91 protein-coding genes, 9 pseudogenes and 1 riboswitch (2 of these 101 running past the window's edge) are annotated in these 114763 nt (G+C 71.0%); of the genes and pseudogenes, 48 read left to right on the forward strand and 52 right to left on the reverse strand.

Annotated elements, in window-relative coordinates; genetic code table 11:
* The 4 genes from metE to aceA all read right to left on the reverse strand — a co-directional run.
* Nucleotides 1-58, reverse strand: the start of a protein-coding gene (gene metE, locus ACFY5C_RS32135) for a 5-methyltetrahydropteroyltriglutamate--homocysteine S-methyltransferase (RefSeq protein ID WP_389450846.1). The gene continues 2261 nt to the left of window position 1, outside the view; 58 of the gene's 2319 nt are visible here — the first part of the coding sequence; it begins with the start codon at nt 56-58; the stop codon falls past the left edge of the window.
* 178 nt (nt 59-236) lie between these two features.
* A riboswitch (cobalamin riboswitch) is annotated at nt 237-432 on the reverse strand.
* A gap of 365 nt (nt 433-797) precedes the next feature.
* Nucleotides 798-1667, reverse strand: coding sequence for a 3-hydroxybutyryl-CoA dehydrogenase (locus tag ACFY5C_RS32140; protein WP_389450849.1), 870 nt, complete (start codon nt 1665-1667; stop codon nt 798-800).
* Nucleotides 1664-3256: a malate synthase A gene (gene aceB, locus ACFY5C_RS32145; RefSeq protein ID WP_389450851.1), complete on the reverse strand. Its 1593-nt coding sequence runs from the start codon at nt 3254-3256 to the stop codon at nt 1664-1666. The genes ACFY5C_RS32140 and aceB overlap by 4 nt, the downstream gene beginning before the upstream one ends.
* A gap of 107 nt (nt 3257-3363) precedes the next feature.
* Nucleotides 3364-4647, reverse strand: coding sequence for an isocitrate lyase (aceA, locus tag ACFY5C_RS32150; protein WP_389450854.1), 1284 nt, complete (start codon nt 4645-4647; stop codon nt 3364-3366).
* A gap of 385 nt (nt 4648-5032) precedes the next feature.
* On the opposite strand from aceA, the gene ACFY5C_RS32155 reads away from it, so the two are divergent.
* Nucleotides 5033-6448, forward strand: a complete 1416-nt coding sequence (locus tag ACFY5C_RS32155; protein ID WP_389450857.1) for a short-chain fatty acyl-CoA regulator family protein — start codon at nt 5033-5035, stop codon at nt 6446-6448.
* Between the two features lie 90 nt (nt 6449-6538).
* On the opposite strand, the pseudogene ACFY5C_RS32160 reads toward ACFY5C_RS32155, so the two are convergent.
* Both ACFY5C_RS32160 and tsaD read right to left on the reverse strand, forming a co-directional pair.
* Nucleotides 6539-7099: pseudogene (locus ACFY5C_RS32160) on the reverse strand (GNAT family N-acetyltransferase); the annotation flags it as partial.
* On the reverse strand, nt 7099-8169 hold the full coding sequence (tsaD, locus tag ACFY5C_RS32165) for a tRNA (adenosine(37)-N6)-threonylcarbamoyltransferase complex transferase subunit TsaD (protein ID WP_389450860.1): 1071 nt from the start codon (nt 8167-8169) through the stop codon (nt 7099-7101). The pseudogene ACFY5C_RS32160 and the gene tsaD, both read right to left, overlap by 1 nt.
* Before the next feature lie 204 nt (nt 8170-8373).
* Between tsaD and ACFY5C_RS32170 the strand changes: the two genes are divergently transcribed.
* Entirely contained in the window at nt 8374-9486 is a 1113-nt protein-coding gene (locus tag ACFY5C_RS32170; protein ID WP_389451193.1) for a HoxN/HupN/NixA family nickel/cobalt transporter, read from the forward strand.
* An 85-nt stretch (nt 9487-9571) separates the two neighbouring features.
* Nucleotides 9572-10213: a superoxide dismutase gene (locus ACFY5C_RS32175; protein ID WP_369275373.1), complete on the forward strand. Its 642-nt coding sequence runs from the start codon at nt 9572-9574 to the stop codon at nt 10211-10213.
* A gap of 127 nt (nt 10214-10340) precedes the next feature.
* Here the strand turns inward: ACFY5C_RS32175 and ACFY5C_RS32180 are convergent, their stop codons facing one another.
* Nucleotides 10341-10565 carry a twin-arginine translocase TatA/TatE family subunit gene (locus ACFY5C_RS32180; RefSeq protein ID WP_389450863.1) on the reverse strand — a complete coding sequence of 75 codons (225 nt, stop codon included), beginning with the start codon at nt 10563-10565 and terminating at the stop codon, nt 10341-10343.
* Between the two features lie 90 nt (nt 10566-10655).
* Nucleotides 10656-10850: pseudogene (locus tag ACFY5C_RS32185) on the reverse strand (TerD family protein); the annotation flags it as partial.
* Nucleotides 10851-10858: 8 nt separating this feature from the next.
* Here ACFY5C_RS32185 and ACFY5C_RS32190 point away from each other — a divergent pair.
* Both ACFY5C_RS32190 and ACFY5C_RS32195 read left to right on the forward strand, forming a co-directional pair.
* Nucleotides 10859-11579 (forward strand): annotated as a pseudogene (locus ACFY5C_RS32190) (M56 family metallopeptidase); the annotation flags it as partial.
* A 191-nt stretch (nt 11580-11770) separates the two neighbouring features.
* A complete protein-coding gene (locus tag ACFY5C_RS32195; protein WP_389450866.1) occupies nt 11771-13129 on the forward strand; it encodes an LCP family protein in 1359 nt (452 codons plus the stop codon).
* Nucleotides 13130-13268: 139 nt separating this feature from the next.
* Here the strand turns inward: ACFY5C_RS32195 and ACFY5C_RS32200 are convergent.
* A pseudogene (locus ACFY5C_RS32200) lies at nt 13269-13382 on the reverse strand (TerB family tellurite resistance protein); the annotation flags it as partial.
* A gap of 11 nt (nt 13383-13393) precedes the next feature.
* Between ACFY5C_RS32200 and ACFY5C_RS32205 the strand changes: the two are divergent.
* The 4 genes and pseudogenes from ACFY5C_RS32205 to ACFY5C_RS32220 all read left to right on the forward strand — a co-directional run.
* Entirely contained in the window at nt 13394-13666 is a 273-nt protein-coding gene (locus ACFY5C_RS32205; protein ID WP_389450869.1) for a hypothetical protein, read from the forward strand.
* Nucleotides 13667-13992: 326 nt separating this feature from the next.
* Nucleotides 13993-14280, forward strand: a complete 288-nt coding sequence (locus tag ACFY5C_RS32210) for a DUF3040 domain-containing protein (RefSeq protein WP_389450872.1) — start codon at nt 13993-13995, stop codon at nt 14278-14280.
* A 38-nt stretch (nt 14281-14318) separates the two neighbouring features.
* A pseudogene (locus ACFY5C_RS32215) lies at nt 14319-14728 on the forward strand (cation:proton antiporter); the annotation flags it as partial.
* Nucleotides 14704-15367 (forward strand): annotated as a pseudogene (locus ACFY5C_RS32220) (PucR family transcriptional regulator); the annotation flags it as partial. The pseudogenes ACFY5C_RS32215 and ACFY5C_RS32220, both read left to right, overlap by 25 nt.
* Before the next feature lie 32 nt (nt 15368-15399).
* Here the strand turns inward: ACFY5C_RS32220 and ACFY5C_RS32225 are convergent.
* Together ACFY5C_RS32225 and ACFY5C_RS32230 are read right to left on the reverse strand one after the other, a co-directional pair.
* On the reverse strand, nt 15400-16659 hold the full coding sequence (locus ACFY5C_RS32225) for a cation:proton antiporter (RefSeq protein ID WP_389450875.1): 1260 nt from the start codon (nt 16657-16659) through the stop codon (nt 15400-15402).
* Nucleotides 16660-16663: 4 nt separating this feature from the next.
* A complete protein-coding gene (locus tag ACFY5C_RS32230; protein WP_389450877.1) occupies nt 16664-17149 on the reverse strand; it encodes a cation:proton antiporter regulatory subunit in 486 nt (161 codons plus the stop codon).
* A 170-nt stretch (nt 17150-17319) separates the two neighbouring features.
* On the opposite strand from ACFY5C_RS32230, the gene ACFY5C_RS32235 reads away from it, so the two are divergent.
* Complete coding sequence (locus tag ACFY5C_RS32235; protein WP_389450880.1) at nt 17320-17766, forward strand: hypothetical protein; 447 nt, start codon at nt 17320-17322, stop codon at nt 17764-17766.
* A gap of 191 nt (nt 17767-17957) precedes the next feature.
* On the opposite strand, the gene ACFY5C_RS32240 is transcribed toward ACFY5C_RS32235, so the two are convergent.
* Nucleotides 17958-19535 (reverse strand): MFS transporter, encoded by a 1578-nt coding sequence (locus ACFY5C_RS32240; RefSeq protein ID WP_389451196.1) that lies wholly within the window; start codon nt 19533-19535, stop codon nt 17958-17960.
* A 555-nt stretch (nt 19536-20090) separates the two neighbouring features.
* Here ACFY5C_RS32240 and ACFY5C_RS32245 point away from each other — a divergent pair.
* Together ACFY5C_RS32245 and ACFY5C_RS32250 are read left to right on the forward strand one after the other, a co-directional pair.
* Entirely contained in the window at nt 20091-20675 is a 585-nt protein-coding gene (locus ACFY5C_RS32245) for a hypothetical protein (RefSeq protein ID WP_389450883.1), read from the forward strand.
* A 54-nt stretch (nt 20676-20729) separates the two neighbouring features.
* Entirely contained in the window at nt 20730-22232 is a 1503-nt protein-coding gene (locus tag ACFY5C_RS32250; protein WP_389450886.1) for a HEAT repeat domain-containing protein, read from the forward strand.
* 48 nt (nt 22233-22280) lie between these two features.
* Here ACFY5C_RS32250 and ACFY5C_RS32255 read toward each other — a convergent pair whose 3' ends face one another.
* The 4 genes from ACFY5C_RS32255 to ACFY5C_RS32270 form a co-directional block, all read right to left on the reverse strand.
* Nucleotides 22281-23768, reverse strand: a complete 1488-nt coding sequence (locus ACFY5C_RS32255) for an APC family permease (RefSeq protein WP_389450888.1) — start codon at nt 23766-23768, stop codon at nt 22281-22283.
* Nucleotides 23765-23890: a hypothetical protein gene (locus tag ACFY5C_RS32260; RefSeq protein WP_389450891.1), complete on the reverse strand. Its 126-nt coding sequence runs from the start codon at nt 23888-23890 to the stop codon at nt 23765-23767. The genes ACFY5C_RS32255 and ACFY5C_RS32260 overlap by 4 nt, the downstream gene beginning before the upstream one ends.
* Before the next feature lie 141 nt (nt 23891-24031).
* On the reverse strand, nt 24032-25498 hold the full coding sequence (locus ACFY5C_RS32265; protein WP_389450893.1) for an aldehyde dehydrogenase family protein: 1467 nt from the start codon (nt 25496-25498) through the stop codon (nt 24032-24034).
* Between the two features lie 320 nt (nt 25499-25818).
* Entirely contained in the window at nt 25819-26727 is a 909-nt protein-coding gene (locus tag ACFY5C_RS32270) for a DMT family transporter (RefSeq protein WP_389450896.1), read from the reverse strand.
* Nucleotides 26728-27212: 485 nt separating this feature from the next.
* On the opposite strand from ACFY5C_RS32270, the gene ACFY5C_RS32275 reads away from it, so the two are divergent.
* The gene (locus ACFY5C_RS32275) at nt 27213-28007 is read left to right on the forward strand and encodes an SDR family NAD(P)-dependent oxidoreductase (protein ID WP_389450900.1); all 795 of its coding nucleotides are present in this window, start codon (nt 27213-27215) and stop codon (nt 28005-28007) included.
* A gap of 87 nt (nt 28008-28094) precedes the next feature.
* Here ACFY5C_RS32275 and ACFY5C_RS32280 read toward each other — a convergent pair whose 3' ends face one another.
* A complete protein-coding gene (locus tag ACFY5C_RS32280; RefSeq protein ID WP_389450903.1) occupies nt 28095-29534 on the reverse strand; it encodes a carotenoid oxygenase family protein in 1440 nt (479 codons plus the stop codon).
* 85 nt (nt 29535-29619) lie between these two features.
* On the opposite strand from ACFY5C_RS32280, the gene ACFY5C_RS32285 reads away from it, so the two are divergent.
* A complete protein-coding gene (locus ACFY5C_RS32285) occupies nt 29620-30141 on the forward strand; it encodes a PadR family transcriptional regulator (protein WP_389450906.1) in 522 nt (173 codons plus the stop codon).
* A 43-nt stretch (nt 30142-30184) separates the two neighbouring features.
* Here ACFY5C_RS32285 and ACFY5C_RS32290 read toward each other — a convergent pair whose 3' ends face one another.
* Together ACFY5C_RS32290 and ACFY5C_RS32295 are read right to left on the reverse strand one after the other, a co-directional pair.
* Nucleotides 30185-32632, reverse strand: a complete 2448-nt coding sequence (locus tag ACFY5C_RS32290) for a SpoIIE family protein phosphatase (RefSeq protein ID WP_389450909.1) — start codon at nt 32630-32632, stop codon at nt 30185-30187.
* Between the two features lie 151 nt (nt 32633-32783).
* Nucleotides 32784-34862 carry a SpoIIE family protein phosphatase gene (locus ACFY5C_RS32295; protein ID WP_389450912.1) on the reverse strand — a complete coding sequence of 693 codons (2079 nt, stop codon included), beginning with the start codon at nt 34860-34862 and terminating at the stop codon, nt 32784-32786.
* Nucleotides 34863-35118: 256 nt separating this feature from the next.
* Between ACFY5C_RS32295 and ACFY5C_RS32300 the strand changes: the two genes are divergently transcribed.
* A complete protein-coding gene (locus tag ACFY5C_RS32300; protein WP_389450915.1) occupies nt 35119-38493 on the forward strand; it encodes a pyruvate carboxylase in 3375 nt (1124 codons plus the stop codon).
* 90 nt (nt 38494-38583) lie between these two features.
* On the opposite strand, the gene ACFY5C_RS32305 is transcribed toward ACFY5C_RS32300, so the two are convergent.
* Together ACFY5C_RS32305 and ACFY5C_RS32310 are read right to left on the reverse strand one after the other, a co-directional pair.
* A complete protein-coding gene (locus tag ACFY5C_RS32305) occupies nt 38584-39420 on the reverse strand; it encodes an alpha/beta fold hydrolase (RefSeq protein WP_389450918.1) in 837 nt (278 codons plus the stop codon).
* Entirely contained in the window at nt 39413-40210 is a 798-nt protein-coding gene (locus tag ACFY5C_RS32310; RefSeq protein WP_389450920.1) for a MerR family transcriptional regulator, read from the reverse strand. The genes ACFY5C_RS32305 and ACFY5C_RS32310 overlap by 8 nt, the downstream gene beginning before the upstream one ends.
* Before the next feature lie 21 nt (nt 40211-40231).
* Between ACFY5C_RS32310 and ACFY5C_RS32315 the strand changes: the two genes are divergently transcribed.
* The gene (locus tag ACFY5C_RS32315; protein WP_389450923.1) at nt 40232-40705 is read left to right on the forward strand and encodes a DUF6194 family protein; all 474 of its coding nucleotides are present in this window, start codon (nt 40232-40234) and stop codon (nt 40703-40705) included.
* A 107-nt stretch (nt 40706-40812) separates the two neighbouring features.
* On the forward strand, nt 40813-41028 hold the full coding sequence (locus ACFY5C_RS32320) for a hypothetical protein (protein ID WP_389450925.1): 216 nt from the start codon (nt 40813-40815) through the stop codon (nt 41026-41028).
* A 40-nt stretch (nt 41029-41068) separates the two neighbouring features.
* Here the strand turns inward: ACFY5C_RS32320 and ACFY5C_RS32325 are convergent, their stop codons facing one another.
* The 3 genes from ACFY5C_RS32325 to ACFY5C_RS32335 form a co-directional block, all read right to left on the reverse strand.
* A complete protein-coding gene (locus ACFY5C_RS32325) occupies nt 41069-42052 on the reverse strand; it encodes a Ku protein (RefSeq protein WP_389450928.1) in 984 nt (327 codons plus the stop codon).
* Nucleotides 42053-42163: 111 nt separating this feature from the next.
* Nucleotides 42164-44278, reverse strand: a complete 2115-nt coding sequence (locus tag ACFY5C_RS32330) for a SpoIIE family protein phosphatase (RefSeq protein ID WP_389450931.1) — start codon at nt 44276-44278, stop codon at nt 42164-42166.
* Between the two features lie 64 nt (nt 44279-44342).
* Complete coding sequence (locus ACFY5C_RS32335; protein WP_389450934.1) at nt 44343-45347, reverse strand: YhjD/YihY/BrkB family envelope integrity protein; 1005 nt, start codon at nt 45345-45347, stop codon at nt 44343-44345.
* Nucleotides 45348-45774: 427 nt separating this feature from the next.
* Between ACFY5C_RS32335 and ACFY5C_RS32340 the strand changes: the two genes are divergently transcribed.
* The 3 genes from ACFY5C_RS32340 to ACFY5C_RS32350 all read left to right on the forward strand — a co-directional run bounded on the left by ACFY5C_RS32340 (nt 45775) and on the right by ACFY5C_RS32350 (nt 49226).
* A complete protein-coding gene (locus ACFY5C_RS32340; RefSeq protein ID WP_389451199.1) occupies nt 45775-46269 on the forward strand; it encodes a gluconokinase in 495 nt (164 codons plus the stop codon).
* Nucleotides 46270-46303: 34 nt separating this feature from the next.
* Nucleotides 46304-47251: a DUF389 domain-containing protein gene (locus ACFY5C_RS32345; RefSeq protein ID WP_389450937.1), complete on the forward strand. Its 948-nt coding sequence runs from the start codon at nt 46304-46306 to the stop codon at nt 47249-47251.
* A gap of 130 nt (nt 47252-47381) precedes the next feature.
* Nucleotides 47382-49226, forward strand: a complete 1845-nt coding sequence (locus tag ACFY5C_RS32350) for a glycoside hydrolase family 15 protein (protein ID WP_389450940.1) — start codon at nt 47382-47384, stop codon at nt 49224-49226.
* Between the two features lie 10 nt (nt 49227-49236).
* Here ACFY5C_RS32350 and ACFY5C_RS32355 read toward each other — a convergent pair whose 3' ends face one another.
* The 11 genes from ACFY5C_RS32355 to ACFY5C_RS32405 form a co-directional block, all read right to left on the reverse strand.
* Entirely contained in the window at nt 49237-51015 is a 1779-nt protein-coding gene (locus ACFY5C_RS32355; protein WP_389450943.1) for a cation:proton antiporter, read from the reverse strand.
* Nucleotides 51016-51041: 26 nt separating this feature from the next.
* Entirely contained in the window at nt 51042-52079 is a 1038-nt protein-coding gene (locus ACFY5C_RS32360) for a cytochrome d ubiquinol oxidase subunit II (protein ID WP_389450946.1), read from the reverse strand.
* On the reverse strand, nt 52076-53572 hold the full coding sequence (locus ACFY5C_RS32365; protein WP_389450949.1) for a cytochrome ubiquinol oxidase subunit I: 1497 nt from the start codon (nt 53570-53572) through the stop codon (nt 52076-52078). The genes ACFY5C_RS32360 and ACFY5C_RS32365 overlap by 4 nt, the downstream gene beginning before the upstream one ends.
* A 36-nt stretch (nt 53573-53608) precedes the next feature.
* Complete coding sequence (locus tag ACFY5C_RS32370; RefSeq protein WP_389450952.1) at nt 53609-54448, reverse strand: SDR family oxidoreductase; 840 nt, start codon at nt 54446-54448, stop codon at nt 53609-53611.
* 163 nt (nt 54449-54611) lie between these two features.
* Nucleotides 54612-56192 (reverse strand): GMC oxidoreductase, encoded by a 1581-nt coding sequence (locus tag ACFY5C_RS32375; RefSeq protein ID WP_389450955.1) that lies wholly within the window; start codon nt 56190-56192, stop codon nt 54612-54614.
* Between the two features lie 126 nt (nt 56193-56318).
* Nucleotides 56319-57269 (reverse strand): cyclase family protein, encoded by a 951-nt coding sequence (locus ACFY5C_RS32380; protein WP_389450958.1) that lies wholly within the window; start codon nt 57267-57269, stop codon nt 56319-56321.
* A 1134-nt stretch (nt 57270-58403) separates the two neighbouring features.
* Nucleotides 58404-59852: a chloride channel protein gene (locus ACFY5C_RS32385; RefSeq protein ID WP_389450961.1), complete on the reverse strand. Its 1449-nt coding sequence runs from the start codon at nt 59850-59852 to the stop codon at nt 58404-58406.
* A gap of 18 nt (nt 59853-59870) precedes the next feature.
* Nucleotides 59871-60194 carry an SHOCT domain-containing protein gene (locus ACFY5C_RS32390; protein ID WP_389450964.1) on the reverse strand — a complete coding sequence of 108 codons (324 nt, stop codon included), beginning with the start codon at nt 60192-60194 and terminating at the stop codon, nt 59871-59873.
* Between the two features lie 92 nt (nt 60195-60286).
* Nucleotides 60287-60730 (reverse strand): DUF6325 family protein, encoded by a 444-nt coding sequence (locus ACFY5C_RS32395; RefSeq protein ID WP_389450967.1) that lies wholly within the window; start codon nt 60728-60730, stop codon nt 60287-60289.
* Nucleotides 60731-60881: 151 nt separating this feature from the next.
* Nucleotides 60882-62927, reverse strand: a complete 2046-nt coding sequence (locus ACFY5C_RS32400; protein WP_389450970.1) for a spermidine synthase — start codon at nt 62925-62927, stop codon at nt 60882-60884.
* 97 nt (nt 62928-63024) lie between these two features.
* Nucleotides 63025-63681: a TOPRIM nucleotidyl transferase/hydrolase domain-containing protein gene (locus tag ACFY5C_RS32405; protein WP_389450973.1), complete on the reverse strand. Its 657-nt coding sequence runs from the start codon at nt 63679-63681 to the stop codon at nt 63025-63027.
* A gap of 163 nt (nt 63682-63844) precedes the next feature.
* Here ACFY5C_RS32405 and ACFY5C_RS32410 point away from each other — a divergent pair, with 163 nt between their 5' ends.
* The 7 genes from ACFY5C_RS32410 (at nt 63845) to ACFY5C_RS32440 (ending at nt 73015) form a co-directional block, all read left to right on the forward strand.
* Entirely contained in the window at nt 63845-64576 is a 732-nt protein-coding gene (locus ACFY5C_RS32410; RefSeq protein ID WP_389450976.1) for a DinB family protein, read from the forward strand.
* A 126-nt stretch (nt 64577-64702) separates the two neighbouring features.
* Nucleotides 64703-65854 carry a hypothetical protein gene (locus ACFY5C_RS32415; protein ID WP_389450978.1) on the forward strand — a complete coding sequence of 384 codons (1152 nt, stop codon included), beginning with the start codon at nt 64703-64705 and terminating at the stop codon, nt 65852-65854.
* A gap of 190 nt (nt 65855-66044) precedes the next feature.
* Entirely contained in the window at nt 66045-67250 is a 1206-nt protein-coding gene (locus ACFY5C_RS32420) for a glycoside hydrolase family 64 protein (RefSeq protein ID WP_389450981.1), read from the forward strand.
* 198 nt (nt 67251-67448) lie between these two features.
* On the forward strand, nt 67449-68867 hold the full coding sequence (locus tag ACFY5C_RS32425; RefSeq protein ID WP_389450984.1) for an MFS transporter: 1419 nt from the start codon (nt 67449-67451) through the stop codon (nt 68865-68867).
* Nucleotides 68864-71026: an FUSC family protein gene (locus ACFY5C_RS32430; protein ID WP_389450986.1), complete on the forward strand. Its 2163-nt coding sequence runs from the start codon at nt 68864-68866 to the stop codon at nt 71024-71026. Before ACFY5C_RS32425 ends, ACFY5C_RS32430 begins: the two co-directional genes overlap by 4 nt.
* A 10-nt stretch (nt 71027-71036) precedes the next feature.
* Nucleotides 71037-72176, forward strand: a complete 1140-nt coding sequence (locus ACFY5C_RS32435) for a PP2C family protein-serine/threonine phosphatase (RefSeq protein ID WP_389450989.1) — start codon at nt 71037-71039, stop codon at nt 72174-72176.
* A gap of 167 nt (nt 72177-72343) precedes the next feature.
* Complete coding sequence (locus tag ACFY5C_RS32440) at nt 72344-73015, forward strand: hypothetical protein (RefSeq protein ID WP_389450992.1); 672 nt, start codon at nt 72344-72346, stop codon at nt 73013-73015.
* A gap of 62 nt (nt 73016-73077) precedes the next feature.
* On the opposite strand, the gene ACFY5C_RS32445 is transcribed toward ACFY5C_RS32440, so the two are convergent.
* Nucleotides 73078-73947, reverse strand: a complete 870-nt coding sequence (locus ACFY5C_RS32445; protein ID WP_389450995.1) for a polysaccharide deacetylase family protein — start codon at nt 73945-73947, stop codon at nt 73078-73080.
* 216 nt (nt 73948-74163) lie between these two features.
* Here ACFY5C_RS32445 and ACFY5C_RS32450 point away from each other — a divergent pair, with 216 nt between their 5' ends.
* Both ACFY5C_RS32450 and ACFY5C_RS32455 read left to right on the forward strand, forming a co-directional pair.
* A complete protein-coding gene (locus ACFY5C_RS32450) occupies nt 74164-75258 on the forward strand; it encodes a glutamate--cysteine ligase (protein ID WP_389450998.1) in 1095 nt (364 codons plus the stop codon).
* Between the two features lie 70 nt (nt 75259-75328).
* On the forward strand, nt 75329-75787 hold the full coding sequence (locus tag ACFY5C_RS32455; protein ID WP_389451001.1) for an SRPBCC family protein: 459 nt from the start codon (nt 75329-75331) through the stop codon (nt 75785-75787).
* Nucleotides 75788-75986: 199 nt separating this feature from the next.
* On the opposite strand, the gene ACFY5C_RS32460 is transcribed toward ACFY5C_RS32455, so the two are convergent.
* Nucleotides 75987-76631, reverse strand: a complete 645-nt coding sequence (locus ACFY5C_RS32460) for a DNA alkylation repair protein (protein ID WP_389451202.1) — start codon at nt 76629-76631, stop codon at nt 75987-75989.
* A gap of 479 nt (nt 76632-77110) precedes the next feature.
* Between ACFY5C_RS32460 and ACFY5C_RS32465 the strand changes: the two genes are divergently transcribed.
* From ACFY5C_RS32465 to ACFY5C_RS32480, 4 genes are all read left to right on the forward strand, one after another.
* Entirely contained in the window at nt 77111-78316 is a 1206-nt protein-coding gene (locus tag ACFY5C_RS32465) for an MFS transporter (protein WP_389451003.1), read from the forward strand.
* 87 nt (nt 78317-78403) lie between these two features.
* The gene (locus tag ACFY5C_RS32470) at nt 78404-78985 is read left to right on the forward strand and encodes a sugar O-acetyltransferase (protein ID WP_389451006.1); all 582 of its coding nucleotides are present in this window, start codon (nt 78404-78406) and stop codon (nt 78983-78985) included.
* A 10-nt stretch (nt 78986-78995) separates the two neighbouring features.
* On the forward strand, nt 78996-79553 hold the full coding sequence (locus tag ACFY5C_RS32475; RefSeq protein WP_389451009.1) for a TetR/AcrR family transcriptional regulator: 558 nt from the start codon (nt 78996-78998) through the stop codon (nt 79551-79553).
* A 411-nt stretch (nt 79554-79964) separates the two neighbouring features.
* On the forward strand, nt 79965-80237 hold the full coding sequence (locus ACFY5C_RS32480) for a DUF6355 family natural product biosynthesis protein (RefSeq protein ID WP_389451205.1): 273 nt from the start codon (nt 79965-79967) through the stop codon (nt 80235-80237).
* 131 nt (nt 80238-80368) lie between these two features.
* Here ACFY5C_RS32480 and ACFY5C_RS32485 read toward each other — a convergent pair whose 3' ends face one another.
* Nucleotides 80369-80512 (reverse strand): hypothetical protein, encoded by a 144-nt coding sequence (locus ACFY5C_RS32485; protein WP_389451011.1) that lies wholly within the window; start codon nt 80510-80512, stop codon nt 80369-80371.
* 275 nt (nt 80513-80787) lie between these two features.
* On the opposite strand from ACFY5C_RS32485, the gene ACFY5C_RS32490 reads away from it, so the two are divergent.
* Nucleotides 80788-81210: an NUDIX hydrolase gene (locus ACFY5C_RS32490; protein WP_389451014.1), complete on the forward strand. Its 423-nt coding sequence runs from the start codon at nt 80788-80790 to the stop codon at nt 81208-81210.
* A gap of 6 nt (nt 81211-81216) precedes the next feature.
* On the opposite strand, the gene ACFY5C_RS32495 is transcribed toward ACFY5C_RS32490, so the two are convergent.
* Nucleotides 81217-81864, reverse strand: a complete 648-nt coding sequence (locus ACFY5C_RS32495) for a dihydrofolate reductase family protein (protein ID WP_389451017.1) — start codon at nt 81862-81864, stop codon at nt 81217-81219.
* Nucleotides 81865-82275: 411 nt separating this feature from the next.
* Here ACFY5C_RS32495 and ACFY5C_RS32500 point away from each other — a divergent pair, with 411 nt between their 5' ends.
* Entirely contained in the window at nt 82276-83091 is an 816-nt protein-coding gene (locus ACFY5C_RS32500) for a DUF899 family protein (protein WP_389451020.1), read from the forward strand.
* Nucleotides 83092-83167: 76 nt separating this feature from the next.
* Here the strand turns inward: ACFY5C_RS32500 and ACFY5C_RS32505 are convergent, their stop codons facing one another.
* The gene (locus ACFY5C_RS32505; RefSeq protein ID WP_389451023.1) at nt 83168-83635 is read right to left on the reverse strand and encodes a winged helix-turn-helix transcriptional regulator; all 468 of its coding nucleotides are present in this window, start codon (nt 83633-83635) and stop codon (nt 83168-83170) included.
* Nucleotides 83636-83729: 94 nt separating this feature from the next.
* Here ACFY5C_RS32505 and ACFY5C_RS32510 point away from each other — a divergent pair, with 94 nt between their 5' ends.
* The gene (locus ACFY5C_RS32510) at nt 83730-84230 is read left to right on the forward strand and encodes a PaaI family thioesterase (RefSeq protein ID WP_389451026.1); all 501 of its coding nucleotides are present in this window, start codon (nt 83730-83732) and stop codon (nt 84228-84230) included.
* Nucleotides 84231-84273: 43 nt separating this feature from the next.
* Here ACFY5C_RS32510 and ACFY5C_RS32515 read toward each other — a convergent pair whose 3' ends face one another.
* Together ACFY5C_RS32515 and ACFY5C_RS32520 are read right to left on the reverse strand one after the other, a co-directional pair.
* Nucleotides 84274-86163 (reverse strand): propionyl-CoA synthetase, encoded by a 1890-nt coding sequence (locus ACFY5C_RS32515; RefSeq protein WP_389451029.1) that lies wholly within the window; start codon nt 86161-86163, stop codon nt 84274-84276.
* Nucleotides 86164-86285: 122 nt separating this feature from the next.
* Complete coding sequence (locus ACFY5C_RS32520; RefSeq protein ID WP_389451032.1) at nt 86286-86951, reverse strand: TetR/AcrR family transcriptional regulator; 666 nt, start codon at nt 86949-86951, stop codon at nt 86286-86288.
* Nucleotides 86952-87015: 64 nt separating this feature from the next.
* Between ACFY5C_RS32520 and ACFY5C_RS32525 the strand changes: the two genes are divergently transcribed.
* Nucleotides 87016-88530 carry a monooxygenase gene (locus tag ACFY5C_RS32525; RefSeq protein WP_389451035.1) on the forward strand — a complete coding sequence of 505 codons (1515 nt, stop codon included), beginning with the start codon at nt 87016-87018 and terminating at the stop codon, nt 88528-88530.
* A gap of 40 nt (nt 88531-88570) precedes the next feature.
* Here ACFY5C_RS32525 and ACFY5C_RS32530 read toward each other — a convergent pair whose 3' ends face one another.
* Nucleotides 88571-90184, reverse strand: a complete 1614-nt coding sequence (locus tag ACFY5C_RS32530) for an FAD-binding oxidoreductase (RefSeq protein WP_389451038.1) — start codon at nt 90182-90184, stop codon at nt 88571-88573.
* Between the two features lie 62 nt (nt 90185-90246).
* Here ACFY5C_RS32530 and ACFY5C_RS32535 point away from each other — a divergent pair, with 62 nt between their 5' ends.
* Nucleotides 90247-90870 (forward strand): TetR/AcrR family transcriptional regulator, encoded by a 624-nt coding sequence (locus ACFY5C_RS32535; RefSeq protein ID WP_389451040.1) that lies wholly within the window; start codon nt 90247-90249, stop codon nt 90868-90870.
* Between the two features lie 160 nt (nt 90871-91030).
* Here the strand turns inward: ACFY5C_RS32535 and ACFY5C_RS32540 are convergent, their stop codons facing one another.
* Both ACFY5C_RS32540 and ACFY5C_RS32545 read right to left on the reverse strand, forming a co-directional pair.
* Nucleotides 91031-91465, reverse strand: coding sequence for a hypothetical protein (locus ACFY5C_RS32540; protein ID WP_369275449.1), 435 nt, complete (start codon nt 91463-91465; stop codon nt 91031-91033).
* Between the two features lie 28 nt (nt 91466-91493).
* Nucleotides 91494-92333: a DUF1206 domain-containing protein gene (locus ACFY5C_RS32545; protein WP_389451043.1), complete on the reverse strand. Its 840-nt coding sequence runs from the start codon at nt 92331-92333 to the stop codon at nt 91494-91496.
* Between the two features lie 264 nt (nt 92334-92597).
* Between ACFY5C_RS32545 and ACFY5C_RS32550 the strand changes: the two genes are divergently transcribed.
* From ACFY5C_RS32550 to ACFY5C_RS32565, 4 genes are all read left to right on the forward strand, one after another.
* A complete protein-coding gene (locus ACFY5C_RS32550; protein ID WP_389451046.1) occupies nt 92598-93416 on the forward strand; it encodes an alpha/beta fold hydrolase in 819 nt (272 codons plus the stop codon).
* A gap of 173 nt (nt 93417-93589) precedes the next feature.
* Nucleotides 93590-94948, forward strand: coding sequence for an MATE family efflux transporter (locus tag ACFY5C_RS32555; RefSeq protein ID WP_389451049.1), 1359 nt, complete (start codon nt 93590-93592; stop codon nt 94946-94948).
* Nucleotides 94949-94953: 5 nt separating this feature from the next.
* A complete protein-coding gene (locus tag ACFY5C_RS32560; RefSeq protein WP_389451052.1) occupies nt 94954-95106 on the forward strand; it encodes a hypothetical protein in 153 nt (50 codons plus the stop codon).
* 165 nt (nt 95107-95271) lie between these two features.
* Nucleotides 95272-95973 (forward strand): Imm49 family immunity protein, encoded by a 702-nt coding sequence (locus ACFY5C_RS32565; RefSeq protein ID WP_389451208.1) that lies wholly within the window; start codon nt 95272-95274, stop codon nt 95971-95973.
* Between the two features lie 275 nt (nt 95974-96248).
* Here ACFY5C_RS32565 and ACFY5C_RS32570 read toward each other — a convergent pair whose 3' ends face one another.
* From ACFY5C_RS32570 to ACFY5C_RS32585, 4 genes are all read right to left on the reverse strand, one after another.
* Nucleotides 96249-97712 (reverse strand): tryptophan 7-halogenase, encoded by a 1464-nt coding sequence (locus tag ACFY5C_RS32570; protein WP_389451055.1) that lies wholly within the window; start codon nt 97710-97712, stop codon nt 96249-96251.
* A 57-nt stretch (nt 97713-97769) separates the two neighbouring features.
* On the reverse strand, nt 97770-106010 hold the full coding sequence (locus ACFY5C_RS32575) for an SDR family NAD(P)-dependent oxidoreductase (RefSeq protein ID WP_389451058.1): 8241 nt from the start codon (nt 106008-106010) through the stop codon (nt 97770-97772).
* Nucleotides 106011-106131: 121 nt separating this feature from the next.
* Nucleotides 106132-106599: a hypothetical protein gene (locus ACFY5C_RS32580; RefSeq protein ID WP_389451061.1), complete on the reverse strand. Its 468-nt coding sequence runs from the start codon at nt 106597-106599 to the stop codon at nt 106132-106134.
* A gap of 214 nt (nt 106600-106813) precedes the next feature.
* On the reverse strand, nt 106814-107356 hold the full coding sequence (locus ACFY5C_RS32585) for a GNAT family N-acetyltransferase (protein WP_389451064.1): 543 nt from the start codon (nt 107354-107356) through the stop codon (nt 106814-106816).
* Nucleotides 107357-107622: 266 nt separating this feature from the next.
* Here ACFY5C_RS32585 and ACFY5C_RS32590 point away from each other — a divergent pair, with 266 nt between their 5' ends.
* Together ACFY5C_RS32590 and ACFY5C_RS32595 are read left to right on the forward strand one after the other, a co-directional pair.
* The gene (locus ACFY5C_RS32590; RefSeq protein WP_389451067.1) at nt 107623-108612 is read left to right on the forward strand and encodes an alpha/beta fold hydrolase; all 990 of its coding nucleotides are present in this window, start codon (nt 107623-107625) and stop codon (nt 108610-108612) included.
* Nucleotides 108613-108956: 344 nt separating this feature from the next.
* Entirely contained in the window at nt 108957-109307 is a 351-nt protein-coding gene (locus tag ACFY5C_RS32595; protein ID WP_389451070.1) for an ANTAR domain-containing protein, read from the forward strand.
* 306 nt (nt 109308-109613) lie between these two features.
* Here the strand turns inward: ACFY5C_RS32595 and ACFY5C_RS32600 are convergent, their stop codons facing one another.
* The 3 genes and pseudogenes from ACFY5C_RS32600 to ACFY5C_RS32610 form a co-directional block, all read right to left on the reverse strand.
* Nucleotides 109614-110126: a hypothetical protein gene (locus ACFY5C_RS32600; protein ID WP_389451072.1), complete on the reverse strand. Its 513-nt coding sequence runs from the start codon at nt 110124-110126 to the stop codon at nt 109614-109616.
* Between the two features lie 264 nt (nt 110127-110390).
* A pseudogene (locus tag ACFY5C_RS32605) lies at nt 110391-110663 on the reverse strand (transposase family protein); the annotation flags it as partial.
* A pseudogene (locus tag ACFY5C_RS32610) lies at nt 110664-110783 on the reverse strand (dihydrofolate reductase); the annotation flags it as partial.
* Nucleotides 110784-110821: 38 nt separating this feature from the next.
* Between ACFY5C_RS32610 and ACFY5C_RS32615 the strand changes: the two are divergent.
* From ACFY5C_RS32615 to ACFY5C_RS32630, 4 genes and pseudogenes are all read left to right on the forward strand, one after another.
* Nucleotides 110822-111158, forward strand: a pseudogene (locus tag ACFY5C_RS32615) (STAS domain-containing protein).
* A 235-nt stretch (nt 111159-111393) separates the two neighbouring features.
* Entirely contained in the window at nt 111394-111564 is a 171-nt protein-coding gene (locus ACFY5C_RS32620; protein ID WP_389451075.1) for a hydrophobic protein, read from the forward strand.
* Nucleotides 111565-111849: 285 nt separating this feature from the next.
* Nucleotides 111850-112005, forward strand: a complete 156-nt coding sequence (locus ACFY5C_RS32625) for a hypothetical protein (RefSeq protein WP_389451078.1) — start codon at nt 111850-111852, stop codon at nt 112003-112005.
* A gap of 1141 nt (nt 112006-113146) precedes the next feature.
* Nucleotides 113147-114763, forward strand: partial view of a hypothetical protein gene (locus tag ACFY5C_RS32630; RefSeq protein WP_389451081.1) — the 5' portion only. It continues 510 nt past the right edge of the window; the window shows 1617 of its 2127 coding nt (coding positions 1-1617); its start codon is at nt 113147-113149; its stop codon lies off the right edge, out of view.

The following is a 114763-nucleotide window of genomic DNA, read 5'->3' on the forward strand; positions in this document are numbered from 1 at the left end:
GGCGGGGGTAGCCGTACACGGTGGCCCGTGCTGCCGCGGCTGCGGACTTCGTGGTCACGGAGATCTCCTTCGCGAGATGAATCCCTGAGATCCCGGCGACGGGACGAGAGCGCGAAGGGGTGACGAACCGGACGGTCGGAGCGTGCGCGGCTGGGCACGGTCGTCCGCCTGGTATGTACGCCGACCCGCCCTCGAGGTCACCGGGATGTCCGCGCACGGGTCGTCCGCGCGCGGGCAGTTGGCAGGTCTTCGGACTCGCGGGCACGTCCTCCTGACCGGAGGACACCTACTGGCCGTCGCTTCCCAGGCCCTCTTCGTCGGGCCCAGTGCGGATGACGGCGGTCGTTCCCACTCACCGCTGCGGGGCAGTCCCGGATTCTCACCGGGTTCCCTCTTGCGACGCATCCCACCTGGCGGGCGGGGCGAACCAGCTGCACCGGCCAGCCTACGGGGTGGCACCTCGCAGGGCAGCGCGGCATCCGTCATCCGGATGGTGAAATGGGACACCCGCGACGACGCCCCGGCTGCTGGCCGAGGTGTACGGAGTGGAGCCGAGGTCGCCCTCCATCCGCGCACGGGCGCACCCGAGATGACCTTCCCCGGGGAGCCGCAGGCGGTCGCCGCGACCAGGACGGGCCACTCGGCAGGCTCTGAGTGCCCGGCGCGTTGCGAGGGCGGGAGCGCCACAGAGCGGGAAGCGCCTGACAGCGCCTCCCGCCCTTCCCCTGTGTCAGCCGCGCGGGAACCCTCACTCCCGGCGGCGACGCGGACCCCTCAGCCCGCGTCGTACCAGGCCCTCAGTCCTGGTCGTAGATGTGGAACCCGCGGCCGGTCTTGCGGCCGAGCAATCCCGCCTCCACCATCCGCTGGAGCAGCGGGGGAGGGGCGTAGAGGGGCTCCCTGAACTCGTCGTAGAGCGACCCGGCGATCGAGGCGACGGTGTCGAGGCCGATCAGGTCCGCGAGCCTGAGCGGGCCCATGGGGTGGGCGCAGCCCAGCTCCATGCCCGTGTCGATGTCGGCGGCTGTGGCGAAGCCGGACTCGGCCATCCGGACCGCCGACAGCAGGTACGGGATGAGCAGGGCGTTGACGACGAAGCCGGCCCGGTCCTGGGAGTGGATCACCGTCCTGCCCAGCGTCCTGGTGGCGAATTCCCGTACTGCGGCAAGCGTCTGAGGCGCCGTGTGCAGCGAGGTCACGATCTCCACCAGCGGCAGCACCGGCACCGGGTTGAAGAAGTGCAGGCCCACCACCCGGTCCGCCCGGCCGGTCGCCATGCCCAGCCGCATGACGGGGAGTGAGGAGGTGTTGGTCGCCAGCACCGCCTCCGGATCCTCGACGATCTTGTCGAGCGCGGCGAAGACCTCGGTCTTGGCGGCCGGGTTCTCGATGACGGCCTCGACGACGAGCTGCCGGTCGGCGAGATCGTCCAGGCTGCCGCTGAAGGCCGTGCGGTCGAGCGCGTCTCGCGCTGCGGCCTCCTCCAGCCTGCCGCGGCGCACCGCGCGGTCGAGTGACGCCGCCATCCGGTCCCGTGCGGCGCGGGCCGCGACCTCGTCCACTTCGCAGACCACGGTGTCGAGGCCGGCCCGTGCGCACACCTCGGCGATCCCGGCCCCCATCTGCCCGCCGCCGACCACGCCGACGCGCTGGATGCCCCCGCTCACGCCCCGGCCTCCGTCCGCTTCACGAGGTGCCGCGTGTACGCGTCCGGGGTGAAGAACAGCGGCAACTCGCCCGCCAGGGCGGTCCGTTCGAACAGGGCGCGGATCTCGTCGACGGGCGCCCACGGGTACTCGCGGCCGAGCGCGACGACCTCGTCGTCGAGCAGCCGCAGCACCGTCTCCCGGTCGATCACCCGGTGCCGGAGCCACTGCCAGATCTGCACGCGGGCGATCTCGGCGGTGGCCGCGTCCTCCATCAGGCCGTACAGCGCGACCGCGCCCTGCCCGCGCAGCCAGGCGGCGAAATAGCGCAGCGCGACGGCGATGTTGGTGCGCACGCCCTCCTCGGTCGGCGGCCCGCTGATCCTGCGCACCGACAGCAGGTCCGCCGCGCTCACGTCGACGTCGTCGCGGGTACGGTCGATCTGGTGGGGCCGTTCGTCGAGGACACCGTCGAAGACCTCGCGGCAGACGGGGACGAGCCCGGGGTGGGCCACCCAGGAGCCGTCGAAGCCGTCCTCGGCCTCCCGCTCCTTGTCGAGCCGGACCTTGGCGAGCGCGGCCTCGTTCGCGGCCGGGTCCTTGCCGGGCACGTGGGCGGCCATGCCGCCGATGGCGTGGGCGCCGCGCTTGTGGCAGGTGCGGACGAGGAGTTCGGTGTACGCCCGCATGAAGGGGGCGGTCATCGTCACCTTCGCCCGGTCGGGCAGGAGGAAGTCGGTGCGGTGGCCGAACGTCTTGATCAGGCTGAACAGGTAGTCCCAGCGGCCCGCGTTGAGCCCCGCGCTGTGCTCGCGAAGTTCGTAGAGGATCTCCTCCATCTCGAACGCGGCGGTGATCGTCTCGATGAGGACCGTGGCACGGATCGTGCCGTGCGCAATGCCGAGCAGTTCCTGGGCGAGGACGAAGACGTCGTTCCACAGGCGCGCCTCGTGCCGGTTCTCCAGCTTCGGCAGGTAGAAGTACGGGCCGTACCCGGCGTCGATCTGGCGCTGGGCGCAGTGGAAGAAGTACAGGCCGAAGTCGACCAGGGCGGCAGGCACGGGCCGTCCGTCGAACTCCAGGTGCTCCTCGTCGAGATGCCAGCCGCGCGGGCGGACCATGATGGTGGCGAGCCGGTCTCCGAGGCGGTACTCCTTGCCCTCCGCCGTGGTGAAGCCGATCCGGCGCTCGACCGCGTCGAGCAGGTTGAGCTGGCCGCCGACGACGTTGTCCCAGAGGGGAGCGGTGGCGTCCTCGAAGTCCGCCATCCAGATCCTGGCGCCGGAGTTGAGCGCGTTGACCGCCATCCGGCGGTCCGGCGGGCCGGTGATCTCGACGCGGCGGTCGGTGAGGCCGGGGGCGGGCGGCGCGACGCGCCAGGTCGGGTCGGCGCGGACGGCGGAGGTGACCATGGGGAAGCCGAGCGGTGAGCCCGATGCCAGCCGCAGCGCCAGCCTGCGGCGCTCCTTCATGACTTCCTGGCGGCGTGGGCCGAACTCCGCGGCGAGCCGGCCCACGAAGTCGAGGGCGGCCGGCGTGAGGATCTCGTCGTGACGGTGGCCCGGGCCGGCGAGGACACGGACATGGTGGGTCAGTGCGGTGGTGGACATCGGGTTCTCCTGAGGGATGGGAGCGGAGGGGGCGGACAGGGACGGTCGCCCGTTCCCTCCGCTCGGCCACCGGGAGCCTCGCGGCGCGGGGCGCCCGGTCCGGCGGCCTAGTGGAACTGCTCTTCCTCCGTGGACCCGGCCAGCGCGGTCGTGGACGACGCCGGATTGACGGCCGTCGACACCAGGTCGAAGTACCCCGTACCGACCTCACGTTGATGCCTGACGGCGGTGAAGCCGTGGGCCTGCGCGGCGAACTCCTTCTCCTGCAGGTCGACGTAGGCGGTCATGCCGTGCTCGGCGTAGCCGCGGGCGAGGTCGAACATGCCGTGGTTCAGGGAGTGGAAGCCGGCCAGCGTGATGAACTGGAACTTGTAGCCCATCGCGCCCAGTTCACGCTGGAACTTGGCGATCTGGTCGTCGTCCAGCGCGGCCTTCCAGTTGAAGGACGGCGAGCAGTTGTACGCCAGCATCTGGTCCGGGTACCGGGCGTGGATGGCCTCGGCGAACTCGCGGGCCTGCGCCAGGTCCGGGGTGCCCGTCTCCACCCAGATCAGGTCGGCGTACGGCGCGTAGGCCAGACCGCGGGCGATGACCGGCGCCATTCCGCCGCGCACCCGGTAGAAGCCCTCCGCCGTCCGCTCGCCGGTGACGAACTCGGCGTCGCGCTCATCCACGTCGCTGGTGAGGAGGTTGGCGGCGAGAGCGTCGGTGCGGGCGACGACGATCGTCGGCACGTCGGCGATGTCGGCGGCCAGGCGGGCCGCGTTGAGGGTGCGGATGTGCTGCGAGGTCGGGACGAGGACCTTGCCGCCGAGGTGGCCGCACTTCTTCTCCGAGGCGAGCTGGTCCTCGTAGTGGATGCCCGCCGCACCCGCCGCGATCATCGCCTTGGTCAGCTCGAAGGCGTTGAGCGGACCACCGAAACCGGCCTCGGCGTCGGCCACGATCGGCGCCAGCCAGTCCGTCGTGTCGCCCGCGCCCTCCGCGGTGGCGATCTGGTCGGCACGCAGCAGCGCGTTGTTGATCCGACGCACCACCTGCGGCACCGAGTTGGCCGGGTACAGGCTCTGGTCGGGGTAGGTGTGCCCGGCCTGGTTGGCGTCGGCGGCGACCTGCCAACCGGACAGGTAGATCGCCTGGAGCCCGGCCTTGACCTGCTGCACCGCCTGGCCGCCGGTCAGCGCGCCCAGGGCGTGGATGTAGTCCTGCTCGTGCAGTTGGCGCCACAGCCGCTCGGCCCCGCGCCGGGCCAGGGTCTGCTCCTCACGGACACTGCCGGACAGCCGGACGACGTCATCGGCGCTGTAGGTGCGCTCAATGCCCTGCCACCTCGGGTCGGTGGCCCAGCGCCGTGCGAGCTCCTCGGCCGCCTGCGTCCTCGCCTCTGCCATGACTGTCACCGTCTCCTCGGTCTGTTGCGTCTGCCAATCGCGTGCTGGTCCCCATGCGACTGGCACTGCGTGTCTCTTCCAGGGATGCGGCCCGCCGTCACCTCGAAGGGTGAAGGTGAGCAATGCTGCCGGTACGGGCTGCCGCCCTGCCGGGATCTCCGACGTCAGGGCATGAATCGAGCCCCGGTTCCGGGCGGAGCCTGCCGGGTCCGGCGGGCCGCACTCACACTCTGGCACTGGCACTGAGTGCCATCAACCATGGAAGCCTGCCAAGCTTTGCGAATCTTCCGTCCGCCGTTTGCCAAGTTTGCGAAGGGTGCTGGAAGCGCCGGATCGCATACGCTGACCGGGTCGAAGCCCGTCCTGACGTGGAGGAACACACGCGGTGAGCAAGACCTATGCGGGGGCGCGGCTGCGCAGGCTCCGCGAGGAGCGCCGGATGAGCCAGGCCGAGCTGGCCCGCGTCCTCGCCATCTCGCCCAGCTATCTGAACCAGATGGAGCACGACTCCCGCCCGCTCACCGTTCCCGTCCTGCTCCGGCTGACCGAGACCTTCGGACTTGACCCGAACTTCTTCTCCGAGCGCGACACGACCCGCCTGGTGGCCGACCTGCGCGAGGCGCTCACAGGCGAGATCGCCGAATCCCGCGTCTCCCCGTCGGACCTCGCCGAACTCGCCTCCCGTATGCCCGCGGTCGCGCGGGTCCTTCTCGACCTGGGCCGCCGCAACCAGCTCCTGTCCGAGCGGCTCGCGGGAGCGGCCGACGGCCGTGACACCGCCGTGGAGTCACCGCGCTCGCCCCACGAGGAGATCCGGGACTTCTTCTACCGCCGCCAGAACTACCTGCACGACACCGACCTCGCGGCCGAACGCCTCGCCGAGGAGATCGGGATCCGGCCCGGCGAGGTCGTCGGCGCCCTCACGGCGAGACTGGCCGACGCCCATGACGTCCGCCTGGCCGCCGAGGCGGGCGACCGTCTGCACCGCTTCGACGCGGCTACCCGCACCCTGCACCTGTCGACCCGCCTGCGCCCCGGCCAGCGAGCGTTTCGCACGGCCACCCAACTGGCGCTCCTCGAATACGGCGACGAACTCGACCGTCAGGCCGCCGAGGACTTCCCGCCAGGCTCACCCGCCCATGCCCTGGCCCGCATCGGCATCGCCAACTACTTCGCCGCCGCCCTGATCCTGCCGTACACCGCCTTCCACACGGCCGCCGAGGAGTTCCGCTACGACATCGAGCGCCTCACCGACCGCTACGGCCTCGGCTACGAGACCGTCTGCCACCGCCTGAGCACCCTCCAGCGCCCCCGACTGCGCGGCGTGCCCTTCTCCTTCGTACGCGTCGACCGCGCCGGGAACATGTCCAAACGGCAGTCGGCCACCGGCTTTCACTTCTCCCGAGCCGGCGGCACCTGCCCCCTCTGGAACGTCTACGAGGCGTTCGCCGCACCCGGTCGCATCCACGTCCAGATCGCCGAAATGCCGGACGGGCAGCGCTATTTGTGGACGGCCCGCGCGGTCACCCGGCACCGCGGCGGCTGGGGCGAGCCGGGCAGGACCTACGCCATCGGGCTGGGCTGCGAGATCCGCCATGCCCATCGCCTCGTCTACTCCGACGGCCTCGACCTCGCCAACGCCTCCGCCGCGACCCCGATCGGCATGGGCTGCCGCGTCTGCGAACGCCTCGACTGTCCTCAGCGGGCGGCTCCTCCGCTGGGCCGGGCACTCGCCGTTGACGAGCACAGCAGCACGTTCGTGCCGTATCCGGTCGAGGCCGGACACGACGGACGGGCGTGACCCGGCCCCGACCTTGTTGATCAGCCGCACAAGAAGCCGCGCCGGGCGGGCGGCCGTCCTCGTCGAGGCCGGCGGACGACGCCTACGGCAGGGGTTGGGCGGCCAGGACCGTGCGGGGTGACGAGGGCTCAGGAAGACGACGATGCCCTTGCCGTCGGAAGAGGGGTGAGTGGCCTGCGCCCAGCCCTGGCGGCGGTAGAAGGACATGGCTTGCCCCGACTGGACGGAGGTCAGCAGCCAGGATCGGCCTTCCGGAGCGTCGGCCGTGACCGCCTCCAGCAGCCCGGCGGCGATGCCGGTGCCCCTTGCGTCGGCGCACACGGCGAGTTCGTCCATCTCGCGCGCGCCGCAGAGCCAGTTGACGGTGCGGTCGTGACCGAGCCCGGCCGCGGCCTGGGGGTAGCAGCGGTCGGTGGGGAAGGGGGAGAGGGTGGTCCAGGCGGTGGCGAAACCGATGACCTGCTCACTGTCGAAGGCGAGCGCGGCCGTGAATCCCGAACGCCGTACGTTCACCGGGAGCCGCGCCGCGAACTCGACTGCCTTCTCCTCGTCCTCGTCCCAGGGAGGGGCGCAGAAGGCGTCGGCGTACACGGAGCGCAGGGCGGTGGTGTGGGAGAGGAGCGCGCCGTCCCGGAAGACGCGGATGTCCATCAGGCCGCCACCGCCCCGGCGGCCCCGGGGTGCAGTGCCGCGTACTCCAGCGGCGCCGACGGATCGACCGACACGTGCAGCGGTGCCGGTTCGGCACCGGCACGCACGAGGAGGTCGCCGACGGCGGCGATCATCGCGCCGTTGTCCGTGCACAACCGCAGGGGCGGTACGCGCAGTTCGACCCCCGCGGCGCTGCAGCGCTCCTCGGCCAGGGAGCGGACCCGGGAGTTCGCGGCAACCCCGCCGATCACGACCAACGTGCCCACGCCGTGCTCGACGCAGGCCGCCACCGCCTTGCGGGTCAGTACGTCGGCGACGGCCTCCTGGAGCGACGCCGCGCCGTCGGTCACGGGCAGCTCACGGCCCGCATGTGCCTCGGCCCACCGCGCGGCCGCCGTCTTCAGCCCCGAGAAGGAGAAGTCGTACGGCTTGTCGCGCGGGCCGGTCAGGGGGCGCGGGAAAGGGGCAGCGCGCGGATCCCCCACGCGCGCTGCCCGGTCGATGGCCGGGCCGCCCGGGTAGGGCAGCCCGAAAACCCGCGCGACCTTGTCGAAGCACTCCCCGGCCGCGTCGTCGAGGGTGTCGCCGAGACGGACGAGCGGATCGCGGGCCAGGTCGCGGACGAGGAGCAGCGAGGTGTGCCCGCCGGAGACGATCAGCACCATGCAGGGGTCGGGGAGCGGCCCGTGTTCCAGGGTGTCGGCGGCGACATGGCCGGCGAGGTGGTGCACGCCGTACAGGGGGACACCGAGCGCGTACGCGACGCCCTTCGCACCGGCAAGCCCCACCTGGAGCGCGCCCGACAGACCCGGTCCGGTGGTGACGGCGACCGCGCCGATGTCGGAGAGCCGCAACCCGGCCCGGTCCAGGGCCTGTTGGATCACGGGCCGTACCGAATGCACGTGGGCGCGGGCGGCGATCTCGGGCACGACACCGCCGTACCGGGCGTGCTCGTCCATGCTCGACGCGAGGGCGTGGCCGAGCAGCCGGCCGTCCTGAACAAGCCCCGCGCCGGTCTCGTCGCACGACGACTCGATGCCCAGCACGATCGGAGATGCCTTGCGTCCCATGACGGCCCACCTTTCTGCACTGCCCATGCTATTGCAAGCATTGTGCAATAAGACGTGACTGAATCCTGACGCGGGCTTTGCCGCTCCTGCGTTGTTCTTGCAACTCACCGGCAGAAACCTGGGCCGCGCGGCTGAGAACAGCCATCGGACCAGCAGTAAGGCCCCACCCTCATGACTTCCTCGTGGCACCGCATCCGTACGTCCATGACCCGCAAGGAGTGGACGAGCCTCGGCGGAATGGCCGCGTTCATCCTGGCGCTGCACGTCATCGGCTGGTTCACCCTCGTGGTGATCGTCGCCCCCGAGCACTACAGCCTGGGCAGCAAGACCTTCGGCATCGGCATCGGCGTCACCGCCTACACCCTCGGAATGCGGCACGCCTTCGACGCCGACCACATCGCCGCCATCGACAACACCACCCGCAAGCTGATGGGCGAGGGGCAGCGCCCGCTGTCGGTCGGCTTCTGGTTCTCCCTCGGACACTCCTCGATCGTGTTCGCCCTCGCCTTCCTGCTCTCCCTGGGCGTCAAGGCGTTGGCCGGCCCGGTTCAGGACGACGACTCCGCACTGCACAGCGTGACCGGCTGGATCGGTACGACGGTCTCGGGGACGTTCCTCTACCTCATCGCGATCATCAACATCGTGACCACGGCCGGCATCTGGAAGGTCTTCCGGCAGATGCGCACGGGGCACTTCGACGAGGCCGCCCTCGAAGAGCAGCTCGACAAGCGCGGCTTCATGAACCGCCTCCTCGGCCGCCTGATGAAGTCGATCACCAAGCCCTGGCAGATGTACCCCCTCGGGATCCTCTTCGGCCTAGGCTTCGACACCGCGACCGAGATCGCCCTCCTCGTCCTCGCCGGCTCGAGCGCGGCATCGGGGCTGCCCTGGTACGCGATCCTGTGCCTGCCGCTCCTGTTCGCGGCGGGCATGTCGCTGCTCGACACCATCGACGGCTCGTTCATGAACTTCGCCTATGGCTGGGCGTTCTCCGAGCCGGTCCGCAAGGTCTACTACAACCTCACCATCACGGGCCTGTCGGTGGCCGTCGCCCTCATCATCGGCACCGTCGAACTGCTGGGCCTGATCGCGGAGAAGGCGGACCTGCACGGCCCGTTCTGGGACTGGGTCTGCGGCCTCGACCTGAACATCATCGGCTACGTCGTCGTCGGCCTCTTCTTCGCCACCTGGGCGCTGGCCCTGCTGGTCTGGAAGGTCGGCCGCATCGAGGAGAAGTGGACGGCGGGCCTGGCCCGGCCCACCGGACAGGGCTCGGCCGGCAGCGGTGCCCGCGCTGCGACACGGCGCAGGTCCTAGGTCCAACGCCTGATCGAAAAGCTCTCGCTCTTACTGTTAACGTGCAGCTGCATACCATTCGCAATAACGTCGGAGGACGTTGGACATGGCGGTTTACACGCTCCCGGAGCTTCCGTACGACTACGCGTCGCTCGCCCCGGTCATCAGCCCCGAGATCATCGAGCTGCACCACGACAAGCACCACGCGGCGTACGTGAAGGGCGCGAACGACACGCTGGAGCAGCTCGCCGAGGCGCGGGACAAGGAGTCGTGGGGCTCGATCAACGGCCTGGAGAAGAATCTGGCCTTCCACCTCTCCGGCCACATCCTGCACTCGATCTACTGGCACAACATGACGGGCGAGGGCGGCGGCGAGCCGCTGGAGAAGGACGGCGTGGGCGAACTCGCGGACGCCATCGCCGAGTCCTTCGGCTCCTTCGCCAACTTCAAGGCCCAGCTGTCCAAGGCATCGGCCACGACCCAGGGTTCCGGCTGGGGCGTGCTCGCCTACGAGCCGCTCAGCGGGCGCCTCATCGTCGAGCAGGTCTACGACCACCAGGGCAACGTCGGCCAGGGCTCGACGCCGATCCTGGTGTTCGACGCCTGGGAGCACGCCTTCTACCTCCAGTACCGGAACCAGAAGGTCGACTTCATCGAGGCCATGTGGCAGGTCGTCAACTGGCAGGACGTGGCCAAGCGCTACGCCGCCGCCAAGGAGCGCGGCAACAGCCTGCTGCTGGCGCCGTGATGCCGTAGCACGCAGCGGATGTCCTGCTCGTGATCGTCTTCTCAACCTTCACGGCAGGCGGCCCCACGAAGGGCTCCCACAAGTACGTGACTTGTGGGAGTCCTTCGCGATCTCGTGCCGCAGCGCCCTACTGCGCACCCGAACTCTGGGGCCTCGATCCCTCGGGCGCGACAGTCTCCCCCTGAATCACCCGGGGTGCCCCGGGAGCCTCGTCGTCCTTCATCGCTCCGGCCTCGGCCTTCAGGATGCGCGCCGACTTGCCCGCCGAACGGGCGAGTTCGGGAAGCTTCTTCGCGCAGAGGACGGCGATGACGACGAGGAGGAGGATCGCGAGTTCGCTCAGTCCGAACATGTGGGTCCCGTCCTTCCGGTGAGGTGGGAGAGGTGTTGGGCAGGTGGAGCAAGGGATCAAGCGTCCCACGGCCGAGCAGGGCCGCCGTCGGACGTCGAGACCGAATTCGGCGGCGATCCCGGCGAGCCCGGAGGCGTAACCATGTCCAACCGCTCGGAACTTCCACTCGGCGCGGTGGCGGTACAACTCCCCGAACCCGATGGCCGTCTCGGTCGAGGTCGAGGCGTCCTCGGACAGGTCGCAGCGGGCGATCTCGGCGCCGCCGGCCTGGTTGACGATGGGGATGAAGGCGTCCGCTGCCCGACGGCTGGTCGGACCCCGAGGTGCGGGCAGCCGTGCCGTACGACGGGATCGTCTGCAAGTCGGCCATCCCGGCGCTGTGCGCGGTGGTCGTAGCCTGCGGACGGACCCTGTGGTGCCACGGCCGGGTCCGCCGTCACGCCCATCGGGCGCTCGCCGGGCTGCCGGGCACGGGTGTGGTCGTACTCCCCGACGAGGTGCCGTACGCGTACGCGCTGCCGGGTGGCCGGCGGGACCGGGCGGTGGTGACGTCAGGGCTGCTGGACTGCCTCAAACCCGCCGAACGCCGGGCGCTCTTCGCTCACGAACGGGCGCATCTGACCGCGCGGCACCACCGGTCCCTGCTCGCCGTCCAACTGGCCGCGCGGGTCGATCCGTTCCTGCGCCCGCTGCGCACAGCGGCCTCGTACACAGCGGAAACGCTGGGCGGACGAAGAGGCGGCCCCGGCCGTCGGCAGCCGCCGGACGGTGGCGAGCGCGATCGGCAGGGCGGGGCTGGTGTCGCGGGGCACTCCCGTCGCGACGCTGCCGGGCTTCACGGCGGCGCGCCCGGTGCCGCGCCGGGTGGCCGCACTGCTCGGGCCCCCTCCGCAGGGCCGTCGTCGGCCGTCGCTGTTCACCTCGGTGGGCCTGGTGACGTGGTGCGCGGCCGCGGGGACGGCCGTCTCGGCGGTGACGATGGTCCTCATCCTGCGCGCGGCGACGCCACAGTGAACGCGGGGGGCCCGCGTGGGCGTTGGCTTTCCCGAGCGGCTGTCGAGGGGCGCCCGGGAATTTTGCCGGTTCGTGCGCTCCAGGCAACGGATGTTGCGAAGATCGTCGTCTGTTCAGGGTGAGGGGTCAGGGCTTCGGCCATTCATCTATTGAGGGGGCGCAGGGTGACGGGGACGGGGAAACGCCGACGCATGCCGGGCGGCGAGGGGAAGACCCGGTTGACGCGGCGAGGGAGGATCCTGGCGTGGGGGGTGGGGGTGACGTCGGCCGTCGTCCTCGGAGTCGCCGGGGTGGGCGCCTGGGTCTACCAGGACCTCAACGACAACATCAAGTCCGCCGACATCGATGACAAGATCGGCGGGGACCGGCCCGAGAACCTCAGCCCGGGCTCGAAGAACATCCTGGTCGTCGGCTCCGACAGCCGCGACGGCGCCAACGCCGAGTACGGCAAGGACCTGACCACCATGCAGTCGGACACGCTGATGGTGCTGCACGTCCCCGCGAACCGGGAATGGGCCACGGTGGTCTCGTTCCCCCGTGACTCCTGGGTGGAGGTACCGGCCTGCGACAAGGGTGACGGGAGCACCTCCGCGCCGCACCACTACAAGATCAACGAGGCGTTCGCACTCGGTGGCACCAGCGGCGAGGTCGCCGGCGCGGCCGCCTGCTCCATCAAGACGGTCGAGGCCAACACGGGTCTGCGGATAGACCACTTCATGTCCGTCGACTTCCAGGGCTTCAAGGGCATGGTGGACGCCCTGGACGGCATCGAGGTCTGCCCCGAGCAGGCCATCCACTCCAAGAAGGCACGACTGGACATGGATCCCGGCTGCCAGACGGTCGGGGGCGAGAAGGCGCTGGGCTATGTGCGCGTCCGCTACGGCGTCGGCGACGGGTCCGACATCGGACGCATCGGACGCCAGCAGGAGTTCATGGATGCCCTCGCCGAGAAGGCACAGGCCAAACTGACCAGCCCGAAGGCGCTCTACGGATTCCTGCAGTCGGCCACCAAGTCCTTGACCACGGACCCCGATCTGGCCGGCATCAAGCCGCTGTACGGCCTCGCCTCGGAGCTCAAGGGAATCCCGAGCGACCGTCTGACGTTCCTCACGGTCCCCAACTACCCGCGCGAGGCCGACGTGGTGTCCGACAAGGCCAACGTGGTCTGGCAGTACCCGCAGGCCACCGAGCTGTTCGCCTCCCTGGCCAGGGACAAGGAGGTCGACAAGAAACGCCTTGAGGCGGACGCGAAGAACCCCGTGTACGCCTCCTCCGTGCGCGTCCAGGTCCTCAACGGCACGGGGGTCTCCGGGCTGGCCGGCACCGTGGCGCAGAAGCTGCGCGCGGCCGGCGTCACCGTCGCGGGCACGGGCAACGCCCCCCAGAACAGCGGCACTACGAAGGTCACCTACCCGCCGGGCCTGGAGAAGCAGGCCCAGGCGCTCGCCGCACGGCTGCCGGGGGTCCGGGCCACGCCGGACTCGGCCGCGGGGGCCGGTGCGGTCACCCTGGTCGTCGGCAAGGACCTCGACCTCGACGACATCCGCTGAGCCGTGGCGCCGGGGCGGACGCGAGCCGATCGGGCGGACGCCGCCCGCCCCGGCGGCAGCCGGCGGCGACTGCGTCCGCGCGAGGGAGATGAGCCGGCCGGGTCAGATGCGTCCGCGCGAGGGAGATGAGCCGGCCGGGTCAGAGGTCGAACTCGTGCGGCGGCAGGTCGAGCGCGTAGCCGGCCTCCCGCACCACGGCCTGCTCGTCCTTGTCGAAGTCGCCGTCGGCTCCGCCGATGACGATGCCGATCCTTCCTCGCCTGTGTGCCAGGGCGCCGGACCTGGTTCACGGTGCTGGGCCCCGGCACGCTGGCGGGCTTCCTGCTGCACGGGTTCGTGGCGCAGGCGGCCAAGTACTTCGGCTGGTACGACCACGCCTGGATCCGGCAACCCGTAGGTGAGCTCACCGTCACACTGCTCGCGGTCGCGGTCATGTCCGTGCTGTGTGCCCCCGCACTCCAGCGGGTCTTCCGCGGTGCGACGGAATCCCTGGCACAGCTGGCGCCTGTGGGCCGGCCCGCCCGACAACCGAGCTGACGCCGGCCGGAGCCGGCCTGGCGGCCTCCTGCCCATCAGAGTCCGTGCACGGGCTACGGACGTTGTCGGCAGTGTTCGTGCAGGTCCGGCCACAGGCGTTTGTGCAGGTCCGCCACCAGGAAGGATGGGAGTTGGGCCTGATGGCGGGAGCGGCTGGGAGGGGATGCCGGAGCCGGCCGTGTGCGGTGCCGAGCAGATGTGGATGCCCGCCGCTGTTCACCTCGCCCCGCACGTCACACCTGGCCCGGCACAGACACCCCGTGGCTCCGGCTGCCCCACCGCCCCACCCGCTCAAGGACGGCGACCAGTACGGGGAAGGGAGAGCCATGCCTCAGTCCGACGACGAGGGTCTGGGTTCGCTCGAAGCACGACTTGCGCGTGAAGATCCCCGCTTCGCCCGGGCGCTGGGCGCCGGACGGCCCACCCGGCCCCGCGAGTACCGCCGCACCGGCGCCTGGTGGCTGCTGGCGGGCGCGGTTGCCGTACTGGTCACCGGAATCGTCGTGGCCGACGGACTGCTCATCGCCGCCGGGCTCGTCCTCACCGGCATCGCCGGGCAGCTCTTCGACCCGCAACGCCCGCGCACCGGGCGCCGCTGCCCACCGCGTCGCTGACGCGCCGGACGGGAAGCCCGCAGGTACGCCAACGTCAGGACAGCGCAGAGATGCTGCTGTTGGTCGTGTTCGGCCTCGCTCTGCTCGTCGCGGGCGTCGCCCAGCAGCTCCAAGTGTCCGCGGTCGTCGGTGCGTTCCTGGTCGGCATCGCGCTGTCCGGCGAGGTAGCCGAAGGGGCCGGCAGCCTCCTCACCCCGCTGCGGGACCTGTTCGCCGCGGTGTTCTTCGTCTTCTTCGGCTTGCACACCGGCCCCGGGGACATCCCGCCCGCACTGGTACGCGCCCTCGCCTTGGCCGCCGTCACCGCCCTCACGAAGATCGCCACCGGCTACTGGGCCGCCCGACGCGCCGGCATCTCACGCCAGGGACGCCGGCGGCAGGCGGAACCCTGGGGGCGCGGGGCGAGTTCTCCATCGTCACCGCCGGACTCACCGTCGGCGTCGAACCGCCGTGGCCGAGGGGCCGCAGAAGTACGACGAGACCGACCCGGCACCGCGCCAGGCGGCGGGGGAGTTGTTCGCGCGCTTCGAGAACCGGCACGTTCCGTTCACCACGAAGGACGGGCGGATGGTGTGCATCGCCCCCGGCGATCAGGACGGGCGCCCTCACTCACTTCGGCAGGCTCGCGCACGCCGCCACCGGCGTGGGCCAGGTCGCCGTAGGCCGGCCGGCAGGGCGCGGTCGGCATCGGACACAGCTACGAAGAGGCCCTCAACGCCCTGTACGTGGCCCAGCGCATGGGCCTCGACGACCCTCTGCTCCGGGCAGCCGACCTGCTCGTCTTCCCCGTACCGGCCCGCGACCGGCAGGCGCTGGTCGACCTGGTCCACACACCCTGGGCCCGCTGGAGCGGGCGCGCGGCGCAGCGCAGCCGTTGCTCGACACGCTCACCGCGTACTTCGACACCGGCTGCGTGGCCGCCGCCGCGGCCCGGCATCTGTCGCCAGGCGTCCGCGCGCTGACGTACCGGCCGGCCCGTATCCGCACCCTGACCGGCAGCGACCCCACCGATCCCGCCGACCGATACGCCCTGCACACGGCGGTCATCGGCGCCCGCCTCCTGGACTGGCCGAACAGACCTGCCTGAGCTCCGGATTCAGCCCTGGTGGCTGCGACCGCTCACGACCGGCCGACGGTGTCCTGATCGTCCACCGCAGCGAGCGGCTCCGCAGGCGGTGCCTCCCTCGCGGCCGGTACGTGCGCCGTCGGCGCGGGCTTGCCCAGGCGGGCCGTCAGGCGCATGGCCACCGGTTCGGTGAAGCGGGCGGTGAGCGGACCGACGATGACCAGGATGAGGACGTAGGCGGTGGCGAGCGGGCCGAGGGAAGGCTCGATGCCCGCGGTCACGGCGAGCCCTGCGATGACGATGGAGAACTCACCGCGGGCCACCAGCGTTCCACCCGCGCGCCAGCGGCCCTTGGCGGAGATCCCGGCGCGCTTGGCCGCCCAGTAACCCGTGGCGATCTTCGTGAGGGCGGTGACGACTGCCAGGGCCAGCGCGGGCAGCAGCACCGGCGGGATGCTCGCGGGGTCGGTGTGCAGACCGAAGAAGACGAAGAACACGGCGGCGAACAGGTCCCGCAGAGGCGCCAGGAGATTGTGCGCGCCTTCGGCTACCTCGCCGGACAGCGCGATGCCGACCAGGAACGCACCGACCGCCGCCGACACTTGGAGCTGCTGGGCGATGCCCGCGACCAGCAGGGTCAGGCCGAGTACCACCAGGAGCAGCTTCTCGGGGTCGTCGCTGGAGACGAAACGGGAGATGTGGCGGCCGTAGCGCACCGCGAGCAGGAGAACGAGTCCGGCGACGCCCAGCGCGATGGCGAGGGTGACGCTGCCCGCCGCGAGACCGGCCCCGGCGAGCAGGGCGGTGATGATCGGCAGGTACACGGCCATGGAGAGGTCTTCGAGGACCAGGATGCTGAGGATGACCGGCGTTTCGCGGTTGCCGAGTCGTCCGAGGTCGCCGAGGACCTTCGCGATGACGCCGGAGGACGAGATCCAGGTGACACCGGCCAGGACGACGGCGGCGACCGGGCCCCAGCCCAGCAGCACGGCCATCGCCGCGCCGGGCAGGGCGTTGAGCGCGGCGTCGACGAGGCCTGCCGGGTACTGCGTCTTGAGGTTGGAGACCAGGTCACTGGCCGTGTACTCGAGGCCGAGCATCAACAGCAGCAGAATCACACCGATCTCGGCGCCGATGGCGACGAACTCCTCGCTGGTGCCGAGCGGGAGCAGGCCGCCCTCGCCGAAGGCGAGGCCGGCCAGCAGGTACAGGGGTATCGGGGAGAACTGGAAACGGGCGGCGAACCGGCCGAGCAGGCCCAGGCCGAGGATGATGGCGCCGAACTCTATGAGGAAGACAGCGGAGGAGTGCACGGCGTCACTCCCGTCCGAGTATCGCGGCGGCCGCCTCCACGCCCTCGCGGGTGCCGATCACGATCAGGGTGTCACCGCCCGCCAGCCGGAAGTCCGGCGCCGGCGCGGGGATGGCCTCGGCGCGGCGCAGTACGGCCACGATGGACACGCCGGTCTCGGTACGCATCCGGGTCTCGCCCAGCACCCGCCCGTTCCAGTGCGAGGTGGCCGACAACTCGATCCGCTCGGCCACCAGGCCGAGGTCGGTCGTGGACAGCAGGTTCGGGCTGTGGTGCGCCGGCATCAGCGCGTCGATGAGGGCCTCCGCCTCGCCCGACGTCATCCGCACCGACAGCGCACAGGCGTCAGGATCGTCCTGCTGGTACGCGTTCAGCGTCCGCGACCCGTCCCGGTGCGCGACCACCGACAGGCGACGCTGCTCCCGGGTGGTGAGGTCGTAACGGACCCCGATCCCCGGCAACGGCGTACTGCTCAGGCGTGGAGCGCCCACCACGTCCCCCTGTCTCGTTCCGGTGTTTCTTTGGACAACCTTTAATGACACCCTAACGAGCGCCCGGAGCCGACCGCCGGGCAGGTGAGACCCGGGGCCGCCTGGAACAATGGGTTCGGCTGGATCGGCGAGATCGGGGAGTCCGGGGAGTCCGGGGAGGAAACGTCAGCATGATCGAATGGGTGTCGCTCAGCTCCGGGTCCAGGCCCGTTCCCCGGCCCGTCGCCACCCCGCTGGTGTGGGCCGCGGCCTTCGGCGGTGCCTCGGTACTGGTGGCACTCCTCAACTCCCTCGTGGGCACCGACCGACCCGGGCTCGCCCTGGCCTTACTGTCCCTGCTGGCCGCCCTGCTGGGCCTGTGCGCCCGCTTCACCGCGGCTCCCGGCACGGCACTGCTGTGCTGGCTGTTCCTCAACGGCTTCGCCATCCCGCCCGCCGGGATCCTCACCTGGGTCGGGCACCGCGACACCTTCTGGCTGACCTGTCTGCTCGCCGCGGCCCTGGTCGGTACGGCCCTGGCACGCCTGCTTCACGCACGGGCCGCGTATCGCCGCCTCACCGGCGGGCTCGGGCCCGCGCCGCGGGGCACCGGCGATGGGCCGCACGACGTCAGATAGCGTCGAGGGGCGCTCGATCGGCGGAGTCGGCGACCCTCCTGCGACGCGGGCGCGCAAGGCCGGCCGGCAACGCCGACCGATCCAGCGGCGCCGCCTTCTCAATTTCTCACCGGTGCAGGCGAAGCACTCCACGGCGAGGGAGTTCCCGCATCACCTCGCCGGCGCGCCGCAACGCATGGTGCTTGCCCGTATCACGGACCTGTTCGCCGGTCAGACTGCCCAGCGGGCGTACGGGTTGCCTCCGGGGCCGGTGCCGTCTGCGATTCCGCGTACGTGGGGGTCATCGCGCGACCGCCCGGATGGCGCAGGGCGCACAGGAAGCCGACGCCCAGGGCGATCGCCATGCCGTAGAACACCCACTGGTTGGCCTCGGCGAAGTCCATCCGCACCGCGTCCATCGCATCGCGCAGAGCCGTGGCGGCAGGTCCGGTGCCCGTGGGTGAACTGTTGTCGCCCGTGCCCGTGATGGACTCACTGATGTCGCGGGCCACGTCTTCCGCCACGTTCGGCGGCAGGCCGCGGGCTTCCATGGTCTTCGTCACGTTGGAGTTGGTGACGTGTGTCAGCACGGTGCCGAGGACGGCCAGACCCACGCTCGCCGCGTAGTTGCGTACCGTCTGGGTGATTCCCGTGACCTCCCCGTACGAGGGGCCGATCGCCCGGTTGACGGCGTCCGTGGAGGCGGGCGCGAGGATGAAACCGATGCCCGCACCGGCAAGGGCCGCGTACGGCCACTGGTCGTGCATGCTCAGGTCGGTGAGTTTGTCGGCCCACAGGGCGAAGCCGACGCAGCCCAGGACGCAGCCGATCTTCAGCGCCGGGCGGGCGCCCTGCTTGTCGAGGATCCGGCCGCCCCACTGCGAGGCGATCGCGAAGCCCGCGAAGAAGTACAGCAGGAACAGGGCCGCCTGGTTCGGTGAGGCACTCAGACACACCTGGGCGTACACGGAGGCGAAGAAGAACAGCGGGACGAAGGCCAGCATGGCGAAGAACAGCACCGCCGTGTCCACCGTGAACGCCCGGTCCTTGAAGACACGCAGGTCGATCAGCGGATGGCGCACCCGCCGCTCGTAGGCGACGAACGCGCAGAGCACCACGAGACCGCCGACGATGCAGGCCCAGGTTGCCGCGCTGTCCCATCCCCAGGACCACGCCTGCTGAAAGCCGAGGACGCTCAGACCCATGCCCACGACGATCAGAACGGCACCCCGGACGTCGAGTGTGCCGGGTCGGCGCCGGTCGGCGATGTGAGCGAATGCCGTCAGGGCCAGGGCCACGACGGCCACGGGGACGTTGACCCAGAACACGGCGCGCCAGGTCCAGTTCGTCAGCCAGCCGCCCAGGAGAGGCCCGATGGCCGTCAGTGCGCCGGAGATCCCGAAGAACAGGGCGAGGGCACGTCCGCGTCGCTCGCGCGGGAACACCGCCACCACCACGGCCAGCGCCGCGGGGAACAGCAGCGCCGCCCCGAACCCTTGGGCGGCCCGGAAACCGATCAGCCAGCCCTGTGCGGCGTCGCCCTTGGGGACGCACCCGCACAGCACCGACGAGATGACGAACACCAGCGTGCCCGCCACGACGACCCGGCGCGGCCCGTAGAGGTCCGCGAGGCGGCCGCCCAGGGCGAAGAAGGCGGCCAGGGAGAGCAGGTAGGCGTTCACGACCCACTGCATCCCCGAAGCTGACAGACCCAGTTCACGGACGATGTCCGGGGCGGCGATGGCGACGATGGTCTGGTCGATGAACGTCATCGCGACCGCGAACATCATTGCCGTGAGCGCCACAGTCTGTCGTGGTGCCGACTTGGGGTCGGACGCGGCTCGGCCGCGCCCCAGGTAGGTGCCACTCACCCGTCCAGTCTGCGCCGGACCGGGCGACGCCGCATCACAAGCGGCTCCTGCCGGTGGCGCCCGGCCCCGCGCCCCTGGCCCGCTCGGTCGGACGTCCGGGCCGCGTCCCGATGGCGCGGCGGGCCCACATCGGACCGGCGTCGTCCTCTCGGCCCACGGCGACAGCGACCGACTCCCCGGCCGTGAACACCCCGGCCATGGCGAGGAGATGACCTCAGGGACCGGCCAAAGGGCCACACCTTATGGGCCGTTGCCCAGGGGAAGGGGGCCGACACCGAACACGGGTCACTCCAGGCGCCGCTTCGGCCGGCTCGGCGCCGCCCTCGGACTTGCCGGTGGTGTCGGCGCGCTGCGGCTCTGGTTCGCAGGGGCGTGACCGCAGCACCGCCGGCGGATGAGGACGCCGGCCGAAGGCGCTCCCTGAGTTGAGAATCCTTGGACCGGCGGGCTGCTCTTCCGCGTAGGGTCTCGATCATGTTCAGGTCAGGGGTGGGGTTCCTCGCGTTGTTCGGGCTCGGATGGTGGCTGCTGGGCTCGAGCGCATTCGACGGGCTGATGCGGCAGATCCTGGTCGTAGCCGGCTGTGCCGTCACGGTGGGGCTGATGCTAGCCTCGCGCCGTTTCCTTCCCCCATCGGCAGGAGGCCCGTTCCCCGCCGGCCGACGTCGGCGGTTCAACCAGATCAACGGGCTCCAGTGGCTGCTGATCATCGCCATCGCCGCGGTCTGCCGCCAGGCCGGCGTGCCGGAGCTCATTCCCCCACTGGTCGCGGTTGTCGTTGGGCTGCACTTCCTGCCCTTGGCGGCGGTGTTCGCGCAGCCCCAACTGCGCATACCTGCGGCCCTGTTGATCGCCGCCGGGGCGGCGGGCGTGATCGTCTGGCTCACGGACGGCCCCGACGGGACCGTTCGCCTCGTGGTGGGCCTTGCTTCTGCGCTCTCCCTGTGGGGCATGGCGACATGGACTGTCGCAGGGGTGGCATCCGCTGCCGAGCGCAGGGCAGGAGGGGCATCCGCTGCCGAGCACAAGGCAGGAAATGAGGTACCCGGCGACGCGTGACAGATCGCCTACACCCTTCCGGCCCCCTCGCTGGTCTGATTCCCCGGGGTGTTCATGGGATCCGATCAGCAGATCGCCTTCTTTCTCAGGGCGTTGAGGACCGGCGACACGTGGCGGCGAGCGGCCGCGGCGAAAGGACTGGGGAGGGTCGGACGGGACGAGCACGCGTGGGTGCTCGTCGGATCGGCGGACGACCCCGCGCCCGAGGTGCGTGAGGCCGTGGCCATGGGGCTCGGCAGGAGCGGGGTCGCCGAGGCGGGCCGCACCGTGCTGCCCGGCCTGATGGGCGACGAGGATCCGTGGGTACGGCGCCGGGCCTCGCGCGCCGCGATCCGGCTCGGGCTCGACGACCAGGCGGTCGTGAACGCCTTCTCAGGCTTGCTCCGCGACCCCGACCATCACCTGCGGATCAACGCCCTGGACGGCTTGGCGGCCCTGGGTGTGCCGGGCGATGTCACCGGCCTCGTGGCGCTTCTGGGCGATCCGGAAGGAGCTGTGTGGGGACGTGCCCGTGCACTCGTGTGGCGCTTCCAGGACGACCCGGCTGTCAGCGCGGAGCTGATCCGCACGGCCGAACAGGGCGCACCGCACGCTCGCGTGCAGGCTCTCGAACTGCTGCCCAGGCACTCCACCGTGCGCCTGCTCGATTCGCTGGTCACAGGGCTGCGCGACACAGCGGCCCAGGTGCGGATCGCGGTGACGCGCCGGCTGCTCGACGTCGAGGACGCGCACGCCCAGGATGCCTTGGTGGGGGCACTGGAGGACGAACGGGACGCGAACGTCGCGGACTTCTTGCTGCACGCTCTCGGCGAGCGCGGTGAGGAACGGGTCACCGGACCGGCGACGCGATGGCTCGCCGACCCCGCCGCCGGACCGTCTGCCGCGTACGCGCTGGGAGCCGCGGGGACGCGGACCGCCGCGGGCGCGCTGCGTACGGCAGTCACCGACCCCGAGCTGCCCGGCCGTACCCGTGCGGCCGCTGCGAAAGCCGTTGGGGAAGCGGGGCGGTGGGACGCCGTCTGGCTGCTGCTGCCGCTGCTGGACGACCCCGACGGTGACGTGCGAGCGGGTGCCGTGGACGGCCTGGGCGCGCTGGTGCAGCAGGGGCTGCGCTTCTGGGAACGCCATGCTGTGGCCTGGGCGTTGGTGGCCCACCTCGTCGCCGACCCCAACACGGTCTGGCAGACGCACAACGCCCTCATAGGCCTGGCGGAGGCGCTGCCCGACCTGCGGCAGACGGTGGACAGGACTCCTTCGGCCGAGGTGCGGGCCGCCGCGCTCTCGCTGCTGGACACCTACAACGCCACCGACGAGAACACCGGTCAGGACCTGGCGCGCTTCGTCCATGCCCTGGACGACCCGGACGAGACGGTCCGCTTCCACGCCGCGGAGGGCCTCGCGCACTGGCTGGTGGACACCGGGAACCCGCCGCAGGACGAGGAGCGGCTGCGCAACCGGCTCACCGCGCTCGCCTCAAAGGCCGCCGAGGCGGAGACGCGCGCGGCGGCCGACGAGGCGCTTCGGGCACTGGACAGGCGCGGCCCCGCCTGCTCGTGACGGCGGCTCAGGCCGGGACCGCGCCTGTCGTCGTGGATCAGGTCCTGGTCAGGATCCGCCCGAGGCCTTGCTCCGGTTTTCCGGCACGGCGTCGCCGGCGAGTGCGTTGCCGCGGCCGTAGTGATGGGTGGTGAACATGTAGAGCAGGCCGGTGCCCAGGACCACCGCGCCGCACAGCAGGACGATCCAGTTCTCCCACCAGGACTTCTCCGGGGTGCGGGCCCAGCAGATGTTGATGATGGCGAGGATGCCGTAGGCCAGCGCGGCGATGTTCACCGTGAGACCCCAGCGGCCCAGGGTGAACTCCCCCGCCGGTTTCCAGCCCTTGAGCCGGGCGCGCAGCGCGGCCAGGACCACCATCTGGAACGAGCCGTAGATGCCGAGGATCGCGAACGAGACGATGTTGGTGAGCGCGTCCTCGGAGAGCAGTGACGCGAAGGCGATGAGCAGCGGCACCGCCGCGGACACGAACAGCGCCCAGCTCGGCACCGCACGGGCGTGGACGAACCGCCGCAGCAGCCGGTGTCCGACGATCATCTCGTCCCGGGCGTAGGAGTAGATGAGCCGCCCGGCCGCGGCCTGGAGGCTGATCGTGCAGGACAGGAAGGAGATCAGCACCACGGCCATCACCATCCGCGCCCCGGTCTCGCCCATGGCGTCGTACAGCACGTCCACCACCGGGTCGGCCTGCTCGCCCGAGATGATCGCGTTGAAGTCAGTGACCGACAGCAGCAGCGACATACAGGTGAACGTGGCCGCCGCGCCGCCGATGTAGATGGTGCGGCGCATCGCGCGGGGGATGACCCGGCCCGGGTGGGCGACCTCCTCGGCGGTGTCGCCGCACGCCTCGAAGCCGTAGTACTGGTAGAGGCCGATGATGCCGGCTGCCAGGAACGCCGGCAGGTAGGAGCCGTCTCCCTCGACGCCGTAGGTGTCGAAGATGACGCCGAGGTTCTGGTGGCGGTGGGTGGACAGCAGGTAGACGCCGACGACGAGGGCGCCGATGAGCTCGCCGGCGAAACCGATGAGCGCCGCCGTCGACAGTGCCTTGGTGCCCATGTAGTTGACGAGGATGGCGACGACGATGAGCACGGCGGTGCACAGCACGGTGGTGTGCACGGTGGCGTCGAAGCCGAAGAGGATGGCGATGTAGGGGCCGGCGCCGTACGCGACGGAGGTGATGGTCACCAGCAGCGCCCACATGTACACCCAGCCGGTCATCCACGCCCAGCGCTTGCCCCACAGCCGCCGAGCCCAGGGGTAGACGCCGCCTGCGATCGGGTACTGGGCGACGATCTCCCCGAAGATCAGCGCGACGAGGAACTGGCCGCAGCCGGCGACCAGGAACGCCCAGATCATCGGCGGTCCGCCGTCGGCGATCGCGATGCCGAAGAGGGTGTAGGTGCCCACCACCGGGGAGAGGTAGGTGAAGCCGAGGGCGAAGTTGGCCCAGGGGCTCATGTCCTTGCGGAACTCCGAGCCCGGTTCCCCTCCGGGGACGCCGGAGGCCGGTGCGGGAGGCTGCGTGCCGGTCACCGCAGCACCTCTCTTTCGATGTGGCCGAGGCGGCCGGTGCCGGCGGCCTTCGGAGCGTCGGGGGCGCCCGTACGGCGCGTACCCACCGGGTGGTACACGATGTGCGCGGTGGTGGGGGCCATGGGTGCCTTTCTTCGGTGGCCGTCGTGCCACGGGCGAGCGGCCTTGCGTCGGTTGTTCTTGTGCCTCGTGCCTTGTGCCTTGTGCCTTGTGCCTTGTGCCTCGTGCCTCGTGCTTCGTGGCGAGCGGCGTGCTGCCTTGCCTCAGCCCTTGAACCAACCGGAGCGGGCAGGAGCGAGGTTCTGGTAGATGTGCTTGGCTTCCTGGTACTCGCGCAGCCCGGTGGGACCCAACTCGCGCCCGACACCGGAGCGGCCGAATCCACCCCACTCGGCCTGCGGCACGTAGGGGTGGAAGTCGTTGATCCATACGGTGCCGTGGCGCAGCCGCTGTGCGACGCGCTGGGCACGGCTCGCGTCGGAGGTCCACACGCCGCCCGCCAGGCCGTAGCGGGTGTCGTTGGCCAGCTCCACCGCCTCGTCCTCGGTACGGAAGCGCTCGACGGTGACGACCGGGCCGAAGACCTCCTCCTGGACGATGCGCATGGAGCGCTCGCAGTCGGCGAAGATGGTCGGCAGCAGGAAGAAGCCGTTGCTCAGGGCCGGGTCGTCGGGGCGGGTGCCGCCGGTGACGAGCCGGGCGCCCTCCCTCTTGCCGATGGCGATGTAGCTCTCGACCTTCTCGCGGTGCTCGGCGGAGCTGAGCGGGCCGCTCTCGGTGCCCTCCTCCAGGCCGTTGCCGAGCCGGATCTGCCGCGCACGGTCGGCGTAGGCCTCGACGAACCGGTCGTGCAGGGAGTCCTCGACGAGCAGGCGCGAACCGGCCGAGCAGACCTGCCCGGAGTGCAGGAAGGCGGCGTCGAGCGCGTAGTCGACGGCGGCGTCGAAGTCGGCGTCCGCGAAGACGATGTTGGGGTTCTTGCCGCCCAGCTCCAGGGCGATGTTCCGCGGCCCCTCGGAGGCGCTGGCCATGATGGCGCGTCCGGTGTTCAGACCGCCGGTGAAGGACACCAGGTCCACGTCGGGGTGGCTGGTCAGTGCCGCGCCGACGGTCGCGCCGGAGCCCAGCACGAGGTTGGCGACGCCGGGCGGCGCGCCGGCCTCCGCGATGAGCCGGATCATCGCGATCGTGGTGAGGGGCGTGACCTCGCTGGGCTTGAGGACGAAGGTGTTGCCGGCGGCCAGCGCGGGTGCCACCTTCCAGGAGGCCTGGAGCAGCGGGTAGTTCCAGGGGGCGATGAGCGCGCACACACCGACCGGCTGGTAGACGACGCGGCTGAGGACGTCCGGACCGACGTCCACGACCCGTCCGCCGTCCTTGCCCGCGAGCTCGGCGAAATAGCGGAAGGCGTTCGCCACGTCCTCCACGTCGATACGGGCCTCGGTGAGCGTCTTGCCCGTGTCGAGCGTCTCGGTGCGGGCGATCTCCTCCTGATCGCGCATCAGCAGGTCGCGCACGCGCAGCAGGAGGTCGGCCCGGCGGCGGGACGGAGCGTTCGCCCAGTCTCCCTCGTCGAATGCACGCCGCGCGGCGCGCACCGCGCGGTCCACGTCGGTGGCGTCGGCCTCGTCGACCGTGGTGACGACAGAGGCGTCGTAGGGATTGACCACCTCCCGCCGCCCACCGGCCGTGGCCTGTGTCCACTCGCCGTCGATGTACAGCTCACCCACCGCGGGGCCTCCTTCGCATCCGGCCGGTGCCGATCGGCTCGACGGTCAGCAACATGGCCCATCGGGCGGGCGTCGGCCACGTGGCGCACCGCCGCGCTTGCGTCCGGGTGGCCCAGAGGACCCAGGTGGGCTAGGGCGTATTGCGAAATCGGCCTCTGCCACGCGACGCCCGGCAGACTCCCTCACCGCCTGGACGGCGCGGGAGGGACCCACTCGCACCGGCTGCCGCGCGGCGGCCCTTCGCGCGACGAGGCCCCCGGGCAACGGGCCCCGGGGATCTTTCCCGTGGGGCCGTCCGCCGTAGGCCATGGTGGCACCGCTCACGGCATCCTTTCCCCCGCCCGGTCCTGCTCGTCCGGGGCCACCATCGCCTGGGTGAGCGGAATCCGCGCCAGAGCGAGGACGCCGGCGGCGATCAGCGCGACGCCGAACAGCTGGGGCAGCAGCCACCACCCGGAGCGGATGGTCTCCTCGTACAGGGTGATGCCGAGGGCGAGGCTCACCAGTGCGTCGCCGAGGGTGAGCGCCGGCTGCGAGGCGACCAGCGGACCGGCCTGCATCGCGTTCTCCAGCAGGAACAGCGCGCACACGCCGGTCGCGGCGAAGCCGTACGTCTGCCAGGCGGAGAGGAAACCGCCGAGTCCCTGCTCTTCGAAGATGTGCGTGGAGGCTTTCATCAGCGCCGCGGTCACCGCGTAACTGATCGCCGTCGCGGCGCCCAGACACGCCGCGCGGGCACGGCCTTCCGGACGGCGCAGTGCGGCGAGAGCGAGGCCGGCGACCAGCCCCATGCAGACGGCGAGCGCGGGAATCCAGCGGTCCAGCTCCACGTGCGTGCGATTGCCGCTGGGGGAGGCGGCGGCGAGCGCCACCGCCAGCCCGGCCACCACCACGGCGACGGCCAGCCAGCCCCTGCCCGGCAGATGGCGGTGCATCAGCAGCGACGCGACGATGAGGGTGAGCGGCAGTTCCAGGATGAACAGCGGCTGCACGATCGTCAGCGGGCCGGTCGCCAGCGCGAGCGCCTGGCAGACCGCGGCGGCGATCACCGCGAGGATGCCGGCCAGCCAGACGGGGCGTCGCAGCAGGTCGAGGATGAGCCCCGCCCGGAACCCTTTGGAGCTCGGCACGGTGAGCGCCGCCTTGCGCTGCAGCACCGTCGCGACGGCGTTGCTCAGCGCCGCGCAGATCGCGAAGAGGACCGAGAGCGGAGTGTGCAGCGTGGTCACCTCCCGGATCGGCGGCCGCGCGACGCCGATCGGCTTCCGCCCGACATGGTCGGCCTGGTTTCTCCGGCCATGGTCGCCCGGGCGGGCGCCCGTCCGCGATCGGAGGCCGGGGCTGCGGGCGGTGGAGATCGGCCGGGTGGATGAGCGCGTCGCACTACCTGCGTCCGTTCGCCGTCGTGGCAGAGGAGCTCAACTCGCAGGCGGCCCGCTGACTGCCATGACGGCCTGGCCGCTCAGTCGGCGGATCAAGCATCTCCAGCGCGAACTCGGGCACGAGCCCTTCGAGCCGACCACACATCGCGCCGACCCCGGCGGGCTGCTGCCTGGTGCCGGGGGATCTTCGGCGGGAACGGGATCGGCACCGGCGAGAGCGCCTTCGTCTGATTGCGTCCATTCAATGTGGGCGATTGCGTGTAGTGCGCGTGCGCAAGTAATCTCGTGGGGTACACAGCCACCGAATCCGTATGTGAAAGGGGCTGCCAGGCATGCAGATCGATCTGAAGGGCCGCACGGCGCTGGTCACCGGTTCCACCCAGGGGATCGGTGCGGCGATCGCCGCCGGACTGGGCCGCGCGGGAGCCCGGGTGGGCGTCAACGGCCGTAGCCCGGAGCGTATCGAGCAGAGCGTCGCCGAGCTGGCCAAGCAGGTGCCCGGCGCCGAGTGGGTGCCGGTGCCGGCGGACGTGACCACGCAAGAGGGCGCGGACCAGGTGGCCGAGACGCTGCCCGACGTGGACATCCTCGTCAACAACCTCGGCATCTTCGGCTCGGCCGACCCCCTGGAGATCAGCGACGAGGAGTGGCGGCGCTACTTCGAGGTGAACGTGCTGTCCGCCGTACGGCTGACTCGGCTGTTCCTGCCGGGCATGACCGAACGCGGTTGGGGACGCGTGCAGTACATCGCCAGTGACTCGGCGATCGTCACCCCGGCCGAGATGATCCACTACGGCATGTCCAAGACCTCGCTGCTCGCGGTCAGCCGGGGATTCGCCAAGCACGCCGCCGGTACGGGCGTCACGGTGAACTCCGTCATCGCCGGACCCACCCACACGGGCGGGGTGGAGGACTTCGTCTACGAACTGGTCGACCGGAACCTGCCCTGGGACGAGGCCCAGCGGGCATTCATGCGCAAGCACCGGCCGCAGAGCCTGCTGCAACGCCTGATCGAACCGGAGGAGATCGCCAACATGGTGGTCTACCTCAGCTCCGACCAGGCCTCGGCCACCACCGGAGGCGCGGTGCGGGTGGACGGCGGGTACGTCGACTCCATCCTGCCGTGACGGAACGGGGAGGCGCTCCGCCGGCCGGTGTGTCGTCCCGCTCGCGCGGGAGCGGCTCCTCGAGCAGCAGCTGATCCGTCGTGGGAGTCACACGCTGCCGGTGAACAGGCCGTGAAAGCCGTACGGGACGATGTGCGGGGCCTGCGCCCGGGCCAGTACGTCGAGCGTGCGGGCGGACAGGACCAGCAGGGACGAGGAGCCGTTCGCGGAGTCGAGGACCAGGGACAGGAGCACTCCGTCGTCCTCGTCGGCCGCGTCCGGTGCGGGGACGAAGACCGGCTCGCCGGGGTAGCAGCCCTCCTGGTGCCAGGTCCGGGTCCCGCCCGTCCGTGTGTCGGCTTTGACGAGCTGGTTGATGAAATCGTCCTCGCGGCCTTCGAGGGAGCTCACGCCGTACGCGTACCGGTATGCGCGCCCGTTGTGCCGCTCGTAGGCGATGCGCGGCAGTTCCATGGACTCCTGCGCCAGCTGCTCGGTCTCGACGCGGCCGGTGCGCAGGCCGATCCGGAAGCGGGTGGGATACGCGACCGGAACCCCCCGGCCCGCCCGCAGCCGGTCCAGGTAGAGCGCGTCGATCACCGAGGCGTCGGAGTAGGCGCACAGGTCGAGGACCAGGTCACCGTCGCGGTTGTCGTCCGCCCAGGCGTTGATGTGGTGGAAGGCGAAGCACGCCGTCGTCTCGTACACCCCGCGCACGCCGCCCTCGTGCTGGTCGAAGACGATGAAGCGGGTGCCCTGCTCCGGATCCCAGCGGTAGTTCTCGATGAACGGCCGGCCGCTGAGGATCAGGCTGAGCGGGTTCACGGTGAGCGGGAACTCGGCCAGGACGACGTACCGGGCGGTGATCGCGAAGCTGTGCATGTACCCGGGCCTGGTCACCGGGTGACGGCCGATCAGCTCGCGCTTCGTGCCCGTCGTCGGCTGACGGTAGACGCGGTACTCGCTGCGCCGCGCGAAATGCGTCAGCTGGTTCACCAGATCACCGGTGCCGGGGTCCTGGTGCGGGTGGGCGGTGGTGACCTGGCCCTTCAGCGTGTCCTCGTAGCCGACGACACCGGCGGTCGTGAGCGTCTCGGGGTCGAACTCCACCGGCAGCGGCGTCTCGGTCAGCGCCACGAAGCGCTCGCCGAACCGGGCCACGCTGACGTTGGTGTTCGTCACCTCCGGACGGGAGAAGACGCTGAAGAAGCGGGCGAACAGCGAGCGGCACGGGTCGGTGGCGAACTCCGGATAGGCGATCCGGCCCGACTCGCGGGCGGCCCTGCTGCTGGGAGTGTCCACGAACTTGTTCGTGTAGGCGACCTGGCCGTCCCCGAAGGCGAAGCGGTGCAGCATGGCCTGGCCGTCGAACCAGTGCCGGAACGGCCTGCCCGCTGCCCCGTCGCCGGCCTCGAAGCGTGCCGGGCCGTTGCGCAGCAGACTGCCGCGCAGCCACGTCGGCAGGGTGCCTTCGACCGGCAGTTTCTGGTCGCTGACCTCGGTGTCGAGGGTGCGGAACCCGGCCGCGTAACCCTTCTGCGTGTTCATGCGGATCACCCCACGGTCCATAGTGGACTATCGTGTACGCCACCCAGGCCAGCACAGTCCACAGTGGAATGTCAAGGGAAGGCTCATGCCCGGTACCGAACTCAATGCGAGCGCGGCCTCGCTGCTGGGATTCCTGCATGCGGGCGACGCCAGCGGCTATGAACTGGTGAAGCTCGCCGAGAAGCTGATCGGCGACTTCTGGACCCTGACCCGCAGTCAGGTGTACCGGGAGCTGGCCACGCTGGCGGATCGTGGCCTGGTACGTGCCGGGCCGGCCGGACCGCGGGCACGGCAGCCCTACCGGCTCACCGACGAAGGCCGTGCGGCGTTCGCCGAGTGGGTCACCCGCCCGCCGGGCACCGAGCAGATCCGCTATCCCCTGCTGCTCACCATCGCCTTCGGATCGGCCGTGGAGCGCGAGCGGCTGCTGGAGTTCGTCACCGAGCACCGTGCCCTGCACGAGAGCCGGCTGGCCGGCTACCGGGAACGCGCCGCGGCCGGCGGCCTCGACGCGTATCAGCGGGCGACCCTCGCCTTCGGGCTGCGCTACGAGGAAGCCGTCCTGGAGTGGATGGACGAGCTGCCCGGGATCCTCGCCGACACCTGAGGCGCCGTGCGCGTCACGCGGTGCCGGTCACCGCCGTGGGAGGTCAGGTACCCGGTTCCCGGTGGGGCTCCGGCAGCGGCTGCTCGGCCCAGATGGTCTTGCTGTTGCGGCCGTAGCGCGTGCCCCACCGTTCGGCCAGCTGGGCCACCAGGAACAGGCCGCGGCCGCCCTCGTCGGTGCTGCTGGCCTGGCGCAGGTGGGGCGAGGTGCTGCTGCTGTCGGAGACCTCGCAGATCAGCTGGCCGTCACGGATCAGCCGGAGCACGACCGGGCCGCCGGCGTACCGGTAGGCGTTCGTGACGAGCTCGCTCACGATGAGTTCGGTGGTGAAGGCGAACTCCTCCAGCCCCCACTCGGTCAGCTGATCCGTCACCAGCGCCCGGGCCCGGGCGGCCGCGGTGGCCTCGGCCGACAGCTCCCAGGTGGCCACCTGATCCACCGCCAGCACCCGGGTCCGGCCCAGCAGCAGCGTGACGTCGTCGGCGGACCGGTCGGGCAGCATCGCGTCCTCCACCGCCTTGCACGTGTGCTCCAGCGACTGTGCCGGACCGGACAGCGCGGTACGCAGCAGGTCCAGCCCCTGGTCGATGTCGCGCCCGTCGGCCAGGAGGAGACCGTCGCTGTACAGAGCGATCAGGCTGCCCTCCTCCAGCTCGAGCTCGGCCGTCTCGAACGGCAGCCCGCCGAGGCCGAGCGGTGGCCCGGCGGGCAGGTCGAGCGGGCGGACCTGGCCGTCCGGCCCCAGCACGGTCGGCGGCGGGTGACCCGCGCGGGACATGGCGCAGTGCCGGGAGACGGGGTCGTAGATCGCGTACAGGCACGTTCCACCAAGGATCTGGGGCGTGTTCGCCTCGATCTGCTGCTGTTCGGTGGCCAACTGATCCACCAGGTCGTCGAGTCGGGCGAGGACCTCGTCCGGAGCCAGGTCGAGGTGGGCCAAGGTGCGCACTGCGGCGCGCATCCGGCCCATGGTCGCCGAGGCGTGCATGCCGTGGCCGACCACGTCGCCGACGACCAGCGCGACGCGCAGTCCCGACAACGGGATGACGTCGAACCAGTCGCCACCGACCCCGGCGGAGGCCAGCGCGGGCAGATACCGGTGGGCGGTCTCGACCGCCGGGTGCTCGGGCACCTCACTCGGCAGCAGGCTGCGCTGGAGGGCTTCCGCGGCCTGGTGCTGCTGGGTGTAACGGCGGGCGTTGTCGATGCAGACGGCGGCCCTGGCGGCGAACTCCTCCGCCAGCGTGAGGTCGTCCTCCTCGAAGGGCTCGGGCCGCTGCGAGCGCCACAGGCAGACCAGGCCGAGGATGACACCGCGCGCGGTGAGCGGCACCACGATCAGGGAGTGGACCCCCATCGCGAGTGCCCTCTGGGCCCGTGCCGGGTCGGCGGAGAACCATCCGGAGACGGCATTGAGGGTGGGCTGCAGGATCGGACGCCGCTCGGCCAGACAGCGGGCCGGTGCCGTCCCGTCGGGAAAATGGAACAGGTGGCCGACGGGATACATCACCTTCTGCGCGTCGGGCCGGACGCTGCGGACCGCCATCCTGCGCAGTGGGCCCTTGGCGTCGGGCGCCGGTTCCTCACCGCGGGTCACGGGCTCCAGCAGATCCACCGAGAGGGCGTCGGCGAGTTCGGGAACCGCCGACTCGGCCAGCTCACGTGCCGTAGTGGCCACGTCCAGGGTGCTGCCGATCCTGGCGCCGGCCTCGTTGAGCAGCGCGAGCCGGCGACGGGCCCGATGGCGGTCGGTCACGTCCTCGACGATCTCCGTGACGCCCAGCACCTTTCCGGACGGGTCCTGCATCCGGAAGGCGGAGATGGAGATGAACAGTTCCTTGCGGGGGTCGCTCAGCAGCCGGGCCGGCTGCTCGGCGAAGATCACGGGCCGGCCCGTCTCCAGGACCGACCGCAGTTTTTCCTCGGCGAGCTCCGCGTCCATGCCGAAGAGGAACTCGGCGGCGCGGCGCCCGCGGTACTCCTCGGGCGCCAGTCCGCCGAACCGCGCGACGGCCCGGTTCACCCGCAGCACGCGCAGGTCCGGACCGAGCACCACGACACCCACGGGCGACCGGCTGAACAGGCCGTCCAGTACGGCCCCGTCGATCTCCCACTGGACGATGGCCTCGGCGCGCGAGCCGACCAGAAACCACTCGACGCTGGAGTCCAGCCGGTGCACACACCGGGCCCTGAACCCCACGTACACGCGGTGGCCCGCGCGGTGCCGGACCGGCAGCACTCCGAACCAGCCGCCCTCCCGCAGGCATGCGTAAGTCGCCTCGGCGACCGCGGCCTCGTCCCCGCTGTCCACCAGGACGTCGCGGACCAGCCGGCCCAGCACCTCGTCCGCCCGGTGCCCGAGCAGTGTGGTGGCCTGCTCGCTCCAGGCGACGATCCGTCCGCTCCTGTCCACCGCGGCGGAGGCGGACCGGTGGATCGAGAACGGATCCTCCGGGCTCTCGCTGAGCGTCTTCGGGGATGTGTCGGTCATCGCCCACCCGTCCCGCGCCGTTCGCGGGGCCGTGCTGCGGCCCCGGGGCGCTCCTACCGTTCGGCATGCCTGGCAGCGGCTCAGTCCCAGTATCGGGTGTCCGGGCACAGCCTGCCTCGGGTGCTGCTCCTGAAGGGGCCGGCGGCCGACGTCACCGGGGCAGTGCCCGGGCGAGGAGCACCGCCACGTCGTCGTCGGCGCCCTCGGGCATGACGTGGGCCAGGAGGTCGTCGCAGACCATCGCCAGCGGGCGGCCGGGATGCCGCAGTGCCTGAGCCAGCCGGCGCATGCCCTGGTCGAGGTCGGTGCCGCGGGTCTCGATCAGGCCGTCGGTGTACATCACCAGAAGACCGTGCACAGGGAGGACCACCTGCTGGACCTCGCAGTCCTTGCGGCCGACACCGAGGGGCGGGCCCGCGGGGCAGTCCAGGAAGGTGACCGTTCCGTGCTCGTCGGCGACCACGGGCGGCGGGTGCCCCGCCCTGGTGATCAGGCAGCGGCCGGTCCCGGGATCGTGGACGGCGTACAGGCAGGTGGCCATCTCGTTGTCCCCCAGATCCGCCACCACGGCGTCCAGGGCGGGCAGCACCTGGCCGGGCGTGGGATCCCGGCGGGCCAGGGTCCGTACCGCGGTGCGCAGCTGCCCCATCACGGCCGCCGCGTGGATGCCGTGCCCCATCACGTCCCCGATCACCAGGACGGTCCGGCCGTCCGCCAGGGCGACGGCGTCGAACCAGTCGCCGCCGACCTCGTGGTCACCGGCCGGCAGATAGCGCCCGGTGAGTTCCAGCCCGTCGACGGGAGGCAGGACCGGGTTCATCAGGCTGCGCTGCAGGGTCAGGGCCGCGTCGCGCTCCCGGCTGTACATGCGCGCGTTGTCGATGTTCAGTGCCGCCCGGGCGACCAGTTCGTCGATCAGCAGCGTGTCCTGGTCGTCGAACGGCCCGCGCTGCCGGGTCCGGGTGACGACGACCGCGCCGAGCACGCTGCCGCGGGCCACCAGTGGGATCAGGCGCGCCGCGCCCACATGGGTGCGCAGGTAGGCGCGCAGCCGGTCGACGCCCGGGTCAGTGATCATGGGGCCGATGTCGGACAGGAACAGGTTCATGGGCCGCCCCGCCGTGATGACCTGCTCGTACACCGAGCCCAGCGGGACCTGCTGGGTCATGCCGACGGCGAGTTGGTCGGCCGGCGCGGCCGGATCGGTGAAGGACGCCGCGGCGCGGCGCACCACGCCGTGCGCCGATGCCGCGGTCTCGTCCGGGGCCACCGCCTCCTCCAGCAACTGCACGTCGGCTGAATCGGCCAACCGGGGCACCAGGACGCGGACCACCTCCTGCGCCGTCTGCGTCAGATCCAGCGTGGAACCCATCTGCGTGCCCGCCTCCGCCAGCAGCGCGAGCCGCCGCCGCGCCCGCTCCGCCTCCAGATGGGCGTGCTGTCCCTCCGTGATGTCGATCAGCGAAGCGATCAGTCCGATCCGCCGGCCGGCGCCGTCGAGCAAGGGAGCGTAGGAGCAGGACCACGTCCGCAGCAGATCCGGCTTGCTCCTGCTGTACGCGGAGTGGCGGGAGTCCACCACCGCCTCACCCCGGTCGAGGACCTGCCGCATCACCGACTCCAGCGCGTCGGTGCCGGGGGCGACCTCGGTCACGCGCCGGCCGACGTGGTCTGCCACCGGTACGCCGTCCATGCGGGCCAGCGCCTGGTTGACCCGGAGGAAACGCAGGTCGGAGCCGAGCATGGCCAGGCCGATCGGGGACTGGGTGAACAGCCCCTCCAGCGCCGCCAGCGCATCGCGCATCTGCTCCACGGCGGTGGTCTCCGCCGCGATGGCCATCACACCCGTCCGCTGCGGTCCGTCCGCGATGGGGCAGATCCACATGTCCATGTCGACCAGATGCCCGTCACGATGCCGGACCGGCAGCCGCGCGACCACCGCCGCGCCCGCCTGCACGGACCGGGTGAGCCGATCGGCCAGTTCGCGGTTCTCCTCGGGCACGAGGACACGGTTGACGTTCTGGCCCACCACCTGCTCCGGGGTGTGACCCAGCAGGTCGTGGGCGGCGAGCGACCACTGCGCCATACGTCCCTCGGAATCGGCCACCCACAGGGCGAGCGGCAGCAGATCCTGGAACACCCCCGGGTGTCCCACCCCGGACGTGCTCCGGTTCGGGGTTTCGCCGACCGCGTCGTGCGCATGCGCACCGTAGGGACTGGCGCTGGTCATAGGGGCACCTCGCTCACCCGGCTCCGGTCCCGCCGCGCCCCGGGGTCCGCGACCGACCGACGCCACCCTTGACCACAGGAGGCTCAAGGACAGCGTAGGCCCGTCCGGCCGCCCGGGTGTCGGTGGTGCGCTGTGACAGGTTGCGGAACCTGGGCAGGTGAGGGGGGAGATCGCGAGTGGCCCGGCTCACATGGCGTGAAAGAGGCGCCGCCGACACCATGGGTGCTCCGTCACCGCAAGGCTGAAGGGATCAAGAATGTTCCGCAAGGTGCTGGTCGCCAACCGCGGGGAGATCGCGATTCGTGCGTTCCGCGCAGGCTACGAGCTGGGCGCGCGCACCGTCGCCGTCTTCCCGCACGAGGACCGCAACTCCCTGCACCGGCTCAAGGCCGACGAAGCCTACGAGATCGGACAGCCCGGGCATCCGGTGCGGGCGTATCTCTCCGTGGAGGAGATCGTCCGGGCGGCACAACGCGCCGGAGCGGACGCGGTGTACCCGGGGTACGGATTCCTGTCCGAGAACCCTGATCTGGCCCGTGCCTGCGAGGAAGCGGGCATCACCTTCGTCGGGCCGAGCGCGGACATCCTGGAGCTGACGGGGAACAAGGCCCGCGCGGTGGCAGCCGCCCGCGAGGCCGGCGTACCCGTGCTCGGCTCGTCCGCGCCCTCCAACGACATCGACGAACTGGTACGAGCGGCCGACGACATCGGCTTCCCCGTGTTCGTCAAGGCGGTCGCAGGTGGCGGCGGCCGCGGCATGCGCCGCGTGGAGGATCCCGCCCAGCTGCGGGAGTCCATCGAGGCGGCGTCCCGTGAGGCGGCGTCCGCGTTCGGCGATGCCACTGTGTTCCTGGAGAAGGCGGTCGTCGAGCCCCGCCACATCGAGGTGCAGATCCTCGCCGACGGGCAGGGCAACGTCATCCACCTGTTCGAGCGGGACTGCTCGGTGCAGCGCCGCCACCAGAAGGTGATCGAGCTGGCGCCCGCGCCGAACCTCGACCCGGAGCTGCGCGACCGGATCTGCGCCGACGCCGTGCGCTTCGCCCGCCGGATCGGGTACCGCAACGCCGGCACCGTGGAGTTCCTCCTCGACCGCGACGGCAACCACGTCTTCATCGAGATGAACCCGCGCATCCAGGTCGAGCACACCGTGACCGAGGAGGTCACCGACGTCGACCTGGTGCAGTCGCAGCTGCGCATCGCCGCCGGCGAGACCCTCGCCGACCTCGGCCTCGCCCAGGAGACCGTCAGGCTGCGCGGCGCCGCGCTGCAGTGCCGTATCACCACCGAGGACCCCGCCAACGGCTTCCGCCCGGACACCGGCCGCATCAGCGCCTACCGCTCGCCGGGCGGCTCGGGCATCCGCCTCGACGGCGGCACCACCCACGCCGGTACGGACATCAGCGCGCACTTCGACTCCATGCTGGTCAAACTGACCTGCCGGGGCCGGGACTTCAGCACCGCGGTGGGCCGTGCCCGGCGCGCCGTGGCCGAGTTCCGCATCCGCGGCGTGGCCACCAACATCCCGTTCCTGCAAGCGGTGCTGGACGACGCCGACTTCCAGGCGGGCCGCGTCACCACGTCGTTCATCGAGCAGCGCCCGCACCTGCTCACCGCCCGGCACTCCGCCGACCGCGGCACCAAACTGCTGACCTACCTGGCCGACGTCACCGTCAACAAGCCGCACGGCGAACGGCCCGACCTGCTCGAGCCGTTGACGAAGCTGCCCGCGCTGCCGGCCGGGGAGCCGCCGGCCGGGTCGCGGCAGCGGCTTGCAGAACTCGGCCCGGAGGGCTTCGCCCGCTGGCTGCGCGCGTCCCCGACCATCGGCGTCACCGACACCACGTTCCGCGACGCCCACCAGTCACTGCTCGCCACGCGCGTGCGCACCAAGGACATGCTCGCCGTCGCCCCGGTGGTGGCGCGCACCCTGCCCCAGCTGCTGTCCCTGGAGTGCTGGGGCGGCGCGACCTACGACGTCGCCCTGCGCTTCCTCGCCGAGGACCCGTGGGAGCGTCTGGCGGCCCTGCGGGAAGCCGCGCCGAACATCTGCCTGCAGATGCTGCTGCGCGGCCGCAACACCGTGGGCTACACGCCGTATCCCACCGAGGTGACCGACGCCTTCGTGCACGAGGCCGCGGCCACCGGCATCGACATCTTCCGCATCTTCGACGCCCTCAACGACGTCGCCCAGATGCGGCCCGCCATCGAGGCCGTACGGGACACCGGAACGGCCGTCGCCGAGGTGGCCCTGTGCTACACCTCCGACCTGTCCGACCCGTCGGAGCGCCTGTACACCCTGGACTACTACCTGCGCCTGGCGGAACAGATCGTCGAGGCGGGTGCGCACGTGCTGGCCGTCAAGGACATGGCGGGCCTGCTGCGCGCCCCGGCCGCGGCGACTTTGGTGTCGGCCCTGCGCAGGGAGTTCGACCTGCCGGTCCACGTGCACACCCACGACACCGCCGGCGGGCAGCTCGCCACCTACCTCGCCGCCATCCAGGCCGGCGCGGACGCGGTGGACGGAGCGGTGGCGTCCATGGCGGGCACCACCTCCCAGCCGTCCCTGTCGGCGATCGTGGCCGCGACCGACCACTCCGAGCGGCCCACCGGCCTCGACCTCCAGGCCGTCGGCGACCTGGAGCCGTACTGGGAGAGCGTCCGCAAGGTCTACGCCCCCTTCGAGGCGGGTCTGGCCTCGCCGACCGGCCGCGTCTACCACCACGAGATTCCCGGCGGGCAGCTTTCCAACCTGCGTACCCAGGCGGTCGCGCTGGGCCTGGGCGACCGCTTCGAGGAGATCGAGGCGATGTACGGCGCCGCCGACCGGATGCTCGGCCGTCTGGTGAAGGTCACCCCCTCGTCGAAGGTGGTCGGCGACCTGGCGCTGCACCTCGTGGGCGCGGGCGTGTCCCCGAAGGACTTCGAGGCTGAGCCGGACAGGTTCGACATCCCCGACTCCGTCATCGGGTTCCTGCGCGGCGAGCTGGGCACCCCGCCCGGCGGCTGGCCCGAGCCGTTCCGCACGAAGGCGTTGCAGGGCCGCGCCGAGGCCAAGCCGGTCCAGGAGCTGAACGCCGACGACCGCGAGGGCCTGGCGAAGGACCGGCGGGCGACGCTCAACCGGCTGCTGTTCCCGGGCCCGACCCGCGAGTTCGACGCGCACCGCGACACCTACGGCGACACCAGCGTCCTCGACAGCAAGGACTTCTTCTACGGACTGCGCCCCGGCAAGGAGTACTCCGTCGACCTCGAACGCGGTGTGCGGCTGCTGATCGAGCTGCAGGCCGTCGGTGACGCGGACGAGCGCGGCATGCGCACCGTGATGTCCACCCTGAACGGCCAACTGCGGCCCATCCAGGTCCGCGACCGGGCGGCGGCCTCCGACGTCCCGGTCACGGAGAAGGCCGACCGTGCCAACCCCGGCCACGTCCCCGCCCCCTTCGCCGGCGTGGTGACCCTCACGGTCGCCGAGGGGGACGAGGTGACGGCCGGCGACACGGTGGCCACCATCGAGGCGATGAAGATGGAGGCCTCCATCACCGCCGCGAAGTCCGGCAAGGTGGCCAGGCTCGCCATCAATCCCATTCAGCAGGTGGAGGGCGGCGACCTCCTCGTCGAACTCGCCTGAGCGGCCTGAAGGGCAGGTAGGACAGGCAGTGCAGGGGCACGGTCTCGCGGGGGTTCTCCGCCGGGCCGTGCCCCTGCCGCTGTCACGGCGTCAGCTTGTCCGTTCCTGGAGGAAAGCCATGAGCGCGGCCGTCAGTTCGGCAGGCGCGTCCTCCTGGACGAGGTGGCCCGCGCCGGCGATCGGCTCCAGCCGCGCGTCCGGAATCCGGGCGGCCAGCTCGCGGCCTTTCGCCAGGGGGATCCAGGTGTCGTCCTCGCCCCAGCACACCAGCGTCGGGATGCCGATCTCGCCGTACCGTTCCTGGACTTCGTCGGTGTGGCGCTGGTCGGCCTGGGCGATCTGCCGGTAGAAGGCCGATTGGCCGGCGTCGCCCAGCCAGGGCCGGCTGAGCCGGTCGAGGACCGCAGGGTGCAGGCCGGGGCTGCTGGCCGAGCTGATGTACTCGCGCACCAGAGCGCGGTGCAGAGCCGGCGGCAGTTGGCCGAAGACGTCGGAGTGCTCGCCGACGAGGCGGAAGAACGGGGAGCCCCACGGGGCCAGCGCGACCGGGTCGACCAGGGCGAGCGCACGATAGCGGGCTCCGTGCAGCAGATGCGCCCGCAGGGCGACGGCACCGCCGAAGTCGTGCGCGACCACCAGGGGTTCGTCGAGGTTCCAGTGCGCCAGGAGCTCGGTGAAGACCCTGCCCTGGGTTGCCAGGGAGACGTCCTGGTCGGGGGACATCTCCGACGTCCCGTAGCCGGGCATGTCCCACACGAACACCTGGTGGCGGCGGGCCAGCGCGCGGGCGACGGCGCGCCAGACGTACGAGGAGAAGGGCGTCCCGTGGAGGAGGACGACCGGATCCTGGCCGGGTTGCCCGAGGCTGCCCCAGCGGATGTCGCCCGACGTGCTGCGGAACGTCTCGGGCGGCTGCCATTCACTCACGGGTGCTGGTCCTCTCGGTCGTGTGTGCCGAAGCCTCGACCATAGTGAGGGCGGCGCCGAGCGCGACGGCACCTTCGAGCAGCGCTCTGGAGCGAGTTGCGATGCCGGCCTCCCTGGCGGCCAGCACTGAGGTGACCTCCTGCGATCCGCGGGCGCGGCGCAGCTGCGGCATGAGGGCTCGCAGGGGTGCGATGCGGTAACCGGCCTTGCGCAGCTGGTGCACGATCCGCGCATCCCGGACCTGGGCGGGCGTGTACCGGCGTGTGCCACGCGCGGCGTCACGGTTCGGGACGACGAGTTCCTCGGCATCCCAGTGCCGCAGCGTCGAAGGACGGACGCCGAGAGCGGCGGCGAGGTCGGAAACGCTCATCGAGTCCGACGCCCGTACGTCCTCGATCGGCTCACCGGCGATGGCCCGGGCGGCCTCCTGGGCCAGCCTCAGTTCCGTGCGCTCCGCGTCGAGACGGGCGTGGGCCGCGTCGAGCAGGGCCAGTGCCTGCGAGGTGGGGGAGTGGTGGACGGCCCGGACGATTCTCCTGGCCTCGGTCGGACCGGCGCCTGCTGCGAGGGCGCGGTAGGCCAGCGCGGACTGCAGATGCACGTCCCCGTAGACCCGGTAGCCCGCGGCCGTGCGCGTCGCCGGCGGAAGGACACCGTCGCGTTCGAGATTGCGCACCTGTTGAACGGAGTACCCGCAACGCCGCGCGACGTCGGCAGTGCGCAGATCGCCAGATTTGAGACTTGTCACCTCGAAAGCCCTCCATCTGCGCCTCAAAGTCTCCACAAGCACTTCAATGCAACGCTAGAGCACATGACCATGGACGAGATCATCAGCTTCGTGGACGCACTGGACGGCGTGCTGACCGTCCGGCCGGCGCCGGGCGACGGCACACCGGACATCAGCTGGGGCGACACGTTCTTCTACTACGCCCCCGATGGGGTGCTGCCGACGACGACCCAGCCGTTCGCGACGATCGTGACCAAGAACTACCCCGGCGACGAGGCGTCACGTCTGGAGCGGGCGGACACCTTCCGAGTGAACGTCAACGCCGGCAAGGAAGCGTTCGTCCGGTGGACCGGTCACGCGCCCCGCGAACCAGCCACCGGCGAGGTCGATCCCGGCGTCGCCGACACCGTGATCGCGCACCCCGTCTACGGCGCCCTCGGCTGGCTGGCAGTCGTGAACCCGGGGCCGCGCACAGCATCGGCGACCCGTGAGCTGCTGCGTGCGGCCCATCACCTGGCACGCTCGCGCCATGAGCGGCGCGCCGCATCGACGATCTGAGGAAGCGGAACACCACCGGCCACCGGCCCGGATCGCCGTCCCGGCCACCCAGCCGGGCCGCGGCCGCCCCGCATGCGCCCGAGCACACCGCATCGCACCCTGGTGCTATGGCAAGTGCGCAGCCCATCGTCATCTATCCGCCCGCCGAGGACGGCGGCCGGCGGGTGCGTGCCGAAACCCAGTTCCTGGGCATGGCGTACGGGCTCCTGGACGTGGCCGAGTTCCTGAGCCGGGCGGGGATCGAGGACGCCGATCCCGAGTACGTACGGCAGTCCGCCCTGATCGAATGGCGGGGCGGCGGCCCGGACGAGTGGGGCCACTGAGGGGCGGCGACCACAGCCTTCGCCGTCACGGGCTCCTCGGTCAGGCGGCCGTCTTCTTTCCTCTGCGCCCCGCCCGGGCGAGGGCGTCGATCAGCTGGTCGCGGGTCATCTTCGAGCGACCCGGGAGCTTCTGGTCCGAGGCCTGCTGGTAGAGCTCCGACTTGCTCATCCGCCGCAGTTCGCTCTTCCGCGCCGGACTCTCGGCGGCCGGCTTCCTGCGCTGTTGCGCGGCGCCACTCCCGGGGGAGCGGGCCTGGTCGAGGCTGTGCTGGAGGACATCCATCAGGTCGACGACGTTGGTCGCCTCGGGGGCTTCCTCGGCCAGCGCGATGTCGCGGCCCTCGGCCTTCGCCTTGACCAGCTCCCGCACCTTCTCCTGGTAGGTGTCGTGGTAGCGGGCGGGATCCCAGTCGGAACTCAGCGCATCGACCAGCTGCAGTGCCATGTCCAGCTCCTTGCCCCGCCCGGCGCGGCCGGAGGGCAGCTCGGGCAGTTCCCGGCCCGGGTCGCGCACCTCGTCGGCCCAGTGCAGGGTCTGCAGGACAAGGACCTGATCGGCCGCGCGCAACGCGGTCAGGTACTGTCTGCCGCGCATCACGAAGGTCGCGATCCCCGCCTTGTCCGCCTCGGCCAGCGCCGCGCGCAGCAGCTCGTACACCTTCAGGTGTTCCTTGCCGCGCGGGGCGACGTAGTACGTGCGGGCGAAGTACACGGGCTCCATGTCGGCCAGGTCGACGAAGTCCGAGATCTCGATGGCCTTCGAGCGGCCCGGCGCGATCTCGTCCAGCTCGTCGGGGTCGATGACGACGTACTCGCCCTCGGCAGCCTCGAAGGCCATGACGATGTCCTTGCTGTCCACTTCCTCGCCGGTGCGCTCGTTGACCCGCCGGTTGCGGATCCGGTCGGCGGTGCCGCGCTGCAGCTGGTGGAAGTGGACGGTGTGGTCCTCGGTCGCGGTGTACAGGCCGACCGGCACGCTGGCCAGCCCGAACGTGATCACCCCTGTCCAGATCGCCCGAGCCATGGCGCATCGCTCCGTCCCGCACCCAACCGAAGGCCCACCCGGGCCGTTGTCCTGCTTCCACGCTCGCACCCCGCACCCCGCCTCGCGCGCGGGGCGCGGACGGCATCGTGCTCACGCGTCCGCGAGGCGGTTGGGCTGAAGCAGCAGCAGGGCGATGTCGTCGGTGTGCCGGTTGGTGCGGCGTGTGTGGTGCACCAGGCGATCCACGAGCTGGTGCAGGGGCAGATCGCTCGACTCACTGAGGTGCTGTGCGAGGTCGGCGATGGTCTGGGTGATGTCGGTGCCGGGGTCTTCCACGAGGCCGTCGGTGTAGAGGGCGAGGAGCGTCTCCGGGCCCAGGGGCAGTGTGGTGAGCGGGTAGGAGGGGGTGCCGAAGCCGAGGCCGAGCGGAGGGCCCGGGCGGACGTCGACGGGATGGGCCCGGTTGTCGGGGTGGCGCAGGAGTGGGGGAGGGTGTCCGGCGCTGGCGAGGGTCACCTGGTGGCGGGCGAGGTCGAGGTGGGCGTAGAGGCAGGAGACGAAACGGCTGGCGTGCAGGTCGGCGAGGTCGCGGTCGGTGCGGGTGAGGACCTGGTCGGGAGCGGCTCCGGCCGTGGCATGGGAGTGGACGGCCATGCGGACCTGGCCCATGAGGGCCGCCGCCGTCATGTCGTGGCCCTGCACGTCTCCGATGACGGCCGCGGCGGTCGTGTTCGTGAGGCGGATGAGGTCGTAGAAGTCGCCGCCGATGTTCACACCCTGGCTGGCCGGGAGGTAGCGGGCGGCGACCTCGAGACCGGCCACGGTCGGCAGGGCGTGCGGAAGGAGGGTCTGCTGGAGGGCGTGGGCGAGATTGTGCTTGGCGTCGTAGAGGCGTGCACGGTCCAGGGCCTGGGCGATGAGACCGGCGAGGGGCGTGAGGATGGAGCGCTCGGCGGCGGTGAAGGTGTGGGGCCGGTTGTAGGCGAGGAGCAGGCAGCCGATGGGGCGCCCGGAGCTGAGCAGCGGCAGGAAGGCCCAGGCGTGCTTGTCGCTGATCTGCGGTGCCCTCGGGTAGAGGCGGGCGAGTTCGCCGCGGTTGGCGAAGAACAACGACGCGCCGGTGGCCAGAGCGCGGCCGGCCGGCGTCAGGTCGGCATCCGTGGGCAGGCCGTCGAACTGCTCGATCAGGGCGGGGTCGTAGCCGCGGTGTCCGATGATCTGGATACGGCCGGCGTCGGCGGCGGACATGATCATGCCGTGGGCGCCGAAGGCGGGCAGGATCTGGTCGGCGATCAGGTCGACGACGTCCTGGACACCGACGGCCTCGGTCAGCGCCGCTGTCAGGGCCATCAGCAGATGGATCCGGCTCGCCGGCGGAGTGCTGGCGGGGGAGGCCGGCTGGGTGCCGAGGGGCTTGGACGACTGGTCGGGGGTGATGAGGATGCTGGTGCCGCTGTCATCCGTGTGCAGACGCAGGTCCAGCCACTGGTCCGGTGGGCGCAGGACGGTCAGGGCGAGGTGCTCGCGGCTGCTCATGGCGGTGCGGTACGCGTCCATGTACGCGATGTTGTCGAGCCAGGGCAGTGACTGCCACGGCTGGGTTCCCAGCAGCTGCTTCGCCGGCCTGCCCAGCAGACGGGCGGCTGCGGCGTTCACGTAGGTGATGCGCCCTCCGAGGTCGAGGGCGAGCGTGCCGAGGGGCAGACGTTCCACCAGGTCGGCCGCCGCGAGCTCGGACTGGGGCTGCGGCTCTTCGCGGTGGGGATGGACGAAGCGGGGCCGGTCCGGAATGGCCGGCGGGGAGGCCTCGGCATCCAGGACGCGGGCGATACGGCGCGCGCTGACGGCGATGCGGCCGCGCTCGCGGCGGCTGAGGCGGGGCGACCGGTCCGGGGCCCAGATCAGCAGCAGCGCACCCCGGCAGTGCCGGATCTGTTTCAGCGGGACGATCGCGAAGGCGACTTGGTAGGGGATGGTCGCCGCGGCGCGCGGGTAGGCGCGGGCCAGCGCCTCCAGGGAATTCACCCAGACGAGCTGCTCGTGGCGAACCGCATCCTGGGCCGGGCCGCGGATGGCGAACGACATCCGCCACCACGGTGCGAAGGCATCCACCGGGAGACCACACAGGGCGAGCAGACCCATTGCGGTCTCGGCCGGGTCCAGCAGGTAGACACCCCCGGACCTGGCACCGGTGCGCCGCACAGCCGCCGCCAAGGCCTCACCGAGCGGATCAGCCGCCTCCGGCTGCTCATCGGACCCACTCATTCGGCGCAACACCCAACGCCCATATCCAGAACGCTAAGCCCGACCCGGCGGCACGGCATGTGGATCAGGTGTCCGGTGCCGTGCCGGGAGGCGACGTCGCGGTTCCGAGGCGGCGCCGCAGGAACGGCTCCTGGGACAGTACGGCCCCCGCGCTGAGACCGACGGCGACGGCCACGCACACGATGATCAGCCAGGACAGCAGGGCGAAGACCGGTCCGGCGGACCCGTAGTCCGCCAGTGCCCGGTTGAGCGCCCGTGGCATGTAGAAGTGCGCGGTCAGGGACAACGTGCTGACCGCGATCGCCGTCATCACGGCGCCCGGCAGCAGGGGTGACCAGCGCACGGCGCCGCCGAGCAGAAGGTGCTGGGTCCACCACCACAGGGCCGCCTCGATGACCAGGATGACCGGGATTCCCAGTCCCGCCCCCAGGCCGAACCCGTTGTGGAGCAGCCCCTGCAGGACCAGCGTGCCGAGCCACAGGACGATCCACGCCAGCCACCGCCACGGAGCGACTTTCGCCCCCGCCCGTGGCAGCAGCCAGGCCCGTCTGCACAGCCGCTGCACCGCGCGACTGACCGCGGTGGCCGACAGCAGCACCATCAGCGCACCCACCACGCCGGTCGCCTGGCGCAGATCGTCGCTCGGGGGCTGGAACGCCTGCTCCAACTGGGTCTTCGCCTGCCCGTTCAGACCGAAGACAGCACTGACCGCCGAGATGACCTGGTCCTGCACCGCCTCCGGCGCGTACGCACTCAGCACGAACAGCAAGGGAACGGCCGTCAGGAAGCACTGGGCCGCGATGCGGGTGGCGGAGTCGAAGATGTTCACCGACACCATGCGGTCCACCAACGCTGTGACCACCGGGAAGCGGGTCTCCACCTGCGCGTGGACGGCTTTGAGCCAGGCAGTGAGCTTCCTGATGCGGCCACGCCACCAGGACGCGTGCAGCAGCCAGCGGATCCGCCGGTGGCCGTTGGCGGGGCGGCTTGCGCCGGTGGTGCCGGTGCTTTTGGTGATGCCGCCCTCCCCGGCGGGCCGGTTCGGCGGTTCGCCGGAGTCCTCGCCCATGCCCCCGCGCGGCATCAGTCACCGGCGCGCGTGGAGCGCGGCCATGGTGTCCGGAACCCTGCTGCCGACGGTAGCCGTGCGGAAGTCTCCATCGCGCCGCTCCTTTCCGGTCTCCAGACTGCGCGACCGCGCGGGCCACGGCACTCCGTCGCCCGCCGAGGCGCGGACGCGGACGCCGGGGACGCCGGGCAGGAGATGCGGCGGATCACGGCCGTGCCCACGCTCGAGCCGTACGGCGCCTGATGGGATCGCCCATGGCCGTGGACCTCAAAGAGCGCCTACGAGCTGGCCGGTTGACGTCCGGAAGGACCACCCGCGCAGCGCGCCGCCGGACCCGGGGCGATAGTGGGCGTGTACCGGAGCTCCGCCATCACCGCAGGGAGGGAGCTTGACCGCGAAGGTCAACGGCCCCCGGGTCGTGATCGTCATGGGCGTGTCGGCGTCCGGGAAGTCCACCGTCGGGGCGCGCCTCGCCCAGCAGCTCGACGTGCCCTTCCTGGAGGGCGATGCACTGCACTCCGCGCCCGAGATTGCCAAGATGGCCGCCGGGCAGCCCCTCGACGACGCCGATCGCCGACCCTGGCTGGCGGCCCTCAGCCAGTGGATCCGGTCGGCCGTGTCGCACGGGCGTGGCGGGGTGGTCACGTGTTCCTCACTCAAGCGCCGGTACCGGGACGAGCTTCGGAGTGCGGGCCAGGGCGCGAACGTGTCCTTCGTCCACCTCTCTCTCGATCGAAGGTCGGCCGCGCAGCGGATCGCCCGCAGGGAAGGGCACTTCATGCCGCCCGGGCTGCTGGACTCACAGTTCGCGATTCTCGAACCGCTGCAGGCCGACGAGCCGGGCGTCACCGTCGACGCGAGCGCACCCCGGGAGCAGGTCGTGGCAGCGGCACTGCGAGCCGTGGCCGAGCCGGACGGATAGCGGGCGTCCCGCTTCCCGCCCACAGGAGACCCGGATGGAACTGGTCCACTTCCGGATGGTGATGCCGTCCGCCCTCACCCGGCCGGCCGTCGGCCTGCTCGCCTCGCACAGCAGCGTGCTCAATCTCGTCGTGGTGCGGTCGAGCCAGGTCCCCGAGGGCGACGCGGTGGAGTGCGACGTGGTGCAGGGCGCCGCCAACGACGTGCTGGGGCAGCTGCGCGAACTGGGCGTCGACCGTGCCGGGTCGATCGCCGTGGACGGCATCGACGTGATGTTCTCGCGCCAGGCCGAGCAACTCGAGACCGATCAGCCGAGCGCGCTCGTCCACGCGCCGCTGTGGGCCGGCGTCGAGGCGCGCATCCGGGCGGAGGGCACCTACCGGCCGTCCTTCTACCTTTTCCTGGTCATCGCCGGGATCATCGGCTCGGTCGGCATCATGTCGAACTCTCAGATCCTCATCGTGGCGGCCATGGTGGTGGGCCCCGAGTACAACGCCATCACCAGCGTCGCGCTCGGCCTCGACCGTCGTAGCCGACGTAGGGTCCGTGAGGGTGTGCGGGCGCTGGTGGTCGGGTTCTCCCTGGCGATCGTGGCCACCCTGGGATTCGCCGCGGTGGCCCGGGGCTTCGGACTGCAGTCGGAGGCCTTCGACCTGGGCCTGCGGCCCGTGTCCAACCTCATCGGCACGCCGAACTTCTTCTCCGTCGCCGTGGCCTTTCTCGCCGGCATCGTCGGAATCGTCTCGCTGACCGAGGCGCGCGGCAGTGCCCTGCTGGGTGTCTTCATCTCCGTCACCACCATCCCCGCCGCCTCGGACATGGCGGTCTCGCTGGCGTTCGGGGACTGGGACCACGTGTGGGGCTCGTTCGTCCAACTGCTGCTCAACGTGGTGGTCCTCGTGGCCGTCGGCGTCCTTGCTCTGCGTGTGCAGCGGCGGCTGTGGCGCCGCGCGACCCGGCGGGCCGCGGCATCCGGGCAGTAGGGCGGGCCGGACGGATCCTGCCCGCCCCCCCGGGCCCCGCCGCCCTCGTCCCCGCGCGCCGATCCTGGACCCTCGGCTTAATCTGAGGCGGGGGGCATTCGGGTGAATCGCACGCCGAGAGGTGTCCTCGATGGCCGACTACCCACTGATCGAGAACCACGGCCTCCTCGGCGATCTGCAGACCGCCGCCCTGGTGACGACCGACGGCTGCATCGACTGGTTCTGCGCCCCGAGATTCGACTCGCCCAGTGTGTTCGGGGCGCTGCTGGACCAGGACAAGGGCGGGCACTGCACCGTCCGGCCGCAGAACGGTGCCTACGCGACCAAGCAGTTGTACTTTCCCGACACGGCGATCCTGGTCACCCGGTTCATGACCGAGGCGGGTGCCGGCGAGGTGATCGACTTCATGCCCGTGACCGGCACGGAGGTCACGGAAAGTCACCGTCTGGTGCGGATGGTCCGCTGTGTGCGCGGCAAGATGACCTTCGAGGTGGAGATAGCGCCGCGGTTCGACTACGGCCGCCAGGCGCACCGGTTGCACATCACCACGCACGGGGCGGCGTTCGCCGCGGAGGACGGCACGGCCCTCACCGTCCACCCCATCCGCGAAGCGGACGACAAGCGACTGCTCGACCTGCTCGCCGACCGGCGCGACGCCCTGCACTTCACGCTGACCCTGGAGGCGGGCCAGGAGCGGGGGCTGGCCCTGGAGTGGGGCGCCGACGGGCCGCCCAGGGAGATGCGCGTGGCCGAATACCATCGGCTCTTCGACGAGACGGTGCGGTTCTGGCGTACCTGGCTCGGCCAGTCGCGCTACACGGGACGCTGGCGCGAGGCCGTGGAGCGCTCCGCGATCACGCTGAAACTGATGACGTTCGCGCCCACCGGTGCCGTGGTGGCCGCCCCGACGGCCGCACTCCCGGAGCAACTGGGCGGGGAGCGCAACTGGGACTACCGGTTCACCTGGATCCGCGACGCGTCCTTCTCGGTGTACGCCCTGCTGGGACTGGGCTTCACCGACGAGGCGAGGGCCTTCATCCTGTGGCTCGCCGACCGGGTCAGGGAGCGGGCCGGGAGGCACGGTGACACCGGTCCCCTGAACATCATGTACAAGGTCGACGGCTCCTCCGACCTCGACGAACAGATCCTCGACCACTGGGAGGGCTACGCGGGTTCCGCGCCGGTGCGGATCGGCAACGGCGCCGCCACACAGCTCCAGTTGGACATCTACGGCGAGGCCCTGGACAGCATCTACTTCGCGCACCGGCACGGTCTGCAGCTGGGGCACCACGGATGGAACTCCCTGCTGACCAACCTCGACTGGCTGGTCGACCACTGGGACCAGGCGGAGGAAGGCCTGTGGGAGACCCGCGGCGGCCGGCAGGACTTCACCTACGGCCGCGTCATGTCCTGGGTCGCCTTCGACCGTGCCCTGCGGCTCTCCGACGCGAACGGACGCCCGGGCGCCTCCGAACGCTGGCGCAGGGCACGCGACGACTGCTACGAGCAGGTCATGACCAAGGGCTGGAGCGAGGGACGTGGGGCGTTCGTCCAGCACTACGGCAGCGAAGTCCTCGACTCCGCGCTGCTGCGCATGGCGACGGTCGGGTTCCTCACGCCGGAGGACCCGATGTGGACGTCGACCCTCGGCGCCATGGAACAGGAACTCGTCAGCGACAGCCTCGTCTACCGCTACAACCCCGAGGCGTCCCCCGACGGCCTGCGCGGCTCCGAAGGCACCTTCTCGCTGTGCACCTTCATGTACGTCGACGCCCTGGCACGCGCGGGACGCCCCGACCGGGCCCGGCTGGTGCTCGAGAAGATGATGGGGTACGCCAACCACCTCGGCCTGTACTCGGAGGAGATCGACCCGACGGGCCGTCAGCTGGGCAACTTCCCGCAGGCTTTCACCCATCTCGCGCTCATCGACGCGGCCATCACATTGAACGCGGCGCTCGAGCGACGAGCAGCCTGACGCACCCGGTTCAGCCGGCGGTGTCAGCGCCCGGTTCCGGCGCCGGGCCGAGCAGCACGAGCGTGTCGCCCTCCCCGGCGCTGACCGCCCGCCCCGCGGTCGTCGGCTCCGGGCGCCCGTCCGGCCGTACGACGAACAGCGTCTCGTACCCCGGCGGATACGGAGCCGACGCGGGCTGTACGTGGAAGCGGGCGCCGCGCTCATGGCGGTCCGCGACCGTGTGGCGGACGAACTCGGGGCCGAAGAGGATCTCTCCGGAGCTGTACGGGGCGACCAAGCCCCGGGTGTCAGGCGGTGGGCCCACCCGGTAGACCGGGCCGTCGACGCTGTCCCGCAGGACGACCGAGACGAGCGCGTTGAAGTCGTCGTCGTCCGTGAGCAGGAAGACCGAAGTGATGCCTTCCAGGCGGGCCTGCGGATCGGTCGCCACAGCCATGACCTCCCCGGCTGCCGGCTCGATGCCCGCCGCCTCGATCCGGGCCCGCCCCTGTGCGGATCCCGCCCACACCAGTACGTCCAGCCCGGCGTCGCGCAGCGCCAGGGCCAGGTCCACGACCCACGGGTCCCCGCCCAGCAGCAACGGCCGGTACCGGGCGGTGCGTACGACGTCCAGCCTGGCGGCCACGGGCCTCGCGGTCAGTCCGTAGACGAGGACCGTTCCGACGATCACCAGGAAGGTGACCGGGAGGATCTTGTCCGCGTCGCGCAGACCCTCGGTGGCGAGCGCGGCGGAGAAGGTCGTGGCGGTGGAGGCGGCGACGATGCCACGCGGGGCCATCCAGCCGATGAAGGCGCGTTCCCGGCCCGTGAAGTCCGTTCTGAGGGTGGACAGCAGCGCGATGACGGGTCTGACGGCCAGGACGAGCGCCGCGACCAGCGCAAGGGTGGGAAGGAGCACCGGAACGAGCGACTCGGGTGTCACCGACGCCGAGATGGCGATGAACAGCAGCCCGATGATCAGCTGGACCAGCGTCTCGAAGAACGGCCGCCGCGCAGGCATGTCGAAGCCCGGCAGGTTCGCGGCGACCAGACCGGTGACGATCGCGGCGATGAGCCCGGTGTCGTCGTACACAGCGTCGCAGCCCGCCGCCACCACGACGACGACTGCGAGCTGGGCGAGCGTGCCGAGGGTCTCACCGAGGCGGAGCAGCCTCAGGGCGAACCACAGCAGCGCGGCCCCGACCACGCCACCCGCCAGCCCGACGGCGATGCTGCCCAGGAACGAGCCCACCCGGAAGTGACCGGTCTGCAGACCGCCGGAGACGATGGAATGGAAGACGACGGCGCCGAGGATGCCACCGACGGCGTCGATGAGGGAGCCCTCCCACACCAGTACGCGCCGCACCTTGTCCGACGGCCTGACGTGCTCCAGCAGCGGACCGACGACGGTCGGCCCGGACACCACGAGGATCACCCCGATCATGCTGGCCACGGCCGCCGGAACGCTGAACAGGGCCGGCCCCAGGGCCATCACCGCCACCCAGGTGAGCACCACTTGGAACACCAGGAGCCGGAGGACGGTGTTGCGGGTCGGGCCCTTGAGCAGGCGCATGTCCAGTCCCAGCCCGGCGTCGTAGAGGATGAGCGCCACCGACAGCGACACCAGCGACGAGAAGTCCTCTCCGACGAGCCGGTCGGGGTGGACGATGTCGGTGAGGGCTCCCGCGGTGAACCCGGCCGGCACGAGCACGATCAGGGCCGGGATCCGCAGCCGGCCGGCCAGGATCTGGGAGCCGACGGCAAGGGCCACGACCAGGGCGAGCCCCAGCAGGATGTCGTCCTCGCTCACCGTGCCCTCATCCCTCGCCGCCGGGCTCAGCCGTCGTCGCGGGCACCGAGCCGCAGATCGGTGTCGGTGAGGCCCTCCAACTCCCCGTGGGTGTCCATCCAGTAGAGGAGGACGACCGCGGGCATGACGAGCACGACGGCGACGAGGGTGACCACCCCCAGCCAACGCAGCGTCGTGCCGGCGCCCGCGCCCTGCGCGATGGTCAGGGAGGTCGGGACCAGGTACGGCCGCTGCGCCACGCCCCAGGCGATCACGGCGGACGCCACCACACCGACCGCGGTGACCCGGGACCAGGCCCCGGACGGGCGGATCAGCAGCCAGGCGGTGGCCAGGGTGCTCACCGCCGCCACGATCACGAACACGAGTCCCGCCCCGTGCGTGAGCCCGTGCCACACGTGCGCCGCGTCGTCGTGCGCGACGATCAGCGTCACCACCGACAGCGCGGCGACGGCGGCCAGGGCGGCCAGTGCCCGCCGTCGGAAGTAGCCGTCCAGGTCCGGTGCTTCGAAGCGCCGGGCGTCCGCGGCGAGGAACACAGCCCCGAGCAGGGCGGTGGTCGCCACCGCGAGCACCCCGAACAGCACCGGGGTGGGGTGGGCCCAGGCGTGGTCCGAGGGCTTGACGTCCGCGGCCACCCGACCCGACGCCACACCGCCGGCCGCGGCGCCGAGGAAGAACGGCGTCAGCAGCGAGGAGACGGCGAACACCGCGCCGTACAGGCGCCGTCCGGCCAGCCGCTGGGCGGGCTTGCGCAGCGCGAACCCTGCGCCGCGCAGGACCGTGCCCACGACGGCCAGTGCGAGCGGCAGCCACATCGACTGGAACAACTGCTGGAAGAGAACAGGGAAGCCCGTCCACATGATGACGAGTACGAAGATCAGCCAGACGTTGTTGACCTCCCACACGGGCGCCATCGCATGGTCGATCAGCCACCGGGGCCGCTTGCCGCGCTCCGCTCCGCCGGCGGTCAGGTCCCAGAAGCCGGCTCCGTAGTCGGTGCCGCCCGCACAGGCGTAGGCGGCGATCGCGAGCAGCAGGACGACGGCGATGACCTCGGCGATCACGGCCGGCTCTCCGCGGACGAGGACGGTCCGTCAGTGCCGGACGGCGGCGCCGCGCCGGAGGGGACCGTGGGGCGCGGCCCGTAGGGGGTGTCCGTCTCGGGTGCCTGAGCCGTGGGCCGCTCCCCGGTTCCCGCTCTGTCCTCCTCGTCGGCGAGTCGCCAACGGGTGCGCATCCGCAGCAGGATCACGAGGAACGATCCGAAGATGAACACGTACACCACGACGACCAGGCCGAACATGGTCCACAGCGTGCTGGACCCGGTCGAGGTGACCGCTTCGGCGACCCTCATGTTCTCGTAGACGATCCACGGCTGGCGCCCCACCTCGGTGGTGATCCAGCCGCATTCGACGGCGACGACGGAGGCCACGCCGGACACGGCGGCGCACCGGTAGAACCAGGGCGAGGCGGGCAGCCGGCGGCGCCGCCACCAGATCAGCGCGTACCACAGGGCGAGCACCGCGAGCAGGGAGCCGATGCCGACCATGGTGTCGAACGCCCAGTGGGCGATGGTCGCCTGGGTGGCGTTGGGCCGCTCGTCGGCGGGGACGGAGGTCAGCCCGGTCACCCGGGTGTCCGGACTGAAACCGGCGAGAATGGAGTCGAACTGCGGGATCTTGATGCCGCCCGACACGCTCCCGTCAGAATGCAGTCGGCCGAACAGGTACTCGGGGACATGCGTGTCGGTCTCCCAGACGATCTCCATGGCGGCGAACTTCACCGGCTGCTTGTGGAAGACCTGCCGGGCGATGGAGTCGCCCAGCACGAACTGCACCGGCGTGAGCACGGCGGCCACCGTGAACGGGATGGTGAAGCCGAGCCGGTGGTAGCGGTCCCGGCGCCCGCGCAACCAGCCCACGGCGTAGACACCGGCCACCACATAACCGGCCGTGACGAGCATCGCCACGACGAAGTGCCAGTACTGCGGGCCGAACATGGGCGTGAAGATCGCCTTCCAGATGTTCACGTCGACGGGGTTGCCCGCGGCGTCGAGGCTGAAGCCACGCGGCGTGTTCATCCAGGAGTTGGCGGCGAGAATCCCGAAGGCGCCGAGCAGGGCCGTGGCGGGCAGCGGCAGAGCGAGCAGGAAGTGGGTCCTGGCAGGCAGGCGTCGCCAGCCGTACAGGTAGATCGCGATGAGGACGGCCTCCAGGAAGAAGGCCCACGCCTCTACGCCGAACCCGATCCCGAAGACATCGCCCCACCGGCCCATCAGGCCCGGCCAGAGCAGCCCGAACTCGAACGACAGGACGGTTCCGGTGACCACCCCGATCGCGAACTGGACCGCCATCACCGCCGACCAGCGGCGCGCCAGCAGCAGGGCCGTACGGTCACCGCGGCGCAGCCCGTAGCCGTGCAGGATGAGCGTGATCAGCGGAAGGGCCACACCCAGGGGCACCAGGATGATGTGGGACGCCAGGGTGAAGGCCATCAGGGATCTGGCCGGCAGCATCTGCGCCGGCGCGTCCGCCAGCACGTGCAAAGTGGTGTGCATATACGGGTTCCGTCCGGGGCCGTCCTGCGTGTGCTGTCAGCCGCCGGTGGCGAAACCGGGGAAGAGGGTCATCCCGCCGTCCACGTAGAGCGTGGCGCCCACCACGTAGTCCATCAGGTCGGAGGCGAGTCCGACGGCCGCGTGCGCAATGTCCTCAGGGGCGCCGACACGGTCGTACGGAATCAGCTTGAGCAGGTCGTCGCGGGCCGCGGGCGTCTCCCAGGCACTGCGATTGATGGGGGTCGCGATGGCGCCGGGGGCGATCGCGTTGACGCGGATCTTCTTCGGCGCGAGTTCCTGCGCGAGCGTCTCCATCATCATCTGCACGCCGCCCTTGGACGAGGCGTAGTTGACGTGCCCGGCCCAGGGGATGACCTGGTGCACGGAGCTCATACAGATGATCTTGCCGGCTGCGCGCGACACCTCGGGGACGACGCCGCGCCGCAGGAACTCCTTGGTGGCCTCCCGGGCACACAGGAACTGTCCCGTCAGGTTCACGTCGATGACCTTCTGCCACTGGGCGAGGGTCATCTCGGTGAACGGGGCGTCGCGCTGCAGGCCCGCGTTGGCGACCAGGATGTCGATCGTGCCGAACTCCTCGACCATCCGGTTCGTCATGGCGACGACCTGGTCCTCGTCGGACACGTCCGCCTCGTAGGCCGCCGCCCGCACTCCGAAGGACTCGATCTCCTCGACGACCTTCTCGGCCTCGTCGCGGCCGGCCACGTAGTTCACCACCACGTCGGCGCCGGCCCGGCCCATGGCCACGGCCGTGGCCTTGCCGATGCCGGAGTTCGCGCCGGTCACCAACGCCTTCTGGCCCTTGAGCAGGTGGGCGGGGATCACGTCGCGGGGCGCGCCCTCGGGGGAACTCACGATGAAAGTCTCTCCATTGCGTGGCCGGATCCCCCGGGTCGTGGCCCGGAGGTCAGGGCGTCACACAATCACCGCCGTCGCGCGTTGGCGCGTGGCACGAGCCGGTGTTGGGCCGACCGGCGCAGGAACTTCGCCCGCTCGAAGGCGAGTCGCCGGGTCTCGCTCAACCCAGCCGTTCCAGGAGGTGATCGCCCACCCGCAGGGCGTTCGCCATGGCCGTAAGGGACGGGTTGACGGCCCCGATGCTCGGGAAGAAGCTCGTGTCGACCACGTACAGGTTGTCGAGGTCGTGCGCCTTGCAGTGGACATCCAGGGCGGAGGACGCCGGATCGGTGCCGAAGCGCACCGTGCCCGCCTGGTGCGCGGTGGCACCGATGGGCATCCCCTTGTGCAGGTAGATGCTGTGCGACAGCAGGCGGTGCTCGTGCATGCCGAGATGGCCGAGCATGTGCTGGAGCTTGCGCCGCAGGCGCTTCAGCCCGGCCGTGTTGTTGTTCTCGTCGAGCGTCAGGCGGATGCGGCCGTCGCTCTCCAGCGTGACCCGGCTGTCCGGCAGCGGCAGGTCCTCCCCGCACAGCCAGAAGTCGACGGCGTGATGGGCCAGCACCTCGAAAGGCATGTCGGGCGCCACCGCCCCGGCCCAGCGCGGCGCCTCACCATGGATCTGCTCGGCGTCCGACTTGCCGAGCATCTGGATGCCGCCGAGCGGATACTCCCAGTCGTCCGCTCCGAGGTACCAGTCGTGCAGCGCGAGCGTCTTCTGGAACCGGGTGTCGTTGGGCTCCTTCGACACGGCCATCAGGGCGAGGTTGTTGTGCCGCATGTAGTGGCGGCCGACCACGTCGGAGCTGTTCGCCAGCCCGGCCGGGTGCCGGTCGTTCGCCGAAGCGAGCAGCAGCGCGGCCGAGTTGACCGCTCCGCACGCCACGACCACGATGTCCGCCTCGAAGCGGGCCTCCTGCCCGTCCGCGAGCGTGGCGACGACGGCGGTGACGCTGCGGCCCGTCGGGTCGGTGTCGAGGCGCGTGACGTGGGCGTTGGTGATCATCACGACGTTCGGTTGCTCCAAGGCCGGTTCGACGCACACCACTTCGGCGTCGGACTTGCCCCGGACCAGACAGGGGAACCCGTCGACCCGGCTGCAGCGGATGCAGGCGCTGAAGTGGGTCGCCCCGCCGTTCGCGTCCTGGGTGAGGTCGACCCCGATCGGCAGATGGAAGGGATGCAGGCCCTGCTTCTCCAGGTTGTCGCTCAACTGCTGGATACGCGGCTCGTGTTCGACCGGAGGATGGGCGTACTGCTCGCTGTACGGGCCCTCCCAGGGGTCCTCGCCGTGCCGGCCGTGCACGCGGTAGAGGTGTTCCGCCTGGGTGTAGTACGGCTCCAGGTCCTCGTACCGGATCGGCCAGGCGGGGGAGAGGCCGTCGTGGTGACGCAGCTCCCCGAAGTCCTCGGGCCGCAGCCGGAACAGGGCCGCGCCGTAGAACTTGGTGTTGCCGCCGACGTAGTAGTTGACCTCGGGCGGGAACTCGTTGCCGTGCTTGTCGAGCCAGAACTCCGGGGCCCGGTACTTGCCCTTGACGAACACGGCCGTGGAGTCCCAGTTGTCGCGCTCGCGCGGGAGGTAGTCACCACGTTCCAGAACCAGGACCCGCTTGCCCGAGGGGGCCAGCCGGTGGGCGAGCGTTCCCCCGCCGGCTCCGGTGCCGATGATGATGACGTCGTACTGGGGGGAGTCGCCCATGACGACCACCGTCCTTGGCTGGGGTGGTCTCCCGCCGCTGCGGTGACCCGGACACGTCTGGGGGCCCACTTCGAACGTATACGGAGGCTGCCGAAGCGGCATCCGCACAAGAACCCGTACCGCCGTTCACAGAACGGCGATCGGGTTCACCGGCGAGCCGGTGCCCGCGGGAAGCCGCAGCGGGGCGACCACGCACAGGAACTGTGAGCGGGCCGACCCGGCGCAGGCCTCCGCGAGCTCCTCGAGGTCCAGCCAGTCCAGCAGGTGCAGCCCCATGGCGTTCACGGCCAGGACGTGTACGGGGTAGCCGACGCCGGTCACGGCGCTCGGTGCCGCGTCGTTGTTGCCGTCCGATCCGAGAACGGCGACACCCCGCTCGGCCGGGAAGCGCATCGCCTGCGGATGCAGTCCGGCCCGGGCCTCGGCCGGGTCCCAGGCGCCGAGACTTCGTCGCCGACGGCGATGCCCCACGCGCACGAAGAGCAGGTCGCCCGGTCCGACCGTGACCCCCTGTGCGGCCTCGGCGGCCTCGAGGTCCGCGGCGCTCACCTGCTCGCCGGGTTCCAGCCACGGGACGCCCCGCAGCGGGGGGACGTCCAGCAGCACACCGCGTCCGACGATGCCGTCCCGCACGAGATCCAGCGTCAGCGCGCCGGCGTGGTCCGGCGTCACCGTGCTCGCCGGGACCCCGCCGTAGAGCTCGCCGTCGAACATCACGTGGCAGAGCGCGTCGAGGTGGCTGTCGGCGTCGCCGTGCACGTTCATGGCGAACCGGTCGCGGGCGAAGTGCAGCCCCGGGGCGGTGGTCTCCTCCTGGTCCGTCGGCGCGATCATCCGGTGGGACGCGGGCTGCGGATTGTCCGGCCCCGGCGCGGTCTCGATGGGCGCGGCCAGCGAGACGGTACGCCCGGTACGCACCTCGCCGACGGCGGCGACGACACGCTCGGGCGTGAGCCGACCGAGCGCCCCGCGGTGACCTCCGCTGCCGTCCGCCTGCTCTCGCAACCGGCGGTACAGGGCCCGGAAGTCCACCTCGGACATGCGCTCCGGCGCCGAGGCCTCAGGACGCGAACTCATCACAACCCAGGGCCGGGCCCGGCCGGGCTCCACTGCGCGGCGGGCTGGACGAGCACGACGAGCGCGGTGCGCTTCCGGCGATCGGCCATGCGAGCTCCTTGTCTGAAGGGCACCGGCTTCCACTGTCGACCGGACCGCACGGACACGCACGTCGGCGCTGCGCGGGTTCGGGCCTCCCGAGCCTGAACCAGACGGGCACGCCCGCTGCGCGTCCGGGATGCGGAGAGGGAAGCGGGGTGGACCGGGCGCGGCTCCGGGTTGGGTCGGGGGCGCTGGGGGCGGTGGCCCGGTGCAGCAGGGAGCGCGGCGGGGTGTCCGGCCCGGCTTGCATGGGTCGGGACCGGGGCTGGTCCGGCGTGCCGGAGGTCCGCTCGGCCGGTGGTGTGCGACGCCTGTGCGCCCCCGTCGGCGGTGCCCGTGCGGGACGCCCTGGGGACGGCACGGGTGGGTGGGGTGACTGGATGGGGCGTGGCTCCCGGTTCTTGGCAGCCGGGGCTCGGTGTGTGTGGGGCCCGTGTCTGGCCTGCGGGAGGTCCGCTCGGCTGGTGGCGTGTTGGACGGTCTCGGTGCACCGGCCGCCCGGTGCCCGTTCGGCCTGCCGACAGCAGTGGGTGCGTGCCTGGATGCGTCGCGGCTCCGGTGGTCCCAGGCGCTTTCGGGGGCTCCCCGGTGTGCGGAGCCGGTCGGGGGCGAGCCTGGCCCGGCGTAGCAGGAGGTCCGGTCGGCTCGCCCGGTGGGTTGCAGCAGCGCATGCGAGCCCCGGCTCGGCACAACACGGCACATCGCGGCTCGGCGCAAGCGGGCCCGGCGCAAGCGGGCCCGGCACGTACCGGCTCGGCGCGATCCGGCTCGGCGCAAGCGGGCTCGGCGCAGGCGGGCCCGGCACGTACCGGCTCGGCGCAAGCGGGCTCGGCGCAGGCGGGCCCGGCACGTACCGGCTCGGCGCGATCCGGCTCGGCGCAAGCGGGCTCGGCGCAAGCGGGCTCGGCACGTACCGGTCCGGCGCAAGCGGGCTCGGCGCAAGCGGGCCCGGCACGTACCGGTCCGGCGCAAACGGGCCCGGCACATACCGGCCCGGCGCAAACCGGCTCGGCGCAACCCGGCCCACCCCACCCGGCCCGCCTCCCGCCCGCGTCAGTTGCCCTCGGCGCGGTCGCCCGCAGTTCCGGAGGCCTGGTCAGTCGTGGGCCTGTCCGGTGGGTGCGAGCTCGGATGGGCGGGGGCTCCGGCCGGTGCTGGGGCCGGCTTGCCCAGCGGAGGCACGGGACGGCCCGGTGGGAGCAGTTGGGCGGTCACGAAGCCCACCACCGCCGCGAGCAGCACCAAGGGAGTCATGGCTCCGCTGCCCATGAGCAGCACGACCAGCACCGCACTGCTCACCGGCAGTCGCAGCGCGGCCGCGGCCGCTGCCGCCATGCCCGCCGCCAGGCCGGGCACGACTCCCAACCCGGGCAGGGGTGCGAGCAGGACGCCCAACGCCGCCCCCAGGAACAGCGCGGGGAAGATGGGACCGCCGCGCAGACTGCCCAGGCACAGCCCGTACGCGACCGCCTTGAACAGCAGCACGGCGATCAGGGCACCGACGCCCCAGGAGTGCGGGTCCTCGGCCAGCTTGGCCAGTGTTGCCTGGCCGGAGGACGCCACGTCCACCGGCGTCCGGTCGGCGGCCAGCGTGTAGACCGCGGCGCACGCCCCGGCGGCCAGGGCGCAGGCCACCGTATGGACGACGGGCCTTTTGGAGACGAACACCGCGGCCAGGCGCCCGGTGTCCAGGATCATGTGCACCGCGACTCCGATCACGACGGCCATCGGAATCGCCCACAGCACGTCCCCGACGTCGAGGCGCGGCGTGGGCACCCCCAGTGTGAGCGTCAGGTTGCCGATGGACAGGCCGGTCCAGCGGCCGAACCCGGTGAAGACGAGCGATCCGATCCCGCTGGACAGGAGCGCCGGCAGCATGACGGCGAACAGCCGCGTTCCGCCCACCCCGGCCACCTCGATCAGAATCACTGCTCCGACCAGCGGGTTGCCGAAGATCGCCGGAAGCGCCGCGGCGGCGCCGGCCGCCCCGAGAAGTGCCGCGCCCTGTGTCGTCACCGGGGCACGCGCCAGTTGCCCGAAGAGCAGGGCCAGGCCGCCGCCGAGCGCGATCAGCGGGGCCTCGGGGCCGAGGGTGGCGCCCAGCGGCAGGCTGGCCAGGGCCGCCAGGATGACTCCCGGCAGGGATACCGGGGGGAGCCCCGCAGCGTGCAGACCCGCGGCGGGAACATGACCGCCGGCTCCCGGCAGATACCGGACCACGAGACCGACGGCGATGCCGGCGAGCGTCAGCAAGGGCAGCGGCCACCACCACGGAGGGGTGTCCCAGCCCAGCGCCGAAGGCAGATCGGCCCACAGCAGGTGCTCGAGCTCGTGCAGTGCGGCCAGGAACCAGAACGCGGCCAGGGAGACCGGAACTCCGATCAGCGCGGAGAAGCCGAGCGCCTTCTGGTAGGCGGGGCTGCGCAGCAGTTCCCGCAACCGGTCGGCCTCTTCCGGCTGCGTGCCGGTGGCGGGCGCAGCCGAGGGCCCCGGCTCAGGCACGACCCCGTTCCCCCCGCGTCAACCGAGGACCTGGCGCTTCTGGGCCACGAATTCCTCTTCGGTGAGCACGCCCTGGGCCTTGAGGTCGCCGAGCTGCTTCAGCTGGTCGATCTTGCTGGACATCTCGTCGTCGGCCGACGGCGGTGCGGCGGGCTCGGGCGCAGGCGCGGGCGCGGGCGCGGCGGGCGTCGGAGGTGCGACACCCTGCTGGTAGGCGACTTGCCGTTCGGCATCCTGCTGGGCCCACCGGCCCGCCTGCCGCCGTGAGACGCGGTTCGACACGGCTGTGGCCGTCCCCGCGACGACGGCGGTGCGGGCGACGCCGCGAAGGAGTCCTGGCATGTCACTCATCTCCCCTGTGATCCGTGGATGGTGTGGCGCTGAGTGATGTGGCGCTGGGTGGTCTGGCGCCGCTGCGGCGGCATCGGCTCCTCTCAGGGCGCCGCCGTCGCCTCGGCGGCCTCCAGCGACTGCAGCAGCGCGTCCACGGGGATACGCCCGCTGGCCACCACCTCGGCCCCGCCGCGCCGCAGCGCACGGGCCAGGGGCGCGGCCCAGACGTTCTCGTACACGACGACGGCGGCGGAGTTGCCGGCCTCCAGCGCGGCTCCGGCGTCGTCCAGGTCGCCCTGGTCCAGCAGTCCGGATGAGGCTCCCTCGAACACCGTCAGGTCGACCTCGTCCCCGACGTTGCGCAGTTCCAGTACTTCGACCGAACCGTCGGTGCCCTTGTGGATGAAGACGAGGTCGAGGATGCGGATGACGCCGCCCTCGACGAGGTCCACGAGCAGGGGCAGCCCCTCACCCGTCATACGGCTGCCGGGGAACTCGACGATCAGGTAGTCGACGGGCCCCATGTCCCCGATGTCCTGGTGCATGGCCACTCCTCAGAGGTGGGTAAGGGCCCGGTCACACCTCGTCGGGCGTCGGTCGCCCGCGGCGCAGCCGGAGGATCAGACCCTCCAGCCATTGCAGCACTCGGCCCGGCGCCCTGCATGTTCACCGGGCGTCCGGGCCGCCGTGCCGACCTCAGGTTTTGACGCTCACGGTCTCGTCGGGCATCCGCGTCGTCTGCCCGCCCGGTCCGCGTCCGGCGAAGTGCATGGCGATGCAGGCCCCCAGGTACAGCGCGGCGACGACCAGCAGCAGCGCCTGATAGCCCGTCATCAGGGCCAGGTACTCGAGCGCGCCCCCGGTCAGCGCGCCCAGCAGATTCGCGCCGAACGCGGCGGTCGGGTCGGCGGCCTGCGCGAGGCGGTCCGAGAAGATGAGGTTGGCGCAGAAGATGGGCGCGAAGGCCAGCGCGATGGCGGCCGCGAGCCGGCCGACTGTGGGCAGGGAGAGAACGGCCTGCGGCGGGACGAGATAGGCCACCGCGAGGGAGCCGAAGAGCATCAGCTGCAGCACCAGCATGTTCACCCGCCGCAACCTGCGCCGTACCTCGACCGCGGCCAGGACGGAGAGCAGGACGCCGAAGAAGACAAGGGCATTGACCAGCCAGGTCGTACCGAAGTAGAGCGCGAAACCGATCACGTTCTTCGTTTCGAGCAGCAGGAAGGCCGCGCCCAGCAGGAACATGTCTGCGTAGCGGAACGTGCTGCGGATGCGGACCCCGGCCAGGCGCACCGACAGCAGCGTCACCAGCAGGATCGCACCCAGGGCGCCCAGATAGATCGTGGGAACGGTCCGGTGCAGCAGATACGGGAACGGGTGGTCGTCGGTCGCGGCCGCCGGGACCGGGCCGCTCGGCTGCCAGGTCTGCTTGCAGGACTGGTCGGCCGGCGTCAGGCCGGCCACCAGCACGGCCGCGTTCCGCTTGAACGTCGTCATACAGGGGGCGTGGCCGTAGAGGTCGTCGAGGTCACCGGCGAAACGGTCGACCAACCAGCTCTTGCGGTAGTAGTTGTACATCGCGAACGCGCCGTCCGGCGTCAGGTGATCGCGGGCGGCCTCGAACGCCTGCCGGGTGAACAGGTAGCTCTCCAGCCTCAGGTTGCTCGCGCCCGACACCAGGGTCAGGGAGTCCGGGAGCGCCAGGATGATGAGGTCGTACTTGGCGTTCGTCCGCTCCAGGAAAGCCCGCCCGTCGTCGATGTGGACGTGCACCCTGGGATCGTCGTACGGCCTGGCGGGGTGCAGCTGCGCGCCGATCTCCTGCAGGCGGGGATCGATCTCGACCGCGTCCACGTGCTGCGCCCCGTGCTCCAGTGCGACGGCGACGTCATTGCCGTTGCCGGCCCCGATGATCAGCACGCGTTTGTGCGGGTTGCGGGGCGTCTGGTCGTAGGCCTGCCGATAGGGCGAGTTCTCCCGCATCAGAACCGGGAGCGGCGCGGTGCTCTGGTGCGGGACGCCGTTGGCGGAGATGTAGTACGTCCGCGTCGTGGTCGGCGAGGACTTCAGCTCGATCTTGTAGTACGGCGACCAGGAGATGCCGGCCGTGGCCGTCTCCACGAACAGCGCGGCGACCATCGCCGTGAGGGGGACGCCGTAGAAGAGGGTGTTGCGGCGGCCGCCGAGGATCAGCAGCGCCACGGCGGCGAGTACGCCCCACACCACCGAGGGGGCGCGCAGCCAGGACAGTACGGCGAACGAGACCGAGCCGGTGATGCTGCCGAGCAGGTCGTAGCGGTAGGCGTCGAGTGAGGGGAGTTGGCGGAAGAGGTCGGCGGTGATCTTGCCGATCCCGGCCATGATCACCGCGGTCAGCAGGAAGATGGCCGGCAACGTCACCCACTGGGGGAGGCCGGTCGTCTTCACGGCGGTGAAGTAGATGACCTCACTGCTGCTCTGACGGACCTGGACCGGGTACGTGCGTACGAGGATGACGAGCAGTGCCAGGGGGATCGGGGTCCAGCGTTTGAGCCACTGGCCGCGCGCGGCGGGGATCAGGAAGCCGATGCCGATTCCGAGAAACGATCCCAGCAGGATGAAGTTCGAGAAGTAGCTGAGATGGACGACGTTGGCGCCTGCCCATCTGATCAGCGCCAGCTCGACGAAGAGCATGGTGGTGCTGGCGAGCACCAGCTTCCAGCGCACCGAACTTACCTTTTGCCCGGAATCGGTCAGCTTCATGCCGGATTACGGTGCCATTTCCGGGTCGGTGAGTCGAGATGCCTTGCCGGTGGGAGCCGTGCGGGTTGAGCAGACGGCGCTCGCGAGCAGCGGGATGTCAGACGTGTTCGAGGAGGCGTTCCAGCGGGCGGGGTACGCGCTCGAGGTCCAGGTGCGCGACCAGCGACTGCGCGTAGAGCGCCTTGCGGCCGCTGTGTGTGCCCATGAAGCGCCGCAGTTGGTGTTCCACGGGCCGTTCTCGCTGGGCCGGCTGGTTCTGGAAGGTCTGGAAGGGGCGCGACTCGCCCTGAGCCTCGATCACCTGCTGCACGGCCTCGGCGCCGAGAGCGCGGATCAGCTCGTCCTCCAGGTCCGCGACACACACGTGGAACCCGAGTGCCTCCAGCCCGGCGGGCGCGGGACCGGACCCGAGCCCGACCCGCTCCAGATGGCGCCGGAAGTGCCGTTCCTCGCCGATGTCGCACAGACCGGCCAGCGGGAGACCGAGCCCCGGCGGACCGCACACGTCCAGAAAGTGCCCGATGTTCGTCGCACCTCCGAGCGGCACCACCGCTACGCCCTCCGCGCCGAGGTCACGGCCGTGACGGGTGGCCAGCGCCTCGAGGGCGACCTGATCACTGCTTCCCTCGACGAGCACGATCGTCCGCACCTGGCCGCCGGCCAGCTCCCGCGCCGTCGCGGCGGCCGTACCTGCGCCCGGCCCGCCGGCCGCCCAAGCGGCCACCGCGCGGCGCCATCGCGTCAACTCGTCCACGAGACCTCGCTTCCCCGAAGCCATCGTGGCACGCCCGAGAACCTGTCCGCGCGGACGTTTTTCCGTTTTCCGTGCGCGCGTAAATCCGTCGCGCCCCGCGCGGGGGAGCCGTTAGCCTCCGGCTGAGGCGCAGCGAGGTGCGTTTCCTCGAAGGGGGCCCGGCATGGACACCGATGGCGTGCGGACCGACCGATTCGGCCTGCTGCTCGACCAGTTCGACCGGGCCAGGGAGATGGCCGAGGTACGGCTCACGGGGCTCGGCGACGAGGAGTACCTGTGGGAGCCGGTACCCGGCTGCTGGTCGATCCGGCGCCGTGCCGAGGCGACGACGCCGAGGGCCTTCGGGCCGGGTGAGTGGCTGCTGGACCAAGGTGCCCCGGACATCCCCTCCAACGAGTACGCCGAGGTCGCCCGGCAGGCGGCCGGCGGCATGTCCGTGGCGAAGATCGCCGAGGACTGGAGCGTGAGCGTCGAACGCGTCGAGCAGATCCTCGCCCACACCGGCCCTACCGAGCCTGACGAGACACCGATCACCACGATCGCCTGGCGACTGGGGCACCTGCACTACGAGTTCGCGGGCCAGTGGGAGTGGACCTTCGGCGAACGGCGTCAGGACCCCAAGCTGATGGTCGACTTCAGCCCGTCCGCCGCCGTGACGCTCGACCGTTTCTGGGCGGTGATCGACCGCTGGCGCGCGAGCGTCGGCGCCATGACCGACGAGCAACTCGACACGCTCGGCTTCTCCCAGTATCCCTACGGCTCCGACCCCGACGAGCCGTTCATCTCCGTCCTGTGCGGGGCCAACCTCGAGTTGATCCATCACATGGCCGAGATCGCGCTCCTGCGAGACCTGTGGCGGGCTCGCTTCACTGCACCTGCTCGCACCCAGAGGTGAATCCGCGCCCGAAGGAGGCCTTCCGCGTCGGCGCGGGGCCTGTGATCCATACGTGATCAGCGTCCCGTAGTCTCCGCCTGTTCAGGGCAACCGGGACGCGGTACCGAAGACGGGGGACGGGGCGACATGACGTATCGGCGTGCGGTGATACCGGCGTTGGCCGGAGCGGTGCTGCTGACGGCGCTGCTCTGGTGGGCGGGGGCGAGTGTGCGCGCGCTGGACCTGCCGGGTGCCGACGGCGTGTTGGGCGGGCAAACCGCTGCGGGACTCGAACAGTGGCTCACTCCCTGGTCGTACGATCCTCCGGCCTCGGCTCAGTTCGGCGCCGATGTGCCGGGTGGCGCCGGGGACGTGGCCGGGGCCTCCGGCGACCGCTACCGCGAGTTGTACGGCACCGCGCTGCAGATCCGCTTCTGCGCGGTCTTCGCCTTCTTCGTGCTCGGGGCGCTGCTCCTGATCCGCCGGCTGCCGCCGGTGCGGGGCCGGATGACTGCCGCGTTCCTTGCGCTGTGGGGCTGGGGTCTGGTGGCCGGGACCCTCGCGGTGACCATCTCGGCGCCGTGGCTGATTGCCGCGTGGGGGCACGGCAGTTACCGCTTCCTGCCGCAGCTGGCGAGTGTGATCTCCTCCGGGCGGCAGATCCTGGTGGTGACGGCGTTCGTCGCGGCGGCGGGTACGGTGCTCGCCGCGCGGGTCGCCGACAAGGAGACCGAGCCGCCGGCACCGCAGGCCGTTCCGGCGCGCGCCGCCCGCCTGGCCGCCACCGTCGGGACCGCGGTGATCGCGCTGTCCCTGGTGGTGCTGTCGTACCAGGATGTTGCCGCCGCCATCCAGACGGCCTTCATCGGCGGTGGGCTGCTCTCCGAACCGGGCGACCTGCTGCGCCAGTGGCTGCTGTTGGGCGCCTGGTCGGACCCCTCGGGGGCGGCTCTCGGCGACTGGCTCGTGGTTCGCCTCGGGGATGTGCTGTTGCTCGCCGTGGTGTGGTGGGCGCTACGGCGGCTGCCGCCACTGCTCACCCGGGCCACGGTCCCGGCTATGGCGGTGGGCGCGGTGTGCGCGACCGTCCTGGGGCTGCTCGCGAGCCAGTTGCTGCGGATGGCGACCGACAGGACGGGCATGAGCTACGGGCTGCTGCAGCAGTTTGCCGGACTGGGTGGTGGCGTCCCGGCCGCCCTGACCTTCGGCCTGGCGGCGGGAGCCGCGGCTGCCGTGACTCTGAGGCTGGCCGCGCCTGGGCGCGTCGACGAGACGGCCGAGGCCACCGTCTCCGCGTAGGCCCGCGCGACCGTCGCTACCGGCGAACGTAAGGGGAGTTGACGGCCCGCCGAGTGGCGCCGGAAGCCTCCGCCGACTCCCGGACCGGTCTGCGCCAAGCCCCAACTCATTGACAGGTCCATACCAGGGCGCGATTCTGAGAGCGCTCTCAGAAGCGTCCTGATCGACCGGAGTCGAACGGAGACAGAGCATGCTGCGCACACTCAAACGCAGAGCCTCGGCCGTGGGGCTGACCATCGCCACGGTTCTCACCGGAGGGCTGCTCACGGCAGGCGCGCAGTCGCCGGCCCAGGCCGCCGTCCCGGCGACGATCCCCCTGAAGATCACCAACAACTCCGCCCGCGGCGAGCAGGTGTACATCTACAACCTCGGCACCGAACTGTCGACCGGACGGCAGGGCTGGGCCGACGCAGGCGGCGCCTTCCACCCCTGGCCCGCGGGCGGCAACCCGCCGACCCCCGCACCCGACGCCGCGATACCGGGACCGGCAGCAGGCCAGTCGACGACCATCCGGATGCCGAAGTTCTCCGGCCGCGTGTACTTCTCCTACGGCCAGAAGCTGGTGTTCAAGCTCACCACCGGAGGCCTGGTCCAGCCCGCCGTGCAGAACCCGACGGACCCCAACCGGAACATCCTGTTCAACTGGTCCGAATACACACTCAACGACTCCGGCCTGTGGATCAACAGCACACAGGTCGACATGTTCTCCGCGCCATACGCCGTCGGAGTGCAGCGCGCCGACGGCAGCACGGCAAACACCGGCCGGCTCAAGCCCGGCGGATACAACGGCTTCTTCAACGCCCTGAGAGGACAGCCCGGAGGCTGGGCCAACCTCATCCAGACGCGCCCCGACGGGACCGTGCTGCGCGCCCTGTCGCCGCTGTACGGACTGGAAACCGGAGCACTCCCGGCCTCCGTCATGGACGATTACATCAACCGCGTCTGGCAGAAATACGCCACCTCGACCCTGACCGTCACACCCTTCGCCAATCAGCCCAACACCAAGTACTACGGCCGGGTCTCCGGCGGCGTCATGAACTTCACCAACACCGCCGGCGCCGTCGTCACCAGCTTCCAGAAGCCGGACGCCTCCTCCGTCTTCGGCTGTCACCGGCTCCTCGACGCGCCGAACGACCAGGTGCGCGGCCCGATATCGCGCACGCTGTGCGCCGGGTTCAACCGCTCCACGCTACTGGTCAACCCCAACCAGCCCGACTCCAGCGCCGGTGCCTTCTACAAGGACGGCGTCACCAACCACTACGCACGCCACATCCACGCGCAGATGGCCGACGGCAAGGCGTACGCCTTCGCCTTCGACGACGTCGGCCACCACGAGTCACTCGTGCACGACGGCGATCCGCGTCAGGCCTACCTCACCCTCGAACCCTTCAACTGACAGCACGTCACCGATGGGTCCGACAGCCACCGGCACCGTGAGCCGATCGCGGTGCCGGTGGAGTCAGTGCCCGCGGGGCCCCGCCGCGCGGAGGTGTCGGGCTGCGGTTCGTACCGGGTCGGCCGACAATGGGCAGTGGATCACATGTCCGGCCCGCCCAGGGCGCCGCGGCGGCGTCGGCCCGAGAGGAACGTGCTCATGCGCGCTGTGTCTTCGCCGGGCGCGCGGACGGGGGCGTTCATCGCGGTGGCGGTCGCCCTGTTCTGCATCCAGCTCGACTTCTTCGCGCTGAACCTGGCCGTCCCCGGGATCGCCGACGAATTCGGTGTCACCGCCTCGGCCGCGCAGTGGACGCTGTCCGCCTACATGCTCTCCATCGGCTGCTGCTTCATCGTCGGCGGCCGAGTGGGCGACGTCTTCGGCCGCAGGGGCGCCCTGCTCGGCGGGACCGCGCTGTTCGCGGCCGGGTCGGCCGGCTGTGCGCTGGCGCCGGGGCTCTGGGCGCTGGTCGGGGCACGGATCGTGCAGGGCATCGGTGCGGGCTTCGTCTTCCCGGTGTCGGTCTCCGTGATCACCAACGCCTTCCCGGACACGACCCGGGCCCGGGCGCTCGGGGCGGTGTTCGGGATCGCCAACATGGGCACGGCCCTGGGACCGTTCGTCGGCGGCGGCTTCACCGAGGGGCCAGGCTGGCCCTGGATCTTCTGGCTGCTCGTGCCACTCAGCGTGCTCGCGCTGATCGTGGCCTACGTGTACGTCCCCGACTCCCGGGACTCGACGGCCCCACGCCAGCTCGACCTGGCCGGCTGCCTGACCGTCGTGTGCGCCCTGGCGGCGCTCACGCTGGCCGTGGAGCGGGGCAGTGCCTGGGGCTGGGACCACGCCCGCACGCTCACCCTGCTGGCGATCGCCGCCGTGGCAGGCGCCCTGTTCGTACGGCGGGAGCGACGCGCCCGGCATCCGCTCATCGATCTGCGGCTGTTCCGCAACACGCCCTACGTCCTGGTGACCGGCGCGGGGACCGTCACCAACATGGGCTACGCCGTCACCGTCTTCCTCTCCACGCTGTACCTCCAGCAGGTGCGCGGGCTGTCCCCGCTCGTTGCGGGCGTGGTGTTCCTGGCGCCCGCCGTACTTGTGGCGTTCAGCGGGCCGCTCGGCGCGAGACTGTCCCCGCACATGCAGCCGACGGCGGTGATGGCACTGGCCGGGGCCATCGCCGGATCGGGCATGATCGTGCTCAGCCTCGCCACGGCCTGGTGGCTGTACGTTCCGGTGTTCGCCTGGTGCGGACTGGGCCTCGGTCTCGGCTGGACCTTCGCCAGCGTCGCCACTCAGCAGGTGGTGGCGCCCGAACGGGCCGGCGAGGCCTCCGGTGTGCTGCTGACGTTCCTGGTCACGCTCGGCGGCGTGGCGCTGGCGGGCGCCGCGGCCGCGATCACGGCCATGACGCCGCAGCGCTCGGCGGAGGCCGCCTACGACGTGATCCTGCGCTTCGGTGGCGTGGTGATCCTCGCGGCTTCCGTGGTCGTCATGGCCGTACGCCACCGGCTCGTGGTCCGCGGCCAGGTCCCGCCGCTCGGCTCGCGGGCGCCGGGTGGCGGGCGCCTGCCGTGAAGGGCGGGGCCGAGCGGACGCAGATCCTGCACCGGTCGGTGCGGGTGACTGTCGCTGCGGCTGCGGGCTTCTACAGCTTCGTGTACGGACTCGACGAACCGGTGCTGGCGCTGTACGCCCTGTTCGCGCCGATCTCCCTCGGCCTGCTGTCCCCGATCCCCGGGTCCGGGCGCCGGCGCGCCGAGGTGATGCTGAAGGCGCTGCCCGTGGGCCTTCTCCTGGTCACGCTGGGTACCGTGCTGGCGGTGCAGACCTGGGCGGCGGTGCTCGGCATGCTCGTCGTGGGCTTCTTCCTCGCGTTCGCGGCGATCGCGGGCCCGCGCCCGGCCGGTGCGGCGCCGGGACTCCAGCTCTTCTACATCCTGGCGTGCTTCCCGCCGTACGAGCCCGGGACGCTCGGGCTGCGGCTGGCGGGGCTCAGCTTCGGAGTGCTGGCGTTGGTGCTGTGCGAGCTGTTCCTGCTGCCACAACCGCCGGACCCGCCGTACCGGGCGACCCTCGCCGCGGCGCTGGCGACGGCGGGTGACACCATCGCGGGGCGAAGCAGCCTGTCTCCCGAGGCTCTGCGGGAGACAGGCGCACGGCTGCGCCTGTCCAGCATCCCGCCCGCGGAACGCCCCGCGGGCCCGGGCCGCGCGCCTCGCGGTCTCTCCCAGGCGGGGTCCGCCACCCGTCGGCTGCTCGAACAACTGGCCCATCTCACCGAGACCGGCGAACTGCGCGAACTCGTCCGGGAGGGCGCCGGAGGCGGCGGCGCGGGCCGCACCGAAACGCCCTCCGGGTCACTGCTGCCACAGGTGGCATCCCTGTGCGACGAGACCGACGCCGCCCTGCGCACGGGCCGGCCCGCCCCCGGCCCGCAGCGGATGGACAAGGCCATCGACGACTTCCAGCAGCTGCGCGTACGGCAGGCGACGGGCCCCGCCGCCGAGGTGCCGCCGGTGCCGGTGCTGCGACGGCAGGCGGCGCTGCTGGCCGTCGCCGAGTCGACGCGCATCCTGGAGATCTCCGTACGGGTCGGCCTCGACGGGCGACGCACACCGCCGATCCGGCCACGGGAACTCTTCTGGTACACCCATGCGACCGCGCCCCAGCTGTGGGCGCACCGGTTCACCGGCAACATGACGCTGCGCTCGGTGCAGTTCCAGAACGCCGTACGGATCGCCGTGGCGCTCGCCGCCGCACGGCTCGTCGCGGGTTCCCTCGACCTGACCCACGGCTTCTGGGTCCTGCTTGCAGTGCTGACGCTGAGCCGGACCACCGTCGGGGCGACCTGGGCGGCCATCCGGCAGGCCGTCACCGGCAACCTCGTGGGCGCCGTCGCGGCGGGGGCCCTGCTCATCGGCCTCGGCCGGCACACCGAGGCGTACGCCGCGATCCTCGCGCCGGCCATGCTCATCGCCTTCGCGCTCGGGCCGCTGCTCGGCATCGCCTGGGCCCAGGGGCTGTTCACGCTGGTGGTAGCCACCGCGTTCGCCCAGATCGCACCGGCCTCCTGGCGGCTGGCCGAGGCACGGATCGTGGACGTGGTGACCGGCAGCGCCATCGGCCTGCTGTGCGCGATGCTCGCCTGGCCGGCGGGCGCCCGCACCGAGGTACGCAGAACCATGGCAGGGCTGCTGCGGGAGTGGGGCCCGCTGATCAACGGCACCGTCGACATGCTGACCGCCGTACCACCGGGATCGGCACCGGCCCCGCCGACACTCCCCGCCCTGCACCGGCTGCGCCTCGCCGAGTCCGCCTACGCCCAGTTCCGCAGCGAGCCCGGAGCCGAACCGCCCGTGCGCGCCGACTGGCATGCCGTGCTCATCACCGCCAACCACATCCTGCTCGGCGCCCAGTGGCTGGCCCGCTTCGACCTGCCGGCGAGCGCGCTGCCTGCGGACACCGCCGACCGGGCTCGGGCAGAAGCCCGCGCTTTGGCTCAGGCCGCCGACCGGCTCGCCGCCCTGTGCGCCGCCGACCGGCCGCCGCCGCTCGGGACCCCGCCGACGCCGCCCCCGGAACCGACGGGACAGCCACTGCCCGTGCTGGTCGACCTCGACATGTGGCTGCGCAGTCTCACCGTCCAGCTCACCCGGATCGAGGCGGGGCTGCCCGAGGCGCTGGGCCGGACGGCCCGCGGCACGACTGGCGTCCATGGAAGCCACGGAAGTTAGGGGGCGCCCCGTGTCCAGCCGGAACCTCCGCTCCGAACTGCGGCCGCCCTCGGCGCGAGGGTGGCTGTGGTGGCTGCCGTTGGCCGCCGTCCTCGTCGACCTGGCGGCCGAACTCATCGTCAGAGGACGCGAACCGGTGAGCTTCATGCTCATCGCCGTACCTGCGCTCGCCGCCGCGACACGCGGCCCGCGCGGCACCGCCCTGTCGGCCGTGGTCTGCCTGGGGCTCCAGATGTGGATGGCCGCCCGCCGCCCCGGCCACTTCGACGAGCAGCACCATGTCGCCATGTACGTCGCCACGAGCCTCATCGGCATCGCCAGCATTGCGCTCGCCCGGCAGCGGGAGCGAACCCGGCAGCATCTGATCCGGGCCAACTCGGTCGCCGAGGCCATGCAGCGCACCCTGCTGCGTCCCGTACCGCGCAGGCTCGGCCCGGTACGTGCCGCCGGGTTCTACGAGGCGGGGGAGGGCGGCACGCTCGTCGGCGGGGATCTGTACGACGTGTGCGAGACGCCCTTCGGAGTCCGCGCGATCATCGGCGACGTCCGCGGCAAGGGACTTGACGCGGTTCAGACGGTCGCGGCGGTGCTGGGCAGCTTTCGCGTCTCGGCCCACGAATGGCAGAACCTGAGCAGTCTGGCCGAGCGCCTGGAACTCAGCATCGCCCGCAACAGCCCGGTCGGCGGCGACGGCGACCCCGAACTGTTCGTGACCGCACTGGTGCTGGAGTTCCCGCCGGAGGGCGGCGAGGTGCACATCGTCGACCGCGGCCATCCCCCGCCCGTGGTGATCGGCCCCCAGGGCGCCCGACGACTGGTCACGGCGCCCGGTCTGCCCCTGGGCCTGGGCGCGATGGCGCCGGGCACGGTCGACACGACCGTCCATCTGCTCAAACCCTCCGACGTGCTCCTCCTGCACACGGACGGCGTGAGCGAGGCGCGCAACGCGGACGGCGTCTTCTACCCCGTCCTGGAGCGGCTCGGTGAACGCTTCTCGGGCCGCCGCGTCATCGATCCGGAGACGGTCGTGTCGTTCGTGCGGAGCGACGCGGAGCGCTGGTCGACGCAGTCGGACAACGACGACCGTGCCGTCCTCGGCCTCGCCCTGGAGCCGGATGGGCTCAAACCGAGCCGCCACGCCGGAAGTTGACTGTTCACCAGTTCTGAACATCAAGTACAACTTTGCCGGTTCTTGGTGTAGCTCTGCCGTGGATTACGTGAGCCTCGTGGGCACCACGCGGTGACTGCAGGCCCCGCCGTAACAGGGCGCAGCGGCCTGGTCACCATCCCCCCACGTACGGTGGAAAGGCAACAACGATGACGATCAACCGCGCTCTGCGGTACGGCGGCCGCACGCTGGCACTGACGGCGACCGCCCTCGGGACGATCGCGGCGGCCGTGCCCGCAGCCGCCGACGAACAGCCCACGGCGGAGCAGATCCTGGCCGACTGTGCTTCCGGCGAAGGCAAGTGCAGCTTCAACTCCCCCGAGATCGGCGAGGCTTACCTCGGCAAGCCGCGCCAGGTCTCCGAACTGCTGTACAACTGCACCGCCTCGCCCGCAGCCCAGACGATGTCGTGGGCCGACACCGTCGGCTCCTCCCACTCGGTGGGAGGTTCGGTCACGGTCGGCGGCGGCATCGAGGGCATCATCACCGCCAGTGTCACCGCGACGTACAACTACACGTGGCAGAGCTCGCACACGGAGACGAGCTCCTTCACGGTGAACGTGCAGCCCGGGGAAGTGGGTTGGATCTCCCGCGCCCAGGTGATGCAGCAGATATCCGGCACGTGGCAGACCCACTACGACGACCCCAAGTGGGGCCACTACTACTGGTTCGTGCCCGACGTGATCACCGGCCCCGCCCCGAACGGCACGGACGGCAAGCACAACGCGGTCGTGGTCGAGTCCCGCAAGATGACGGCCGACGAGAAGAAGCTCTGCTCCAACGGCTCCACCAAGGACGAGGTCTTCACCCGCGACAGCTGAGCCGGGCCACCACGAGGCGGACGAGCCGGCTGGAAGACCGGTCGGCTCGCCCCCTGCGGGGGTCACCTTCGGGACGCGTTGCCCTCGATGTCTCTGCCCGAGCTCGCCGCGAGGGCGGGCGGGGACGCGAGGAGGGCACGGAGGTCGATGACCCGGTAGCCACGCTCGGAGATCGCATCGAGGATGCGGGGCAGGGCTCGGGCATCGATCACCTCGGTGCGACCCCGCGACGCCCCCACGTGCATCTGCAGGACCGCCCCCGGGCGCAGTGCGTCCAGCGCCCTGCGCACCGCGCGGTCGACGGTCATACCGCCCTCGGAGCCCATCCACCCGTTGGTGTCGGTGGTGAACTCGATGTCCGCGAACCCCAGTGCGTTGACTTCCATGATCTGGGCAGGGCTGGTCTCGCTGTAGGGGAACCGGAAGAACGGAGTCAGGGAAGCGCCCGCCCCGGCCGCGCGCAGCGCCCGATCCGCCGCCTCTACTTCACGGCGCCTTCCCTGCGCCGACAGGTCCGCGAAGTACGGGTGGCTGTAGGAGTGATTGCCCAGCCCGTGTCCCGCAGCGGCGATCCTCTTCACCACCCCGGGGTACCGATCAGCGAAGTCACCGGTCAGGAAGAACGTGGCCGGGGTGCGCCGTTGCTGGAGGTCACCGAGGATGCCGGCCAAGCCGGCGTCGTTCCAGGCCGCGTTGAACGTCACGGCGACCACCTGCTCATCCGTACGGATCACACGGTTCTCCGATCCGAACAGGGCCCGCAGGCGTTCCTGGTCCACGGCCGCCGCCGGGCGAGGGGGTACGGTCCTGGCCGCCACGGCCTGCGGGCCGGGCACCACGGCCCCCCACAGAACGGCGAACAGCGCGGCGGCCACCGCGATCAGCCGGCGGCGCACGCGAGGGTGCACGAGGACGAGGGAACGAGTCTCCATGCCACCGGCATCGGCTGCCCGGTGCCCTTCCTTGAGCGTGATCGTGTGCGGCGGGCTCACCGTCCCTGATCGGCGGCGTTGGTTTGTCGTGCGGTTGCCGCGGCACTCGGACAGCCACGTGGATGGTGCCCTGCGGGGTGATCATCGCTGCGTGAGGTGCGTCGGCCAGACGCATCGGGACCTGGCCCGCCAGTCGGGCGGAACATAGGGCGGTCGATGACGACGATCGGCGTTGAAGAGGAGTACCTGCTGCTCGACCCGGGCACCGGCCTGCCGGTGCCGCAGGGGGCCGAGGTGCGGGAGGCGGCGGGGCTGGGGCGTCTGGCGGCCGACCGGGAGGTGCAGCACGAGCTGCTCCAGGCGCAGGTCGAGGTGGCAACCCCGGTGTGCGACACGCTGGATGAGGCCGGGGGACACCTGCTGCGTCTGCGGCAGGCCGTCGCGGTGGCCGCCGAGGAACACGGCTGCCGGCTCGCGGCCTGTGGGACGTCGCCCGTGCGACGCGGTCGCCCCGTGGCCGTCACCGACGAGGCCCGCTACCGGGCCATGGTCACGCAGGCGCCCCAGCTGGTGGCGGAGCAGCTGGTCAACGGTATGCACGTGCATGTGGCCGTGCCGGGTCCTGAAGAGGGTGTCCAGGTCCTGAACCGGATCAGGGCATGGCTGCCGACCCTGACCGCCATGTCGGCGAATTCCCCGCTGTGGGACGGGCAGGACACCGGCTTCGCGAGCTGGCGTACGGTGATCTTCAGCCGCTGGCCGGTCAGCGGCCTGCCCCCGTGCTTCGAGGACGCCGCGGACTACGACCGGCGCGTGCAGCGGCTGCAGGACGCCGGTTTGATCGTCGACAGCGGCCAGGTGTACTGGCAGGCCCGCCTCTCGCCTCGCTACCCCACCATCGAGGTGCGGTGTTCGGACGTCCAGCTGAGCGCGGACGAGGCGGTCATGCTCGCCGGGATCATCCGGGCTCTTGTGAAGACCGCTTTGAGGGAAGCTGCCGCCGGGGCGCCCGCGCCCGTCCACGAACCGGAACTTCTGCGGGCCGCAATGTGGCATGCGGCCCGCCACGGTCTCCGCGACACCCTGGTCGGCCTCGGCGGCACCCTGCAGCCTGCCGCCGCCGTACTGCACCAGCTCCTGCGCCACGTCTCTCCCGCACTGGACGCCTCCGGCGACACCCGGCAGGTCACGGCGCTGGTGCGCCGGCTGCTGCGCGACGGGACCGGCGCCGACCGGCAACGCACCGCCCTTGCCGAAGGCGGCATCCAGGCGGTCACCGACCTGATCGGCGTCCGGAGCACTGTGCCGTGACCCCATGGATTTTTCCCTTGTAGACGGACGGCTCCTGGGTACTCGCCGCACTGTGAAAGGAGGATCAAGGATGAGCACAGTCAAGGAAACAGTGGAAGTCGAGGTTCCCGTCGGCACCGCCTACAACCAGTGGACGCAGTTCGAGGAGTTCCCGAACTTCATGGAAGGCGTCGAGGAGGTCCGGCAGCTCGACCACAGCCACAACCACTGGACGACCAAGATCGGTGGGGTACGGCGGGAGTTCGACACCGAGATCGTCGACCAGCTCCCTGACGAGCGGATCACCTGGCGCACCATCAGCGGCGACATCCAGCAGAAGGGCACGGTCCGCTTCCAGCGCGTGGACGACACCCACACCCGGGTGGAGCTCGTGATGGACGTCGAACCGAGCGGAGCCGCCGAGAAGGCGGCGGACATGACGGGGACCATCGATCGCCGTATCAAGGGCGACATGCGTCGCTTCAAGGACTACATCGAGCACCGCGGGATCGAGTCCGGAAGCTGGCGCGGCCGCATCACCCCCGGATGAGCCCGACCGCCTCGATGGATCCCGGGAGCCCGACGGGCATCAAGACCCGGGATCATCCGGGGCACGGAGGACCAGGCGGTGGTCACGGGAGCCGGACGGCTCGACTCCGGTGACGCATCGCCCGGCCCTCGGGCACGCTGAACCGCCCGATCGTGCCGGGCGGCAGCGTGACCCTCACCGTCGACCGGACGAGGCTCGGCTAACTCTCCTGCTGACGGCGCACCATCTCGCCGATCCAGATGGGCGCGAAAGGAGAAGTGCAGTTCGGGGGAGTCGGGTAGTCCTTGAGCACTTCCAGGCGCTCGCCGATGTCGACCGCGCGGGCGCGGTACTGGGCGTGCTCGATTCCGATCTGCGCCAGACAGTGGTTCATCGCCCACTGCAGACGAGGCGGGGCGTCCTTCATCTCCGCCTCGATGACATCGAGCAGTCCCGCCAGGTCGAGGCCTTCGGGCTTCTTCGCCACCCGCTCGGTGGTCAGCGCCCAGCCGGCACTGGCGACCACCGGATCCGGATCAGTGAACCAGGCGAGGCGCAGTTCTTCGGCGTGCGGGTTCTTCTTGACCACGTAGTTCACGAGCCAGTCGTGCACCTTGGGGGCACGTGTCTCGCGCACCATGGTGTCCAGGTCGTCCCGCTCGAATGCCTTCGGTCGGCAGATCAACATGGCGAGGAGCCTCGCTGCGGTGTCGCCGGTCTCCCAGAGCTCGCGCGCGAGATCCTGCTGCGTCTTGAGCTGCTTCGCCAGCGCGCGCAGCTTGCCGAGGTTCACCCCGTGATCGTCACCGCGCTTCTCGTTCGCCGCGCGCATCTTCGGGTCCTCGAGCACGGCCAACTCGGCCATGACCTGCACCACTGTCACCTCGGTCACCTCGGCCTCCTCGCTGTCGCGCCTGAAATCTAGCCGACGGCCCCAGCCGTGGCGAAGGGTGCAGGCGCGAGGGGTGCGGTCGACGTCGTACCCGGACCACGCCGGCCCTCCAGCAGCCCTCGATGAGCTCGGGGAAGGTGCTCTCGCCCGCCTGACCGTCGCGCAGGGCAGCCTACGAGCCCCTGGCCGTCGAACGGCTACCTCGACCAGGCCGGCCACCAGCGGCTCGCCCTGAACGTCGAGCGGTGGAGTTGCCGGTCGTGAGGGGCGAGCCCGAGGGCAGCCCCTCCTGCGTGCGCGATGCGGGCCCACAGGCCCGACCGTTGCCGAGCCGGAGCCGACACCGCCCCCGGCGAACCTGCACCGCTCAGAAAGATGGGGCCGGGATTGGTGCGTGATCTTCACCGAGCAGGAGTGTACGTTCGTACGCTCCCGCCGATAGGCTCCGGCGTATGACCGTTGACCTAGTGGATCGGCCCACCCGGCTCGAGCGGCAGGCCCGCGCGGCCGTCGCCATGCTGTTCTTCACGAACGGGGCCCTCTTCGCCAATCTCATTCCGCGATACCCGCAGATCAAGGCCGACCTCGGTATCGGGAACACCGCGTACGGACTGGCCGTGGCGGCCTTCCCGGCGGGTGCCATCGCGGCCGGCCTGGCCGCAGGTGTGCTCATCCGACGGCTGGGATCGGCCCGCGTCGCCGTGGCCGGGACACTGCTGACCGGTGCGGGCGCCCTTGCCGCCGGGCTAGCGGGGTCCATGGCCTTGTTCGCGGGGGCCCTGTTCCTGGCCGGGGCCATGGACGCCATCACCGATGTCGGCCAGAACGCGCACGGCCTGCGGGTGCAGCGCCGCTACGGACGTTCCATCATCAACTCCTTCCACGCCGTCTGGTCCGTCGGCGCCGTCACGGGCGGTTCGATGGCCGCCGGCGCGATCGCGCTCGGCCTCTCGCGCGGGCAGCACCTGCTGATCTCGGCGGTGGTGTTCGGGACCGTTTCTCTGGTGGCGCTGCGCCACTGCCTGCCCGGTCCCGACACCGAACCCGTGGGGGAGGAGGCGGAGGCCCGGGGCGAGAGTCCGCAGCAGCCCGCCCCGGGCGGCCTGCGCGTGGGCTATGTGCTCGCGGCGCTCGTCGTCATCGCGACCGCCGGCACGGTCGTCGAGGACGCCGGCAACTCCTGGGCGACGCTCTACCTCTCCGACTCCCTGCAGGCGTCGGTCACCTTGGCGGCTTCCGGGTTCATCGCCCTGGTCGGAGCCCAGTTCGTCGGCCGTCTCGTCGGCGACCGCCTGGTCGACCGGTTCGGTCAGCGCACGGTGGCGCGTACCGGCGCGCTCGTGACCGCGGCCGGCATGGGGCTGGCACTGGCCGTGCCCACGGTGCCCGGTACGATTCTCGGCTTCGCCGCGGCCGGGTGCGGTGTGGCCACCTTGGTGCCTGCAGCGATGCAGGAGGCAGACGAACTGCCCGGCCTCAAGCCGGGATCGGGGCTCACGATCGTGTCCTGGCTCATGCGCCTGGGCTTCCTGCTCTCCCCGCCCGTGGTCGGCCTCGTCGCGGACGCGACCGGCCTGCGCGTGGGCCTGCTGGTGGTGCCGCTCGCCGGGCTGCTCGTCATCTTCCTCGCTCAGGTACTGCAGAACCGACGTCGGTAACCGGCAGCCCCCTTGTCGGCTCCGAACCCGGGCCGCCCCGCGCCCCAGAATGTACGTTCGTACACTCGGCGGTGTAGGCTCCTGTGCATGCCGACGGACTACTTCGCGCAGGATCCGCGCACGAACCTCGAGCGCATGCAGGCGGGCGACCTCTACATCGCCGACGATCCGGAGATCGCCCGCCGGCAGCAGGAGGCCGTACGACTGGCCGCTCGCTACCAGGACGGCTACGCCGAGGACGCCGACGCGGCCCGGCCGATCCTCGCCGAGTTGCTCGGCGCGCTCGGCGAGGAAGCCCACGTGCGACCGCCCCTGTACGTCGACTACGGCAGCAACATCACCATCGGCGCACGCACCTTCGTCAACTACAACCTCACCGCACTGGACGTCGCGGCCATCACCATCGGTGCGGACTGCCAGATCGGCCCCAACGTCCAACTGCTCACCCCCACGCACCCGTTGGAGCCGCAGCCCCGCCGCGACAAGCTGGAAGCCGCCAAACCGATCACCATCGGCGACAACGTCTGGCTCGGCGGTGGCGCGATCGTCCTGCCCGGCGTCACCATCGGGGACAATTCCGTCATCGGCGCAGGCGCAGTGGTCACCAGGGACATCCCCGCGAACGTCGTCGCCGTCGGCAACCCTGCTCGCGTGGTGCGGAACCTGTAAGTCTGTCGTCATGGCCACCGGACACACGGACCCCCAGCGCCGCGAACGCATCATCGCCGCCACTCTCGACCTCATCGCCGAAGAGGGCATCGCACGCGTTTCCCACCGGAAGATCGCCGTGCGCGCCGGCGTCCCGCTGGGATCGATGACCTATCACTTCAGCGGCATGGACGATCTGTTGCGCGAAGCGTTCAGCCACTTCACGGACCACATCGTCGCCGTCTTCGACGCCCACCTGTCCGCCCCGGCGGACCCCGACCAGGCCCGGCAGGCAGTGGCCGACCTCGTGCACCTGCTGTCCGAGGGAAGCGGACGCGACCTCGTGCTCACCCAGGAGCTCTACACCCTCGCCGCCCGCCAGCCCGCCTACCGGGAACTCACCCACGAATGGATGCGCCGCAGCCGCGTGCACCTCGAAAAGCACTTCGACTCGGACACCGCCCGCCAACTCGACGCCCTCATCGAGGGCCTGACGCTCCATCGCGCCCTGTCCCGTCAGCCCCACGACCGTGCCCTCACGGTCGAGGCGATCGCCCGCATCACCGCAACCGGCACGCGCGCCCCCTGACCCGAGTCCGACGGCCGACTCGCGGCCGTCGTATCGGCGAGGCGACCGCACTGTTGCTCACCGAGCGAGGCGCGCGGCTCGTCCTGGCGGCACGTCGAACCGAGCGCCTCGCGGACGTGGTGTGAAGGCCCGCGCCGGGAAGCCGGTGATTGCTTCCGGGTGACCCGTGTCGCCCGGCGTGACCGCGACCGATTGCACAGCCTCGACCGGTCCGGCCCGGGGAACCGGACAGGATCACCCCATGGATGTAGCGACAGAACGATTCGCCAGGTGAACGGCACGATACTCCATCGGCAGCGTGGGGCGGCACGGCGATCCTGATGCAGGTATCCAACTGATCGGCAGGCACCGGGCCTTGGGCCCTTCAGCCCTGCCCTGGCCAAGGAGTCCTTCTTGCGCATTCGTCGTATGGTGACCGGCGTCCTCGGTTCCGCTGCCCTCGTCCTCACGTCCCTGGGCGCGGTGACCGCCCACGCGACCTCTGCGGCAGCCGACCCGTGCGGCTTCTACGAGACCGGTTCCGACGCCTTCTACAACCACTGCACGTCCGACGGCTCGCGGGTGGTCATCAAGGTCGAGGTCGCCCTCGCGGCCGACTACGAGCGGTGCGTCGGCCCGGGCAAGTCCTGGCTCGGTTCCGCCGACAAGATTCAGGGCGCCCACTACGTCGGCCGCACCTGCTGACGCATAACCACCCCGCTGTGCATCATCGGGCAGTTCGCGAACGGGCCGGCCGGCTTGGGACCGGCCGGCCCGTTCGCGAAGCCCGACCCACCTGGTGTCCTGCCGGATGCCTGCCGACGCCGGACTCGGCGCTAGGGCAGACGGAGGCTGGTGAGTGGGATGTTCCAGTCGTTGCTCTCGACGGTGCCATGGTCGTCATGAGCCGGGGCCGGGGCGGCGAACAGCATCAGCCCGGCGAAGACGGTGGCCAGTACGGCGACGACGCGACGCTTCACAAGTCCTCCTCGACGGCGACAGCACCGACCACCTTGCTCCGGGCGGGTAGCCCTGGCCCCCGACGGCACGCCGCTCATCCTGCGGATTCAGCCACTTGGTGGCGGACTGCCAGTTTTCGGAAAGAGCGATCTCTACGGGAGTGTTGCAAGTGACCGTGAACCAAGAGGCCGTGCCATCGCCGCAGGCGGATCCCGGAGGACCGCCTGCCGTGGCGTGGGTGCCCCGAGAAGAGTGGATCAAGACCCAGCCTCAGGCACTCATCGCCTCATGCGTCATGCTCCTCGACAGCCAGGGGCGGATCCTGCTCGTGCGCTACGCCGCCGGTCAACCGAATGCCGGGGACTGGTGGCTGCCGGGCGGAATGCTCGATCACGGAGAAGACCCGTGCGCGGCGGCGCGGCGGGAAACCTACGAGGAGACCGGAGTCGAACTCGGGTCCCCTCTGAGGCTGATCGGCCTCGACCACCGCGTGGACGTCTGCGGCACCGGGCCGGTGCTCGACTGTTTCTTCGACGGCGGAACGCTCGCAGAGGGGACCCCGATCCGTCTCAGTCCCGAGCACGATCAGTACGCCTTCGTCAGCCTGGAAGAACTCCAGGACGTGCAAACCGCCGCGGACGTACGCACCTTGACAGCGCTGCACGCTGCGGTCACCTCCGGGACAGCGGTCTGCATGAGCGAAGGTGAGCCGGTTTAGGCCGGTTCAGTGACCCGAGCGGGTGAGCGTCAGATGCGTGACTCCGCTGGGCGAGGTGGTGGCCTCGACGTCGTAGTCCTTCTCGAGGTCCTCCAGTCCGTCCCACAGGCGTACGCCTCGGCCGAGCACGATCGGGACCACCGTGGTGTGCATGTGGTCGATGAGTCCGGCGGCAAGGAAGTCGCGGATCACGGTGGGCCCGCCGCCGATGCGCACGTCCTGGCCGCCCGCGGCCTCACGGGCCGTCTCGAGCGCCTTGGCGGGCGAGGTGTTGATGAAGTGGAACGTCGTGCCGCCCTCCATCTCGATCGACGGGCGGGTGTGATGGGTGAGGATGAAGGTCGGTGTGTGGAAGGGCGGGTTGGGTCCCCACCACCCCTTCCACTCCTGGTCCTCATGCCATCCGGGGTAGCCGTACTTCCCGGCGCCCATGATCTCGGCCCCGATCCCCGGCGTGAACTGCCGCACGAACGCGTCGTCGAGGCCGCTGGTACCGCCGGGCTCGCCGACCCTCTCGTGCCACCACCGGGTGGCGAACATCCACTCGTGCAGCCTCTCGCCGGCGTGCCCGAACGGCGCGTCACGGCTCAGACCCTCGCCGGTGGCGAAGCCGTCGAGCGAAATGGAGAAGTTGTGGACGCGGGCGCGTGACATGGCTGGCGACTCCCTTGCGCGATGGAGGGGCGACCGGATCGGCAACCGGGCCGGGTTACTCCCAGTTGCCGGTCAGCCACCACCTGGGGCCGCTGGAAGCCGCCACCGAGGTCGGTCGTAGGTGCGCCTCGGCCGCGCCTTCGCCGCGGGACGCTTTCATCGTGGCACGGACTCGTCGAGGGCGGCCATCGGATCGAGCACCTCGCCACCCTTCGTTCGCGGTGCCGGCTCGGCCGGTGGCGCCGGACGGTGCCACCGGCCGATGACCGTCTGGTCGTGGTGACGAACACGGTGCTGCTCCGGATGCGCGCCCGTGCCGCGATGAGTTCCGTCCGGGTTGCGAGTCTGTTCTGGTGACCGTCGAAGCACGGCGTACGACGCTGCCCGGCACGAAACGCCACGGAGGACACCATGACGACCACGCCGCACGACCCGACCACCGAGCCGGCGGGCCGCCCGCCCGTCGTCGACCTGGCCACCTGGCAGGCGGCCCGTGACGAGCTCCTGGTTCGCGAGAAGGCCCACACGCGCGAGGGCGACGCCATCGCCGCGGCCCGCCGCCGGTTGCCGATGGTGGAGTTCGACGGGACGGTCGAGGTCGTCGGACCCGATGGCCCGGTCCCGTTCCTGGACCTGTTCCAGGGCCGCGACGAGCTCATGGTCTACAAGCACATGTGGTACGACGGCGCGCCGCACCAGGGGCAGTGCGAGGGCTGCACCACCACGGCCTGGCACATGAAGGACGCCGTCTACCTCAACGCCCGCGGCGTCTCCTTCGCCATCGTGACCACGGGCGAGTGGGACGAGGTGGCTTCGTTCGTGGACTTCATGGGCTACACCCAGCCCTGGTACTCGGTGCGCGACGTCGACGCGCCGGTCGGCGGGGACATGGGCTACCTCACCTGCTACCTGCGCGCGGGCGACCGTGTCTTCCTGACCTACTCGACGACCGGGCGCGGCAATGAGCCGGTCAACGGTTCCCTCGGCCTGCTCGACATGACGCCCTACGGCCGCCGCGAGGGCTGGGAGGACAACCCGGAGGGCTGGCCCGAGGCGCCCGAGGCCGGTGCGCCGGTCGGCGGGCACGGCTCGCCGATCTGCTGGTACTGGCGCACGGACGCCGACGGCGTCGCCACGTGGGGCCCGACCGGCCGCCCCGTACCGCAGTGGACCCGCCCCGGTGCGACTCCCGTGGAGACCCTTGGCCGACACGGTCAGTGCCACTGACGAGTCTCGGCGGAGGCAGCAGCGGAAGCAGCACATGTGAGCACCGCGTTCCGGACTCGCGCGTCCGGCCGGCGGCTCACGACCGGCGACGGGCGCCCGGTCCCAGGCGGGCCGTGACGTCCCACGGCTTGAGGGCGGAGTGGTCCGCGGAGCACTCGACGACGACCCGGACCGGAGCGTCACAGCCGGTGTGCCGGATGTCCAGCAGGGTGTCCTCGGGGTCGAGGATGTACGTCTCGCCCCACTGGCCCAGTGCCATCAGCGCGGGCCACAGGTCCCAGCCCTTGCGGGTCAGGCGGTACTCGTTGCGGGCGCGGCTGCCGGGCTCCTGGTAGGGGACGGTTTTCAGGATGCCGGCCGAGGTCAGCTTGCGCAGGCGATCGCTGAGGACGGCCTCCGACAGGCCGATGTGCCGGTGGAAGTCGTCGAAGCGGCGGACTCCGTTGACGGCGTCGCGCAGGATCAGCATCGTCCATTTCTCCCCGACCACGTCGAGCGTGCGCTGGACGGGGCAGTTCTCCGTGCTCGCCTCAAGCCACTCCATACCCACCATCGTACGGGCCTGGCTTCGTCATTGACAGTCAGGTGAAAGCCGAGCTAGCTTCAATTGAAGAAGTCAGATGGGAAGGCATTGGACCGTGGGACGAACACGTACGTATCACTGGGACGATCCCGTCCCCTTGGCGGAAGCCGCCGGACGCATGGCAGGCATCGACTTCCTGCGTGAACTGACGGCCGGGCGGCTGCCGGGACCGCCTGTCAGTCACACCCTCGACTTCACCCTGACCGAGGTGGAACCGGGTAGAGCGGTGTTCTCCCTGACGCCGGGCGAGGAGCACTACAACCCGATCGGCAGCGTGCACGGTGGCGTCTTCGCCACACTGCTCGACTCGGCTGCGGGGTGCGCCGTCCAGTCCACCCTTCCGCAGGGCATGGCGTACACCTCGCTCGACCTGACCGTGAAGTTCCTGCGGCGGATCACCGTGGACACCGGGACGGTGCGCGCCATAGGTACGGTTGTCAACCAGGGGCGTCAAACCGCCCTGGCGCAGGCGCAGTTGGTCGACGCGAAGGATCGTCTGCTCGCGCATGCCACCAGTAGCTGCATGCTGTTCCCGGTGCCGCCCGCTCAACGGTGAGCGGCACCGGTGCCTTTCGTCGTCCGCCCCGGGACTCAGCCGTTCACGGGGTGTGACCGGAGCGGCGGAGCACAGGCCGCAGGGCTTCGATGACGCTCGCGTCGTCCACCGTGGAGGGGATGGGTTCGTCGTGGCCGTCGGCGATGCCCCGCATCGTCTTGCGCAGGATCTTGCCCGAACGGGTCTTGGGCAGAGCGGCCACGACCGTGACGTCCTTGAGGGAGGCGACGGCGCCGATGCGGTCGCGTACGAGCTGGACGAGCTCGGCCTCGACCTCGGTCGCGTCGCGGGCGGTGCCGGCCTTCAGGACGACGAAGCCGCGCGGCACCTGTCCCTTGAGGGCGTCGGCGACGCCGATGACGGCGCATTCGGCGACGTCGGGATGGGCCGCAAGGGCCTCTTCCATGCTTCCGGTCGACAGCCGGTGTCCGGCGACGTTGATGACGTCGTCGGTACGGCCCATGACGAACACGTAGCCGTCCTCGTCGATGTGCCCGCTGTCGCCGGTGAGGTAGTAGCCGTCGAAGGCGGAGAGGTACGAGGCGATGTAGCGCTCGTCGTCGTTCCAGAGCGTGGGCAGTGCGCCGGGCGGTAGTGGGAGCCTCACGACGATCGCGCCGTCGACGCCCGGGGGTACGGGCTCGCCCGAGGGGTCGAGGATGCGGACGTCCCAGCCGGGCAGCGCGCGGGTGGGGGAGCCCGGCTTGAGCGGGGCGGCCTCGATGCCGACAGGGTTGGCGACGATGGGCCAGCCGGTCTCGGTCTGCCACCAGTGGTCGATCACCGGGATGCCCAGGAGGGCGCTCGCCCAGTGGTAGGTCTCGGGGTCGAGCCGTTCGCCGGCGAGGAAGAGATAGCGCAGGTGGGAGAGGTCGTAGTCGGCCGTGAACGCTCCCTTCGGGTCCTCCTTGCGGATGGCCCGGAAGGCGGTGGGCGCGGTGAACATGGTCTTGACCCGGTACTCGGCGGCGACGCGCCAGAACTGGCCCGCGTCCGGGGTGCCGACCGGCTTGCCCTCGTACAGGACTGTCGTCGCGCCGACCAGCAGGGGCGCGTAGACGATGTACGAGTGCCCGACGACCCAGCCGACGTCGGAGCCGGTGAACATCGTCTCGCCCGGACCCACGTCGTACACGGCGCCCATCGACCAGTGGAGAGCGACCGCATAGCCACCGCTGTCGCGCACAACTCCCTTGGGTTTTCCGGTCGTTCCGGACGTGTAGAGGATGTACAGGGGATCGGTGGCGGCGACGGGAACGCAGTCGGCCGGCGGAGCGGAGGCGACCACCTCGGCCCAGTCGAGATCGTCCGGCCCCAACTCGGCGCGCTCCTGCGGGCGTTGCAGGATGACGCTCTTGTGCGGCTTGTGGGTGGCGAGTTCGATCGCCCGGTCGAGCAGCGGCTTGTACGCGATGACCCGCTTGCCCTCGATGCCGCAGGAGGCGGAGACCACGACCTTGGGCGCGGCGTCGTCGATGCGCAGGGCGAGCTCGTGCGGGGCGAACCCGCCGAAGACGACCGAGTGGACCGCGCCGATGCGCGCACAGGCCAGCATCGCGACGGCGGCCTCGGGGATCATCGGCATGTAGATCACCACTCGGTCGCCGTGCCCCACGCCGAGCCCCGCCAGAGCTCCGGCGAAGGCCGCCACCTCGTCCCTCAGCTGTGCGTAGGTGTACGTGCGCCGGGTGCCGGTGACGGGGGAGTCGTAGACGAGCGCGGGCTGGTCGCCGCGGCCGGCTTCGACGTGCCGGTCGAGTGCGTTGAAACAGACGTTGAGCCGCCCGTCGGGGAACCAGCGGTAGAAGGGCGCGCCCGAGGAGTCCAGGGCGCGTTGCGGAGCGACGTCCCAGTCGATGCCCTCCGCCGCCGTCAGCCAGAAGCGCTCCGGGTCCTGGGTGCTGGCGCGGAAGACGTCCTCGTACTTTGCCATCACGTACTCCTCTGTCCCGTCGGTGCCTGACTGCGGTGGCGTGGAAGGGGGCGTGGGACACGAACACCGTATGCCGCCCGACCGGCAAGATCGAGTGGGACGCGACGGACCCGGAAGTGAGCTCAGCCCCGGCGAACCCGCAGCCCCTCCGTCAGCAGGCCGAGCCCGAACTCGAAGTGGGGTGCGAAGTCGGGGCTGGTGAGCGTGGGCAGTGTGGCGGTGAGGTGTGGATACGAGCCTGCTGTCACCGCGGCGTGCAGGACTTCCGGAGCTGCCGGAGGCCCGCTCTCCGGCTGGAGGGCCGCCTGTTCCTCCAAGGTGTGTCCCACGGTGAAGTTGACCACCGCGAACAGTGCCCGTGCGGCCTCTTCGTCGGCGAACCCCGCCTCGCGCAGAACTCCGACGAGGCGGTCGGCGAAGCGCAGGGTGTTCGGCCCCGTGGAGTGGGTGCCGGCGAAGACGCGCGCGCCGTCGCGATGGGCGAGCAGTGCCGCGCGCATCGCGTGGGCGAGGGCGGCCAGTTGCTCGCTCCAGTCGCCGCCGGTCGCCTCGCCGCCTGATTCCGCCAAGCCCTCGAGCATTCTCTCGGCCATCGCCGTCAGCAGGTCCTGCTTGGTCGCGAAGTAGCGGTACAGCGCACCGGCCTGGACGCCCATCGCATCGGCGAGCCGACGCATGGTCAGTGCTTCGAGGCCGGATCGATCCAGCAGGTCGAGGGCCGTTTCGACGGTGCGCACAGGGTCGAGTCGCGCGGGCCGGCCTCGGGCGGGGGTTGACGTGTGACGCATGCCGCTCACTATAGTGAACAGCGTTCACGTGAACGCTGTTCACTAAATGAGGGGCGCAACTCTGATGGACATCGATGTGATCGTCGTGGGCGCCGGCCCGACCGGGCTCATGCTTGCCAGCGAGCTGGCACTGGCAGGCGTGCGCACCCGGATCCTGGAGCGCCGCACCGAACCGCAGCGCGACTCGCGGGCGCTGAGCCTGCATCCACGCAGCGTGGAACTGATGGACCAGCGGGGGTTGCTCGACCGGTTCCTGCGCCTCGGCCGGACCGTGCCGGGCTGGCACTTCGCCGGGCTGCCCACACACCTGGACTTCAGCCGCCTGGACTCCCGGCACGGCTACACACTCTTCCTGGCCCAGGCACGTACCGAGGCCCTCCTCCAGGAGCGGGCGCGCGAGCTGGGTGTGGAGATCGACCGGGGGTACGAGACCGTCGGCGTACGTCAGGACGGTGCCGGGGTCGCGGTGGAGGTGCGCGGCCCCGGCCACCGTACCGAGACACTGCGTGCGCGATACGCGGTGGGCTGCGACGGCGGGCGCAGCGTCGTACGACAAGCCGCGGGGATCGACTTCCCGGGCACGGACGAGACCCTGACCGGAGTGCTCGGGGACTTCGCCGTCATGGACCCGCAGCCCGGCGCGCTCGACGAGGCGCGGGCCCGTGGACTGATCATCGCGCCGCTCGAAGAAGGGCTGACCCGGATCGTCTACCTGGACCCCGAGCGGATGCGGGTGCCGTCGCTGGAACCGGTGACCCTTGAGGAGTTCCGTACGTCCCTGACCCGCATCGTCGGCTCCGACTGCGGCATCGCCGAGCCCCGCTGGCTGTCGCGCTTCGGCAACGCGACCCGGCTCGCGGCGAGCTACCGCTCCGGACGCGTCCTGCTGGCGGGCGACGCCGCTCACATCCACTTCCCGGCGGCCGGGCAAGGGCTCAACACCGGGCTCCAGGACGCCATGAACCTGGGCTGGAAGCTGGCGGCGGTCGTCAACGACTGGGCGCCGCCCGGGCTGCTCGACAGCTACGACGCGGAGCGCCGGCCGGTCGGGCAGGCGGTCACGGAGAACACCGAGGTCCAGACCCTGCTCGTGGAACTGGCGCTCGTCCCGCGGTACGAGCGCCCGGGCGCCGCGCTGCGCGGGCTGCTCGACCAGCTGCTGGGCATGCCCGAGGTCAACCGGCGGCTCGCCGACCGGATTTCGGCGCTCGGCACCGCCTATCCGCCGACGGCCCCGGACGCCGATCCGTTGGTGGGCCGGCGGATGCCCGACATCGGACTCAAGGCCGTGGATTCGGCGGCGACACGGGTGTACGAGCTGCTCCACCAGGGCCGCTTCGTTCTGCTCGCGCCGGCTGGAGACCAGGGCACGGAGGAGGTCCTCGACTCCGGGTACGGAGACCGGGTCGCGGCCGTGAGTGTCGACACGTACGACGAGCACGCGGAACTGGACGGGGTGCGCGAAGTCCTCGTACGCCCCGACGGTCACGTGGCCTGGGCCACCCGGACCGGCGATGCCGACGGACGTGGTGATCAGCGGGCCCGCGCGTTGACTGCCTGGGCCGGTACGCCCGCTTGATGCGCTGCCTGTGGTGGGAGGGCCCGGTTGCCGCCTTTCATCAGTCGAGCAGGACGCCGGGGTTGAGGATGTGGTGGGGGTCCAAGGCGTCCTTGGTGGCCCGCAGGGCCAGTGCGAAGGGCTCCGGGCGTTGGAGGTCGTAGCCGGGGCGGTGGTCGCGGCCGACGGCGTGGTGGTGGGTGGCCGTGGCACGGTGGCGGTGCAGGAGATCGGTCACGACGGCCTTGATGTCGTCCCACACCTCGACCTCGTCCCCGGGACGGCCGGCGACGGCCACGGTGAAGTACGGAGCCGCGCCGTCGGGGTAGACGTGGGTCAGGCGGCAGTTGATGGCGGCCTCGTGGCCGGTGGCCTTCAGCGCGGCGGCGCCGACTTCGGTGCGGACGGCCTCGATCAGGGCGGGGATCCTGTCCCACGTGGTGGCGGTCTCGAAAGTCTCGACCACGGCGCCCATGCGGGCGAGGCCGTCGCGCAGATAGGGCATGCGCAGGAACGCCGAGCGCCAGGCGTTCACCGCCCCGTCGGCCGGCGCGTCGCCGTGAGCCGTCGGTGCCTCGCCACGGCCGCCGTGGGCGCGAGCCAGGTCCAGGGCGGTCGCGAGGCGATCGTCGACCTGGGCGGTGGCGGACTCGAAGCCAAGGACCAGGACGGCGGAACCGTCGTGCGAGGCGCCGGACAGGGCGGCCTCGCCGGGGTCGAGCAGGCGACAGTTGGCCGGGAAGAGGTCGGACTGGGCGATCGCGCGCACCGCGTCCAGCGCGCGGTGGAAGTCGGCGAAGGCCACCGACGCCGAGGCCTTGAACCGGGGGCGCTCCTGCAGTCGCATCCACGCCTCGGTTATGACGCCGAGCGTGCCTTCGGATCCCAGGAACAGCCGGTCGGGCGACGGTCCGGCGCCGGACGCGGGGAGCCGCCAGGACGTGCCCGCTCCCGCGGGCGTGATCACGCGCAGGGACTGCACGAAGTCGTCGATGTGCGTGTGAAGGGTGGCGTAGTGGCCCCCGGCCCGGGTGGCCAGCCAGCCGCCGAGGGTGGAGAACTCGAAGCTCTGCGGGAAGTGGCGCAGCGTGAGGTTGTGGGGCCGCAGCTGTGCCTCCAGGGCGGGACCGAGGGCCCCTGCCTGGATGCGGGCGGCGCGACTGGTGGTGTCGATCTCCAGGACCCGGTTCATCGAGGTCAGGTCGAGCGACAGCACAGCTTGGTGCGCGTCCCCGCGGTACTCCACGCCGCCGACCACCGAGGAGCCGCCCCCGAAGGGGATGACGGCCACGCCGTGCTCGCCGGCCCACTCCAGCAGGTCAGCCACCTCCTGGTCGGCGGTCGGGCGGGCCACAAGGTCGGGAATCCGGCGGGGCCGGCCGCGCAGGGCCCGGATGACGTCGCGGTAGGCCTTGCCCATGGCGTGGGCGGCGCGTGCCTCGGGGTCGTCGGTGATCAGGTGGGCCAGGGCCGGCGGCGGCTTGACGCCGGGGCGGCCGATGGCCAGGTCGGCGACCCGGGGTATCGGCAGCGGGCGGGTGAGGGTGCCCGGCAGCAGGGAGCCCAGGGCAGCGCATTCGGCGTCGTCGGGGTGGGCGTCGGTGTAGCCCCAGCCCCACCAGGAGCGGGTGCGCGAGGCGCCGGGGGCCATCGGGTCGATCACGGACTCGGGCATGACGCGCTCCCCGCAGTTTGAATTTACCCTTCGGTAAATTACCGTAGGGTAAATTGAAGGCCATGACAAGACTGAACTCCAGGGCCGGCACCAAGGGCGTGCCACGGGCCGCGCGGGAACGGCAGGTCCTAGCCGCGGCCACGGAGGAGTTCGGCCGTCACGGCTACGAGGCCACGACCGTGGCGGCCGTCGCCGCTCGCGTGGGCGTCACCAAGCCGCTGGTGCACCAGTACTTCGGCAGCAAGCAGGATCTCTACCTCGCCTGCCTGAACCCGATCGGCGACCGGCTGCTCGAAGCCATCCGCGCCGCGATGGCCGCGGGGGACACCGGCGGGCCGCCCACGCCCCTGCGTGTGCTGCACGGCCTGTTCACGGCGCTGGACGGGCAGCGCGAGGCGTGGTTCGTCCTGTACGACGCGTCAGTGCCGCCCGACAGCGACGCCGCCGACCGCGCGGCGTACTACCGCGGCGCCATCGACGACCTGGCGGCGATCGGTACCGCCGATCTCGTGTATGCGGGCGGTGCCGGCGATCCGCTCGACGCCGACGCGCTCAAGCATGCTTGGCGGGGCCTGTGCACCGCCCTGGTCCGCTGGTGGATCAACCACCCCGACCAGTCGCCGGAGGCCATGGCCCAGCGCTGTGCGCGGCTCTTTGCCGTCGGCCGGGGCGTCCTCGGAACCTAGCGCGGCGCGACGGCGGGACGGCGGGGGACGGCGGGACGGCGCGAAGGCGCGGCGGCGGGGGACGGCGGGACGGCGCGAAGGCGCGGCGGCGGGAGGGCGCGACGGCACGGCGGCGGGCATGGGCCGATGGAGCCCTGCCCGCCGCTGCCGCCGCCGCCGCTCAGAAGTCCGTGGGCAGCCCGCTGGCCTCGGCAATGCCCCGCAGCTCTTCTGTCTCCCTGTGTCGCTCCCTGATGTAGTCGGCGATCTCGCTGAGGCGGGCGGGGTCGGAAGCGGTGGTCGCGTCGGTGACGATGCGGACCGGGCCGGTGTCGTCCACGTCGATCTCGACGACTTCGTTGTCCATACGACCGGTGACGGCGGTGGCGATGACCAGGGCGGCCTCGTCGCGCACCTCCTGAGGCAGCTCGTCGCCGCCCCCGGAGTCGAGCGCGACGTCGAGGCCGGAGAGGCGCTCCTCGGCGATCGCCTGGAGGACTGGTTCCACCAGGCGCCGCAGAAGGCGGTAGTCCTCCGTGTCCATCCGGATGCGCAGGAGGTCCAGGTACGCGTCCACGGGCCGGCCGTCGCCATTCGGAATCTCGGAATCGCTCATCTGCTTCGTGTTTCCAGCACGACGCCGCTCACACACGTTGCCAGCGAGCCATGGCGAACGAGAACAGACCGAACAGCACCAGACCGGCCGCGACGCAGGCCAGCAGCCAGGGGCCGAGCGGAGTGTCGGCGAATGTACGCAGAGTGTCGTCCAGCCCCTTCGCCCGGTCGGGCTCGTAGTCGATCGCCGCACGGATGGCGAAGACTCCCGCCACGGCGAACACCAGCCCGCGCGCCACACCACCGACCACGCCGGTGACATCCACCAGGTGCCGTGCCCGGCGGCTCATCTGCCCGAGCTTGAGCTTGTCGTGGTACTTGCGCAGGACGGCCCGTACGGCGATCCAGCCGCCCGCCGCGACGACGGCGATGCCGGCCGCGCCGACCAGCCACTGGCCCGCGGGTATCTCCAGTGCCCTGGCGGTGGCGTCCCGCGACTGCTGGTCGCTGGATCCGCCGCCGCTCTGCTCCCGGCTCGCGGCGAAGGACAGCACCGAGTAGGCGACGAAGACGTAGAACGCGAAGCGGACGGTCGCCAGCAGTCGCTTGCGCGCGCTACGGCCGTCCTTCCCGACGGAGCCGAACAACGCCTCGGACAGCCTCCACAGGGCCATGCCGACGAGGCCGATGCCCAGCGCCCACAGCAGTACCGCACCGAAGGGTTTGTGCGACAGTTCCTCCAACGCCCCGCCGCGGTCCGCCTGTTCGCCTGTGTTGCCGAAGGCGATCTGCAGTGCCAACGCGCCGACGAGCAGATAGATCACTCCCCGGGCGGCGAGACCCGCCCGCGCCGCCCCCTCGGTGACCGAACCCCGCGCTGCCCGCTCGGCCCGGAACCGCCCCGGGCGTGTCAATGCACTCGTGTCCATGGAGACCTCCCGGCAGACCGGATGCCCAGGCAAGGCCGTCACACACGCCGCCCTGCCGCCTGCCAGGGGAATTCGCGGTCAGCCGCGGCGGCTGCGTGACGACGTCAGCGTCCTGGGACAGGTGCGAGGGGTGCGGTGAGTCGTTCGCCGGGTCGCTGCCGCCGACGCGGAAGGTGTCCAGGGTGTCCAGGAGTGCGTGCGGCGGCGCGGCGGTGGCCGATCCCGAACCGGCTGAGGCGAAGATGGGGCGGGAGGTGTCCTGACATGGGCGCGTACGTGGAAGCGAACGGAACCACGATCTGGACCGAGAGCCGTGGCCAAGGGCCAGGCGTCCTGCTGATCGCAGGGCTGAGCGACCCGGCCGAGGCGTGGCAGGCGCAGCTCGACGCGCTGTCGGACCGGTACCGGGTCATCGCCTTCGACAACCGGGGGTCGGGGCGGACACCGCTGCCCGACGGGCCCCTGTCCGTGGCGATGATGGCCGACGATGCCGCGGAAGTGCTCCGTGCGTTCCAGGCCGACAGGGCGCATGTCGTCGGTTTCTCGGGCGGCAGCGCGATCGCGCAGGAGCTGGCGCTCCGTCACCCTGAGGCTGTCCGCAGCCTCGTCCTCACGAGTACGTGGGCACGAGCCGATGCGTACTTCACCGGCATGACCCGCTTCTGGCGGTGGCTGGTGACGCAGGCGCCGGACGAACGCGCCATGCTGGAGGCGTTCTTCCTGTGGATCTACACGCCCCGCGCCCACGCCGACGGCACGGTGGAGCGGTTCATCGAGGAAACGCTCGCCTTCCCGTACCCGCAGTCCGCCGAGGCCTTCCAGCGTCAACTGGAGGGGTTCACGCCCCACGACACACTCGACCGACTGCCCGGCATCACGGCACCGACACTGGTCCTGGCCGGCGAACGGGACATCGCCACGCCACCGCGGTTCGGGCGGATCGTGGCCGACGCCATCCCGGGTGCCCGATTCGAGATCCTGGCGGAGGAGGCACATCAGCCGTTCCAGGAGTCCCCGGACGCGTACAACGCACGGGTTGGTGCGTTCTGGCGTGAGGTCGAGGGCGGCACCCTGCCGACCTGATCGTCCAGAGGCCTGCGGTGGTCGCTGCCGGCCTCCCGCTCCGAGCGCCTGGCTGCCTCGGCATTGCGACGCCCAGCTGGGCGAAGAAGCCGAAGCCGGCCCGCTGAGCCGCCAGGACCGAACTCGCAACCTCCGCCGACCTATCGGCTCCCCGCCGTGTGATCATCGAACCCGTGATCAGCCAGGGGACCAGACCAGCCGGACGCAGCACGTGGATCGGGATAGCGGGGGCAGCGCTCCCGCTGTACCTGACGATGATCGCCGCCTCAGCCGGCGCTCTGGTCGACACCGCGCTGCTCGGCAACCACGCCACCGCCACCCTCGCCGCCTTCGCCGTCGCCATGGCCGTGTTCAGCCCCGCTACCGCCACGGTGGCGGGCGCGCTGCGCGGTGTGATGCCGTTCGTCACGCCGAACAAGGAGGATCCTGACCGTCTGCTGCCCGTGGTGCGCAGCGCGATGTGGCTCGCGATCACCGTTGGCGCCCTCGCCGCGGCGGCGGTCGCGTCTGTTCCTCTGATCGGCCAAGCTGCCGCGGTTCCCCCCACCACCCTCGACCAGCTGGGGATTTTCCCCCTCCTGCTGGCCGGCAGCGTGCTCGCCATCGCGGTCAGCTCGTCAGCCACGTCCGTCCTGGTGGCACTGGGCCACTCGAAGTTGGTGATGCGGGCCGGACTGCTCGGCACCGCCGCATCTGCCACGCCGTCCGTCCTCTTCGTGGGTGGTCCCGGGCCGCTGCCCAGTTACGGCCTGACCGGGGCAGGCATCGCCATGCTCGCCTCCAGCGTGATCAGCGCCTGTGTCAACCAGGTGTCCATCCGCCGCTCTACCGTGCTCAGCGGCCGCTCATTACATCCGGGCCGGCCCGATGTGAAGCAGGTCTGGACATTGGGCACCGTGGGGATTCCGCTGGCCGGCACGGTACTCGTCAAGTTCGCGGTCCTGGGCGTATTGACCTTCGCGGCGGCCAGGACCGGGACGGACAGCGCCGCGGTGCACAGCGTCGGCATCTCCTTGGCCAACCTCATCTTCACAGCTGCGGTGGCGGTCGGCCAGGCCACCATCCCGCTGATCTCCGACTACGCGACGAAGCACGACAGCGCGCGCATCCGGCGCAGCGTTCGGGCGGGAACGTGGCTGGCACTGGTCGTTGTGGGGTTCATCGGGGCATCGGTGATCGTCCTCAGTTCATGGGTCGTTCCGCTGTTCACCCAGGACGTTGATGTGCGGCCACAGATCACGGACCTTCTGCCGCTGGTGCTGGCCGTGGTCGTCACCGACGCGCTGCAGGCAGTCGTCGGCTTCGGCCTCATCGGTCTCAAGCGCACCGTGTCGAGTTTTGTGTCGACCTTCGTCTGCTACGGAGTCCTGGCCGCTGTCGCCGCACCGGTAGCCGTAGCCGGAGGGCTTTCCGCCCTGTGGACGGCTCTCGCCCTTGCCAACCTGCTCCAGGCAGTGAGCAAGGCCTGCTCCTTCTACCGGCACAGCACCTTCGGCGAGAACCGCGAACACGCATCAGCTCAGGTACGGTGAGGGACTTGAAGCTGGCACTATGGATCGGACTTGCCGTCTGCGTCGCCTTCATCGCCTGGGTGGCCTGGGGGTTCCTTCAGTTCGACCACGACATCGACCATCCCCGCGAAGGCGGCTTCTCCGGCTGGCAGTGCGACGACCGCGACTGCGGCTCCTGACGGTGCGCCACTCCCGGCTCGGTCCGGTGTGTGATCCTCCGAGCCGGCTACCGACCTTGACTGCGGCGTCTGTCCGCACGCACGCGTGCCCGTGTTGTCAGTGGGCCCTGCCAGGATGACGTACTGCAGGATCCCGCGTTCGACGAGCCGCGTTCCCGCACTGTCCTGCTCACGGCAGCGGAGTGCGCGCTGGGGGAGCTGACGCTGGGCTGCTTCCCCCACGGCGACTTCGACGTTCCCCTCCCTCTCGTCGACGAGACGCTCAGCAATGACGACATCTGGTACAGGGAGCGCAGTGAACCCGCCGTCCCGGCGACCACGGCGCCGACCTGGGTCCACGCGTTCGCTCTATGTGTTGTCAGTGGCCTGATATGGCAGCGGGAGCGCGTGATCGGTCCGCTGCTGCACGAGGACTTCGCGCCCGCCATCCGTGACGGAATCCCGTACTCGGAGCGGGAGTCGGTGTCAGCGCCCGGCGACCTTGCAGAGATGGACGCGCTGTGCGCCTACCTGACCGTCGTACAGGGGCCGGTGCCTGGGGCGCGGCCCGGCCGGATCCCGCTGGACAAGCCGGACGCCGAGGCCCGTGCGCAAGCGGCCGGGCACCTGGAGGCGAGCGGGACGCTGACGCCGGATCAGAGGCTGCTGCGCGTTCTGCTCGATGACGACCAGGTCACTTTCGAACATGCCTTGGAAGAGCGGCTTGTGGCGCACGGCGAGAATGCCGGAAGCGACCCGGCCCCCAGCAGTCTGCTGCCTGTGGGTGCCGTGGCGCTGGCCGCGCTCGCCTCCCTCGCGCACGGCTGGCAGTTGGGCCTCCGGTCCGGCTACCTGCCCGAATCCCTGCTGTGTGCCCCGCAGCAGTAGCCGTCGGTGACGTGTTCCGCCGTGATGGTGGGAACGGATGAGACCCGGCTGGTCTGCGCCACATCGTGCCGTGAGAGCGCGGCCGGCCCGGCGCCGCCGACGCCTGGACCGGGGGCCGGCGATCGACCGCTGAGGAGGACACGGGGCGGCCGGGCCGGCTGCCGCCCGGCGCGGATCGACGCCCCTGGAACGCTCGCACGAACCGCCGGACGCTCGTAGGGCTGCGCGATCCAACAGGTCGGCGAGGGGCGGGGTGCTTCCCCCGCCCGTCCGCGTCATGGGACCCAGGACAGGCCGTCCGCGGCGACGGTGAGCCCGTCCGGGGTGCCGGCACTCGGTTCGTCGAGCGGGCTGCCGTACAAGGCCTGTTCCTGGAGGTCGTTGCCGGTGCGGAAGGTGTCGGTGACGACCTGGGTGGACAGCAGGGGGTTCATTCGGTCGTCGCCGGTCGTCAGGCGGTCCACCGCGCTGTTCAGTTCGGCGGACGCGGCACTCCAGTGGGCGTGGCCGGTTGCGATCACTGCTGTGTCTCCGGAGGCCACGCCACCGGCCAGCTCGGCGAAGGCGGCGACTTCGTCGAGGTCGACCCGGGTGACCTTCTTCGCCGACCAGAAGTACGACTGCTCGTTGCGTTCCATGTCGTAGAAGGCGATGAGGAACTCGTAGAACACGCCGTACTCACGACGGTAACGTGCCTCGAACTCGGCGAAGCCGCGCTCCTCGGGGACGCTGCCGTCGAGGGCGGAGTTGACCGCGCGGGCGGCCAGCAACGCGCCGTACGTCGCAAGGTGGACGCCCGAGGAGAGCACCGGGTCGACGAAGCACGCGGCGTCGCCGACCAGCGCCATGCCCGGTGTCCGCAGCGACTTCTTCCAGTAGGAGTAGTCCTTGCGCACGCGCACCCGGTCGTACGGCGGCTCGCTCGCGACCGGTACGTCCGTCAGCAGACGGTCGACTTCCGGGCACGCCTTGATCATGTCCTGCCAGGCGCCGCGCGGGTCCTGCTGGACGGCCGCGTAGTGCTCGGGTGAAATCACGGCGCCGACGCTGGTCAGATCGTCGCGCAGCGGGATGTACCAGAGCCAGCCGGCGTCGAACGCGGCGCAGAAGATGTTGCCGCTGTTCGGCGCGGGGAGGCGGCGGCCACCGGCGTAGTAGCCGAACACGGCGAGGTTGCGGAAGAAGTCGGAGTACACGCGGGCTCCGCCGACGTGGCCGTGGATCCGGCTGGTGTTGCCGGACGCGTCGATCACGAACCGGGCGTGTGCCCTGCGCGCGGTCCCGTCCGGGTCGGTGTACTCGACGCCGTGCACCCGCTCGCCGTCGGTGAGCACGCGGCGTACGGGAGTGCCCTCGCGCACCTCGACTCCGACGCGTTCGGCGTTGCGCAGCAGGATCTCGTCGAACCGGGAGCGCTCCACCTGGAAGGCCGTCGCAGTGGGCTCGGGCAGGCGGGGTGTCATGGAGAAGGAGAACTGCCAGGGCTCCGGGGCGCTGCCCCACCGCAGTGTCCCGCCGCGTTTGAGGGTGAACCCGGCCCGGGCGACCTCGTCGGCCACTCCGAGGATGCGGCACACGCCGTGCACGGTGGCGGGCAACAGCGACTCGCCGATCTGGTACCGGGGGAACGTCTCGCGCTCCAGCAGGAGCACCCGGTGCCCGCGCAGAGCCACGGCCGTCGCGGCGGTCGAGCCGGCGGGCCCGCCGCCCACGACGATGAGGTCGTAGTCCGAGGTCATCGAGAGGGCTCCTCTTCCGTTCTGGTACGTGGTCACCTGGTCAGCTCTGGTACGTGGTCACCTGGTCAGCCAGGCACGGATCGCCGCGGCCGTGCTGTCGGCATCGCGGTTCAGCACGGAGAAGTGGTCGCCGGGCAGGTCCGTGCTGTCGTGGGGCAGCGGCCACTGCGGCTGCCAGTCGCCGTCGGGAGCCGTCTGCCGCATGTGCGAGGTCGGCCGGCCGCGGAGCAACAGGGTCGCAACCGGCGACGGTTCGGGCTGCCAGTTCTCGAGCACGCGCGCGTAGCCGCCCCCGGTGATCAGCAAGGAGTCGTCCAACTGGTCGACCACGTCGTCCGGCAGACCGGCGCCGGCGGCCATCAGAGCCAGCCCGCGAGGGTCGTTGCGGCGCAGCACTCCGGCATGGGAGTCGATGAGGATCACGCCGGCCGGCGGATGTCCCCTGTGCGCGAGGTGGCGGGCCACGGCGTGCGCGACCGCGCCGCCGGCGCAGTAGCCGACGATGACCGGTGCCTGGTCCATGGGCAGAGCGCGCACTGTCTCGGCGTGCGTCCGCACCAGCGTGGCCATGCTGTCCGGGACGGCCCGGCGCGTCCCGAATCCGGGATGCTCCAGCAGGAACAGGTCACGTTCGCCGTCGAACTGCTCCGCCAGATTGGTGGGTTCGCGGTGAAGCGGCGAGAGGTAGTCCGGGATGTAGGCCAACGGGATGGCGTCGCCCTGGGCGAGCCGGACCGGCGGGACCGCATGCCGGGGGCCTTCCTCGTCGGAGAATGCCGGCAGGGCATAGGACGCGAGCTGACGCAGCCCCATGGCCTCCAACGCACCCTGCTCCCGCAGCACTCGGTGGTAGAGCGCGCTGAACCGGAAGGGGGAGGAAGGCGGCGATCGGAATGCGGGCGAGTCCGGCCCGCCCTGCGCTTGCGCACCGCTGCCCGCAGTGGCTGCCGCCTGCGCCGCTGCTTCGGAGCCGTAGTGCGGCAAGGCGCCCGCGTCGATCAGCGCGGCGTGGACGTGCGCGGCCAACTCGGGCAGCGTAGGGAACTCCATCACGACGGTCGGAGCCAGTCGCACGCGCGTGAATGCGCTGAGGCGGTTACGCAGCTGTACGGCGGTCAGGGAGTCGAAGCCGAGCTCGGTGAAGGCTCGTTCGACGGGGAGCGAGGCCGGGTCGGCGAAGCCCAGGACCGCGGCGACCTCGATGCGGATCAGCTCTGCCAGGACCGTCTCGCGTTCGTGTGCGGCGATGGTGGCCAGCCGCTCTCGCCACGCACCGGGCGCTTGCGCTGTAGCACTGACGGCATCCCCCTCCCCAACAGCTCCGACCCTCGGCACGTCGGCCACGGCGCGCTCGGACCGGGCCGCACGCTGTGCCACCAGGTCCGCGAGGACGGACGGCGCGGCCGGGCCGCCCGCTGCCGCGAGGTCCAGCGGGATCGGCACCAGCACCGGTTCCGCAAGCCGCATCGCCGCGTCGAGCAGACGGATGCCCTCCCTCTCGGTGACGGACAGCACGCCGCCCTCGCCGAGGCGGGCGGGCGCGACGCGGGCCGCCATCCCTTCGTCGTCCGCAGTGGACCATGGGCCCCAGGCCAAGGCCTGGGCGGGCAGCCCGCGGGCCACGCGGTGCTGCGCGAGGGCGTCGAGGAAGCCGTTCGCGGCCGCGTAGTTCGACTGGCCCGGCCGGCCCAGGACTCCGGCGGCCGACGAGTACAGCACGAACGCGGACAGGCCGAGGTCCTTCGTCGCCTCGTGGAGATGCCAGGCACCGTCCGCCTTCGGCGCGAGCACAGTCGCGAGCCGGTCGGGCGTCATGGTGTCCACCACACCGTCGTCCACCACCCCGGCAAGGTGGAAGACCGCCGTCGGCGCCGGTCGGCAGGACGCGACCAGGGCGTCGACGGCCGCGCGGTCGCTCACGTCGCACGCCACCACGCGCACCTGGGCGTGCAGGCCGCCCGCCCAGTCGGGGACGCGGCCGCTGCGGCCGGTCAACAGCAGGTGCCGTACCCCGCGTTCAACGACCAGATACCGGGCGAGGCTCTCTCCGAGCGCGCCCGTGCCGCCGGTGATGAGCACGGTCCCCTCGGGGTCCAGGGCGGGTGCCTCGGCGGCTGGTGGATGCGTGAGGGTCAGTCGGGGTGCCAGGACGAGACCGTCACGCACGCAGACCTGCTGCTCACCGGATCGCAGGGCGGTCTCCAAGTCCTTGGGCGATACCGGAGTTCCGCGCCGGTCGACCAGCACGATGCGGTCCGGATGCTCCGACTGGGCACTGCGCACAAGGCCTGCGACCGCGGCCTCGGCGAGGTCCGGGTCCTCCCCGGTGGCGTTGTGGGTGAGCACCGTCAGACGGCCCGGCCGCGCATCGGAGGTCCATTCGCGTACGACCCCCAGCACGGCGGTGAGGAGCTCGCGGACGCGTTCAGGCGCGGTGGCGTCCTCGGGCAGGGCTGCGGCGAGTTGCGCCACGTCGAGCAGCTCATGCTCCGGGCTCGGGCTCGCGTCGTGGATCTGCGCCACGGGCCGCCAGGTGAGACGGTATGTCTCGGCGCGCGCCGTGGCTGCCGTCGGGATCACGCGGGTGACCAGCGACTCCACGGCGGCCAGCGGCCGACCGACGGCGTCGGTGAGGGTGACCCGGAACTCGTCCTCTCCGAGTCGCCGTACGACGGCCCGCGCCGCCGAGGCACCGGTGGCATACACCGTCAGGCCCGTGCAGGCGAGCGGGGCCCGCGGCTGACGCGGTCGCTCGCCCGGCTCCTCGGCCAGCAGCGCGGCGTGCAGCGCCGCGTCGAACAGAGCGGGGTGCAGGGTGTACGCATCCGCCGTCGCCGCTTCTCCGGGCGACAGCGCCAGTTCGGCGAAGACTTCACCGTCCCGGCGCCACAGGGCGCTCACCGCGCGGAAGGCGGGCCCGTAGTGATGGCCGAGCGCCGCGAGGCGGGGATAGTCGATGGGTATCCGCTCGGCGCCTGCGGGCGGCCATGTCCCGCCCGGATCGGTGGGTGGAGCCTGGACCGGGGCGGTCGTCGCGGTGGCATGCCGGCTCCACGGCCCCGTGGCGCCGACCGCGCGGGCCCAGATGGTGACCGGCCGCCCGCCCGCTTGGTCCGGTGCCCCTGCCACCACCTGCACCTGCATCCGATCAGCCGCGGACAGCACGAGCGGTTCGTTGAAGGCCAGTTCGGCCAGCCGGACGGCGCCGCGGGTGCCGGTGGCTCGGCAGGCCAGCTCGGCGAAGAGGGTGGCGGGCACGACGACCCGGTCCCCGATCGCGTGGTCGGCGAGCCAGGGGTGGTCCGTGGTGGACAGCACGGCTGTGTGCCGGATTCCGGGCCCGTCGGCATCGTGCTGCGGTTCCCCCATCAGGGGGTGGCCTGCCGGGGTGCGGTGCCGGACGGCGTTGAGCCAGTAGCGCTGTCGCTGGAAGGGATAGGTCGGCAGCGGACGCCGTCGGGCAGCGCTGCCCGCGTACACGGAACGCCAGCCCACCGGCACCCCGTGCACATGCAGCGCGGCCAGCGCCTCCAGTGCCGTACGCGGATCGCGGCACGACGTGAACACCGCGCCCGCGTCCGGCGCGACACAGTCCTCGGCCGCCACTGCGAGCGAGGCGGAGGGTGCTGCCTCGATGTAAGCCGTGACGCCTTCCTCTGCCGTCCATCGCATCGCGTCGGCGAACCGGACCGTCTCACGCGCCTGCCGTACCCAGTGCTCGGCGTCGGTGAGCGCGTCCTGCTCGGGACGGCCGGTCAGCGTGGACACCACTGGAACCGACGGCCGTTGGTAAGTCACCGTCTCGGCGATCGCCCGGTACTCCTCCAGCATCGGGTCAAGCAGCGGCGAGTGGAAGGCGTGGCTGACCCGTAGCCGGTGGGACGGGTGTGCGATGGCGGCGGCGAGCGCCGTCACCGCGTCCTCGTCACCGGAGAGCACGACCGACGTCGGCCCGTTGACAGCCGCGACCGCCACCCGGCCGGACGCCGCGCCGAGATGGCGCGTCACCTCGGCCAGCGGCGCACGCACCGCGATCATCGCGCCGCCGATGGGCAGGGCCGCCATCAACCGGCCGCGGGCGGCCACCAGCCGGACCGCGTCGGCGCGGGAGAACACACCGGCGAGGTGGGCGGCGGCCAGCTCGCCGATCGAGTGACCGACCAGGTAGTCGGGCCGCACCTCCCAGTCGGCGAGCAGCGTGTGCAGGGCGACCGCGAAGGCGAACAGCGCGGGCTGCGCGTAGTCGGTGCGGTTCAGCAGGCCGGCGTCGGGGGAGTCGATCACCTCAAGCAGCGGCCGGTCGAGCAACGGCGTGAATTCCTCGGCCAGCCCGGTGAAAGCCGCGTCGAAGGCCGGGAAGGCCATGCGCAGTTCACGGCCCATACCGGGCCGTTGGGCGCCCTGGCCCGCACAGAGCAGCGCCACCTTCCGACGGGTACGTGCAGTGCCCCGCAACAGCGCCGGTGTGTCGACACCGTCGGCCAGGTCGCGCAGTCCGGCGAGTAGCCCCTCGGCATCGGCGGCCAGCACGGCGGCTCTGCGGGAGAGCGGCGCCCTGGTGGTTGCCAGTGAGTACGAGACGTCCAGTGCTGCCGACTCGTCGGTCACGTCGGCCAGCGCGGCGGCGAGCTTCGCGGCGTGGGCGCGCAGGCCGGCCTCGTCGCCGCCACCGATCAGCCAGGGTGTGACCGGCAGTCGGGTTGTCGGCAGGTTCGGGGCTGGGGGGACATCGGCACCGGGTGCCGTGCCCGAACCTGCGACCGGCCCCACGCCGGCTGCGTGACCGGACGGGGCGCCCGGCTCCGTGCCTGCTCCGTCACCGGGGCCGGGAACTGGTGCCGCGCCGGAGTCGGCGCCGGTTGCTGTGCTTGGTGCCGTATGGGAACCGGCGCTTGTCTTCGTGCCTGGTGCCGCGCCGGAGTCTGCGCCGGACGCCGTGCCTGATGCCGCACGGGAACCGGCTCCCGTCTCCGTGCCCGGTCCCGCCCCGGAACCGGCGCCCGCTCCCGCACCCGTTCCGGCACCGGACCTGGCTCCGGGGTGGCCGCCGAAACTCACCGTCGCTGCGCCCCCAGCCCCGGTGACACCCCCCTCGCCACCGGAATCGGCAGCCGACGGCTCCTCGATGATCACGTGGGCGTTCGTACCGCCGATGCCGAACGACGAGACAGCCGCGCGCCGCGGCCGGTCCCGGCGTGGCCAGGGTCGCGCCCGGTCGAGCAACCGCACCCCGCCGGCGGTCCAGTCGACGTGCGGGGAGGGTTGCTCCGCGTACAGCGACGCGGGCAGTTCGCCGTGGTGCATCGACTCGATCATCTTGATCACGCCTGCCACGCCTGCCGCGGCCTGGGTGTGCCCCAGGTTCGACTTGACCGAGCCCAGCCACACCGGGTCATCCGGATCGCGGCCCTGACCGTAGGTGGCCAACAGGGCGCCGGCCTCGATCGGGTCACCGAGCGCGGTCCCCGTGCCGTGCCCCTCCACCACGTCCACGTCGGCCGTCCGCAGTCCCGCGTCGGCCAGGGCCAGCCGGATCAGTTCCCGCTGTGCTTCGCCGTTGGGCGCAGTCAGGCCGTTCGATGCGCCGTCGGAGTTGACGGCGGACCCGCGCAGCACGGCCAGCACGGGATGGCCGTTGCGCCGGGCGTCCGACAGTTTCTCCAGCAGCACCAGACCGACGCCCTCGCCCCACGCCGTGCCGTCCGCGCCCGCGGCGAACGACCGGCAGCGGCCGTCCGGCGACAGGGCCCGCTGGCGGCTGAACGCGACGAACGGCTGCGGGCTCGACAACACCGTCACACCGCCGGCCAGTGCGAGTGTGCACTCCCCGGCGCGCAGCGACTTGGCGGCCAGGTCCATCGCGACCAGCGACGACGAGCAGGCCGTGTCCAGCGTCATGACCGGGCCGCGCAGCCCCAGGACGTAGGCGATACGGCCGGAGGCGACACTGCCCGACGACCCGATGCCGATGTGCGACTCCAACTCGTGCGGGGAGACGCCGTTTCCGTACCCGACGTGCATCAGCCCGACGAACACGCCGGTGCTGGTGCCGCGCACCGTCGGCGCGGGGATGCCCGCGCGTTCCAGCGTCTCCCAGGCGACCTCCAGCAGCAGCCGGTGCTGGGGATCGGTGGCCAACGCCTCACGCGGCGACATACCGAAGAAGAGCGGGTCGAAGTCGGCGACGTTGTCGAGGAAGCCGCCACGGCGGGTGTACGTGGTGCCGATCCGGTCGGGGTCGGGATGGTGGAGGGCGTCGAGGTCCCAGCCCCGGTCGGTGGGGAACTCGCCGGTGGCGTCCACTCCGTCGGCCGCCAGGCGCCAGAGTTCCTCGGGCGAGCCCACCCCGCCCGGATATCGACAGCCGACAGCCACGATCGCCACCGGTTCGGCATGCGGACCGCGCTGCGGCACCGTTGTCGCGGGCACGGGCACGGGCACGGGCACGGGCGCGGACGCCGTCGAGTACGTGGCCATGGGCGTGGCAGTCTGGTGAGTCCGGCGCATTCGGGCGTCCAGATAGGCGGCGACCGCGGCCGGGTTCGGGTGGTCCCAGACCAGCGTCGCCGGCAGCCGCAGTCCTGTGCGCAGACTGAGCCGGTGCCACAGGGACATGGCGTCCATGGAGGTCAGACCGAGATCGGCGAACGCGGTGCCGGGATCGGCGGCCGACCCGCGGATGGCCGACGCCTCCGCACACACCAGGTCGGTCAGCGCGGCCTGCCGCTCGCCCGGCGTGCGGTCTGCCGGCAGTTCGAGCGTCGGCTCGGCCGCCCGCTCGGCGAGGGCCTCGCGCAGCAGGGCCCGGCGCGGCTTGCCTGCAGCGGTGCGCGGAACGGCCGGCGTGAACAGGATCTCCTCGGGCACCTTGTGCGCGGAGAGCACCGCGGCGCACGCCCGTATCAGGCCTGCGGGCTCGAGAGTGGACTCGGCGGGGACCACGAACGCCACCGGAACCTCGCCGAGCAGCGGATGCGCCCGCGCCACCACGGCCGCGTCCCGCACGCCGGGCAGGCCGCGCAGCACCTGCTCGACCTCGGCCGGGTCGACGTTCTCGCCGCCGCGCACGATCCGGTCGCCGACCCGCCCGGTGACGGTCAGACAGCCGTCCTCGCCGAGCCGGCCCAGGTCACCTGTCCGGTACCAGCCGTCGCGCAGGGCAACGGCGGTCTCCTCGGGCCGGTCGTGGTAGCCGAGCATGACGCCGGGGCCGCGGACCCAGATCTCGCCCTCCGCGCTGTCGGTGGCCTCGCGTCCGTTCTCGGGATCGACCAGCCGAACGTCCATGCCGGGCAACGGCAGCCCGCTGCTGCCGCGTACCGACGGCCCGTCGGGCACCTCCATGGCGATCTTGCCGCAGGTCTCGGTGCTGCCGTAGCCGTCGAGGAGCGGGGCACCGAACCGTGTCCCGACCTGCTCCCGCAGATCCGGCCCGCTGGGCGCGCCGGCGGTGACGCAGAACCGCAGCGAGGCCACCGTCCCCAGACCGGCATCCAGTAACTGCCGGTACGTGAGGGGAACTCCGCCCAGGACGGTGGGCGCGTACTCCTCGACCAGCCGGACCAGTTCGCCCGGCTCCGGTGCCGCGGTGATCCGCGCGCTCGCGCCGGCCACGGTAGTGCCCAGTACGCACAGCGAGTGGGCGTAGGTGTGCGACAACGGCAACGGCCACAGCACTCGGTCCGTCGCCGAAAGCCCGAGCCGGGGGACGTAACAGGCGACGGAGGACCAGAGTGCCGAGCGCTGGCTGGACACCGCGGCCCTGGGCGTGCCGCTGGTACCGGACGTGTACAGCAGCCAAGCCGGCTCGTCCAGGCCGAGATCGTCACGGGGCGAGGCAGCCGAGGCTTCGGCGACGAGGCCCTCGAATCGCGTGGCGCCGTCCGGCAGTTGCCCCTCGCCGGTCACCACCAGCCGCAGCGCCCGACCTGCCGTCAGCCGGGTGATCCGCGGCAGGTTCCGCCGGTCGGTGACCAGTACGGCCGGCTCGCAGTCGGCCAGTAACGCCGCGAGCTCGGCGTCGGTGGCGCGAGAACTCAACGGCACACCGACCGCGGCGGCCCGCACGGTGGCGAGGACACCCTCGACCACCTCAACGCTGTTGTCCAGGCAGAACGCCACCCTGGCACCCCGGTCGACCGCCAGCCGCACCGCCAACCGAGCCGTCCGACGCTCCAGTTCGGCCCAGCTCACCGCGCTCCGGTCATCGGCGAACGCGACCTTGTCGGCATGGCGTAAGGAGTTCTCGACGAGCAACTCCGGTACAGACCGCACCTCGAACACGTCCGCCACACCCACCAGGCATCCCCCTCGTCCGGACCGCGTCGACTTGTCGATGAGCGTACGGCGCGGGAACTGGTGCGTGGCGGTGAGGGCTCGTGATTCCGCCGGGGGCCGGGGAGGGGGCGTGGGGCGTCGGTCAGTCGGCGTACACCCGGCCGTCCTTGATGACGAAGTGGGTCGGTTCGGAGCAGCCGAGGGACGGGGTGAGGAGGAGGCTCACCGTCAGCGGGGCGGGTTCGGTGCTTGCGGTGGCGAGTTGGCAGACGGCGCCGGTGCCGGTGAGGGGGAACCAGAACCAGCCGTCCACGTCGCCCACGGTGACGCGGTCGGACTCCTTCCAGGAGCCGCCGGACTGCGTGAAGACCTGCAGGCGCACGGAGGCGGCGTACTCGTCCTGGGTGGAACGCAGAGCGGTGAGCGTGATCTTGTAGTCGGTGCCGAGGACGGACGAGGCGATCTGTCGTGTCTGCGGCCCTGCGGCTGCGGTGCCTGCTGTCGAGGATCCGGCGCCGGCGGCGCCGAGTGCTGCCGCCATCAGCATGGTGAGGGCTACGGCGGTGCCGCGGCGGGAGCGTGTGCGAGTGCGCGTGCGTGCCAAGCTCATGTGTTCCCCCGTTGGAACGAGTTGGGAAGAAACGCTCGAATGCGTTCCGGTCACTGGTGATGACACGTCACTTCGGTCAGAGGTTGTACGGATGCCGCCCCTGACAGCGGGGGCCCGGTGACGGTGGACCTGGAAAATCCGTCCTCTCTGGACGGCCGTACGGCATCTGCGGGACGGCGGCTCCGGGCCCTGCACCGCTATGGCGTCAAGAACGTCAGATTCTCGTCGTACTACGGTCGATGCGGTACAGCACGTTCGGACGCAGTGCGCCTTCGGGCGCGGTGGGGTCATCGAAATCGTCGGCAGGGTTCCGGGTCATGCCGATCCGGCGCATCACCGCCTGCGAACGGAGGTTGGTCGCCGTTGTCACGGCAAGGATCTCAGGAAGCTCAAGAGTGTCGAAGCCGTAGGCCAGGACTTTCAGCGCGGCCTCCGTAGCGTAGCCCTGGCCCCAAGCCGAGCGGGCCAGCCTCCAACCGATCTCCACTCCGGTGAACGGCATGTCGTCATCCACCAGGTCCAAGCCCGCGAAGCCGATGAACTCACCCGTGGCCCGCACCTCAACGGCCCACCACCCGTAGCCTCGCTGGTCGAACTCGGCCAGGAACCGTGTCACGGAGGCGTCGCTCTGTTCGCGGGTCAGCAGGTCGCCCAAGTGCTCCCGCACTTCAGGATCGGCATTCATCGCCGCCCACGGTTCAAGGTCGGAGTCCCGCCATCGACGGAGGGTGAGGCGATCGGTACGCAGTTCAGCCATGCCGACCAGCCAACGTGAGCCCTGAACTCAAGGCAATCCCTTTTTGCCCTCACCGGGGTTCGTCAGGATGCCCTCTCACAAGCGGTGCCGATGGCGCCGACCGAGCCGAGTACCGCATACGACAGACCACCGCATATGAACCGTACATCTGCCGAGACCACCTGAATGGGCGAGGCGATTCGCGCAAATGCTCCGCCGTGCATGCGCATTAGGCGCACACGACACAGGGTGACGAGCAACCGTCCCGCCTCCGAAGGAGAGCAGCTATGACGTCGTCACCCCGACCACCACGGCCTCACAAGCGCCGAATACCCGCAGTCGTTGCCGCGCTGGTGACCGCGGCGGCGTTGTCGGCGTCGGCTCCTGCTGTCGCCAAGGCAGGACCGTCCGCCGGCAGCGACACCGGCGCTGCCGGCGGCAAACCGACCATCGTGCTGGTGCACGGTGCGTTCGTCGACGCCTCCAGCTGGAACGCAGTTGTCGGACGCCTGCAGAGCGACGGCTACCGTGTCATGGCTCCCGCCAATCCGCTGCGCGGCCTGCACGCCGACTCCGCCTACATCGCAAGCGTCCTACGCAGCGTCCAGGGCCCCATCGTCCTGGTCGGCCAGTCGTACGGCGGCGCAGTGATCACCGAGGCAGCGGCCGGCAACCCCAATGTCAAGGCGCTCGTGTACGTCTCCGCCTTCATGCCCGACAAGGGCGAGGTCCTCGGTCAGCTCGCCGCCAAATTCCCCGGCAGCGAGCTCGACCCCGCGCTGGTACAGGTGCCCTTCAAGAACGCGGACGGCTCCACGGGAACAGATCTCTACGTCTCCCCGGACAAGTTCCGCGCTGTCGCTGCCGCAGACCTGCCGCAGGCGGCCACGGCGGTGGCGGCCGCAGCCCAACGTCCCATCTCCGCGTCAGCCTTCACCGACAAGGCCACTGCCGCGGCGTGGAGGACCATCCCGTCCTGGGCCGCTGTAGCCACGAACGACAAGGCCATAGCACCCGCCCTCGAGCGTTTCCAGGCCAAGCGCGCCGGCTCCCGCACCGTCGAGATCAACTCCTCCCACAGCGTGATGATTTCCCACTCCGACGCCATCACCGACCTCATTCGCGACGCCGCCCGCGCGCAGTCCCCCGCGCCGGCCCTCGCCAAAACAGGACTCAGCACTTCCGGTCTCGTGGGCGCAGGCGCCTCCGGCGTGATGCTCATCGCGGGAGCCGGGCTCGTTGTGAGCAGCCGCAAGCGGTCAAGCCGTACACAGTGACCGACCGCCCGATACGGCCCGCTCAGACCCGCCACGGGCATGGCTGAGCCGTGCAGCTGGCCGCCCTTGAGCGGGTGCCCGACCGGAGCGGGCGAATTCGGGGTCCCCGGAGGCGCGTTGGGCGACCTGAAGCGCGCCGACTGCTGGAGAAGCGGGACATGGGTGACCCTGTCGCTGGCTACTCGGGGGGCGGGGTTCCGAAATGAGGTCCAGGTGTGCGTCCTCCGTCCTGCAGGTCTGGAGGACACATGCGTTGTGCACCACAGCGGTGCGGGTGGATCCTGAAGAGGATTACGGGCAGGCGATACACATGACCGTCACCCGTTGCCTCCGAGGATGAGCTCATGGCTACCTCCGAATACTCTGAGGCGCCGCCCGCCTGTGCGGACAGCTCTCTGCAGGACGAGGTGGAGCGGCTGCGCGCGGAGAACGATCAACTGGGCGAGGCCCTCGTCTCTCATGCCGTCGTGGACCAGGCCATCGGTGTCCTGACCGTGCTGGGGCGGATAGCGCCGTGGGACGGCTTCACCGTGCTGCGGGAAGTCTCCCAGCACACCAACACCAAACTGTCCACCGTCGCCGAACACGTCCTCAAGCACGCTCAAGGCGCCGCGCTACCCGATGACCTCCTGACGGAACTGCGCGCGGCCCTGGCCCGTCGCACCACCGCCGCCGCCACACAGCCGGACCCCTGACCAAGGGCCGCGAACTTCCTACCGGCAGACTTGCCCCGCGCGCGGGCCGCTCGGCTCGTCCGCGAGCCCGATGCGGGCAGTTACGCGTCTCCCGACCGACACCCGCTGGGCTTAGCGGGCCGGCACCCACCGCGTACAGGGGCTGGCCGGAGGCTGCCGCGTTTCCAGCAGGTCGGCGAATTCCGTCGGTTTGCCACGTCACGCCACCCACTCCGGCCGGGCCGACTTCCCGCCAGATCGGCATCCCACGCAGGCCACCCTGCTGCCTGCGATTGAGATCAACCGACACCGGCCGTGGCGTAGTGCTCAACGGCCGAGCCGGTGCCGAACGTAGTCCGGCTGGGCCACACCGACCTCGATGCGGTTCTCGTCGAGGCCGTTGACGATCCGCAAACAGCCCCCATTGAAGACGAACTCCACGGCCACCGTGCCAGCGGCCAAGTCGCGCTCTGCCGGCCGCCACTCAAGCAGTGCGACCTCGCACAGCTCCTGGCCCACAAACGGCTCCAGGTGTTCATCACCGTGAGACCACTGAGGCGTGAGCTCGGACCCATCCCATCCGGCGATGCTCGCTGCAGTGTCGATCGTGTCCCAGCCGATCGAGAGCTCGTCGAGCTTCGAGTGGCAGACCTCCACCTGAACGCCGTCGAAGTCCAACACCACCGGGCAGTCGGCGAACCAGTCTCCGTCCTCAACGAAGCGCACCAAGACGAACCCCGTCAGCCGCCGGCCAGCGAGCCTCGCCAGACGCGACCCGTGCGCCTGCCGAACCGCCTCGATCCCGACCAGGAAGGACGGCTTGAAACCAGAGATCCCCATGTCCACAGCACCTGAGTCTCCCGGCCTTCAGCCCGGATCGGCCAGCGCATACTCGAAGCGACAGGGAGCCAAGACCGACGAAGCCCCATCGAGGGGGCGGGACGGCAGCCAGCATCACTTGATCATCGACGCCACCGGCATCCCGTGGTGGTCCTGCAAGACGCGCTCAGGTTTCCTTCGACGACTTCACCTACGCCGCCGTGCCCTGTGCTCCGTCGCTTGATGAACTGCTGGAGATGCTCGGGCCACGCAGCCCTGGGTACTTCGGAGTGTGAGCTTCGGGCCGGGACGGCCGATGAGCCGGTCAGCGACGGACCTGGAGACGCCGAACAGCGGGGCAAGCTGGCGCAACGGCAAGTTCGTTCGCCAGTAAGCCATGACCAGCGATGCGGTCCTCCAACGGCAGCCTTCACGGTCGCCCGCGCCGTGACTCGTCCCCGATCTCACGGCGCACTGCGGTCACCAACTTGCCGAAACAGCGGGGGCTCAGCCCGGTGGAGGGGCTATGCAGGACGGCTCCGCGTGACGGGCGCTCAGCCTCGTCCCGTACCTGGTCAGGATCACGCCACAGGGAAGCGTCCGCGCCTCCACCAGATTCAGGTTCACCCAGCTGTCCAGCGCGGTGAAGAACGGCGTGCCGCCGCCCACCAGGACCGGGGCGTTCCAGCCCTCGACCCACAGACAACGAATCCATGATGAGCCCGCTGAAGATCAATACCCGAGACGCCGCCACCGGACCCGTTGTGGAGATCACCGGCGAACTCGACTACACCACCGCACCCGAAATGCGTGAGCTGCTCACCACACTCACCCGCCAGCCAGGCCAGCGCCTCATCCTTGACCTGGCCGGCATGGAATTCTGCGACTCCAGCGGTATCACCGCCCTGATCGCCGCCCACAACCACGCCCACGCCGCCGAGGCGGACATCGCGCTCGCCGGCGTTCCTCCCCACACCCTGCGCGTGCTGCGCATCGTCGGCCTCGATCCTCCTTCCTCTCCACCCCGACAGCCACTCCGCCGCTCGGTCCTGACCTCAGCGGAGTTCTGAAACCTGCCCAGCCAGCCGTGAGGGCAGGGAGAGACGCGAAGGGGACAGGCCGCGTTCCAACAACCGCGTGCGCATCGTGCAGCCGTCACCCGCATCCGCCTTCGGTGCCGCTGTCAGGGAAAGCCGCTTGTGCCCCGGGTGCTCCTTCACAAACAAGGCGACCCTCGGGAATGGAGGGGCATCTGCAGGGCACACAGAGCCGCAGGAGGTTGATAACTATGGTTCCCCTGCTTCTTGTTCTGCTTCTCGCGTTGATCCTTTTCGGTGCAGGATTCGCCGTCAAGATTCTGTGGTGGGTGGCTGTTGTCGTGCTGGTGCTTTGGCTGCTGGGCTTTGTGATGCGCTCCACCACCACCGGCGGTGGCCGCGGCCGCTGGTATCGATGGTGACCTGGCCCTTGCGCAGCCGTTGACAGTGCTCAGCCGCCGGCAGCCGCGGCCTGTCGACTCCGGCGCGGCGCGTCTTCTGCGCCGCGCCGGCCTGGCGGTCCCTGCATACGGTTGTCGCTTGCCTCTGCAGCGAACTGGGCTGTGGGCAACAGGCCTGCATCCTCGGTCGTTGGAGTAGGGCCGGGTTGTCTATGACACGAGGGTTGTAGTCCGTCTGGTGGGGGGTCCTCGTCTTCTGCGGGCTGTCCCTCTAGCGTGGGCGGCAGCCGTCGAAAGGAGGCCGCCATGTCGGATGAGGCGATGGGCCCGCTGGGTACGGAGATGCGGGAGGTCACGTTCCCGGACCAGTCCCGCGGGATCATCCTGGTGCAGGCCGGGACCCCACAGGACGTGGCCGATGGGATGGCCGCACGCGTGTGGGCCGAGCTGCCCAAAGGGTAGGGACGACGGGCGGTGCCTCACCCGTCAGCCCGGCTGGGGGCGCCGCTGCGTGTGGCGGTGGCTGTTGTCAGCCGTGGTAGGTGATGTATCCGTCGAGAGCGGGCCCAAGTCGCTCGCCGATGTCGTCCTTGTGCGCTGCGTCCGCAACCGTGCTCGCCGTCTCCGAGCGATCTACGAACGCCTGGGTCCTCTGGAGGGTGCACCTACCGCACCTACCCAGGCCGTCTGAAGCGTCGCTACACCACTTCACCATCAAGACCATCGCCGCGCCCGCCACCGCTCCGTCGGCCTGGTTGTCGCATCACCGCAAGCCGACGACGTCCAGCCCCATCCGAACCGCCAGCCAGGGCCACTACACCACCTGGCATCCGGCAGGCCACCGCATCACCAGCGCTGATATCGGCCGCAGGCGTAGATTTCGGGCCCGGCGGGCCCGGCACGGTGCGGTGCTGGACGCATGGGGTGAGGACTTGGACTGTGACGGACCCTGCGTGACGCTGCGGAGCCTCCAGGGCGCAGAGCGATCGGGCGCCCGCCGGAGGGGGCCCGCCGTTGGGCCTTCGGGCATTCTCCACTGGGCTTCGCGGCTGCCTGGCGATCGCCCGGGCAGGTCAAGTGAGGTAGCGCACCACTCCGTCGATGTCTGGATCGCCGGCGTGTGCTCCTCGGCTGAGGCATGCCGAACAGCAACGTCAGCGTTGCCTTCGCAAGGTGAATGATCACCGAAGCCGGCCCAGCACCAGCTCGCCGCTCTCACCGCCCTCGTGAATGACCTGAAACCGGCCCGCAGCCACCCCCGCCCACCGGTCCATACCAGTGGCGGTCGAACGGGTGACCCTCAGCCGCCCTCCGATGCCGTATTCCCCCCTCTCACCTGGGCCGCAGAGTCCAAAGCGCCCGACCGCGGCCCGGGCGTGATCCACCGTCGAGGGCGCCGTGCACCCGGAGGGAACGTTCGCGACGCACCTGCGTTTTTCCGTCAGGTTGCGCAGCAAGACCACGAAAGCTCCACAGATACCTCACTATTTGACGCGACGGATGCGTCGACGACCGGTCTCTGAGGGGGAAGCCGGCGTCGCGCGCGGGGGTGCGTTCGCTCAGCGGAGCTACTCACCCCTGCCCTGGGAGGGGACAGCACCGCATGAAGCGGACCTTAAGCACCACTGTGCTCACGACGGGCGCGCTCATAGCCGCCTTCGGTGTACCGGCCGCACACGCCGCGGACCCGCCGCCGCCCCGCATCGACCTGCGGGTGCTCGTCGTCACCGACGGCGGGCCGGCCACCGACGCCGTCGCCGCCGAACTGGACACCGCGGGAACGCCGTACACGGAGATCGACCTCACGCGATCCGACCGCCCGGTGATCGATGCCGGATATCTGGCGGACACCGTGGACGGCCGGGACCGCGCCAAGTTCCAGGCCGTCGTCCTGCCCAACGACAACCCGTTCCCGGCGAACTCGCCCGAGATGGCCGCGCTGGTGGCGTACGAGAAGACGTACGACATCCCGCAGGTCGACGCGTACACCTACGCCCGCCCCGAGGCCGGACTCCAGTACCCGGTGCACGGCGGCTACTCGGGCAGCGTCGACGGGGTGCAGGCCCAGGTGACGGACGCCGGGCGGGCCGGTGCGTTCGACTACCTCGACGGGCCGGTGCCGTTCGAGGACAACTCCCCGACCGTCGGGGAGAGTTATGCCTTCCTGTCCACGCCGATGGCCGGTGCCGACTTCACCCCCTACGTGCAGGCGCCGATCCCGGGTACGAGCAAGCAGGGCTCGCTGGTGGGGGAGTACCGGCACGACGGGCGGCGTGAACTCGTCGTCACCTTCGTCTACAACCAGTACCAGCAGCAGTTCCGGCTGCTGGCCCGCGGCATCGTCGAGTGGATGACCGGCGGGGTGCACCTGGGCGCCTCCCGCAACTACTTCGCCGTACACGTCGACGACGTGTTCGCCGCCGACGACCGCTGGAACTCCACGCTCAACTGCACACCGGGCGACGTGGACTGCACCGACCCCGACGCCACGCCCGACCCGATCAGGATGACGCCCGCCGACGTCGACCACGCCGCCGCCTGGCAGCGCGAGCGCGACTTCACCCTCGACCTCGCCTACAACGGCGCCGGCAGCGTCGACCACCGCGAGGACAACAACGGCGCCGACCCGCTGGCCGACCGGCTCGTCGCCGACCGCGCCGAGTTCCGCTGGATCAACCACACCTACACACACGCCTTCCTCGGCTGCGAACAGGACACCACGGTGGTGCCGTGGCGGTGCGCCACCAACGCCGACGGCAGCACCAAGTGGGTCAGCCGCGCCGACGTCGCCGACGAGATCGCCCAGAACCAGGTGTGGGGGCAGCAGGCCCAACTGCCCTTGGACAACGATGAGTTGGTGACCGGTGAGCACTCCGGGCTGCGGGTGCTGCCGCAGCAACCGGCCGACAACCCCAACCTGGCGCTCGCCCTCGCCGACACCGGCATCGGCTGGCTGGCCTCGGACAACTCCCGCGAGCCCGGCCAGCGGCAGGTCGGCCCCGCCACGACGGTCCCGCGCTACCCGATGAACATCTTCTACAACGCCGGCCGGGCGGCCGAACAGGTCGACGAGTACAACTGGATCTACACCAGCCGCGCGCAGGGCGGCAGCGGCATCTGCGAGGACAACCCGGACACCACGACCTGCCTGCCCGCGCCGCTCGACACGGCCACCGGCTACGCGCAGCACATCGTGCCCCTGGAGCGGCAGATCGCCCTC

This window comes from Streptomyces sp. NPDC012935, from assembly GCF_042900345.1.
Taxonomy (GTDB): Bacteria; Actinomycetota; Actinomycetes; order Streptomycetales; family Streptomycetaceae; genus Streptomyces.

What these genes read in the sequence shown, in the direction of transcription:
- ACFY5C_RS32395 (WP_389450967.1), bottom strand. Translation starts at nt 60,730, where the DNA reads ATGCACCAGGACATCGGGGACATGGGGCCCGTCGACTACCTGATCGTC.
- ACFY5C_RS32375 (WP_389450955.1), bottom strand. Translation starts at nt 56,192, where the DNA reads ATGGGCGACTCCCCCCAGTACGACGTCATCATCATCGGCACCGGAGCC.
- ACFY5C_RS32445 (WP_389450995.1), bottom strand. Translation starts at nt 73,947, where the DNA reads ATGGAGACTCGTTCCCTCGTCCTCGTGCACCCTCGCGTGCGCCGCCGG.
- ACFY5C_RS32280 (WP_389450903.1), bottom strand. Translation starts at nt 29,534, where the DNA reads ATGAACACGCAGAAGGGTTACGCGGCCGGGTTCCGCACCCTCGACACC.
- ACFY5C_RS32410 (WP_389450976.1), top strand. Translation starts at nt 63,845, where the DNA reads ATGGACACCGATGGCGTGCGGACCGACCGATTCGGCCTGCTGCTCGAC.
- ACFY5C_RS32585 (WP_389451064.1), bottom strand. Translation starts at nt 107,356, where the DNA reads ATGGCTGAACTGCGTACCGATCGCCTCACCCTCCGTCGATGGCGGGAC.
- ACFY5C_RS32500 (WP_389451020.1), top strand. Translation starts at nt 82,276, where the DNA reads ATGACGACCACGCCGCACGACCCGACCACCGAGCCGGCGGGCCGCCCG.
- ACFY5C_RS32475 (WP_389451009.1), top strand. Translation starts at nt 78,996, where the DNA reads ATGGCCACCGGACACACGGACCCCCAGCGCCGCGAACGCATCATCGCC.
- ACFY5C_RS32325 (WP_389450928.1), bottom strand. Translation starts at nt 42,052, where the DNA reads ATGGCTCGGGCGATCTGGACAGGGGTGATCACGTTCGGGCTGGCCAGC.
- ACFY5C_RS32570 (WP_389451055.1), bottom strand. Translation starts at nt 97,712, where the DNA reads ATGACCTCGGACTACGACCTCATCGTCGTGGGCGGCGGGCCCGCCGGC.
- ACFY5C_RS32520 (WP_389451032.1), bottom strand. Translation starts at nt 86,951, where the DNA reads ATGCGTCACACGTCAACCCCCGCCCGAGGCCGGCCCGCGCGACTCGAC.
- ACFY5C_RS32175 (WP_369275373.1), top strand. Translation starts at nt 9,572, where the DNA reads ATGGCGGTTTACACGCTCCCGGAGCTTCCGTACGACTACGCGTCGCTC.
- ACFY5C_RS32495 (WP_389451017.1), bottom strand. Translation starts at nt 81,864, where the DNA reads ATGTCACGCGCCCGCGTCCACAACTTCTCCATTTCGCTCGACGGCTTC.
- ACFY5C_RS32250 (WP_389450886.1), top strand. Translation starts at nt 20,730, where the DNA reads ATGGGATCCGATCAGCAGATCGCCTTCTTTCTCAGGGCGTTGAGGACC.
- ACFY5C_RS32530 (WP_389451038.1), bottom strand. Translation starts at nt 90,184, where the DNA reads ATGCCCGAGTCCGTGATCGACCCGATGGCCCCCGGCGCCTCGCGCACC.
- ACFY5C_RS32415 (WP_389450978.1), top strand. Translation starts at nt 64,703, where the DNA reads ATGACGTATCGGCGTGCGGTGATACCGGCGTTGGCCGGAGCGGTGCTG.
- ACFY5C_RS32210 (WP_389450872.1), top strand. Translation starts at nt 13,993, where the DNA reads ATGCCTCAGTCCGACGACGAGGGTCTGGGTTCGCTCGAAGCACGACTT.
- ACFY5C_RS32600 (WP_389451072.1), bottom strand. Translation starts at nt 110,126, where the DNA reads ATGGGGATCTCTGGTTTCAAGCCGTCCTTCCTGGTCGGGATCGAGGCG.
- ACFY5C_RS32460 (WP_389451202.1), bottom strand. Translation starts at nt 76,631, where the DNA reads ATGGCCGAGTTGGCCGTGCTCGAGGACCCGAAGATGCGCGCGGCGAAC.
- ACFY5C_RS32245 (WP_389450883.1), top strand. Translation starts at nt 20,091, where the DNA reads ATGTTCAGGTCAGGGGTGGGGTTCCTCGCGTTGTTCGGGCTCGGATGG.
- ACFY5C_RS32440 (WP_389450992.1), top strand. Translation starts at nt 72,344, where the DNA reads ATGACGATCAACCGCGCTCTGCGGTACGGCGGCCGCACGCTGGCACTG.
- ACFY5C_RS32380 (WP_389450958.1), bottom strand. Translation starts at nt 57,269, where the DNA reads ATGAGTTCGCGTCCTGAGGCCTCGGCGCCGGAGCGCATGTCCGAGGTG.
- ACFY5C_RS32180 (WP_389450863.1), bottom strand. Translation starts at nt 10,565, where the DNA reads ATGTTCGGACTGAGCGAACTCGCGATCCTCCTCCTCGTCGTCATCGCC.
- tsaD (WP_389450860.1), bottom strand. Translation starts at nt 8,169, where the DNA reads ATGGGACGCAAGGCATCTCCGATCGTGCTGGGCATCGAGTCGTCGTGC.
- ACFY5C_RS32330 (WP_389450931.1), bottom strand. Translation starts at nt 44,278, where the DNA reads ATGAGTGGGTCCGATGAGCAGCCGGAGGCGGCTGATCCGCTCGGTGAG.
- aceA (WP_389450854.1), bottom strand. Translation starts at nt 4,647, where the DNA reads ATGGCAGAGGCGAGGACGCAGGCGGCCGAGGAGCTCGCACGGCGCTGG.
- ACFY5C_RS32300 (WP_389450915.1), top strand. Translation starts at nt 35,119, where the DNA reads ATGTTCCGCAAGGTGCTGGTCGCCAACCGCGGGGAGATCGCGATTCGT.
- ACFY5C_RS32535 (WP_389451040.1), top strand. Translation starts at nt 90,247, where the DNA reads ATGACAAGACTGAACTCCAGGGCCGGCACCAAGGGCGTGCCACGGGCC.
- ACFY5C_RS32625 (WP_389451078.1), top strand. Translation starts at nt 111,850, where the DNA reads ATGTCGGATGAGGCGATGGGCCCGCTGGGTACGGAGATGCGGGAGGTC.
- ACFY5C_RS32490 (WP_389451014.1), top strand. Translation starts at nt 80,788, where the DNA reads ATGCTCCTCGACAGCCAGGGGCGGATCCTGCTCGTGCGCTACGCCGCC.
- ACFY5C_RS32580 (WP_389451061.1), bottom strand. Translation starts at nt 106,599, where the DNA reads ATGAGCTTGGCACGCACGCGCACTCGCACACGCTCCCGCCGCGGCACC.
- ACFY5C_RS32505 (WP_389451023.1), bottom strand. Translation starts at nt 83,635, where the DNA reads ATGGAGTGGCTTGAGGCGAGCACGGAGAACTGCCCCGTCCAGCGCACG.
- ACFY5C_RS32455 (WP_389451001.1), top strand. Translation starts at nt 75,329, where the DNA reads ATGAGCACAGTCAAGGAAACAGTGGAAGTCGAGGTTCCCGTCGGCACC.
- ACFY5C_RS32195 (WP_389450866.1), top strand. Translation starts at nt 11,771, where the DNA reads ATGCCGGGCGGCGAGGGGAAGACCCGGTTGACGCGGCGAGGGAGGATC.
- ACFY5C_RS32350 (WP_389450940.1), top strand. Translation starts at nt 47,382, where the DNA reads ATGGCCGACTACCCACTGATCGAGAACCACGGCCTCCTCGGCGATCTG.
- ACFY5C_RS32400 (WP_389450970.1), bottom strand. Translation starts at nt 62,927, where the DNA reads ATGAAGCTGACCGATTCCGGGCAAAAGGTAAGTTCGGTGCGCTGGAAG.
- ACFY5C_RS32240 (WP_389451196.1), bottom strand. Translation starts at nt 19,535, where the DNA reads ATGATGTTCGCGGTCGCGATGACGTTCATCGACCAGACCATCGTCGCC.
- ACFY5C_RS32170 (WP_389451193.1), top strand. Translation starts at nt 8,374, where the DNA reads ATGACCCGCAAGGAGTGGACGAGCCTCGGCGGAATGGCCGCGTTCATC.
- ACFY5C_RS32260 (WP_389450891.1), bottom strand. Translation starts at nt 23,890, where the DNA reads ATGGCCCCCACCACCGCGCACATCGTGTACCACCCGGTGGGTACGCGC.
- ACFY5C_RS32345 (WP_389450937.1), top strand. Translation starts at nt 46,304, where the DNA reads ATGGAACTGGTCCACTTCCGGATGGTGATGCCGTCCGCCCTCACCCGG.
- ACFY5C_RS32550 (WP_389451046.1), top strand. Translation starts at nt 92,598, where the DNA reads ATGGGCGCGTACGTGGAAGCGAACGGAACCACGATCTGGACCGAGAGC.
- ACFY5C_RS32275 (WP_389450900.1), top strand. Translation starts at nt 27,213, where the DNA reads ATGCAGATCGATCTGAAGGGCCGCACGGCGCTGGTCACCGGTTCCACC.
- ACFY5C_RS32425 (WP_389450984.1), top strand. Translation starts at nt 67,449, where the DNA reads ATGCGCGCTGTGTCTTCGCCGGGCGCGCGGACGGGGGCGTTCATCGCG.
- ACFY5C_RS32315 (WP_389450923.1), top strand. Translation starts at nt 40,232, where the DNA reads ATGACCATGGACGAGATCATCAGCTTCGTGGACGCACTGGACGGCGTG.
- ACFY5C_RS32545 (WP_389451043.1), bottom strand. Translation starts at nt 92,333, where the DNA reads ATGGACACGAGTGCATTGACACGCCCGGGGCGGTTCCGGGCCGAGCGG.
- ACFY5C_RS32620 (WP_389451075.1), top strand. Translation starts at nt 111,394, where the DNA reads ATGGTTCCCCTGCTTCTTGTTCTGCTTCTCGCGTTGATCCTTTTCGGT.
- ACFY5C_RS32390 (WP_389450964.1), bottom strand. Translation starts at nt 60,194, where the DNA reads ATGCCAGGACTCCTTCGCGGCGTCGCCCGCACCGCCGTCGTCGCGGGG.
- ACFY5C_RS32340 (WP_389451199.1), top strand. Translation starts at nt 45,775, where the DNA reads ATGGGCGTGTCGGCGTCCGGGAAGTCCACCGTCGGGGCGCGCCTCGCC.
- ACFY5C_RS32285 (WP_389450906.1), top strand. Translation starts at nt 29,620, where the DNA reads ATGCCCGGTACCGAACTCAATGCGAGCGCGGCCTCGCTGCTGGGATTC.
- ACFY5C_RS32450 (WP_389450998.1), top strand. Translation starts at nt 74,164, where the DNA reads ATGACGACGATCGGCGTTGAAGAGGAGTACCTGCTGCTCGACCCGGGC.
- ACFY5C_RS32235 (WP_389450880.1), top strand. Translation starts at nt 17,320, where the DNA reads ATGATCGAATGGGTGTCGCTCAGCTCCGGGTCCAGGCCCGTTCCCCGG.
- ACFY5C_RS32595 (WP_389451070.1), top strand. Translation starts at nt 108,957, where the DNA reads ATGGCTACCTCCGAATACTCTGAGGCGCCGCCCGCCTGTGCGGACAGC.
- ACFY5C_RS32525 (WP_389451035.1), top strand. Translation starts at nt 87,016, where the DNA reads ATGGACATCGATGTGATCGTCGTGGGCGCCGGCCCGACCGGGCTCATG.
- ACFY5C_RS32295 (WP_389450912.1), bottom strand. Translation starts at nt 34,862, where the DNA reads ATGACCAGCGCCAGTCCCTACGGTGCGCATGCGCACGACGCGGTCGGC.
- ACFY5C_RS32470 (WP_389451006.1), top strand. Translation starts at nt 78,404, where the DNA reads ATGCCGACGGACTACTTCGCGCAGGATCCGCGCACGAACCTCGAGCGC.
- ACFY5C_RS32290 (WP_389450909.1), bottom strand. Translation starts at nt 32,632, where the DNA reads ATGACCGACACATCCCCGAAGACGCTCAGCGAGAGCCCGGAGGATCCG.
- ACFY5C_RS32540 (WP_369275449.1), bottom strand. Translation starts at nt 91,465, where the DNA reads ATGAGCGATTCCGAGATTCCGAATGGCGACGGCCGGCCCGTGGACGCG.
- ACFY5C_RS32320 (WP_389450925.1), top strand. Translation starts at nt 40,813, where the DNA reads ATGGCAAGTGCGCAGCCCATCGTCATCTATCCGCCCGCCGAGGACGGC.
- ACFY5C_RS32365 (WP_389450949.1), bottom strand. Translation starts at nt 53,572, where the DNA reads ATGCACACCACTTTGCACGTGCTGGCGGACGCGCCGGCGCAGATGCTG.
- ACFY5C_RS32420 (WP_389450981.1), top strand. Translation starts at nt 66,045, where the DNA reads ATGCTGCGCACACTCAAACGCAGAGCCTCGGCCGTGGGGCTGACCATC.
- ACFY5C_RS32335 (WP_389450934.1), bottom strand. Translation starts at nt 45,347, where the DNA reads ATGGGCGAGGACTCCGGCGAACCGCCGAACCGGCCCGCCGGGGAGGGC.
- ACFY5C_RS32465 (WP_389451003.1), top strand. Translation starts at nt 77,111, where the DNA reads ATGACCGTTGACCTAGTGGATCGGCCCACCCGGCTCGAGCGGCAGGCC.
- ACFY5C_RS32515 (WP_389451029.1), bottom strand. Translation starts at nt 86,163, where the DNA reads ATGGCAAAGTACGAGGACGTCTTCCGCGCCAGCACCCAGGACCCGGAG.
- aceB (WP_389450851.1), bottom strand. Translation starts at nt 3,256, where the DNA reads ATGTCCACCACCGCACTGACCCACCATGTCCGTGTCCTCGCCGGCCCG.
- ACFY5C_RS32590 (WP_389451067.1), top strand. Translation starts at nt 107,623, where the DNA reads ATGACGTCGTCACCCCGACCACCACGGCCTCACAAGCGCCGAATACCC.